At 40.2% G+C, this 115343-nt stretch carries 109 protein-coding genes, 3 tRNA genes and 2 other annotated features (1 of these 114 only partly in view); of the genes, 32 read left to right on the top strand and 80 right to left on the bottom strand.

Translation table 11 applies throughout. The features are described 5' to 3' along the window. Positions 1–9: 9 nt before the first annotated feature. The 11 genes from I585_RS18170 to I585_RS18120 all read right to left on the bottom strand — a co-directional run bounded on the left by I585_RS18170 (position 10) and on the right by I585_RS18120 (position 8774). Positions 10–870, bottom strand: coding sequence for a ketose-bisphosphate aldolase (locus I585_RS18170; RefSeq protein ID WP_010740570.1), 861 nt, complete (start codon positions 868–870; stop codon positions 10–12). Next, positions 870–2267 carry a PTS fructose transporter subunit IIC gene (locus I585_RS18165; RefSeq protein ID WP_010740571.1) on the bottom strand — a complete coding sequence of 466 codons (1398 nt, stop codon included), beginning with the start codon at positions 2265–2267 and terminating at the stop codon, positions 870–872. The genes I585_RS18170 and I585_RS18165 overlap by 1 nt, the downstream gene beginning before the upstream one ends. Further along, entirely contained in the window at positions 2264–2722 is a 459-nt protein-coding gene (locus tag I585_RS18160; RefSeq protein ID WP_010740572.1) for a PTS sugar transporter subunit IIA, read from the bottom strand. The genes I585_RS18165 and I585_RS18160 overlap by 4 nt, the downstream gene beginning before the upstream one ends. 226 nt (positions 2723–2948) lie before the next feature. Next, the gene (locus tag I585_RS18155) at positions 2949–3791 is read right to left on the bottom strand and encodes a MetQ/NlpA family ABC transporter substrate-binding protein (protein WP_010740573.1); all 843 of its coding nucleotides are present in this window, start codon (positions 3789–3791) and stop codon (positions 2949–2951) included. A 61-nt stretch (positions 3792–3852) separates the two neighbouring features. Next, positions 3853–4539 carry a methionine ABC transporter permease gene (locus I585_RS18150; RefSeq protein WP_010740574.1) on the bottom strand — a complete coding sequence of 229 codons (687 nt, stop codon included), beginning with the start codon at positions 4537–4539 and terminating at the stop codon, positions 3853–3855. Then, positions 4532–5566 carry a methionine ABC transporter ATP-binding protein gene (locus tag I585_RS18145; RefSeq protein ID WP_010740575.1) on the bottom strand — a complete coding sequence of 345 codons (1035 nt, stop codon included), beginning with the start codon at positions 5564–5566 and terminating at the stop codon, positions 4532–4534. The genes I585_RS18150 and I585_RS18145 overlap by 8 nt, the downstream gene beginning before the upstream one ends. 112 nt (positions 5567–5678) lie before the next feature. After that, positions 5679–5942: a binding site (T-box leader), on the bottom strand. 62 nt (positions 5943–6004) lie between these two features. Further along, positions 6005–6337 carry a glycine cleavage system H family protein gene (locus I585_RS18140; protein WP_010740576.1) on the bottom strand — a complete coding sequence of 111 codons (333 nt, stop codon included), beginning with the start codon at positions 6335–6337 and terminating at the stop codon, positions 6005–6007. A gap of 4 nt (positions 6338–6341) precedes the next feature. Then, positions 6342–6695, bottom strand: coding sequence for an arsenate reductase family protein (locus I585_RS18135; protein ID WP_010740577.1), 354 nt, complete (start codon positions 6693–6695; stop codon positions 6342–6344). Next, on the bottom strand, positions 6688–7884 hold the full coding sequence (locus I585_RS18130) for an FtsW/RodA/SpoVE family cell cycle protein (RefSeq protein ID WP_010740578.1): 1197 nt from the start codon (positions 7882–7884) through the stop codon (positions 6688–6690). Before I585_RS18130 ends, I585_RS18135 begins: the two co-directional genes overlap by 8 nt. A gap of 89 nt (positions 7885–7973) precedes the next feature. After that, positions 7974–8600: a DUF1361 domain-containing protein gene (locus I585_RS18125; protein WP_010740579.1), complete on the bottom strand. Its 627-nt coding sequence runs from the start codon at positions 8598–8600 to the stop codon at positions 7974–7976. A 101-nt stretch (positions 8601–8701) separates the two neighbouring features. After that, a tRNA-Thr gene (locus tag I585_RS18120) sits at positions 8702–8774 on the bottom strand. 134 nt (positions 8775–8908) lie between these two features. Between I585_RS18120 and I585_RS18115 the strand changes: the two genes are divergently transcribed. Then, positions 8909–9145, top strand: coding sequence for a hypothetical protein (locus I585_RS18115; RefSeq protein WP_010740580.1), 237 nt, complete (start codon positions 8909–8911; stop codon positions 9143–9145). A 44-nt stretch (positions 9146–9189) separates the two neighbouring features. Here the strand turns inward: I585_RS18115 and upp are convergent, their stop codons facing one another. From upp to I585_RS18085, 6 genes are all read right to left on the bottom strand, one after another. After that, complete coding sequence (gene upp, locus I585_RS18110) at positions 9190–9819, bottom strand: uracil phosphoribosyltransferase (protein WP_010740581.1); 630 nt, start codon at positions 9817–9819, stop codon at positions 9190–9192. A 199-nt stretch (positions 9820–10018) separates the two neighbouring features. Next, positions 10019–11266: a serine hydroxymethyltransferase gene (gene glyA / locus I585_RS18105; protein WP_010740582.1), complete on the bottom strand. Its 1248-nt coding sequence runs from the start codon at positions 11264–11266 to the stop codon at positions 10019–10021. A 69-nt stretch (positions 11267–11335) separates the two neighbouring features. Next, positions 11336–12349, bottom strand: a complete 1014-nt coding sequence (locus I585_RS18100) for an L-threonylcarbamoyladenylate synthase (protein WP_010740583.1) — start codon at positions 12347–12349, stop codon at positions 11336–11338. A gap of 178 nt (positions 12350–12527) precedes the next feature. Further along, entirely contained in the window at positions 12528–13358 is an 831-nt protein-coding gene (gene prmC / locus I585_RS18095; RefSeq protein WP_010740584.1) for a peptide chain release factor N(5)-glutamine methyltransferase, read from the bottom strand. Then, positions 13351–14424 carry a peptide chain release factor 1 gene (gene prfA, locus I585_RS18090; protein ID WP_010740585.1) on the bottom strand — a complete coding sequence of 358 codons (1074 nt, stop codon included), beginning with the start codon at positions 14422–14424 and terminating at the stop codon, positions 13351–13353. The genes prmC and prfA overlap by 8 nt, the downstream gene beginning before the upstream one ends. Positions 14425–14528: 104 nt before the next feature. Beyond that, on the bottom strand, positions 14529–15113 hold the full coding sequence (locus tag I585_RS18085) for a thymidine kinase (RefSeq protein WP_010740586.1): 585 nt from the start codon (positions 15111–15113) through the stop codon (positions 14529–14531). A gap of 206 nt (positions 15114–15319) precedes the next feature. Here I585_RS18085 and I585_RS18080 point away from each other — a divergent pair, with 206 nt between their 5' ends. Then, positions 15320–16855 (top strand): YfcC family protein, encoded by a 1536-nt coding sequence (locus I585_RS18080; protein WP_010740587.1) that lies wholly within the window; start codon positions 15320–15322, stop codon positions 16853–16855. A 504-nt stretch (positions 16856–17359) separates the two neighbouring features. On the opposite strand, the gene I585_RS18075 is transcribed toward I585_RS18080, so the two are convergent. Both I585_RS18075 and I585_RS18070 read right to left on the bottom strand, forming a co-directional pair. Beyond that, complete coding sequence (locus tag I585_RS18075) at positions 17360–18442, bottom strand: hypothetical protein (protein ID WP_010740588.1); 1083 nt, start codon at positions 18440–18442, stop codon at positions 17360–17362. Positions 18443–18627: 185 nt separating this feature from the next. Beyond that, the gene (locus tag I585_RS18070; protein ID WP_010740589.1) at positions 18628–19083 is read right to left on the bottom strand and encodes a MerR family transcriptional regulator; all 456 of its coding nucleotides are present in this window, start codon (positions 19081–19083) and stop codon (positions 18628–18630) included. 83 nt (positions 19084–19166) lie between these two features. Between I585_RS18070 and I585_RS18065 the strand changes: the two genes are divergently transcribed. From I585_RS18065 to I585_RS18050, 4 genes are all read left to right on the top strand, one after another. Beyond that, positions 19167–19898, top strand: a complete 732-nt coding sequence (locus tag I585_RS18065) for an SDR family oxidoreductase (protein WP_010740590.1) — start codon at positions 19167–19169, stop codon at positions 19896–19898. Positions 19899–20017: 119 nt separating this feature from the next. Then, positions 20018–21415 carry a TrkH family potassium uptake protein gene (locus tag I585_RS18060; protein WP_010740591.1) on the top strand — a complete coding sequence of 466 codons (1398 nt, stop codon included), beginning with the start codon at positions 20018–20020 and terminating at the stop codon, positions 21413–21415. Between the two features lie 155 nt (positions 21416–21570). Continuing rightward, a complete protein-coding gene (locus I585_RS18055; RefSeq protein WP_010740592.1) occupies positions 21571–22923 on the top strand; it encodes a Mur ligase family protein in 1353 nt (450 codons plus the stop codon). Next, complete coding sequence (locus tag I585_RS18050; RefSeq protein WP_010740593.1) at positions 22901–23602, top strand: type 1 glutamine amidotransferase; 702 nt, start codon at positions 22901–22903, stop codon at positions 23600–23602. Before I585_RS18055 ends, I585_RS18050 begins: the two co-directional genes overlap by 23 nt. Before the next feature lie 47 nt (positions 23603–23649). Here the strand turns inward: I585_RS18050 and manA are convergent, their stop codons facing one another. Both manA and I585_RS18040 read right to left on the bottom strand, forming a co-directional pair. Next, on the bottom strand, positions 23650–24600 hold the full coding sequence (gene manA / locus I585_RS18045; RefSeq protein ID WP_010740594.1) for a mannose-6-phosphate isomerase, class I: 951 nt from the start codon (positions 24598–24600) through the stop codon (positions 23650–23652). Positions 24601–24750: 150 nt separating this feature from the next. Further along, on the bottom strand, positions 24751–25782 hold the full coding sequence (locus I585_RS18040) for a serine hydrolase domain-containing protein (RefSeq protein ID WP_010740595.1): 1032 nt from the start codon (positions 25780–25782) through the stop codon (positions 24751–24753). Positions 25783–25933: 151 nt separating this feature from the next. Between I585_RS18040 and I585_RS18035 the strand changes: the two genes are divergently transcribed. Continuing rightward, the gene (locus I585_RS18035) at positions 25934–26311 is read left to right on the top strand and encodes a hypothetical protein (RefSeq protein WP_010740596.1); all 378 of its coding nucleotides are present in this window, start codon (positions 25934–25936) and stop codon (positions 26309–26311) included. Between the two features lie 81 nt (positions 26312–26392). Here I585_RS18035 and I585_RS18030 read toward each other — a convergent pair whose 3' ends face one another. Continuing rightward, positions 26393–27214, bottom strand: coding sequence for a VOC family protein (locus I585_RS18030; RefSeq protein ID WP_010740597.1), 822 nt, complete (start codon positions 27212–27214; stop codon positions 26393–26395). Between the two features lie 307 nt (positions 27215–27521). Here I585_RS18030 and I585_RS18025 point away from each other — a divergent pair, with 307 nt between their 5' ends. Both I585_RS18025 and I585_RS18020 read left to right on the top strand, forming a co-directional pair. Then, positions 27522–27830 (top strand): rhodanese-like domain-containing protein, encoded by a 309-nt coding sequence (locus I585_RS18025; protein WP_010740598.1) that lies wholly within the window; start codon positions 27522–27524, stop codon positions 27828–27830. Positions 27831–27928: 98 nt separating this feature from the next. Next, positions 27929–28549 (top strand): FMN-dependent NADH-azoreductase, encoded by a 621-nt coding sequence (locus tag I585_RS18020; protein WP_010740599.1) that lies wholly within the window; start codon positions 27929–27931, stop codon positions 28547–28549. A 52-nt stretch (positions 28550–28601) separates the two neighbouring features. On the opposite strand, the gene I585_RS18015 is transcribed toward I585_RS18020, so the two are convergent. Both I585_RS18015 and I585_RS18010 read right to left on the bottom strand, forming a co-directional pair. Next, positions 28602–29765, bottom strand: a complete 1164-nt coding sequence (locus I585_RS18015) for an AI-2E family transporter (RefSeq protein WP_010740600.1) — start codon at positions 29763–29765, stop codon at positions 28602–28604. Positions 29766–29780: 15 nt separating this feature from the next. Continuing rightward, complete coding sequence (locus tag I585_RS18010) at positions 29781–30122, bottom strand: PTS glucitol/sorbitol transporter subunit IIA (protein WP_010740601.1); 342 nt, start codon at positions 30120–30122, stop codon at positions 29781–29783. A gap of 106 nt (positions 30123–30228) precedes the next feature. Here I585_RS18010 and I585_RS18005 point away from each other — a divergent pair, with 106 nt between their 5' ends. Together I585_RS18005 and I585_RS23465 are read left to right on the top strand one after the other, a co-directional pair. Beyond that, on the top strand, positions 30229–31248 hold the full coding sequence (locus I585_RS18005) for a lactonase family protein (protein WP_010740602.1): 1020 nt from the start codon (positions 30229–30231) through the stop codon (positions 31246–31248). A 38-nt stretch (positions 31249–31286) separates the two neighbouring features. Further along, complete coding sequence (locus I585_RS23465; protein WP_010740603.1) at positions 31287–31448, top strand: hypothetical protein; 162 nt, start codon at positions 31287–31289, stop codon at positions 31446–31448. A gap of 648 nt (positions 31449–32096) precedes the next feature. On the opposite strand, the gene I585_RS18000 is transcribed toward I585_RS23465, so the two are convergent. After that, positions 32097–32522: a hypothetical protein gene (locus I585_RS18000; protein ID WP_010740604.1), complete on the bottom strand. Its 426-nt coding sequence runs from the start codon at positions 32520–32522 to the stop codon at positions 32097–32099. Between the two features lie 151 nt (positions 32523–32673). Here I585_RS18000 and I585_RS17995 point away from each other — a divergent pair, with 151 nt between their 5' ends. Then, the gene (locus I585_RS17995; RefSeq protein ID WP_010740605.1) at positions 32674–33180 is read left to right on the top strand and encodes a GNAT family N-acetyltransferase; all 507 of its coding nucleotides are present in this window, start codon (positions 32674–32676) and stop codon (positions 33178–33180) included. Positions 33181–33232: 52 nt separating this feature from the next. On the opposite strand, the gene I585_RS17990 is transcribed toward I585_RS17995, so the two are convergent. The 9 genes from I585_RS17990 to groES all read right to left on the bottom strand — a co-directional run bounded on the left by I585_RS17990 (position 33233) and on the right by groES (position 47121). Beyond that, on the bottom strand, positions 33233–35908 hold the full coding sequence (locus I585_RS17990; RefSeq protein ID WP_010740606.1) for a cation-translocating P-type ATPase: 2676 nt from the start codon (positions 35906–35908) through the stop codon (positions 33233–33235). Between the two features lie 213 nt (positions 35909–36121). Further along, a complete protein-coding gene (locus I585_RS17985; protein ID WP_010740607.1) occupies positions 36122–36895 on the bottom strand; it encodes a tRNA 2-thiocytidine biosynthesis TtcA family protein in 774 nt (257 codons plus the stop codon). Positions 36896–36918: 23 nt separating this feature from the next. Beyond that, positions 36919–38721, bottom strand: coding sequence for an LTA synthase family protein (locus tag I585_RS17980; protein WP_010740608.1), 1803 nt, complete (start codon positions 38719–38721; stop codon positions 36919–36921). A 167-nt stretch (positions 38722–38888) separates the two neighbouring features. Next, positions 38889–39713 (bottom strand): ammonia-dependent NAD(+) synthetase, encoded by an 825-nt coding sequence (nadE, locus tag I585_RS17975; protein ID WP_010740609.1) that lies wholly within the window; start codon positions 39711–39713, stop codon positions 38889–38891. Positions 39714–39728: 15 nt separating this feature from the next. Then, complete coding sequence (locus tag I585_RS17970; RefSeq protein ID WP_010740610.1) at positions 39729–41201, bottom strand: nicotinate phosphoribosyltransferase; 1473 nt, start codon at positions 41199–41201, stop codon at positions 39729–39731. Between the two features lie 177 nt (positions 41202–41378). Beyond that, entirely contained in the window at positions 41379–41741 is a 363-nt protein-coding gene (locus I585_RS17965; RefSeq protein ID WP_010740611.1) for a DUF1827 family protein, read from the bottom strand. Between the two features lie 155 nt (positions 41742–41896). Continuing rightward, positions 41897–44812: an NADH-dependent flavin oxidoreductase gene (locus tag I585_RS17960; RefSeq protein WP_010740612.1), complete on the bottom strand. Its 2916-nt coding sequence runs from the start codon at positions 44810–44812 to the stop codon at positions 41897–41899. Between the two features lie 373 nt (positions 44813–45185). Beyond that, positions 45186–46814: a chaperonin GroEL gene (gene groL / locus I585_RS17955; protein ID WP_010740613.1), complete on the bottom strand. Its 1629-nt coding sequence runs from the start codon at positions 46812–46814 to the stop codon at positions 45186–45188. Positions 46815–46836: 22 nt separating this feature from the next. Then, positions 46837–47121, bottom strand: coding sequence for a co-chaperone GroES (groES, locus tag I585_RS17950; RefSeq protein ID WP_010740614.1), 285 nt, complete (start codon positions 47119–47121; stop codon positions 46837–46839). A gap of 197 nt (positions 47122–47318) precedes the next feature. Here groES and I585_RS17945 point away from each other — a divergent pair, with 197 nt between their 5' ends. Both I585_RS17945 and I585_RS17940 read left to right on the top strand, forming a co-directional pair. Next, a complete protein-coding gene (locus I585_RS17945) occupies positions 47319–47960 on the top strand; it encodes a CPBP family intramembrane glutamic endopeptidase (RefSeq protein ID WP_010740615.1) in 642 nt (213 codons plus the stop codon). Between the two features lie 70 nt (positions 47961–48030). Next, positions 48031–48651, top strand: a complete 621-nt coding sequence (locus I585_RS17940) for an NAD(P)-dependent oxidoreductase (RefSeq protein ID WP_010740616.1) — start codon at positions 48031–48033, stop codon at positions 48649–48651. Between the two features lie 41 nt (positions 48652–48692). On the opposite strand, the gene I585_RS17935 is transcribed toward I585_RS17940, so the two are convergent. The 7 genes from I585_RS17935 to I585_RS17905 all read right to left on the bottom strand — a co-directional run bounded on the left by I585_RS17935 (position 48693) and on the right by I585_RS17905 (position 55815). After that, a complete protein-coding gene (locus tag I585_RS17935; protein WP_010740617.1) occupies positions 48693–49502 on the bottom strand; it encodes an MBL fold metallo-hydrolase in 810 nt (269 codons plus the stop codon). A gap of 48 nt (positions 49503–49550) precedes the next feature. Beyond that, entirely contained in the window at positions 49551–50402 is an 852-nt protein-coding gene (locus I585_RS17930) for a two-component system regulatory protein YycI (RefSeq protein WP_010740618.1), read from the bottom strand. Further along, the gene (locus I585_RS17925; protein WP_010740619.1) at positions 50403–51716 is read right to left on the bottom strand and encodes a YycH family regulatory protein; all 1314 of its coding nucleotides are present in this window, start codon (positions 51714–51716) and stop codon (positions 50403–50405) included. Further along, positions 51713–53542 (bottom strand): cell wall metabolism sensor histidine kinase WalK, encoded by a 1830-nt coding sequence (gene walK, locus I585_RS17920; RefSeq protein WP_010740620.1) that lies wholly within the window; start codon positions 53540–53542, stop codon positions 51713–51715. Before walK ends, I585_RS17925 begins: the two co-directional genes overlap by 4 nt. 11 nt (positions 53543–53553) lie before the next feature. Next, positions 53554–54258, bottom strand: coding sequence for a response regulator YycF (yycF, locus tag I585_RS17915; protein ID WP_010740621.1), 705 nt, complete (start codon positions 54256–54258; stop codon positions 53554–53556). A 161-nt stretch (positions 54259–54419) separates the two neighbouring features. Next, the gene (locus I585_RS17910) at positions 54420–55277 is read right to left on the bottom strand and encodes a DegV family protein (RefSeq protein WP_010740622.1); all 858 of its coding nucleotides are present in this window, start codon (positions 55275–55277) and stop codon (positions 54420–54422) included. Then, positions 55267–55815, bottom strand: coding sequence for a DUF1836 domain-containing protein (locus I585_RS17905; RefSeq protein ID WP_010740623.1), 549 nt, complete (start codon positions 55813–55815; stop codon positions 55267–55269). The genes I585_RS17910 and I585_RS17905 overlap by 11 nt, the downstream gene beginning before the upstream one ends. 157 nt (positions 55816–55972) lie before the next feature. On the opposite strand from I585_RS17905, the gene I585_RS17900 reads away from it, so the two are divergent. Both I585_RS17900 and I585_RS17895 read left to right on the top strand, forming a co-directional pair. Next, positions 55973–56045: transfer RNA gene (locus tag I585_RS17900), tRNA-Lys, on the top strand. Positions 56046–56630: 585 nt separating this feature from the next. Continuing rightward, on the top strand, positions 56631–57743 hold the full coding sequence (locus tag I585_RS17895) for an LPXTG cell wall anchor domain-containing protein (protein WP_244266029.1): 1113 nt from the start codon (positions 56631–56633) through the stop codon (positions 57741–57743). A gap of 76 nt (positions 57744–57819) precedes the next feature. On the opposite strand, the gene I585_RS17890 is transcribed toward I585_RS17895, so the two are convergent. Genes I585_RS17890 through opp3b form a run of 4 tightly spaced genes read right to left on the bottom strand, consistent with a single transcriptional unit; the run spans position 57820 to position 61829 of the window. Further along, positions 57820–58773, bottom strand: a complete 954-nt coding sequence (locus I585_RS17890) for an ABC transporter ATP-binding protein (protein WP_010740625.1) — start codon at positions 58771–58773, stop codon at positions 57820–57822. Between the two features lie 27 nt (positions 58774–58800). Beyond that, a complete protein-coding gene (locus tag I585_RS17885) occupies positions 58801–59847 on the bottom strand; it encodes an ABC transporter ATP-binding protein (RefSeq protein WP_010740626.1) in 1047 nt (348 codons plus the stop codon). Positions 59848–59853: 6 nt separating this feature from the next. Continuing rightward, positions 59854–60888 carry an oligopeptide ABC transporter permease gene (gene opp3C, locus I585_RS17880; RefSeq protein WP_010740627.1) on the bottom strand — a complete coding sequence of 345 codons (1035 nt, stop codon included), beginning with the start codon at positions 60886–60888 and terminating at the stop codon, positions 59854–59856. After that, positions 60888–61829, bottom strand: a complete 942-nt coding sequence (gene opp3b / locus I585_RS17875; RefSeq protein ID WP_010740628.1) for an oligopeptide ABC transporter permease — start codon at positions 61827–61829, stop codon at positions 60888–60890. The genes opp3C and opp3b overlap by 1 nt, the downstream gene beginning before the upstream one ends. Before the next feature lie 168 nt (positions 61830–61997). Here opp3b and I585_RS17870 point away from each other — a divergent pair, with 168 nt between their 5' ends. Then, on the top strand, positions 61998–62342 hold the full coding sequence (locus I585_RS17870; protein WP_010740629.1) for a DUF3899 domain-containing protein: 345 nt from the start codon (positions 61998–62000) through the stop codon (positions 62340–62342). 47 nt (positions 62343–62389) lie between these two features. Here I585_RS17870 and I585_RS17865 read toward each other — a convergent pair whose 3' ends face one another. Next, on the bottom strand, positions 62390–64051 hold the full coding sequence (locus I585_RS17865) for a peptide ABC transporter substrate-binding protein (protein ID WP_010740630.1): 1662 nt from the start codon (positions 64049–64051) through the stop codon (positions 62390–62392). Between the two features lie 604 nt (positions 64052–64655). Here I585_RS17865 and I585_RS17860 point away from each other — a divergent pair. From I585_RS17860 to leuD, 4 genes are read left to right on the top strand one after another with little or no spacing between them, the layout of a single operon-like run. Then, on the top strand, positions 64656–66170 hold the full coding sequence (locus I585_RS17860) for a 2-isopropylmalate synthase (protein ID WP_010740631.1): 1515 nt from the start codon (positions 64656–64658) through the stop codon (positions 66168–66170). A 58-nt stretch (positions 66171–66228) separates the two neighbouring features. Continuing rightward, positions 66229–67278 (top strand): 3-isopropylmalate dehydrogenase, encoded by a 1050-nt coding sequence (gene leuB, locus I585_RS17855; RefSeq protein ID WP_010740632.1) that lies wholly within the window; start codon positions 66229–66231, stop codon positions 67276–67278. A 3-nt stretch (positions 67279–67281) separates the two neighbouring features. Further along, positions 67282–68655, top strand: a complete 1374-nt coding sequence (gene leuC / locus I585_RS17850) for a 3-isopropylmalate dehydratase large subunit (RefSeq protein WP_010740633.1) — start codon at positions 67282–67284, stop codon at positions 68653–68655. Further along, complete coding sequence (gene leuD / locus I585_RS17845; RefSeq protein ID WP_010740634.1) at positions 68655–69239, top strand: 3-isopropylmalate dehydratase small subunit; 585 nt, start codon at positions 68655–68657, stop codon at positions 69237–69239. Before leuC ends, leuD begins: the two co-directional genes overlap by 1 nt. Positions 69240–69276: 37 nt before the next feature. Here leuD and I585_RS17840 read toward each other — a convergent pair whose 3' ends face one another. From I585_RS17840 to I585_RS17825, 5 genes are all read right to left on the bottom strand, one after another. Then, a complete protein-coding gene (locus I585_RS17840; RefSeq protein WP_010740635.1) occupies positions 69277–71055 on the bottom strand; it encodes an ABC transporter ATP-binding protein in 1779 nt (592 codons plus the stop codon). Between the two features lie 87 nt (positions 71056–71142). Beyond that, positions 71143–71844 (bottom strand): MarR family winged helix-turn-helix transcriptional regulator, encoded by a 702-nt coding sequence (locus I585_RS17835; protein WP_010740636.1) that lies wholly within the window; start codon positions 71842–71844, stop codon positions 71143–71145. 258 nt (positions 71845–72102) lie between these two features. Then, on the bottom strand, positions 72103–72237 hold the full coding sequence (locus I585_RS23005; RefSeq protein ID WP_010740637.1) for a FeoB-associated Cys-rich membrane protein: 135 nt from the start codon (positions 72235–72237) through the stop codon (positions 72103–72105). Then, positions 72225–74387 carry a ferrous iron transport protein B gene (feoB, locus tag I585_RS17830; RefSeq protein ID WP_010740638.1) on the bottom strand — a complete coding sequence of 721 codons (2163 nt, stop codon included), beginning with the start codon at positions 74385–74387 and terminating at the stop codon, positions 72225–72227. Before feoB ends, I585_RS23005 begins: the two co-directional genes overlap by 13 nt. Continuing rightward, positions 74388–74858 (bottom strand): FeoA family protein, encoded by a 471-nt coding sequence (locus I585_RS17825; RefSeq protein WP_010740639.1) that lies wholly within the window; start codon positions 74856–74858, stop codon positions 74388–74390. It abuts the gene before it with no gap. Between the two features lie 392 nt (positions 74859–75250). Here I585_RS17825 and nrdH point away from each other — a divergent pair, with 392 nt between their 5' ends. The 3 genes from nrdH to nrdF all read left to right on the top strand — a co-directional run bounded on the left by nrdH (position 75251) and on the right by nrdF (position 78839). Next, complete coding sequence (gene nrdH, locus I585_RS17815) at positions 75251–75469, top strand: glutaredoxin-like protein NrdH (RefSeq protein ID WP_010740640.1); 219 nt, start codon at positions 75251–75253, stop codon at positions 75467–75469. 74 nt (positions 75470–75543) lie between these two features. Then, positions 75544–77703, top strand: coding sequence for a class 1b ribonucleoside-diphosphate reductase subunit alpha (gene nrdE, locus I585_RS17810; RefSeq protein ID WP_010740641.1), 2160 nt, complete (start codon positions 75544–75546; stop codon positions 77701–77703). A gap of 170 nt (positions 77704–77873) precedes the next feature. Continuing rightward, complete coding sequence (nrdF, locus tag I585_RS17805; RefSeq protein WP_010740642.1) at positions 77874–78839, top strand: class 1b ribonucleoside-diphosphate reductase subunit beta; 966 nt, start codon at positions 77874–77876, stop codon at positions 78837–78839. Between the two features lie 39 nt (positions 78840–78878). On the opposite strand, the gene I585_RS17800 is transcribed toward nrdF, so the two are convergent. The 14 genes from I585_RS17800 to I585_RS17735 form a co-directional block, all read right to left on the bottom strand. Further along, positions 78879–81359, bottom strand: coding sequence for an ABC transporter permease (locus I585_RS17800; RefSeq protein WP_010740643.1), 2481 nt, complete (start codon positions 81357–81359; stop codon positions 78879–78881). Further along, positions 81360–82019 (bottom strand): ABC transporter ATP-binding protein, encoded by a 660-nt coding sequence (locus I585_RS17795; RefSeq protein WP_010740644.1) that lies wholly within the window; start codon positions 82017–82019, stop codon positions 81360–81362. 140 nt (positions 82020–82159) lie between these two features. After that, entirely contained in the window at positions 82160–83287 is a 1128-nt protein-coding gene (locus I585_RS17790) for a sensor histidine kinase (RefSeq protein ID WP_010740645.1), read from the bottom strand. Continuing rightward, entirely contained in the window at positions 83260–83934 is a 675-nt protein-coding gene (locus tag I585_RS17785; protein ID WP_010740646.1) for a response regulator transcription factor, read from the bottom strand. Before I585_RS17785 ends, I585_RS17790 begins: the two co-directional genes overlap by 28 nt. A gap of 116 nt (positions 83935–84050) precedes the next feature. Continuing rightward, a complete protein-coding gene (locus I585_RS17780) occupies positions 84051–84755 on the bottom strand; it encodes an MgtC/SapB family protein (RefSeq protein ID WP_010740647.1) in 705 nt (234 codons plus the stop codon). A 102-nt stretch (positions 84756–84857) separates the two neighbouring features. Further along, entirely contained in the window at positions 84858–85565 is a 708-nt protein-coding gene (locus I585_RS17775; protein ID WP_010740648.1) for a pseudouridine synthase, read from the bottom strand. Between the two features lie 105 nt (positions 85566–85670). Next, positions 85671–86249, bottom strand: coding sequence for a CatB-related O-acetyltransferase (locus tag I585_RS17770; protein ID WP_010740649.1), 579 nt, complete (start codon positions 86247–86249; stop codon positions 85671–85673). A 211-nt stretch (positions 86250–86460) separates the two neighbouring features. Then, positions 86461–87162, bottom strand: coding sequence for a glucosamine-6-phosphate deaminase (gene nagB / locus I585_RS17765; RefSeq protein WP_010740650.1), 702 nt, complete (start codon positions 87160–87162; stop codon positions 86461–86463). Positions 87163–87276: 114 nt separating this feature from the next. Continuing rightward, on the bottom strand, positions 87277–87765 hold the full coding sequence (locus I585_RS17760) for a hypothetical protein (RefSeq protein ID WP_010740651.1): 489 nt from the start codon (positions 87763–87765) through the stop codon (positions 87277–87279). Further along, positions 87746–88552, bottom strand: coding sequence for a DUF3100 domain-containing protein (locus I585_RS17755; protein ID WP_010740652.1), 807 nt, complete (start codon positions 88550–88552; stop codon positions 87746–87748). The genes I585_RS17760 and I585_RS17755 overlap by 20 nt, the downstream gene beginning before the upstream one ends. Next, positions 88549–89817: a M20/M25/M40 family metallo-hydrolase gene (locus I585_RS17750; RefSeq protein WP_010740653.1), complete on the bottom strand. Its 1269-nt coding sequence runs from the start codon at positions 89815–89817 to the stop codon at positions 88549–88551. Before I585_RS17750 ends, I585_RS17755 begins: the two co-directional genes overlap by 4 nt. Positions 89818–90308: 491 nt before the next feature. Beyond that, positions 90309–91448 carry a mannitol-1-phosphate 5-dehydrogenase gene (locus I585_RS17745; RefSeq protein WP_010740654.1) on the bottom strand — a complete coding sequence of 380 codons (1140 nt, stop codon included), beginning with the start codon at positions 91446–91448 and terminating at the stop codon, positions 90309–90311. 1 nt (position 91449) lies between these two features. Further along, on the bottom strand, positions 91450–91887 hold the full coding sequence (locus I585_RS17740) for a PTS mannitol transporter subunit IIA (protein ID WP_010740655.1): 438 nt from the start codon (positions 91885–91887) through the stop codon (positions 91450–91452). A gap of 33 nt (positions 91888–91920) precedes the next feature. Beyond that, positions 91921–92127: a hypothetical protein gene (locus tag I585_RS17735; RefSeq protein WP_034709387.1), complete on the bottom strand. Its 207-nt coding sequence runs from the start codon at positions 92125–92127 to the stop codon at positions 91921–91923. Positions 92128–92232: 105 nt separating this feature from the next. Here I585_RS17735 and istA point away from each other — a divergent pair, with 105 nt between their 5' ends. From istA to I585_RS17720, 3 genes are read left to right on the top strand one after another with little or no spacing between them, the layout of a single operon-like run. Beyond that, positions 92233–93459 (top strand): IS21 family transposase, encoded by a 1227-nt coding sequence (gene istA / locus I585_RS17730; protein ID WP_010741239.1) that lies wholly within the window; start codon positions 92233–92235, stop codon positions 93457–93459. Positions 93460–93469: 10 nt separating this feature from the next. After that, on the top strand, positions 93470–94231 hold the full coding sequence (gene istB, locus I585_RS17725; RefSeq protein ID WP_003129321.1) for an IS21-like element helper ATPase IstB: 762 nt from the start codon (positions 93470–93472) through the stop codon (positions 94229–94231). A 39-nt stretch (positions 94232–94270) separates the two neighbouring features. After that, on the top strand, positions 94271–95218 hold the full coding sequence (locus I585_RS17720; protein WP_034709385.1) for a tyrosine-type recombinase/integrase: 948 nt from the start codon (positions 94271–94273) through the stop codon (positions 95216–95218). A gap of 93 nt (positions 95219–95311) precedes the next feature. Here the strand turns inward: I585_RS17720 and rpmA are convergent, their stop codons facing one another. The 3 genes from rpmA to rplU are packed head-to-tail and all read right to left on the bottom strand — an operon-like array spanning position 95312 to position 96282. After that, positions 95312–95593, bottom strand: coding sequence for a 50S ribosomal protein L27 (rpmA, locus tag I585_RS17715; protein WP_010740659.1), 282 nt, complete (start codon positions 95591–95593; stop codon positions 95312–95314). A gap of 12 nt (positions 95594–95605) precedes the next feature. Further along, the gene (locus tag I585_RS17710) at positions 95606–95956 is read right to left on the bottom strand and encodes a ribosomal-processing cysteine protease Prp (RefSeq protein ID WP_010740660.1); all 351 of its coding nucleotides are present in this window, start codon (positions 95954–95956) and stop codon (positions 95606–95608) included. A 17-nt stretch (positions 95957–95973) separates the two neighbouring features. Continuing rightward, entirely contained in the window at positions 95974–96282 is a 309-nt protein-coding gene (gene rplU, locus I585_RS17705) for a 50S ribosomal protein L21 (protein ID WP_010740661.1), read from the bottom strand. A 20-nt stretch (positions 96283–96302) separates the two neighbouring features. Continuing rightward, positions 96303–96374, bottom strand: a sequence feature (ribosomal protein L21 leader region). A 120-nt stretch (positions 96375–96494) separates the two neighbouring features. Between rplU and I585_RS17700 the strand changes: the two genes are divergently transcribed. The 4 genes from I585_RS17700 to I585_RS17685 all read left to right on the top strand — a co-directional run bounded on the left by I585_RS17700 (position 96495) and on the right by I585_RS17685 (position 98957). Further along, positions 96495–97142 (top strand): uracil-DNA glycosylase, encoded by a 648-nt coding sequence (locus tag I585_RS17700; RefSeq protein ID WP_010740662.1) that lies wholly within the window; start codon positions 96495–96497, stop codon positions 97140–97142. Next, positions 97142–97810: an O-methyltransferase gene (locus I585_RS17695; protein ID WP_010740663.1), complete on the top strand. Its 669-nt coding sequence runs from the start codon at positions 97142–97144 to the stop codon at positions 97808–97810. Before I585_RS17700 ends, I585_RS17695 begins: the two co-directional genes overlap by 1 nt. Positions 97811–97911: 101 nt before the next feature. Then, positions 97912–98751 carry an alpha/beta hydrolase gene (locus I585_RS17690; protein WP_010740664.1) on the top strand — a complete coding sequence of 280 codons (840 nt, stop codon included), beginning with the start codon at positions 97912–97914 and terminating at the stop codon, positions 98749–98751. A gap of 132 nt (positions 98752–98883) precedes the next feature. After that, positions 98884–98957, top strand: a tRNA-Arg gene (locus tag I585_RS17685). Positions 98958–99151: 194 nt separating this feature from the next. Here I585_RS17685 and I585_RS17680 read toward each other — a convergent pair. From I585_RS17680 to I585_RS17660, 6 genes are all read right to left on the bottom strand, one after another. Beyond that, on the bottom strand, positions 99152–100591 hold the full coding sequence (locus I585_RS17680; protein ID WP_010740665.1) for a site-specific integrase: 1440 nt from the start codon (positions 100589–100591) through the stop codon (positions 99152–99154). 24 nt (positions 100592–100615) lie between these two features. Further along, entirely contained in the window at positions 100616–100768 is a 153-nt protein-coding gene (locus I585_RS23770) for a helix-turn-helix domain-containing protein (RefSeq protein WP_123864156.1), read from the bottom strand. Positions 100769–101301: 533 nt separating this feature from the next. Next, on the bottom strand, positions 101302–101511 hold the full coding sequence (locus I585_RS17675; protein WP_010740666.1) for a helix-turn-helix domain-containing protein: 210 nt from the start codon (positions 101509–101511) through the stop codon (positions 101302–101304). 69 nt (positions 101512–101580) lie between these two features. After that, positions 101581–101976, bottom strand: a complete 396-nt coding sequence (locus I585_RS17670) for a sigma-70 family RNA polymerase sigma factor (protein WP_010740667.1) — start codon at positions 101974–101976, stop codon at positions 101581–101583. A 474-nt stretch (positions 101977–102450) separates the two neighbouring features. Then, positions 102451–103770: an IS1380 family transposase gene (locus tag I585_RS17665; protein WP_010739320.1), complete on the bottom strand. Its 1320-nt coding sequence runs from the start codon at positions 103768–103770 to the stop codon at positions 102451–102453. 147 nt (positions 103771–103917) lie between these two features. Continuing rightward, positions 103918–104121 (bottom strand): hypothetical protein, encoded by a 204-nt coding sequence (locus tag I585_RS17660; protein WP_010740668.1) that lies wholly within the window; start codon positions 104119–104121, stop codon positions 103918–103920. A 357-nt stretch (positions 104122–104478) separates the two neighbouring features. Between I585_RS17660 and I585_RS17655 the strand changes: the two genes are divergently transcribed. Next, complete coding sequence (locus I585_RS17655; RefSeq protein WP_010739320.1) at positions 104479–105798, top strand: IS1380 family transposase; 1320 nt, start codon at positions 104479–104481, stop codon at positions 105796–105798. A 459-nt stretch (positions 105799–106257) separates the two neighbouring features. Here I585_RS17655 and I585_RS17650 read toward each other — a convergent pair whose 3' ends face one another. The 6 genes from I585_RS17650 to I585_RS17625 form a co-directional block, all read right to left on the bottom strand. Further along, a complete protein-coding gene (locus I585_RS17650; RefSeq protein ID WP_010740669.1) occupies positions 106258–107877 on the bottom strand; it encodes a glycoside hydrolase family 13 protein in 1620 nt (539 codons plus the stop codon). A gap of 11 nt (positions 107878–107888) precedes the next feature. Next, positions 107889–111050 (bottom strand): glycoside hydrolase family 31 protein, encoded by a 3162-nt coding sequence (locus tag I585_RS17645; RefSeq protein WP_010740670.1) that lies wholly within the window; start codon positions 111048–111050, stop codon positions 107889–107891. A 75-nt stretch (positions 111051–111125) separates the two neighbouring features. Further along, positions 111126–112376: an ABC transporter substrate-binding protein gene (locus I585_RS17640; RefSeq protein WP_010740671.1), complete on the bottom strand. Its 1251-nt coding sequence runs from the start codon at positions 112374–112376 to the stop codon at positions 111126–111128. Positions 112377–112396: 20 nt separating this feature from the next. Next, on the bottom strand, positions 112397–113221 hold the full coding sequence (locus I585_RS17635; protein WP_010740672.1) for a carbohydrate ABC transporter permease: 825 nt from the start codon (positions 113219–113221) through the stop codon (positions 112397–112399). Beyond that, positions 113218–114090: a carbohydrate ABC transporter permease gene (locus I585_RS17630; protein WP_010740673.1), complete on the bottom strand. Its 873-nt coding sequence runs from the start codon at positions 114088–114090 to the stop codon at positions 113218–113220. The genes I585_RS17635 and I585_RS17630 overlap by 4 nt, the downstream gene beginning before the upstream one ends. 12 nt (positions 114091–114102) lie before the next feature. Then, on the bottom strand, positions 114103–115343 hold the 3' portion of the coding sequence (locus I585_RS17625) for a glycoside hydrolase family 31 protein (protein ID WP_010740674.1). The gene runs 1027 nt beyond the window's last position; only the last 1241 of its 2268 coding nucleotides appear in the window; its start codon lies beyond the right edge, outside the window; it ends in the stop codon at positions 114103–114105.

The following is a 115343-nucleotide window of genomic DNA, read 5'->3' as shown; positions in this document are numbered from 1 at the left end:
CTTTTTTCATTAATATAACTCAGCTTTTCCGATCGTATTTAGCACACTCAACTTATGTCTGACAACCTCTTTTACCTTGTTGTTAGCCTCTGGAAAAACATCTCCCGGCTCATACATTTCGGGATTTTTATTTAGAATATCACGTAGAGCATCAAAGAACACACTCTTGAGGTCGGAGCTCAAATTGACCTTTGCAACCCCGTATTTAACTGCTTCGCTCACTTCAGAATCTGGATTTCCCGAACCGCCATGTAATACAAATGGGATGTCGAGCCGCTCATTCAATTCTTTCAGTAATTCGATATTTAATTTTGGCGTCATATCTTTAGGATACAGTCCATGAGCTGTCCCAATCGCTACAGCAAGTGTATCGATACCTGTTTCCTTCACAAATTCTTCTGCTTGGTTTGGATCGGTGTAAATGATATTGGCTGAACCGCCTTCTGCTGAACCATTGTTTCCGATTGTGCCTAACTCAGCTTCAACGGACACATTCACGTCATGAGCTAACGTAACGACTTCTTTGGTCAGCTTCATATTATCCTCATAACTCTGTGTCGAAGCATCGATCATTACAGAAGTATAACCATTACGAATCGCTCGCATCACATCTTTCACCGAACCGCCATGATCCATATGAATCACGACAGGAACTTTGCTATTGTGGGCATATTCCTTGGCCGCCGCCACGAATTCGTCATTTAAATACGCGATCTCATCAGGATGTATTTCTAAAATCACCGGAGCGTTTTGTGTTTCAACTTCTTCCATAATGGCTTTCATCATATCGTAACTGCAAATGTTGAAGGCTGGTACGGCAAATTTGTTTTCTTTAGCGACTTTCAATAAATCCTTCATTGTATATAACATTATGCTTCCACCTCATTGATCATTTTTTTATCTTCAACAGTAATCGGTTTTTTTAACAACCCAACTGCTATTGCTGTAACTAACGTACCTGCGACGATCGCTAAGAGATACATCGGCAAGTTGTTCATAACATTTGGAATGAGCATCACCCAGATACCGCCATGAGGAGCCATGGAAGTAACGCCCGCTGCCATTGATATTCCCGCTGCGGTAGCCGAGCCAAGCATCAAACTAGGAATCACTCGAATCGGGTCTGCCACTGCAAACGGAATGGCCCCTTCAGTAATGTAGGAAGCCCCTAAGATCCAACAAGATTGTCCTGATGTTCGTTCTTCTTTAGTAAATTTATTTTTAAATAGAAGCGTTGCTAAGGCCAAGCCCAATGGCGGCGTCATTCCTGCCGCCATACAAGCAGCAATTGGTGCATTGACACCCGCAGACATTAAACCGATTGAAAAAGTCGAAATCGATTTGTTTATCGGTCCGCCCATATCAGCGGCCATCATAATACCGATCAATAATCCAAACATCAGCCCAGAAGTATTCCCCAAGCCGTTCAACCAGCCAGTCAGCGCATCCAATACCCAAGCAATCGGCTTATCTATTAAGAAAACCATCGCTAGCCCAATGATTAAAATGGAAACCAATGGAACGACGATCAATTGATAAATTGCTGCAAGTTGCTGCTTAACATTGACTTTATTGGCTAAAATATCAGTCAAATATCCTGCTAACAGTCCCCCGATCATCCCGCCTAAGAAACCTGAACCACCATTCGCTGCCAACAGTCCGGCAACGATTCCTGGAGCAAAACCGGCTTTTCCGGCAATCGAACTAGCAATCCCTGCACCTAATGCTGGTACCATCATTGCAAAAGCAGTTCCGCCGCCAATCGTTGATAGAGCTCCCGCAAGCGCATTGTAATCATCTGATTTGGGATCAGATGCTGTTATTCCGAAGGCAAAACTTAAAGCGATAATAATCCCGCCTGCGATAACAAATGGCAGCATATAATTGACGCCGTTCATAAAATGATTGTAGATGCCGCTTTTACGTTCCTGTGAATCATTTTTCTTATCTGCTGAAATTTCAATTGTACCTACATTTGCCAGAGCTTCTTCAATTACCTTCTCCGGTTCTTTAATCGCTCTACTAGTCGAAACACGTTTAATCTTCCGACCAGCAAAGCGGCTGGTATCAATATCCTTATCGACAGCTAGAATGATCGCATCCGCCGACTTGATTTCTTCAGCCGTTAATACATTTTCCGTTCTTGCGCCTTGGGTCTCGAACTTGGCTTCATAACCTAAATCTCTGGCCGTTACCTCCAGCTTTTCAGCAGACATATACGTATGGGCGATCCCAGTGGGACAGGCGGTGATTCCGATTATTTTCATGATGATTCCTCCTTGCTTATGATTTCCAATACTTCTATCGCATTGTCAGCTTCTTTCAACTGACTTCTAAACGTCTGATTCATTAATCTTCGTGACAAATTACTCAATATTTCCAAATGGATATTTGAAGTCTTTTTAGGTACTAAAATTGCAAAAACCCATTCAATCATTTGACCGTCTATTCCGACATAATCGGAAATTTTACCTGTGCGTACGAAACAAATGGTCGGTTGTAAAACAGCTTTGCTTTGTGCATGAGGGATTCCAAAACCATCCTCTATTCCGGTTGAAGTCTCCGCTTCTCTTTGATATAAATCTTTGATTACTTTCTTTGCTTTCGTTACCCGTTGCTTTTCTTCAAGTAATTGACCAAGTGTTTCAAACAGTGCCTCTTTTGAACGTATTGACTCATCAAATATAACTAAATCGTTCATCATTAAATCAATTAGCTTCACTCTAAAAACCTACTTTCACAACTAGGATAGCGCTTTCCTGTTTATGGTGATACTATAGCATCGCTATCCAAACCGTTCAATATTTTGACTGATTTTCGGTTTAAAACTCTTTTATCACTAAAAAAGTTCACTAATCATGAGCTATACAGATCATAATTAGTAAACCTTTTAGGATTTCATACAAAAAAATCCTCAATACAAATGTATTGAGGATAAACGCTAAAATTTATTTATCAACGGGTTTTACTGAACCGTCCCATTTTTTCAAGATCCAGTCTTGAACGTCTTTTTCGTGTAATACTTTAACTAATTTCTTGATGCGTGCATCGTCTTTATCTGCTGTACGAACGGCAAGGATGTTCGCGTAAGGTGATGTGTCTTTTTCAAGCAGAACAGCATCTTTGACTGGATTCAAGCCAGCACCATAAGCAAAGTTGGCATTGATCGCTACTAGATCGCCTTCGTCATTGTTATAAGTCGTTGCTAACAAGGCTGGATCGATTGAATGTTCGAATTTCAATTTCTTAGGATTTTCTGCAATGTCATCAAATGTCGCAGTTTCTAAATCAACACCGTCTTTGACTTTAACTAAGCCAGCGTCTTGCAAGATTGTGATGATACGGCCCCAGTCTGATTCAGAGCTTGAAGTAATCACTGTCGCGCCTTCTTTTAAATCCTTAACATCTTTGATTTTCTTAGAGTATAAGCCCATTGGTTCGATATGGATCGCACCGGCATCGGTAAATTTGTAGTCATTTTCTTTGACTGCCTTTTCAAAGAACGGTTTGTGTTGGAAGTAATTGGCATCGATATCTTTATCTGCTAACGCTTTGTTAGGCAATACGTAGTCATCGAATTTTTTGATTTCCAGCTTCACGCCTTCTTTTTCAAGCAATGGTTTTACGTGCTCCAAGATCTCAGCATGAGGTGTTGGTGACGCGCCTACCACTAATGTATCGCTTTTTTCTTTACTGCTGCTGTCAGAAGATCCTGAACTGCTGCTTCCGCAAGCTGCCAATCCTACTGTTAATAATGCCACTGCCGCAAAACCTAAAATTTTCTTTTTCATTGATGGTTCCCCCTAAATAATTTTAATGGATGTATTTTTAAGAATAATAGATATTCTGTTGCTAACGTTTGTCTGTACGTTTCGTCAAGAAATCGCCGACGCCTTGAACGATGAAAACAATGATCAAGATAATAACTGTGGCTACTAAAGTCACGGTGTAATTGCCGCGTTGATAGCCTTCTTGCCAAGCTAAGGCTCCAAGACCACCTGCTCCGATCGCACCAGCCATTGCGGTGAAACCGATCATCGAAACTGAGGTAACCGTCAAACCTGAAATCAATGCTGGCAAACTTTCTGGAATCAACACTTTATAGATTGTTTGGAAATAGCTGGCCCCCATTGAATCAGCTGCCTCCAATACTCCTGAATCGACTTCACGAAAGGCGATTTCAACCAGCCGCGCATAAAACGGTGCCGCTGATAATACCAAGGCGGGAATCGCCGCTTTGGCTCCCAGCATCGTTCCGACTAAAGCTTTCGTAAACGGAATGATCAAAACCATCAAGATCATAAATGGTGTTGATCGGAAGATGTTGCTGAGAATGGAGACTAATCCGTACAAAATGCTGCGGGCTGCGGAATGCTTGCGTCCCAATGAATAGAGCAGCAGACCCAGCAATAATCCTAAAACAAATACGATCAACATTGAAATAATCGTCATGAACAAGGTATCATTAATGGCCTCTTTCAAGGTATCCCAAGTTACTTGTTGAAAATTTAAGTATGTCTCTGAAAAACTCTTATCCACGGTGCAGCACCTCCACTCCAACTTGTTGGCTTTCAATAAAGCTGATAGCCTGATCAACTTCCCGCGGATCGCCGGTCAACTGAACGGTCAGAGTTCCAAACGAGCTGCCTGTCGCCCGCTCAATATTGCCGTATACGATACTGATGTTGACTGGGAATTTGCGAATCGCTTGTGAGACCACTGGCTCATTGGCATTGTTTTCCAAGAAATGCAACGTGGCCAATGTTCCAGTTGGATTCTCCTTAACAAACTCTTCCAATAATTCAGAAGGATCTGCTTTTGGTTCGAGATCCTGTTGAACGAAAATCTTAGTCACTTCCTGTTGTGGATGGCGGAAGACTTCGCGGACAGAACCTTCTTCCACGATTTTTCCTAATTCCATCACAGCGACCTTGTTGCAGATTTTGCGGATCACATTCATCTCATGGGTGATCAGTACGATCGTCAAACCAAGCTGTTGATTGATATTTGCTAATAACTCTAAAACTTCCTCGGTCGTTTGCGGGTCCAGCGCGCTGGTCGCTTCATCACAAAGCAGGATATCTGGATCATTCGCTAATGCCCGTGCAATGCCGACTCGTTGTTTTTGTCCGCCGGATAATTGAGAAGGATACGCATCCCCTCGGCCATCCAGACCAACTAAGTGCAGTAATTCTTCCGCCTTCTTGCGGCGCTGCTCTTTTGCCACACCTGCTAATTCCAATGGCAATTGAATATTTTCGATCACTGTCCGTGACCATAATAGATTGAAATGTTGGAAGATCATTCCAACTTTTTTACGAAATGTACGTAATGCCGCGCCTTGAAGCTTCGCAACATCCTCTCCGTTCACAAGGACCTGTCCATTCGTTGGTGCCTCTAATCCATTTAATAAACGAACCAATGTACTCTTCCCTGCGCCTGAATAACCGACGATGCCATAGACATCCTTTTCTTCGATTGCTAAGTTGATTCCATTGACTGCGTGGATCGGTCCCGTTTTGCCGGCAAAACTTTTCCCCACTTGATTTAACTCAATCAATGCCATGCTTCTTACTCCCTTTCTGACTAACTTCCTTGATCGGTTCTTTTACAAACCTGTAACAGCTGAAGTTTTTTCAAACAAAAAAAGCTTCCGTCCATAAAATGTACAACTGTACACTTAGGACGAAAGCTTTGACTTCCGTGTTACCACCTAAAATTTGTTACGACCTTGCGATCATACCCTCTGCCAGTACTTGCAATGCTGCGTATACTGAGGTGCTGTAACGGGCACTCCCGTGATAGACTTGACTATGCTTTTCTGCCATCTCGTCTATCCCGCTCAAAGACCATTTTCCATCTCATTGCCATAACTCCTTTTCAGCGTACCGGAGCTCTCTTTGTACTTTAATCAGATGTACTTTTCTTTTCATCGCTTTCTCATGTGTATGAAAGGATTATATCAGGCTGATTTTATCCTGTCAAACAACAAGTGAAAATTTCTTTATAACTTTTCAAACTCGTCTACATCGACCTCGCGTAATGATAAGATCCATGCATCTAATTCTTCCTTCACGTTCAATGCCGCAGGATCAGCTGCAACTTTTTCGCTGACTGAAGAAACAACACCGCTCAATGGACTTTTGAATTCTTGGACTGCCTTTTCTGCTTCGATCTCCACCAAGGGTTCGCCTGCTTTGACGACTTGGCCGATTTTCGGTAATGAGATAAAGGTCACTTCTCCTAATGTTTCCGCCATCTCTGCTGTCAGACCCATGCAATAATCTTTATCGTTGTGTAAAATCCATAGGCCGTCATTTTTTTTCAAGTAACTCATTTATTTAAAACGCTCCTTCGTAAGTTGTCTCTTTAAAACCATTCATTAAAAATTGATCATTTTTGATCAGTAATGGGCGCTTCACCAGCATCCCGTCACTTGCTAATAATTCGCTGGCTTCCTTCACTGATAGATCCGCCATTTTGTCCTTCAATCCCAGATCACGATACTTCATACCGCTCGTGTTGAAAAATTTGCGTACAGGCTGTTCACTAGCTGTCAGCCACTTTTCAAAAGTGGCTGCTGAAGGTGTCTCTTGAATCAAATCAATTGTTTCATAGTCCACCCCCGCTTGATCTAACCAAGCTTTGGCTTTCCGACAAGTCGAACATTTTGGGTACCAATAAAATTTAAGCACTACGGGTCCTCCTAATAGGTTTCTTATTCGCACTTTGATAACGCATAGATAGGATCAAGCCGATTCCGATCATATTTCCTAAGATCGATGAACCCCCTTGACTGATAAACGGCAGCGGAATCCCGGTCAATGGCAACAGTCCAATGTTCGCACCAATGTTTTCGAAAACATGGAACAGCATCATCATGACGATTCCCGATGCGATATAGGCATAAAATTCATTATTCATGTCAAAGCATAACCGAATCATTCGATAAATCAAAATAAAATAGAGCAAAACCACAAATGCGCCGCCGACAAAACCAAAGTTCTCACCGATAACCGTAAAGATCATATCCGATTCACGTACTGGCACATAGACATTGCTGACATTGTAGCCCGTTCCCAGCATGCCGCCAGAGCCGATTGCCATTAAGGCGTGAGCCAACTGGAAGCTTTTTCCTTGAGGATCATGGAACGGTTCCAGCCAAGAGTCAATCCGAGCAAATTGATAATTCTTAAAGCCGATATGGGTAAGCAGTTCTCGTCCTGTATCTGTCGTGACTAAGAAAATCAACGTACCGCCTAGAACGGCTGCCACTATCAGTGCCGGAATCAAAATCAACCATGAGATTCCCGACATCAAAAACATTCCCGCAAAAATGGCTAAGAAGACTAGCATCGTCCCAAAATCCTTTTGCGCTAAAACTAAACCAATTACTGGAATCGTAACTAACAACATCTTGCCGATCATAAAGGCATCCGTCTTTAACGTATGAACCTTATTGGCTACATTATGTTTGGTAATAATCAGCGCCATCATCAAAATATAGGCGATCTTCATGAGCTCAGAAGGCTGAAAGGTCAAGGTACCAAATTTGAACCAGTTTTTCGAACCCGTTGAGGCCGCGAGCGTTGGATCATAGAATTTGAGTAAGGCCAGCATAACCGCCAAACCGATCACATATAAAAACGGCGTCAAGCGCCATAAGAGCTTCGCATCAAAATGAATGATGATCACAACAGCTAATGCGCCCACCACATACCACACCGATTGCATCGCAAGACCGCGAAAAACATTCGGATTCCTTGGATCTTGAGTCAATGCGACATACAGGGACAACAGCCCTATCAAACATAATATAAAAACAGGTAAAATAACGCCGTAATCAATCCGGCTGTCATCATTATTATTTTTTAATCTATCCATTGTTCATCTCTTTTCCACCAGTATACTCGCTTTATTATAGACGCTTCTTTGCTTAATGAAAAGCAGGCATCGCTGACTTTGCAAAAACTTTATTCTTCTCCGGCATCCTGCTGCAAAAAATAAATCAAGCCCCAAATCCCCAGCTGTAAAATACTGAACATCAGAACAAATTGAACTTTCCCTGCACTCCAGTTTCCTACCAATAATTCTAACACACGCCACGGATGGACCAATAATTCAATCGAATGAACACGATCAAAACGGCCAATGTAGACGGCAATACTAGAAAGAATCGCTAAAATAGCCAAGCCGCCAATCTTTTGCGGCAACCGCCATTTCCATTTGACTGCGGAAAATAACTTGAATACTTGGGCCATCCCGATAAATACCATCAACAATGCCGGCAGTAACAATAAAAGATACGACCACCAGCCGCTGGAATTGTTTAAGAAATGTCCGCCCCTGCGATAGATATCCAAGCTTGCGAAATGAAACAAATCGGTCATCAAATAAGGAACATTGGGAAAAAACAGCAGCCACAGCGGTGCAAAAAGCCATTGCCATTTACTTCTCAATTTCAGAAAAAGCTGCGCAAAAAGAATCGGCAGCCATGCCAAAAAGACATTCAGCCCCATAAAGGAAAACGTCGTTTGGGTAAAATGCATGAATAAAATATAAATCAAAACACTAAAATGGAACACATAGATTTTTTTCATATTTCTCCTATGATTAACTTTATTACGTACTAATTATAACTAAAGAAAACACCACCGCATTCTTAGCCTAGGCTTTGAAACGATGGTGTTTTCATAAATGATGCCAGCTGCAGGATTTGAACCTGTGACCTACGCGTTACGAGTGCGTTGCTCTACCAACTGAGCTAAGCTGGCGAATCGTACAAATGAAATTATAGAAAACTTCTGCGAAAAAGTAAAGTAAGATTCCTCTTAAAAAGCGATTACATGAAAAAAACTTGAAAATATGCTAAAATAGAGACAGTGATAAAAGGAGGCGTTTGATACAAATGGCTACATTTGGCAAAATAGAGACACACGTTGATCCTTCCGAAGCTGGGAAAGACTTCCCCGTAAAGACACACGTCATGTTCACTATTCGCGGTCAATCCCAAACTGGGATCATCGCTAAACAATTGAAGAACGCAGCAGTCATTGAAATTGATGAGAAGCAAGACAACGAAGACTTGATCAATCATTCCAATGGTGTTGTCGTCATCAATTATAAACAAATGCGAAAGATTTAGTTTCCAAAATAAAAAGCGAACCGCTCAACGCGGCTCGCTTTTTTTTATTTTGTTCCGAATAAACGGTCGCCTGCGTCTCCTAGACCAGGAACGATGTAACCAAGTTCATTCAATTGTTCATCAAGTGCAGCAGTATAGATGTCAACATCTGGATGCGCTTCTTGTAAAGCCTTCACGCCTTCAGGTGCCGCAACTAAGCAAACAAATTTCATGTTTGACGCGCCGCGTTTTTTCAATGAATCAATCGCCATGATTGCTGAACCGCCGGTTGCTAACATTGGGTCAACGATGAATAATTGACGGCTGTCGATATCTTCTGGCATTTTGAAGAAGTATTCATGTGGTTCCAATGTTTCTTCATCACGGAACATCCCGATATGTCCGACTTTTGCAGCCGGGATCAATTCTAAAATACCATCTACCATGCCGATACCAGCGCGTAGAATCGGTACGATCGCAACTTTCTTCCCAGATAACGTTTTTTGCGTTGATAAAGTGATCGGTGTTTCGATCTCGATATCTTCTAATGGCATATCGCGAGAAACTTCGTACGCCATCAACATCGCGATTTCATTCACGACTTCACGGAAAACTTTTGTTCCACAATTTTTATCACGAATAATCGTTAATTTGTGTTGGATCAGTGGATGATCAATTACTTGAAACTTGCCCATAATAAATTGCTCCTTATTCATTTTAAAGTATTCATTTTTCTAAACGAAAAATGCGTTCGGTCAGCATGCCGTCTGCCACTTCTCAAAATCCCATACTGGAAACTGCTTTTTCGTTGGATTTCCTGCGAAACAAGCAGTTAGAATATGACAGTCTTTATTCTGCATTTCTCCTAATTATAAGACAACTGCAGAAAGAAAACTAGTCTAATTCTGCTTGAATTGGATGAGATTCTGTTAATTCTAATACAGCTTTGCGAATCTCCGCCAATCGCTCGTCGTCTCCTTTAGAACGTAAGGTCTCGATGATCAATTCAGCTACTCGTTTAGCATCTTCTTCTTTGAACCCGCGACTGGTGATGGCCGGCGTTCCGATTCGAATCCCACTGGTTTCTTTGAAGCTCTTTGACTCGAAAGGAATCGAATTTTTATTGACCGTAATATGCACCGTATCCAATAATTCTTCCGCTTCACGTCCAGTCACATCAAAGCCGGTCACTTCTAATAGAAGCAGATGATTGTCGCTGGCACCAGAGATTACTCGCGTTTCTGGCGCTTGGTTGAAGGCTTTAACCATTGCTTGAGCATTCTTCAGCACTTGTTCACTGTAAACTTTAAACTCTGGCGCCAAGGCTTCCTTGAAGGCTACGGCTTTCCCCGCAATCACGTGTTCCAATGGTCCACCTTGCAAGCCTGGGAAAACTGCGCTATTAATTTTTTTCGCCAAGTCCGCATCGTTGGTCAAAATCAGACCGCCGCGAGGACCGCGCAACGTTTTATGTGTCGTTGACGTAACGACATCTGCATAAGGTACTGGGTTAGGATGTAAACCCGTGGCTACAAGTCCGGCGATATGAGCCATATCAACCATTAATTTTGCGTCAACTTCATCCGCAATTTCACGGAAACGGGCAAAATCGATTGTCCGACTGTAGGCACTTGCGCCTGCCACGATCAATTTAGGCTGATGTTTCCTCGCCAAAATACGAACGACTTCATAGTCGATCGTCTCTGTATGAGGATCAACGCCATAGCTGACAAAGTTGTATAATTTGCCGCTGACATTTACTGGTGAGCCATGAGTTAAATGGCCACCCGCTGATAGATCCATTCCTAAAACGGTATCGCCAGGATTGATTAATGAAAAGTAAGCTGCTTGATTGGCCTGTGAGCCCGAATGCGCTTGGACATTTGCAAATTTTGCATCAAATAATTCTTTTGCGCGATCAATTGCCAAATTTTCTACCACATCGACAAATTCACAACCGCCGTAATAACGTCGCCCAGGATAGCCTTCCGCGTATTTATTCGTCAAGACGCTCCCTTGTGCCATCTGTACTGCTGCTGATACGATGTTTTCTGAGGCGATCAACTCGATATTCTGCTCTTGCCGCTCCGCCTCATTTTCAATTGCTCCCCATAGTTCGGGATCTAGTGCTTTGTAATCCATCCCAACGCCACCTTTCAAATTTTCTGTTTTAAGTATACGAAAGATTCAGCAGATAATCGAATCTTTTGTTTACTTTTCTGCAAAATAGTTTTGTGCCGCCGCTTTCTTCAAACGATTCATATAAGCCAAGCCTAAATGATCATCAGGAAAGACCTCCGCAAAAATGATATCTGCCTTTTGGGCTTCATCCAGCGCACGTAACCCGCTGAATAGACCGCGTGTCGCAGCTTCAATCGTATCGTCCGCAAAAACAAAACGATCTGCTGAACGATATTGATCCGCAATTTTCGGGGTCGTTAACAAGCCGACTTTCTTGTTGTTCATTTCGGCCCAAGCGATTGCTTGCTTCCAATCAGCCGGTTTGATCATTAATACCGGTGTATCCGGTGAATAATGTTTATACTTCATGCCAGGAGCTTTCGGTGTCTCGCTCTCTGTGACTAAATGCTTGTCCAGCGGAACCTCGATACCTAGAACTTCTTCCAATTTCTCTTTAGTGACCGCTCCAGGACGCAAAATCGTTGGCACCTCGCCGCTCAAATCCAAGACCGTTGACTCCACTCCGATTTGAGTTGCGCCATCATCTAAAATCCCCGCGATTTTGCCTTTTAAATCATGATAAACATGCAATGCGGTCGTCGGACTTGGTTTGCCTGAGGTATTGGCACTAGGACCAACCAACGGCGCACCGGTTTCTTCAATTAAAGATAATGTTTTTTTATTATCTGGCATTCGAAATGCCGCTGTGGATAAGCCCCCCGTCACAACTGGGCTCAAACTTCCTGTTTTGATTGAAAAGATCAATGTTAGTGGGCCCGGCCAGAAATGCTGCACGATTTTTTCGGTCAGCGGATGATAGCTTTCCACATACTCTTTAGTCATCGAAAAGTCCGTGACATGGACGATCAGCGGATTATCGCTGGGACGTCCTTTGACCGCAAAAACTTGCTTCACTGACTCTGGCAAAAGCGCATTAGCGCCTAATCCGTAGACTGTCTCCGTAGGAAATGCCACCAATTCTCCTTGACGTAATAACGCCGCCGCCTGATTTATTTGATCCGATTGAAAAATTTTCGTTTCCACAGCTTCTCCACAGCTCCTTTTTTCGTTTTTCCTAATATAAAAACTTTTGTTTCCGAGTTATCCTCAACTTGTTGATATCTCTGTTGTCAAGTGTGTATAACTATGTTGATAACTTTTTGACGTTTTAAACATTGCTGTATCAGTGTTCTTTTATTATTTTTAAAGCTAAAAATAATTTTCAACTAATGACGACCATCCGATCATTTCCCGACATGTCCTGGTGAACAGTCACTTTTTTTTCTGGAAAGACTGTGCTGAAAATTTCTTGTACTTTACGCCCCTGCTGAAATCCGATCTCTAAAAAAATCATGCCATTTGGTTGTAAAAGCGCTTGGCTTTCTGCCGCAATTTTTTGGTAGACAGCTAGTCCGTCGTTATCAGCAAATAATGCTGTCTTTGGTTCATAGGTTCGTACGCTCTCATCCATCAAGTCCCATTCACTTTGACTGATGTATGGCGGATTACTGATAATGATATCCTGTTTTTCGGTGATTGCTGACAGCACATCGCTTTGTTTAAAACAAATCTCTGCCTTTAAGTCGGCCGCATTTTTCTCGGCAACTTTCAGTGCTTCCGCCGATATATCGACCGCGGTCACTTGCCAGTTTGGACGTTTCAGCTTCAGACTGATAGCGATAGCACCTGTGCCAGTCCCAATATCGACCACCTTTTTAGGCTCAGTATCATTCAGCGACAAACACAGCGCGACGAGCTCTTCCGTTTCTGGACGAGGAATCAAGGTGTCTTCCGTTACTTTAAAACGGTGCTCAAAGAAATATTCATAGCCTAATAAATATTGCGGCGGGATATTCTCCATTAAGCTCGCCAAATCCTTTTCGATCACAGTTTCGTCTTCCGGCGAAATTTCTTCTCGCATGTGCAACAACCATTGCGTTTTATCCCAATGCTTGCGCGCGAGAAAAAGATATTCGATCGCATAACCTTCTTTGCCAGCTGCTTCTAAAAAAGAAGAAGCCCCTGACAGGACTTCTACATAAGTTTTAGCCATTTTGCATATCTTCCAATTTCTTGGTTTGATCATACATAATCAAGGCATCGATAATCTCATCCAGCTTACCTGCTAGGATCTGATCTAATTTTTGAATCGTTAAGCCGATTCGGTGATCGGTCACACGATTTTGCGGGAAGTTGTATGTCCGGATGCGTTCAGAGCGATCCCCAGTTCCCACCGCCGATTTACGACTCGCATCGTATTCGCTTTGGGCTTCTTGTTGAATCTTATCATACACTCGAGCACGCAAGATCTTCATCGCTTTTTCGCGGTTCTTGATCTGCGAACGTTCATCCTGCATCGCTACTGCAATACCCGTTGGAATATGCGTCAAACGGACAGCAGACGCTGTCTTGTTGACGTGCTGTCCACCAGCACCTGATGCGTGGTAGATATCTGTCCGAATGTCTTTGTCGGCTAAATCAATTTCAACTTCTTCAGCTTCGGGCATGACTACGACCGTCGCTGTTGAAGTGTGAATGCGGCCTTGTGATTCCGTTGAAGGCACACGTTGTACGCGGTGCGCGCCGCTTTCATATTTTAGTTTTGAATAGACGTTATCACCAGTGATCATCATGATGACTTCTTTGTATCCGCCGATACCTGTTACGTTGGCTTCCATGACTTCTGTCTTCCAGCCTTGAGCTTCCGCATATTTCTGATACATAGTAAAAAGATCGCCAGCAAATAACGCTGCTTCATCGCCACCTGCGGCTCCGCGAATTTCCATGATGATGTTTTTATCATCGTTCGGGTCTTTTGGTAATAGCAGAATCTTGATTTCATCTTCTAAAGCTTCTTTTTCTTTTTTGAGATCTGACAATTCCTCTTTGGCCATTTCCGCCATTTCCGCGTCTAAGTTTTCACCTAATAATTCTTCCGCGTCACTGATACCTTCCACCACTTTTTTATAGCGGCGATACGTTGCGACTGTATCACGAGTACTAGCCTCTTCTTTTGACAGCTGCATGAAGCGCTGCGTATCAGTGATGACTTCCGGGTCACTCAATAATTCGCCAAGCTCCTCATAACGATCTTCGATAGCTTGCAGTTGATCGTACATTGGTTAAATTCCTCCTAATTTCGTTATTCCTTCTACATTTAAAGTACTCATCTTTCTATAGAAAAATGGGTCATTTTCATTACGCCTATCATTCCGTTAAAGCGTTAATTAGCGGAATGGTCAATTTCTGGATGTAAGTAATGCTTGCGACAAACAGGATAATAAGCTTCATTGCCCCCGATTTGCACTTGATCGCCTTCATAAACAGGGCGGCCATTAATATAATGCAGGTTCATCGTAGCCTTTTTATGGCAAAACCAGCAGATCGTTTTTAACTCTTCTAATTTGTCCGCATAAAGCAGCAAATATTTTGAGCCTTCGAACATTTCATTTCGAAAATCATTTTTCAAACCAAACGCCATCACTGGAATATCTAAGTCATCCACGACTTGCGCCAATTGCACAACATGAGCCTTTGATAAAAATTGCGATTCATCGATCAATATACAATAAGGTTTGTAATCGAGACCTTCAATAAAATCAAAAATATTCGTTTCCGAAAAAATTGGCACGGCAGGCCGGCTCAATCCGATCCGACTGGAGATCGTCCCCACACCTTCGCGTGTATCTAATCCGCTAGTCATCAAGACCACCGGTTTATTCTGTTCCTCATAGTTATGGGCGACTTTCAAAATCTCGATCGTCTTCCCGCTGTTCATTGCACCGTATTTAAAAAAAAGCTGGGCCATTTCATGTCACCTTTCCCTTTTGTTCCTATCGTATTATAGCGGAAAAGCCAGATTATTTACAGTAATAATTTTCATAGAATCACCTTCTTAGAAGAATCAATGACTATTTTCAACAAAGTCACAGGCTAATTTTTTAAGAATATAAGCCTCGGATGCTAAACTTTAGCAGTAATTATTTTAAATTTTTATTAATAGGGGGCTTTCTCATGGAACAATCAGTTAAAAAGAAACGACGTAGTTTTCCATCCGCGTACACCGTCATCATTATCGTCCTGATTCTCGTTCAAGCATTGACCTTTTTCATCCCTTCAGGCAAGTACAGCACGTTATCGTATGACAGCGGAAAAGATCAATTCGCCATCACTGATGCACATGACAAAACAATCATGGAGCCGGCAACGCAAAAAACATTAGATAAATATGACATTCATATCAAAGTCGGCAAGTTTCGCGATGGCACGATTTACCGCCCAGCCGCGATTCCGAACTCGTATGAAGCAATCAAAAAACCGAAACGCGGCATTACAGGTACGATTACTCAGTTTTTGAGATCTCAGGTTCAAGGGATTACTGAGAGTGTCGATATCATGATCTTTATTTTGATCTTAGGGGGCGTGATCGGTATCGTAAATGCTACAGGCGCGATGGATGCTGGTATGATGCGTCTCTCAGAAAAATTGAAAGGCAAACAAAAATGGCTGATCGTCATCGTGACAACGTTAATCGCGATTGGCGGAACGACCTTTGGCTTGGCGGAAGAAACCATTGCCTTCTATCCAATCTTGATTCCGATTTTCTTGCTAGCGGGGTATGATACGCTGACGGCGGTCGCCACGATCTATCTCGGGACCGCGATCGGAACGATGAGTTCCACGATCAATCCGTTCTCGACAGTCATTGCTTCCAATGCTGCGGGCATCAGTTTTACCGACGGCATGCCGCTGCGCATCTTGATGTGGATCACCGCAGTCGGTATCTCCATTCTTTATACGATTCGCTATGCGGAAAAGGTTCGGTTAAATCCAGCCGCTTCGCTCGTTGCTGATCAAGCAGAAAGTGACCGCGAGCGTTTCTTAGGCAGCCACGATCGCGAGAAAAATGCGAACTTCAGCAAACGACAAAAATTCTCGTTGATCGTCTTCGCTTTGGGTTTTGTGGTAATGATTTATGGCGTTCAACAACTCGGCTGGTACTTCACCGAAATCGCCGTTGTATTCTTAGCTGTAACCTATGTACTGGCTTTTGTCTCTGGTTTAGGTGAAAAGAAATTCATCGACAGCTTCGTTACCGGAGCGGCCGATCTTTTAGGTGTCGCCTTAATCGTCGGATTGGCCCGTTCTGTTGGGATCGTTATGGAGAATAGTTTTATCAGCGATACCATCATGAATTTCTTTAGTAATGCCATCAGCGGGATGAACAATGTCATCTTCATTTGGTTCATGTTCCTGGTTTATGTCATTTTAGGATTCTTTATTCAATCCTCCTCTGGTTTGGCTGTGCTGTCCATGCCTATCATGGCACCACTAGCTGACGTTGTGGGCATCGACCGTGCACTGATTGTTGATGCTTATAACTGGGGCCAAGGCTTGATTGGATTAGTCGCCCCAACAGGTTTGATCCTCGTTTCGCTGTCAGTAGTAAACGTTGGCTTTGATAAATGGATCAAGTTCGTTACCAAATTACTGGTTACCATTATCATCTTGATCCTCGCCTTCTTAGCGGTAGGCGTATTGATTTCTTAACAAAAAACAGGAGACACCCTCAGAATTTGAAGGTGTCTCCTGTTTTTTATCGATAGTAATGCACTGAAAAATTACTCGCTTACTTTATTTTCTTTCCTTTTTCCTTTGTTACTAAATCCTTTTCCAAATCAATCACGACAGGTATAGGGTCGGCAATGACTACCATGACTTCTTGATCATACTTGTTCTTGCCCATTTTAACTTCGATATTTTATCGCTGCTGATCCTCTATCGAAGTCTTTTGAGCCGCCTGTTGAGTACTAGTGACCGGGTCAATAAAATCAGCAGGTTGGAGCGGCGGGACAATCTCCTCTTCCAGCACTGTGATTCCCTCCAAAAGTGTTTTATAAAAACAACTTTACACGCCTTTCTTTCATCTATCAATCCAATTTTTTGCACGTAAGAAATCCCGTAATTTGTGCAGAACAAATAAACCTTCGTGCTGAGGCCATTTCAATTGCTGGCCGCACCAAAGAAACGTTTCAAATTATTGTAAATTCAGACTTATTTTTTCTTCCTTTTCCGCGAATCACTTTTGCCCTTCTTGGTTTTTTTCAGCAGGCTTTCCTCATATTCCCGCTCCTTTTGCTTCTTACTTTTCGGCTTTTGATAATTTACATAGGGTCTTTTCTTTGCTGCGGAAAGTGCCATCGGTTTCTGTACAGCGGGTTTCTTGGCTTCGGTTTTTGGCGGTTCTTTGACAGCGGAGGCTGTTGATCCGCTAGTTGATTCAGCTTTTGGGGCTGTAGCGGTAATGGACTGTTCTGGCGTACTATTACTACTCACCTTTTTAGCTGAAACGTCATCCTTTAATTCTTCCATGCGAGTATCGGTTAAAACAATGCCTTCAGGTAGAAGGTATTTTACTAATTCCAGTTTTTCTTCCTCACTTAGATCATCCAAATCAGCTTCTGGCGACATTCCTGTTCCAGGTTGACCTTCATCGACTGGATCAGTATTCTCCACGATTTCTCCATTTCTGATTTTGATATCACGAGTACAGTTATCGATCTCAGAATTCACTACTTTGACAAACCGTCGAACATCATCCTTTTCAAAAATGGTCAAAGTGGACATCAGCTCTAGTACAGAATCTATTTTTATTGCCGAGGATTTCGGGTCGGCATCCCGTAAACTCCATGTATGCACTTTGCCAATCGCATCTTCAAAGGTCGAGACAATTTTATATTGCTGACCTTCTAATTCTTCAACTGGGGTGGTTTTTTCGCGTAAATATCGCTTGCTTTCACCTAAACGATTGTTGTAGCGATGGTATTGTTTCGTATTTTTATATAAACGTTTAAGAACTTGGTCCCACTCTTTGCCGCTTTTAAAGGCATGGCGAAACAGCGGGCAAAATTTGCGCATCACCTCTGTCGGCTCCGCAAATAGAAAGATTTCTCTGATTAAATCGCTGCAGATTCCCGCAAAGTCGCTTACGCATAAACATTGGCGAATCAGCACAGCCACAAGGTATTGAACGATGATATCTGGATCGGGCGTTTCTGTTTGCGCTTTCAAAATACGTTTCTCAAGATTTGTTTTTCCCATGGTAAAAAGTGTGATTTGCGTCAAAATTTTTGGCATAAGTGTACTCTCCTTTTATTCAAAAAATGGGCCCCATCTTTTGGTTTATTGTTTTTGGCTATACTTTAATATACTCCAAAAATAAGCGAATAATTTACTCTGTTTTTTTCATTTTTATTAAAAGATCAAATATAACATGCCATTAAATCGACCCTCCTTTAGAAAATAAAAGAACTTGAATCCGCTTAAGATTCAAGTTCTTTTGCCTCTAAATACTTTTGGTGCCACTTATCATCGACTTGGCGGGTACCTTCTTTAAAGAAGATTTTTTCCGTTTGCGCCTCATTGGCTGTTTGATAATACCACTTTTTCCATCGTAGAAAATCGAGCTGCGCTTGCAAATCATGAATTTTTCTCTCCAAAACGGCTTCTTGTTCCACCATAAAGGCGTAGCGCTGAGGCAATGATTTGTCACCCTCGACACACCAATCCATGAATTTTGCGATTTCTTTGACTGGAATCCCTGAGCGTTTCAAACAATCGATCACTTCGATATAGCCCAGATCATCCTCCGTGAAGACTCTGCGTCCTGCCTGATTTTTTTTAACAAACGGCAGCAACCCCGCTTTATCATAGTACCTCAAGGTATCCTGCGAGATACCGTACATCTCTGTAATATCACCGATCAAAAATTTTTTCATCTTTTCCAAACTTCTCTCTTGACTTGGAGTTAGCTCCAGGTAGTACAGTTAGTTTATCATAAATTTGAAAGAAGGCAATTTAAATGGAAAAATCTTTAGTCGTAATTACAGGTGCAAGTTCAGGTTTTAGTGCGGAGATCGCCAAACTTTTTAATCAAGCAGGGTTCCCATTACTTTTGTTAGGACGGCGTGTGGAAAAAATCGAGGCCTTGCCTTTAAACTTTGACAATGTCATGATCGAAAAAGTCGACGTGACAGATCAAAAAGTCTTTGCGGCAAGTATCAAAAAAGCCGAAGCCGTTTATGGCCCGGTCGATTTATTAGTCAACAATGCTGGTGTAATGTTGTTAGGAAATGTTTTGACTCAAGATCCAGCAGAATGGCAAACTATGATGAATACCAACGTGATGGGTGTATTGAATGGTATGCAAATCGTGCTGCCTGGCATGAAAGAACGTAATCATGGAACTGTCATCAACATGTCTTCACTTGCAGGTAAGAAAACCTTCACCAACCACGCAGCTTATGTGGCTTCAAAATTTGGTGTACATGGCTTGAGCGAAACAATCCGTGAAGAAGTTTCTGGTTCAAACGTCCGAGTTTCATTAGTTGCACCAGGGGCTGCTGAAACAGAATTATTAACGCACGTTACTGATCAAAGCGCGTTGACTGACTATGAAGCTTGGAAGGAAAGCATGGGCGGCATCACGCTGAACCCTGTTCATGTTGCAGAAAGTGTCAAATTCATCTACGACATGCCTCAAGAAGTAAATATTCGTGAAATCGATATTGCCGCGACTGCCCAAGATGCTTAATCATTAGCGAAAATCAGCCTGTTAACTCCTGCCAGAACGGTGGGAGTTTTTTTTATGGAAGCATGCTATACTATCTCTATTGTTAAAAATTTTCGTACAGACATTTGAAGGAGTCTTCCATGAATTTTGATCGACGAATAAGTTTCTTTAGAAAAAATTGGCGCAAATTAAATAATCGCTTCTCTTCGATTCAGATCATCGTCTTCTATTATTTAGCTATGACGATTCTCTCATTGATTTTATTCAGTTTGCCGATCTTTCGGGAACCAGGTTCGCATGTTTCCTTTCTTGATCTGGTCTTTATGGCTATTTCAACAATTTCAGTGACTGGTTTAACTACTTTTGACATCAACTCGGTCTTCAATGATGCGGGTGTGTTGATGCTGGAAGTTCTATTCCACATCGGCGGTTTGGGGATCATGATGATCACTACCTTCTTTTTTATTGTCTCCAAACGACGGATTACCTTAAAGCAACGACAACTAATCATGACAGATATGAATCAGCCGCGGCTCAGCGGGATCGTCAATTTGATTCGGATCACCTTTACGATGCTGCTGGCGATTGAAGTCCTCTTTGGGACGATTTTCTCAATTTATTTCTATCTGGCAGGCTACTATCACAAGATCTCTGAAGCCGTCTTTTTTGGATTTTATCAAGCGATCTCGGCGGTGACCAACTCCGGCTTTGATGTCACCGGAGAATCGATCATTCCGTTTTCTCATGATATCTTTTTCCTCACCACGATCATGGTGCTAATTTTTATCGGCGGAATCGGGTTTCCAGTCTTGATGGACTTTCACGGTTGGATCTATCATAAAAAAGCGAAAGCACGGCTGCCCTTTCGGTTTAGTCTCTTTTCTAAAATAGCGTTACTGGCCTTTTTCGTGCTTTTTATCGGCGGTGCAGTAGCGATTTGGTTATTAGAGAAAGATCATAGTTTCGGCGATATGAACCTCTTTGATCAGTGGTTCAACTCCGCCTTTTACTCCATGACCACACGGAATGCCGGCCTGCAAATCCATGATTTGAATATCTTTCAAAATACGACCCTGATCATCTTCTCTTTGTTGATGTTCATTGGGTGTTCGCCTAGTTCGGTCGGCGGCGGGATTCGAACCACGACTATCGCAATCATAGGTTTGTACTTGTACTCTTTCTTGAAAAATGAGAATGACATCAATATTTTTGGCCGTAAAATCGCGCCAGAAGATGTCCGAAAATCAGTAGTCGTCTTTATGCTCTCCGCTGGAATGTGTCTGTTTAGTATTCTCTTTTTGACCGCAACAGAGGATCATTCCTTGATTTCGATCATCGTCGAAGTCACCTCGGCCTTCGGAACAACCGGACTTTCTTTGGGTATCACCGATGACCTCTCTAGTACTGGTAAAATCATGATCGCTATCTTGATGTTCATCGGTCGTGTCGGCATGCTGTATACCTTGATGCTCTTCGTACCGAAAGAAACCCAAGACTTAGGCTATGAATTTCCTGAAGAAAAGATTATTATTGGCTAGGAGCGAAACTTTGCTCCAGTCTTTTTTTGTGAGATTTTTCAGCAGGTTTAGTGGCATCAGCTGCGAAAAATCTTAAGAAAAAGGAAACCTGTTTAAACTTTTTTTTCAAGTGTGATAAGATAAATTAAATTTGTTACAGACATGGAGGATGGATGATGGGGTTACGAAGTCAACTGGCAATCTCTGCCGGCAAGACCGCCCAATGGGTATTAAAAACGTTCTTTAAAGGTGGATCAAGCTATCCCGGTCAACTGGCCTTGAAGCTGGATCCAAAAATTTTAGACACATTAGTCAAAGACTATAAAGTGGTCGTAGTGACAGGAACCAATGGGAAAACATTGACGACTGCCTTGACCGTTAATATTTTGAAGCAGGAGTTTGATTACGTCCTAACGAATCCTACGGGCGCCAATATGGTCCAAGGGATCGTGTCGACTTTCTTGAATGCTAAAGGAAAAAAGGGCGGCAAAAAGATCGCTGTTTTAGAAATCGATGAAGCCAGCTTAAGTAAAGTAACAGAGTATATCAAGCCGGAGCTTTTCCTATTTACCAATATTTTCCGCGATCAAATGGATCGTTATGGTGAAATCTATACGACTTACAAATTGATCGTTGACGGTGCAGCGAAATCACCGAGTGCACCGATTCTGTGCAACGGCGACTCACCAATTTTTAATTCCTTAGAAACGGTCAATCCGCGAAAATATTACGGCTTCGATCATTTACCGGATAAAGAACAAGACGCGCACTACAATACAGACGGTCTGCTTTGTCCAAACTGTCAGCACATTTTAAAATACAAGATGATCACTTATGCCAATCTTGGAAAATATTACTGTCCAAACTGCGGTTTCCACCGTCCTGAATTGGATTATAAATTAACCGAAATGAAGGCCATGGACAATAAATCTTCTGAATTTGTCATTGATGGGCAAGATTATAAAATTGAAGTCGGCGGCATGTACAATGTTTACAATGCACTGGCTGCAACAGCAGTGGCCGAATACTACGGCGTTTCAAAGGATAAAATCAAACGTGGTTTAGGTTACGATGAGAAAGTCTTTGGCCGCCAAGAAGAGTTTGAGATCGAAGGCAAAAAATGTACGCTGGTTTTAGTTAAGAATCCGGTCGGCCTGAACCAAGTCATCGATATGATTGGTTTAGCTCCTTATCCTTTCTCACTGGTTTCCTTATTGAATGCGAACTACGCAGATGGTATCGACATCAGCTGGATCTGGGACGGTAATCACGAAGCCTTCGCTGACATGGACATTCCAGCCGTGATTGCAGGCGGCGATCGTCATGAAGATATGGCGCTGCGGTTACGTGTTGCGGGCATTCCTGGCGAAAAATTGACCGAGACAGAAAGCTTGACGGACGTGATTGAAAAGATCAAACTATTGCCGACGGAACATGTATATATCTTAGCGACTTACACAGCCGTCTTGCAACTACGGAAAGAATTGGCCCAAAAAGGCTACATCGATGGGGGTATGGATCGTGGCTAAATACGAATTGAACTTAGCTCATTTATACGGAAACTTATTAAACACTTACGGCGACAACGGCAATCTCTTGACCTTGAATTATTACGCCAAACAAATGGGCATCGAGATCCATTCAGAGATCGTTAGTATCTATCAGGACTTCGATCCTGATAAATTCGATTTTGTTTTTATCGGCGGCGGACAAGATTATGAACAAGTTATCGTCTCAAAAGATATTCAAGATAAAAAAGAAGCATTGACTAAATACATCGAAAACGACGGTGTGCTGTTGTCGATCTGCGGTGGCTATCAATTATTAGGTCACTATTACATCGGTGCTCACGGCGAGAAAATCGATGGTATCGGCGCTTTGGATCACTACACCTTGAGCCAAGATAATCATCGTTTTATCGGCGACATCGAGATCCACAACGAAGAATTTGGTGAAACCTACTATGGTTTTGAAAATCATAATGGCCGTACCTTCTTAGGTGAAGGTGAACGTCCGCTGGGTACAATCGTCAAAGGCAACGGCAATAACGGTGAGGACCAAGGTGAAGGCGTCATTTATAAAAACGTCTATGGTTCTTACTTCCACGGACCAATCCTGGCCCGCAACAAATCTTTGGCAGTGCGTTTACTCCACACTGCTTTAAAAAATAAATACGGTGAATCAGTAGAATTGCCGCAATTACCATAAAACAAAAATGCCCATCAGCTGCTGGCTGATGGGCATTTTTTATTGCTTTATTTTGTGCCTGGAGTGGAAGCAATGATCTTCATTTCACCTTCAACGGTCCATTCCGTTACTTGTGCTGGCAAAATGCAGCTTGTGCCTGGTTTCATTTCGTAGCTTTGACCGTCAACGATCAGATTGCCATAGCCCTCAACTACCGTTACTAAAGTATAGTCCCCTGCTTTTTTAAGAGAAAGTTCTCCAACAACATCCCATTCATAAACATTGAAAAAGTCTGTCTTCAGGTAAGTGATCACTGAGGAGTCGCCTTTTTTACTTTCAGACACTTCTAACTCAGGACTGATCGCCGGAACGGTAGTCACATCGACTGATTGTTGGATGTGCAATTCACGGGTGTTGCCTTGATCATCTTTACGATCGTAATCATAGACACGGTATGTCGTATCCGAACTTTGCTGCGTTTCTAAAATCATGATTCCTTTACCAATGGCATGAATCGTACCGCTTGGTACATAGAAAAAGTCGCCTTTTTTAACTGGAACATGACGTAATAGATCATCCCAGCGTTCATCTTTAATCATTTCCGCTAATTCATCACGATTCTTAGCATTGTGTCCATAAACGATTTCTGAACCGGGCTTAGCATTGATGATGTACCAGCATTCCGTTTTTCCTAATTCGCCTTCATGTTTCAATCCATAGCTATCGTCTGGATGAACTTGAACAGACAAATCATCTTCCGCATCCAAAATCTTGGTCAACAATGGGAACACATCTCCTTCCGCGTTGTCGAATAATTCACGGTGTTCATTCCAAAGATCACTGACTTTCCAGCCTTTGTATGGACCGTTTTCTACGATACTGACCCCATGAGGATGGCCGCTGATCGCCCAATCTTCTCCGATTTTATCGTTGGGAATATCAAAACCAAATACAGTGTGCAGTTGATTGCCGCCCCAAATTTTTTCTTGAAAAACTGGTTTTAAAAATAATGGTTCCATGCTTCTTGCTCCTTTTTCGTTTTAATGTATTTTATTTTCAAGCCGTCTATCATCCAATTAGGTCTTTGTGACTTGATTTGTGAAGACATTTTTATCTTCGCGCTAAGTAACCGGCGAAAGAATGATCAACTATTTTATAGAAACGTTCCTTTATATTCGATAAAGTCTTGCCCGCTCATTTAAATAGCAGCTTAAAATCTCATCCCGCTGGGCCACATAGCTAGCCCGATGGTCTTCGGGGTGAACGCGATTTGACAGAAAAATGAATGCGGATTTCTTTACGACATCCAACAAAAGAAAGGTGCCCGTATAGCCCGTATGAAAAAGCAAAGGCGATTGATCAACGGGACTTGCTTTTAAATCCCAGCCGATTGAACGTTTTCCTTTTCCAGTCGGTGTTTGATCCTTCAGCAGCTCTTGAACTGTCTTGTCATGCAAATAAATCATATCTCTTACGCGCCCAAGATTCAAATACATTTTTGCAAATTTACTTAAATCTTTCAGATTGGTAAAAAGACCCGCATTGCCAGCATGTTCTGCTAAGACTCGCGCTTTCGGATCATGAGTTATGCCCTTTAGAACCGTACCATCTGCTTGTTTTTGCGTTGGCACGATCCCATCATATGGCGGCTGAGGTAAAAAGCCGCTGTCAGTCATCTCCAAAGGTGCTAAAACTTCTTCTTTGAAAACTTCAATCAGGTCTTTCTGATAAAGCTCCTCGATTAAAAAGCCCAATAAAATTGTTCCTGCATCTGTATATTTTACAACCGTTCCAAGTTCAGCGCCCGGCTGCAAAGTCAAATAGGCCGCCCTCAATTCCTCCGCATTCAACTGATCACGGTTAGGAATATACGTCTGGATATCGGACGTATGAGTCAATAAATGCCGTAAAGTAATTATTTCATTTTGAAATTCCGGCAGCAGCTCATGAAGCGGCTGATCCCAAGCAAGTTTGTCTGCTTCCTCTAATTTCAGCATAACCGTCGTTGTACAGACAACTTTCGTTAATGAGGCGACGTCAAAAAGATCTTCTTCTCGCATCGCTTCTGTTGTCGGCTCGACCTGTGCATTTCCTAAAACATGAATTCCATCCTCTTGCCCTTCAATAAAACCAAGGACGGCACCAGGAAAAACGCCCTCTTGCATTTTTTTTTCAATCAATCGAAGTGTTTCAGGATACATGACAATCCTCCTTAAAAATAGTACCTCAAAAAGTATAGCATAAAAGAGAAAATGAAAACTTTTTGAGTATTTAAAAAATATGAATCGAATGAGAAAAAAATTTGGCGTAAACTATTAAGAAAGCTCATTCTCTCAAAGGGAGCTCTTCGCTATGAAACGAAGAAGAAAAAAATTCTTAGAACGAATCACACAGCCTCAACGACTAGTGCTCCTCGCCCTTTCCTTGTCAGCACTTCTTTCTTTGCATCAATTCGTAACTGACTGGCAGCTCCAAACACTAGGTTTATTTCTAGTGCTAGTATGTGACAATCTGTTCATCTATTTTTACACGGACGACTTTATCGAGGACGGCATTTTTACTGTGCCAGTCTACAACCTCGTAGCAAGTCTTGCTGGTAATGTCTTGATCTGTCTGGCGCTTTACTATAGCCAACTGCTCTCTCCCTTCAGCCGCTTTTCCAATGTGAATTTACCTTTTCTGCTCACAAAATTATTTTTTGTTTTTGTAACCTTGATAGATGAAAAATAGCAGCCAACTACAATATCTAGCTGACACTTCCACATTTTAATCGAAAAAAAAAGCCGCGATTTCTCGCGACCTTCTCCATTACTATTTTAATACGAACCACCATTCGATCCCGGCAGCATCATAAAGTGTGATCAACGATTCCTTTTTGTCGCAGAAATAGTCTAACTGTTCTTCACTTAGATGCTTACACAATTCTTGCAGTTTTGCTTTTGAAACGATGAATTGCAGAAAATCCAGCCCCAGCACTTTATCTGTTGGCAGATCGATCGTGCCACCTGTCGCATTCGTCAATCCCACGTTAAATTCACCGCGGTTCAGCAATAGCTCCTCTTTACTTTCATCATGCACTTCCAACCCTAGAATATCTGCGAGGAATGCTTGCTGTTTTTTCACGTCGCTGACATTTAAATGAATTTTGTCAAAATACGCGTCATGAATTTTTTCACGTTTCGTTGCTTTCTTCGCTAATTCCGCAAAATCAATATTGATTGGTTCAGACGTTGAACGCTCTTTACTAGGAGCAAAGAAAATCTCAATCTCATTTCCTTCAGGGTCTTCAAAAAGCAGTCCCTTTTCATCGTCAGCTTGTAGCGCCGATTTAACTGGATAGTCTTCTTTTTCTGCACGGTAATACACGTTCGCTAATTCTTCGATATTAGGGACAACCAGTGAAACTCGTTGCATTTTCTTGATTTCCCCATTGTGTTCATCGGCTCTTGGACTTTCTTCAAGCCAAAGCAATTCACTTGCTGGATCTTTGTATCCTAGAATCGCTAATTCATTTTCTTCACGCAATAGATGCAGTCCGATGATGTCGCGGTAGAAATGGATCATACCATCACGATCCCGAACGCGAATAGCGATTGTTTTTAAATTCAGTTTCCCTAAATGAAAATTTCCCATTATTCTCTTCCCTCCGTCACTACTATTTTAACGATGCCTATTGATTCGCGCAAGCAATATCCTTTTATTATTGAACAACTTTGAAACCAGCTCATTCAACAATGATTACTTAATTAACAAAAATAGATATTTTCGTCGCATTACAAGTAAAAAGATCATCAATAATTTCCTTATTTGAAAATTTTTTGAATGATTTCTTTACTTTTCATCAAAATGCTTTAAAATATCTATGATAACACTTGTAATCAGACAATAAATAGATTAAAGTTGGAATCAATCTTAAGAAAGAAAAGGCTGTTGAAAAAAGATGAATTATTCAGTTACAACGAAAGAATTTATGATGCTTGCTGCGAAAGAACCCGTGGATGTTTTAGATTTGAGAGACCCTGAATTTGTTGATTCTTTTGACTTATCAGAAGGATCGAACGTAACCCATATCCCACTAACTCAATTGCCAAATCGTTTAGGCCAACTTGACAGAGGTAAAACGTATTACCTATTTACTCAATTCGGTGGTCGTTCGAAAACGATGGCGCAATTTTTACGAAACGAAGGCTTCCAAGTGGTCAATGTCATTGGCGGTACTTCTGCGTATAAGCAATACCTTGCTAGTTAATGAAAATTGTTTTTATTGATTGTTTTGAGCAGATAAATTGTTTGTTTTAACTATATTGTGTACGATTCGTCTGTAACTAAATTTAAGGAGTGTTAGTTTTGGCAAATGTTCTAGTAGTGAATGCTCACCCGTTAGCCGCAGAAGACTCACAAACTGTAACTATCTTGGATACTTTTATTGAAGCACATCAAGCAAGTCACCCGGAAGATGTTTTCACCATGTTAGATTTGTATTATACAGATATCCCTGAGATCGACGGCGATCTTCTATTAGCTTGGAAGTCGTTGCAAAAGGGTGCTGATTTTACTGATTTGAGTAATGTTCAACAAGAAAAAGTTCGTGTTTTCAATGAATTTACCGATCAATTTTTAGCTAGTGAAAAAATCGTTATCGCCAATGCTTTATGGAACCTGAATGTTCCAACGAAATTAAAAGCTTGGTTCGATACAATCAACGTTGCAGGTAAAACCTTCAAGTATACCGCAGAAGGTCCTACCGGTTTGATTACTGATAAAAAGGCTCTCCACATACAATCAAGTGGCGGTACATATAACGGTCAAGATTTCTCAGCACAATATGTCAAAGGAATTTTGAATTTTATTGGTATCTCTGATTTTGATTCCATTTATATCGAAGGTGCGGATTATGATCCAGCTAGAGCACCTGAGATTATGGCTGCGGCAAAAGAAAAAGCCAAATCATTGGCTGCACAGTTTTAGGAGTCTTGATTTTTCAAACGAAAAATCAGATTGCGGAAAAAAATCCTGTCGATTATTCATCGACAGGATTTTTTTCGTCGTCTTCATAAAACCTTGAGACTCTTTTATACCACTCAAATACATGGATCGCGATAACCTTCGCCACCGCATAAAACGGAATCCCCAAAATCACGCCAGCGATACCGAAAATCTTTCCGGCTGTCAGTAAGACAAACATAATCGTTACTGGGTGAATTTCTAATTGGTTTCCTAAAACAAGTGGTGAAACGATCCGTCCTTCAATCGTTTGTTCAATCGCAAAGACGATAATAACTTTGACCAGCATGATTGGACCAGTAACAATGGCGATAAAAACCACCGGTACCATCGCTAAAAATGATCCTAGATAAGGAATCAAGTTCAAGAAGCCCGCTAAAATCCCCAATGTGATCGCATAATTCATGCCCACCAGTGAAAATCCGATAATGAACATCACCGCCACCGCAAAAGCGACCGTCAACTGTCCGCGAATATATGAAGCCAGTTGCGAGTTCATTTCAGTCATGACCCGCAGCGTAGGTTTCCGCGTTCTAGTTGGTAAAAATTTAAGAATATAAGGCGCCAATTGATCGCCGTCTTTCAATAGGAAGAATAGAATGATTGGTGCTGTGATCAAAGCAATCACTACTGTCGCTAATGTCGAAACGACACTGCCCAATCCTTGCAAGGTCACTCGAGAGATGTTTTGCGCCGTCTCTGTCAAGGACTCTAATATCTTCTGCAAGCTGTTGTCAATGTGCTGCTGGAACGGCTTGAAAGATGGATCTTTGAAGATTTCACTCGCTTTATCACTGATCGTATCGAAATAGCCTGGCAAGCTTTTGATCATCGAACCGATTTGTTCGCGAATCTGTGGAATAATTACCACGATTCCCCAAATGATCAATGCTACCACTACAATAAACAGCAAAATAATCGCTAACGTACGATTTAGACCTTTTTTCTCTAAGAAATTGACTACCGGGTTCATCAAATAGTAGAGGATTCCCGCAATCACTATCGGCAGTCCAACGATCGCAAAAAATTGCCCGACTGGTTCAAAAAGGTAGGATACTTTTGTGAAGACCAACGCGATCAACAGCAGCAATAATACAATGATCAGTGCCACGACGACTTGGCTGTTTAAAAACCATTTCCAAAACCAAGACGTTTTTTGCGTTAATTTCTTTTTATCCACTCACTCACGCTCCTATTAAAATGTAATTTTCATCCCGACTTCCAAATCTGGAAGTACCTCTGGGGTGACATAGATCGCATTTGGAATTACGCCAACTTCTTCTTGAAAGAAAATGGTCGCATGTCCGATCTCATTTAAATTTTGATTAGCCAATGGTCCTACACCGTTTATTTGATAGGTTTGGTCGCCAAAAATCAGTTCTCCGCCCTCTTCTATTGCAATTGGCTCATCGCTGATCGTTTTTTGAACGATCGAAACATCCAACAAATCTGGTGTAATAGTTTGACCAAAAAGGACTAAAATGTTTTCATCATTAACCGCATTTTTTCCAATTTGAGTAATTTCTGTTACTGTCATATGTCACGCTCTTTTCTAGTTTATTTTTCAATTATATCATAAAGTTAGCGCTATCCAAGCGGGAATAAACTTGCTAAAATGGACTTATAATGAAGGAGGTTTTTCCATGATCCACAAAATAATCTTAGGAACCTACACACGACGCGTCAGCGAAGGCATCTATCAAATTGATTTAGATACTGCGACTGAAACGTTAAACAATTTGGAGTTGGTAACAAAAGAAAACAGTCCGACCTATCTTGCAAAAAGTAATGAAAATTTTCTTTACTCAGTAACAAGTCGCGAAGGTCAGGGTGGAATGGCGAGTTACGATCCCCAAAATAAATTTTTGAATGCGGTGACAGAAGAAGGCGCTTCGCCTTGTTACGTCGCTGTCGATGAACCGCGTCAATTAGTCTATGGCGCCAACTATCACAAAGGCGAACTGAATACCTATAAGATCCAACCTGACGGCTCTCTTGAGGCCGTGGCTACTCTTTTCCATAAAGAACCGACTGGACCTCATAAAAACCAAGACAAGGCTCATACACACTATACAGACCTTGCTCCAGATCAGCGCTTAGTTGTCTGCGATCTTGGAACGGATCGGGTTTACACTTATGATGTGACCGAAGCGGGCGAAGTCGAAGAAGTCGCTGTCTACGTGGCAGAGCCAGGGACTGGCCCTCGTCATTTAGTTTTTCATCCAACGAAAAGAATCGCTTATCTTTTTGGTGAATTAGACAGCAGCGTCAGCGTCTTGACCTATGACGAGACTGATGGCAGCTTTACTCAAAAACAAAAAATTTCTACCTTGCCAAAAGATTTTGACGGTGAAAATGGCGGCGCAGCGATTCGTGTATCCGCTGATGGTCGCTTCTTGTATGCGTCAAATCGTGGCCACAACTCGATCGCTGTCTTCTCTATTGACGAAGACGGCTTGAGCATTGACTTGATCCAATCGATTGCAACAGAAGGCGACTTCCCAAGAGATTTCGCTTTGAGTCCAGATGATGCTTATGTCGTTGCCGCCAACCAAAACAGCGACAACTTAACACTTTATCGTCGTGATAGCGAGACTGGCTTATTGACGATGATCCAAAAAGATGTTTTCGCACCAGAAGCGGTTTGTGTTTCTTTCAACTAAAAGTTTGTCATTGACGTCGCAGCAGAAAGGAGATGTCTATGGATAAAGAAGCAGTCATCGAACGCCTGAAAAAAGATTTGGATTTGCCAAATTTTAAAGGTCGACTAGAGGAAAAAGAATATACCGAAGAAGAGTATCAGAAAATCAAAAAAGATCTGAACGATTACTTTGAGAATTATGTACGAAATATCGAAAATTAGGAATACAAAGAAGCGGCTGAATTTAAAATTCGGCCGCTTCTTTTGTTGATCTATATAATTCCCTTAGCTCAGATTATCTTTGCATCGAAAAGCAGAACTGACAGCTATCTCGTTTACAAGGAAATCATTTTCCCCAAAAACCGGAAAAAAATTTATTCTCGTTGCGCATATGATTCTACTTAGCCCCGTTGAAGCTGGCAGTAGAACTCACAGCTATTTCCTACTAAAGGATTCATTTTTCTTATAGAAAAATGAGTCTGATTGTCATTTCGCATATCATTCTGCTAAACTGCCCATGCTCAATAAACATTAAACTTTATAATCACGGATCAAAATTGATAAACTGCGAAAAGCAGAACTGACAGCTATCTCGTTTACAAGGAAATCATTTTCCCCGAAAACCGGAAAAATGAATTTATTCTCGTTACGCATATGATTCTACTTAGCCAGCTGAAGCTGGCAGTAGAACTCACAAAAAAGCACCGATCGGCAAATCGGTGCTAAAGGAGTATTACCTAAATGCAATGAAAAAGAAAAGGTCGTTATTGGTTATGAGTTAATCATACTCGATTCCTTTTCATTTGTATTTAAAATAACGTTATAATAAAATTAGAAAACCTTTGTTCTCTTTGGATTTTGGTTTGTTTACTATTTCAATAACAAATTAGTGATTTTTTGAATTGTTTTATAAATGATATCCGTTGCAGCGTCTTGTTTTTTTTCAGCAGCATTAAAGGCTTCTTCGTTTACTTCCGGCAACAAACTATCCGTCATTTCTTGGCAGCCGGCTACATATTGAGTATAAGCTTTCTGGAAGCTTTTGTGATTTCCCATCACTTTGGCCGGTGCTTTTAACATACCGATTTTTTCCAGATTTAATTGGTAAAATTGAGTCCCCTCTTTGAACAGTTCATGAATTTCAGATAAATGTTCTTGATCAAAGTCGGCCATTTTCTTTTCATCTAAAGCCGTACGGATTTCTTCATAACTTGGGTGCAGACGCTCACCCATTTTTTCTGTATTTTGGACGATTTCATTTATTTCTCTCGCATAAAAACCTGTGTTAGATCGCATTGATCGATTCCTACTTTCTTTCATTTGATACCTTCATTTTACCGATTTTCCGCCAATATGCAAAGCTGCTCAGAAAATATTAAAACTTTCCTTCATTTTTGATTTATTTGATGTTACGGTGAAAGTAACAGCTTTTATAGGAGGAACGACTATGGATAAGATTATCAGAAAATGGCGTGCTGAAGATGCGGAGCAATTAGCGAAAATTCTGAGTAATAAAAAAATTCAGGATAATCTGCGTGACGGCCTTTCCTACCCGTATACAGAAAAGGACGCGCAGGACTTCATTAACAGCATGCTGGAAAGCGATGCGACAAAAACATTCGCCTTTGCGATTGTTAACAAAAAGGATCAGGTAATTGGCAGCATCGGGGCCTTTCGCTGTGAGAATATTCATCGCCAAACGGCCGAAATGGGCTACTATTTAGCTGAGGATTACTGGGGACAGGGCCTTGGGACAAGCGCTGTGAAGCAGCTGACAGACTACGTTTTTAAAGCGACTGATATTATGCGTATTTTTGCGGAACCTTTTACAACCAACCGAGCTTCTTGTCGCCTACTAGAAAAATGCGGCTTCCAATTAGAAGGGACGTTGCGTAAAAATGCGGTGAAGAATGGTGAAATAAAAGATATGTGCATGTATGCTTTAATCAAATAAAAAAACTTCGCATGGCGATCAACAGCTGATCGCATGCGAAGTTTTTATTTCTTTATTTTTTTAGTGCACTTCGTTGGAAAACTTTTACGATTTCAACGATTGGAATGATCGCAAATGACGCTCCGATCACGATTCCCCATTGATATAAATCAAGATGAGCAACTCGGAAGATATCATTTAGCCCCGGTACAATGATGATGATCATCATCAATGCAAAGGACAGTAAGATCGCCCAGTTGAAGCTCTTATTGCGGAAAGGTCCAACTTTAAATAATGATTGGTGAACAGATTTCACGTTGAAGGCATGGAAAAGCTGCATTAATCCTAATGTCGCAAATGCCATCGTCAACGCGTCTGAGTGAATGTCGCCGTAGCTTGTGTGAACTGGCCATTGAATCGCAGACCAGTAAACGAACAAGACCGTTGCAGCTTCTAAGATCCCTTGATAAATGATACTTGAGAAGACGCCGCCTGAGAATAAGTTTGAGCTGCGGCCGCGTGGTTTATGCTGCATCAAATCTTTTTCTGCTGGTTCCATCCCTAGCGCGATCGCTGGGAACGTATCCGTTACTAAGTTGATCCACAATAAGTGAATTGGCAGCAATGTATCCCAGCCAAGTAGTGTCGCGATAAACAGGGTCAATACTTCACCCAAATTGGCTGCTAATAGATATTGAACCGCTTTTTGGATATTTGAGAAGACTTTACGTCCTTCTTCCACCGCAACAACGATTGTCGCGAAGTTGTCATCAGCAAGAACCATATCAGAAGCGCCTTTAGAAACTTCCGTCCCTGTGATCCCCATACCGATACCGATATCCGCTTGTTTCAATGCAGGCGCATCGTTAACACCATCACCGGTCATGGCAACTACTTTACCTTCTTTTTGCCATGCTTTTACGATTCGTACTTTATGTTCTGGAGAAACCCGCGCATAAACAGAATAGTGTTCCACTTTTTGTGCGAACTCATCATCGGACATTTCATTTAATTGTGCTCCGGTTAAAACAGAATCATCATCACCTTTTTCAATGATTCCTAAACGAGCAGCAATTGCTTCAGCTGTATCCTTATGGTCACCAGTAATCATGATTGGACGAACACCAGCTTCTTTAGCGACACGTACCGCTTCAGCAGCTTCCGCCCGTTCTGGATCGATCATGCCGACTAAACCAGCAAAGATCAAATCATTTTCAACCATTTCCGATTCTAACTCAACCGGCACTTGATCTACGTATTTATAGGCCATCCCAAGAACACGCAGCGCTTGTTGCGCCATGTCTTTGTTGTTAGCTAAAATGTCTTGTTTTTCTTTTTCGGTCATTGGAACAACTTGACCGTTCAATAAAATTTGTGACGCACGATTCAATAGAACATCCGGTGCACCTTTCACGGCGACTAAGATTTTTCCATCTTTTTCTTCATGCAAGGTACTCATTAATTTACGATCTGAGTCGAAAGGCAGTTCACCTACACGAGGTTCTTCTGCTACTTTTTCACGCACGTCGAAAGCATTGTTTAAACCAAATTGCACCAACGCTGTTTCTGTCGGATCACCGATCAAGCCGCCCTCTTGCGTAAATTTCGTATCATTCGCATAGTTCATAACTTTCATCGCCATGCTGTCGACAGGTACTTCGCCGCTTGCGGCATATTGTTTGTTATCAACATATAATTTTTCAACGGTCATTTGGTTCAGTGTCAAAGTCCCAGTTTTATCAGAAGCGATAATGTCTGTCGAACCTAATGTTTCAACAGCAGGCAGCTTGCGGATCACAGAGTTCCGTTTTGCCATTACCTGAGTACCTAAAGCCAAGATAATTGTCACGATCGCCGGCAAACCTTCTGGAATCGCAGCAACAGCTAATGAGATAGACGTCAATAACATATCAACCCAAGAAGTATTATTGAAGAAAATCCCTACGAAGAACATCACAACAGCGATGATAATAATTGCAAAGGTCAAGAATTTGCTCAATTGGTTCAGATTCGTTTTAAGCGGCGTTTCAGTTTCATCCGCTTGCGCCAGCATACCGGCAATTTTTCCGACTTCGGTGGTCATCCCCGTATTAACGACAACACCTTTTCCTCGGCCGTAAGTCACATTACTATTTGAATAAGCCATATTGACGCGATCCCCAATAGCGACTTCGCCTTCATCAATAACGATCAGTTCTTTTTCGACTGGTACCGATTCACCGGTCAACGCAGCTTCTTCGATCTTCAATGAAGCCACTTCGATCAAACGTAAATCCGCCGGCACGACATCGCCTGCTTCCAGCATCACGATATCACCAGGAACTAGATCCGTTGATTTCACAGAACTGATATGACCATCACGCAGAACATTCGCATTTGGTGTCGACATTTCACGTAAAGCTTCAATGGCTTCTTCCGCTTTAGATTCTTGTACCACACCCATCACCGCATTAATGATAACAACGGCTAAGATAATGATTGAATCCACTACTTCGTGAGAGACGACAGCAGAGATGATTGCCGCAAACAATAAGACAATAATCATTAAATCTTTAAACTGCTCCAAGAAGCGAGCGAGCATACTTTTCTTTTCGCCCTCTTCTAATTCGTTCAAACCAAACTCGCCTAGGCGTTTTTCTGCCTCAGCAGATGTCAGCCCTTCTTCCGTCGTTTGAACTTCCGCTAAAACCTGTTCTGTTTCTTCTGAGTAAAAAGGTTTTATCAGTTGTTGTTTTTTCTCCTCCGACATTATTATCCTCCTTAAAATTAGCGTTCCTTTTGGGAATAAAAAAAATAGACTTGTGTATGCGAAAAACACATACATAAGTCTCACTATTTAAGACAACACCAGAAAATATTTTTTCTTGCTGGTGGCGTTGCCACAGCTTGCGCTGCTAGTTACTCCCTCATGAATACAAAACGAATTATAGCATGAGAAAAGGCTGGAATACAATCACTACTTTCAAATTAATGGGTTGTAAGAGTTTCCATCAGAGACTTTTATCCAAAAATCTTCAGCTGTTCCTTGTTCCATGCCCATTATAAACTTTTCCCGGATATCTGGGTAGTAATTCGCAAGCCCAGTCACCAAATGTTTGATCTCTTCCCGCTTTGTCTTTTTATCCACAGGACAAGGATTGAAAATCACCGGCAGCTCTTCGCGTTTCACAAGACGAATGATTTGTTTTTCCTCCAAATAGATCATCGGACGGATTAACGTCACGTTTGTTTTAGATAAATAACTTTTCGGTTCAAAACTGTTTAACCGTCCGTGAAACAAAAAGTTCATAAAGTACGTTTCGATCGCATCATCGATGTGGTGACCTAAAGCGACCTTTTGACAACCTAGTTGACTAGCTCGATTGTACAAGATGCCTCGACGTAGCTTTGCACATAACGAACAAGGCGACTTTTCTTCACGAATATCAAAAACGACCTTGGCGATATTGGTCGGTACGATCTCTAATTGATAGCCCAAACTTTCGACGAATTGCTTCATCGGTGTGATATCGCAGCCTTCAAACCCCATATCTAGAGAAATCGGCACAATCTCAAAATCAAAGCCTAATCGTCTTTGCCGCCGAATCCGGTCCAATAAATAAAGTAATGTCGTGCTGTCTTTCCCGCCGCTCATACCAACCGCTACCTTATCGCCCGGTTCGATCATTTGATGATTCAGTACTGCGCGGCGCAGCGGATTGTAATAATTTTGATTGTCTTTCTTTTTAAATCCCATGTGTGCTCCCTTAGTTCATCTGTTTATTCAAAGAATTTTTCTTTTAGGCTGTACTGATTGCCAGCCGTGATATCGTATTGGATCATTTGATAATCTTGATAGATTTTTTCCTGTTTCTTATTCAGCCGAGCCTCTTTGGACCACTGACCAGCTTGATAGTACATCCCTTTTTCAAAAGCCGGCAGCTCCTTTTGCAGATCGCTCAATAAGGTTTGAAAGCCAGTTGTTTGCAGGCGGGCTTGTTGAAATAGGTCGGCTCCAAAATAAAACGGACTAGTCGTAACCTGTTGATTGTTCAATTCGTGGCGATTGTCATACATTAGAAACTCCGTCTCATGCAATTGATGCCCTTGGTTTTCTTTTTGGATCTCATCCGAATAAATCCCCGGCAAATGATCGCCCCAAAATACGACCAATGTTCTTTCCGGCAGCTCATCCAACTCGTTTAAAAAGTTTTTCAAGGCTTCACTGCTATAGGCAATATCCTGTAGATAGCTTTGCACCGACAGGCTGTTATCACCTTTGACCATATAAGGCAGGTCCGCATATTTGTTCTCATAAGGCATATGCGTCTGCATCGTTACGAGATGCAGAAATTGCGGCTTTTTATTCTTTTCCAATTGATCAAAGATTTCTTGATACGCCGCTGCATCCGAGATGTACGGATTATTTTCAAGCTTATCCGTATGCTTCATACTGCTCTCATCTAAAAACTGATCAAATCCAAACGTTTTATACACGTCTTTTCGTTTATACATCGAAGTATTGTACGGATGGATCGCCGTTGCTTCATAGCCGCGTTCCTTCAATGTCGATACCATTGAGGGAAACGACTTGAATTCTGACATCAGCATTGTATACGGCGTGGTCATTTGTGCATTAAACAATTCCATCGAGAAACCCGTCAAAGCCTCAAATTCGATATTTGCGGTCCCACCGCCATAGTTTTGCGACAGCATTTGCCCGCTATAGGTTCGATCCGCGACTTCACGATAAGCCTCCAAAGGATCACCGCCCAATACCTCTAAGCCGCTCAAACGACTAGGGTCGGAAAAACTTTCACTCATGACGTAAACGATATTCGGCTTTTCATCCGAAGTTTCATTGGTTCCTTGATACTCTTTGGTGATTTTTTTAACATTGGCCTCAGAATAATTCTCCGGCTTTTCCATCGCATCGACGGGCAGATTATAGAGGAATCCTCCCATAAAACCGGTATTGTAATAGTTCATCTTCTGACTGTAAGGAATCCACAAAGCCGTTTTATTGTAGGCTTTGCGTAATAAATTGTTCTGCTGGTTAAAGCTTCCGATATACAGCAGCAGACCGCTAGCTAAAACGAAAAGGCCGACACGAACCCATTGTTGTTTCTTTCCTAGCTTCAAACTTTTCCTCAAGCTAAAAATGATTAAAAAGATTCCAGCCGCCAAAAGCAGAAGGAATAATAAAAATACTAGCGTCCCGACCATATCACGGATCATTCCAAATTCAGTGATCATCTTCAAATCATCTGGATAGATCGGCTCCATCCGATATTTCATTTTCAAGAAATTAGCGATCCCCACGCCAATCACTACCAGCACATAAAACAAACTGCCGGTTTTTAGCGAACCTAAGAAACTGCTGATCCAAACATAAAAAATAAGCAGTACCAGACAGCCCAAGAAAAACTTTTCCGTGTGCCATGAAAAAGCGAATTTAAACGCGAGATCGAATGAAAACTCGTTTTGTGTTAATTGGAAAAAAAGATTTGAAACTATAATTAAGCCTAGTACGCCGAAAATTGTCAAAATCGGGCGCCAAGGAAGCTTGCGAAATTTTTGCATAAACCTCTCCTATTCATGAACTCCTAAATAGTTTAGCGAGAAAACAGAAGAATGTAAAGAAGTCCACAACGAACCTTAACCATTGAAAAGAAAGTTGCTCTTCCGCATCAATAAATGCACAAAAAAAGTCTAGCAAAGACAGAGTCTCGCTAGACTGCATGAATCGATTATTTCCAAAAATCATCGAAAATTGTGATTGGCAAATGGCGCTTATGCTGCGTCTTGTTCCACCAGTTTTCGATTGTAGCTTGTGCTTTCGCATCGATCGTCTTACCTTCTAAGTAATCGTCGATATCATCATACGTTACACCCAAGGCCACTTCGTCCGCGATCAATGGTTTGCCATCTTCTAAATCGGCTGTAGGAATTTTCAAATACAAGGCTTCAGGTGCCTCTAATTCCTTCAGCAACATTTTCCCTTGACGTTTGTTTAATCGGAACAACGGCAAAATATCTGCTCCGCCATCACCAAATTTTGTAAAAAATCCAGTGATATTTTCAGCGGCATGATCCGTTCCGATAACAGCGCCTTGATTATCGCCGGCGATCCCGTATTGAGTGATCATACGTTGACGCGCCTTGATATTGCCCTTGTTGAAGTCGCTGATCGTTACACCGGCTTCTTCTAATGCCGCAACCTCCGCATCAACCGCACCTTTGATATTCACACTCAAACTAACGTCAGGTTTGATAAAATCCAACGCTCTTTTGGCATCGGCTTCATCCGCTTGAGCACCATACGGCAGGCGGACCGCGATAAATTTGTACGTATCATCGCCCGTTTCCTGGCGCATTTCTTCCATTGTAAGCTGTGCAAGCCGACCAGCCAATGAAGAATCTTGTCCGCCGCTGATTCCTAAGACAAACGTTTTTAAAAACGGATATTTCTTAAGATATGCTTTCAAAAATTCGATACTTTTCCGAATTTCTGCTTGCGGATCGATTACGGGATTGACCCCTAATTCTTTAATGATTTCTGCTTGTAGCGTCATGACACATCCACTCCTTTAATCTTCTTGTTCCGTTTTTACCACAGATTTACGTACTTGGTCCATAATTTTGTTTTTATGGTTCCAACAATCCGTAGAAAGATCGACTGGATATTTTTGTGGATTAAGGTCACGTTTGTATTCTTCCCATAAGGAATCCAAATGGTCCTTAGCCGCTTGTTTAACCATTTCTAGATCCGGTAATTCGTAGACACGTTGGCCTTTTACAAAAATATCTTTTAGAACAGGACGCGCCTCAAAATTTTTCACTGTTTTATTAATGTAGGGATACACTGGATGGAACATGAAGATTTCCTTTTCTTCTCTTGGATCTTCATCCCACAAGGTCACGTAATCCCCTTCTGACTTGCCATCAGATTTACGAGTAATCCGCCAAACTTGCTTCTTCCCTGGTGTGGTAACTTTTTCCGCATTGCTGGAAAGTTTGATTGTATCAACCATCTCGCCTTGCTCATTTTCGATTGAGACCAGCTTGAAGACTGCGCCAAGCGCCGGTTGATCGTAAGCAGTGATCAACTTCGTTCCGACACCCCAAACATCGATTTTAGCATGCTGCATTTTCAAGTTTTGAATGGTACTTTCATCCAAATCATTAGAAGCATAGATTTTCGCATCCGGGAAACCTGCTTCATCCAATTGCTGACGCACACGTTTTGAAATATAAGCCATATCTCCGCTATCGATCCGGACACCTAAGAAATTGATTTTATCGCCCATTTCCTTCGCGACTTTAATCGCATTCGGTACCCCTGAGCGAATAGTATCGTAAGTATCCACTAAGAAGACACAGTCACGATGGGTCTCCGCATAGGCTTTAAATCCATCATAATCGTTGCCATAAGATTGGATCAAGGAATGAGCATGGGTGCCGCTGTCAGGAATTCCAAAAATTTTGCCTGCGCGCACATTGCTCGTCGCATCAGCCCCACCGATATACGCGGCTCTAGTTCCCCAAAGTGCCGCATCCATTTCCTGGGCACGGCGTGTACCAAATTCTAACAATGGATCATCACCAATTACCGATTTGATACGGGCGGCTTTAGTAGCGATCAGCGTTTGGAAATTAACGATGTTTAAAAGCGCTGTTTCGACTAATTGACATTGCAGTAATGGGCCTTCCACTTGGATAATCGGCTCATTATTGAAGACTAACTCCCCTTCCACCGCTGAACGAACCGTGCAGGCAAATTTGAAATCTCGCAAATACGCGATAAAATCTGCCGGGTACTCCTCTACCTCAGATAAGTACGCCAAATCACTTTCGCTAAAGGTCAATTTTTCCAAATACTTAACCAGACGCTCTAATCCAGCAAAGATGACATAACCGTTATCAAACGGCATATTACGGAAATAACACTCAAATACGGCATGAAGATCCGCGCGGCCCGTCTCCCAATACGTTTTCATCATATTGATTTGATACAGATCCGTATGAAGCGTTAAACTGTCATCTTCGTACAACTTTTTCATAGTCATGCTCCTCATTTGTTTTTAGTAATTTAAACTATTTCATTTATTATATCACAAGAGCTTTGAGGGAGTACTCTTAGTCTCCTTACAATCGTTGAAATTCTCGGTACTCTCGTTCGGAAAAAGATCAATCGATTTTCTACAAAAAAAGAAAGGTCAGCGACCTTTCTTCATTTATTATTCTTCTTTCGGTACTTTGTATTCCACCGCAATGATATCTTTATATGACTCTTTCGGCCGCAAACCGGCTTCCATGATCTGTTTCTTGTAACCAACATCTACGACGACATCTTTACGTTCGACCTTCAACAGACGACGGATGATCGTATCGACTTCTTTGTGGCTGATTTTACGATGGCGATTTAACAACAACAAATCGATCGTATCAAATCGATCAGCATAAATGATCTTTGTCCGGTCATAAGCATATAGTTTAAGCAGCTTCACAGCCTGACGTTTATCAAAAAAATATTTTGTTAGATTAGGATATAAAGTTTCTAAGTTAACGTTACTATTCAAGGGTGTTTCGATTAATTTCATTTAACTATCTCCTATCTCTATGTATTTTTTTAAAGTAAAAAGATTTGGTTTCCAATAAATATTTTAACATAGCGAAGAAAAATTTTTGTGTAGAAAGAAAATAATTTTGCAAAAAAGAAAAAAATCCCGAGACAACTGTCTCAGGATCATTTTTCTTATTGTACGACATACTCAACTGCGACTGTTTTATGAACATTTTCTGCTGCCAATTTTCCAGAAGTTAATGCCCATGCGTTATTTGCGCCAGAAGGGGAGTCGCTTCCCATCACGCCGCCGACCAATTCTCCAGCAGCATAAAGGCCTTCGATCACTTGATCGTTACGGTTCAACACTTGCAGTTGGCTATTTGCGACCAAACCACCCATCGTAGTCGCAAACCGCGGTTTCTGTTCAATCATGTAATAGGGACCTTCACCGACCTTTTCCTGTAAAAACTTCAATTGACGATCAAAATCTTCGTCCGTTTGTTTTTCTACCCAGCCATTATAGCGAGCGACCGTATTCACTAAGCTTTCACGAGCCATCCCAGCTTTTTCTGCCAATTCAGCTAGCGTGTCTGCGCGGAAAATTTGCGGCGTCTCATTTTCATTTTCGATCCACCGGGCCAAATCTTCCCGCGTAATTCCACCCTCTTCGACTGCCTCTGTAAAGATCTCAAAGTTTTTCGCATCCATAAGCAAGAACAGCATTTGCGGATCTTGCTTCAAAAGCACGTTCAGAATTTCCTTATTACTTGCTCGTTCATTGATTATTCGTTCTCCAGCCGTATTCACTAATAAACCGCTGCGTTTCATTACTTCGATATTTCCGCCGATCGTCGATTTCGCATACCCTTGCGAAACCTCCACACCATTTGGATAAATCTTTCCATATTCCATCAAACGCGTTGTCGCATTCAATTCTGGAGTCGTCGCCATCAGAATCCCATCGCCTGTTGACGATTTCGTCCCATAGAATAAGATATTATTTAATTCGTGGTTCAATAAATTGGAATTGTTGCCATAGCCGCCAGTCGTCAAGACCACTGCCTGTGCATGAATATTATGACGCTTGCCGGTATCTTCAACTGCTGTTAACCCAGTGACCTTCCCATTCCCATCAGTTAACAAACTTTCTGCCTTAGTTTGCAGATAAATCGTTACATTGCTTCGCTCTAAGGCCTTTCTAGCACTCGCTGCAAATCCGTGACCGCCATCTTCGTAGGCTAACTCGCGATTTTTACGGTATTCTGCTAAAATGTGCAGCCCATTCTCCATGTCGTATTCAACACCCATGTACTCGTGGACCCAGTCTGTTGCCTCGCCCACATTTTCTGCCAAGGTTGTCAGAAGTTCAGGAACATTTAAGCCGCTCCCATTCGCTAAGAAGTCTTCGACCATAGATTCTACTGTATCGTCACAAACACCTGCACGTGCTTGCAATTTCGAGCCCATCACTACTTGGTTTCCGCCGCTGATAGAGATTGCTCCGCCGACAAAGCTTAATTTTTCTAGCAAAATTGTTTTTAGACCCATTTGGTCCGCTCGCAATGCCGCAGAGATACCCGCAGCACCAGAGCCAACAATCACCACATCGGCTTCTTCTTCAACGACTTCCTTAGACCATTGAACAGTCGGTTTCGGACGCGCCTTCAAGACTTCAGAGCTGGCTCCCGCCAGTTCGACTGCCTCTGCCACACCATCGATCAATCCTTGACTGGATGCTGAAGCACCTGAGATTACATCAACATTCAGCGTTTGACTATCAATTATTTGCTGCGGCAAACGAATAAATACCTGATCAGATAAGCCTTCTGATTCATTGCTTTGATCTGCTTCAATTTTTTCGATCCGTTCTTCCGAGAAGGTCACATTCATAGCCAGCTCGCTATTATGTCCCTTTGCTTCAACCGTGTATGTCCCAGGTTTGAAGGTCAATTTTACTTTTTGTAATTCTTTTAACCGTTCGTGCTTGCGTTTTTCCTCTTCGGGATCGATAACCATGTATGCCATGAAATCCCATAATGGTGTAGGTATCAGTAATTTCCGTTGAGCATTGATGTGGGCATAATCGTTTACTTCTTGGTCTTCTTTGATCAAATTGACCCAGTTAGGCTCGATCAAGAATCCTTTTCCAACTGCTAGAAGATCATAACCTAATTTCAGTGCATCTTCCGCATCTGTTCGCTGCAAGATCGATCCGACACCCATGATTGGAATTTGTGCCAAGGCAGAGGAACGATGCGCTAAATATTTCGTGATCAACGGTTCCGGATTGTCCGAATCAACGATCGATGGGCGTGTATATGCTCCCATTGAGAAATGGAAATAATCTGGCTTCAACTCTGCAAGCGTATTCAATAAATACATCGTGTCTTCAAAATGAATTCCCGGTTCTTCTAACTCTTCCGGTGAAAAACGATAACCAATGATAAAGTTTTCCGCTTTTTGTGCTTCGGCGACCCGTTGAACCTCTTTCATCACTTCTAAAGGAAACTTCGCCCGTTTTTCACGACTGCCGCCCCATTGATCCGTTCTGCGATTTGAGTGAGGGGAAAAGAATTGCTGCAAGATAAACGTATTGGCTCCGTGAATTTCGACGCCGTCAAAGCCAGCCTCAATCGCACGACGCGTTGCATCACCAAACATCGTGATCATTTCTAAGATTTGTTCTTCAGTCATTTCTCGAGGAACCGGAGCGTTTGGCCGCAATGCCGCAACTGGACTTGCTGAGATTGGTGTCGCCCCACCATTGATTTCTGGCCAAGCCATCCGTCCCGCATGATAAATCTGCATGATTGCTTTCGAACCTTTTGATTTAATTGCCGTGGCTAATTCGGTCAGTCCCGCAACTTTCTTATCCGTATCGACTCCTAAGGCTCCCGGAAACCCGCGTCCTTTATCTTCAACAAAACAGCTTTCAACGATAACCGCTGCCGCATCGCCAGAACGAAACGCATAGTAATCAATAATTTGCTGTGTGATCTCCCCATCATAAAAGGCTGATTGGGTTGTCATCGGCGACATAAACAAACGATTCTTAAAGCTTGCTCCCGATGCTAATGGAATCTCATCAAATAAATTTCTTAACATGTGGTTCTCCTTTCAAAATGAACGCTCTATTCATCAATTCCGCTTGATATGTAACAAATTTCACATGAGTGCCTCTACGTGTGACAAATTCTATACGTTGTTATCATTCATCCTCACTAGGAATGTTCCATTTGTATCTAATCATTTCTTTGATAATTTCTGAACAAGGATCTCTAGTTCCTTCTTACGCTCATTGTAAGAAATTTAATCGATAAATTCCAATAGTTTATTTTCATAAAATCAATAAATTTTATACATATATTAGTCAACTTAGATATTATATGATAAGCAGGTGCTTCTATATAAATTCAAACTAACTGCACACAAAAAAGCCATCGGAAATTTTTCCGATGGCTCATTGTTTATAACTGGTTTACATCATGCCGCCCATCATTGATGGGTCCATTGCTGGTGTAGCAGCTGCTCCACCTTCAACAGGTTTGTCAGCAACGACTGCTTCAGTTGTTAATAATAAAGCAGATACAGAAGCTGCATTTTGTAGAGCTGAGCGCGTAACTTTGGTTGGGTCAACGATACCAGCGTCAATCATATTGACATATTCGCCAGAAGCCGCGTTGAATCCAGTACCATGGTCCGCATTTTTCAATTTGTCGATAACAACTGATCCTTCGAAACCAGCATTTTCAGCGATTTGACGAACGGGTTCTTCTAAAGCACGTACGACAATCTTGATACCAGTAGCTACATCGCCTTCAGCATCTAAATCAGAAACCTTCTTGATGACGTTGACTAATGCTGTACCACCACCAGATACGATTCCTTCTTCAACCGCAGCACGAGTTGAGTTCAAAGCATCTTCAATGCGTAGTTTTAATTCTTTCAATTCTGTTTCAGTTGCCGCACCGACTTTAACCACTGCAACCCCGCCAGCAAGTTTTGCTAAACGTTCTTGTAATTTTTCACGGTCAAAATCAGAAGTTGTTTCACCAATTTGGCGTTTGATCATTTCTACGCGGTCAGCTAAAGCAGCTTTGTCGCCAGCGCCCTCAACGATCGTTGTATTGTCTTTATCAACAACTACTTTTCCGGCAGTCCCTAAGTTTTCAATCGTTGCTTCTTTCAAGTCTAAACCTAGGTCTTCTGTAATCACAGTCGCACCAGTTAAGACTGCGATATCTTCAAGCATCGCTTTACGACGATCGCCAAAGCCAGGAGCTTTAACTGCTACAACGTTGAATGTTCCGCGAATCTTGTTCAAGACTAATGTTGGCAATGCTTCGCCATCCACATCATCAGCGATGATCAATAATGAACGAGATTGTTGTAAAACTTGTTCTAACAAAGGCAAGATATCTTGAATATTCGAGATTTTCTTGTCAGTGATCAGGATGTAAGGATTTTCTAAAGCTGCTTCCATTTTATCGTTGTCAGTTACCATGTATTGAGATAAGTAACCACGATCAAATTGCATTCCTTCAACGACATCTAATTCTGTGTCGATCCCTTTTGACTCTTCGATAGTGATAACGCCGTCGTTACCAACTTTTTCCATTGCTTCAGCAATTAATTTGCCGACTTCTTCACTACCTGAAGAAACAGCAGCAACTTGTGCGATCGCGTCTTTTGAATCAACAACTTTAGAAATGCTGTGTAATTCTTCAACCGCAGCCTTTGTTGCTAATTCGATCCCACGGCGAATTCCCATTGGGTTAGCACCAGCAGTTACGTTTTTCAAACCTTCACGAACAATTGCTTGGGTAAGAACAGTCGCTGTTGTAGTACCGTCACCAGCGATATCATTTGTTTTAGAAGCTACTTCAGAAACAAGTTTCGCACCCATATTTTCAAAATGATCTTCTAGCTCAATATCTTTTGCGATGGTTACACCGTCATTTGTAATTAATGGAGAGCCATAAGATTTTTCTAAGACGACATTACGTCCTTTTGGTCCTAATGTTACTTTTACAGTATCAGCTAATTTGTCCACACCACGAAGCATTGCTGCACGTGCGTCTTCAGAAAATTTAATATCTTTTGCCATGATTCTTTCACCTCATTATTTTTTATTCTACGATTGCCATAATATCTTTAGCAGCAATAATCAAGTATTCACTGCCTTCATATTTCACTTCTGTACCTGCGTATTTTTCAAACATTACCATATCACCAACAGCTACTGGCATTGGACTTTTTTGACCGTTTTCCAGTACATTGCCTTCGCCAACTGCTACGATTTTAGCAGTTTGTGGTTTTTCTTTTGCTGCAGAAGCTAAGACTAAACCTCCAACTGTTTTTTCTTCTTCTTGAGTGACTTCAAGAATGACACGATCACCTAATGGTTTTAACACGATAAATCCCTCCAACTAGTAATGATTTTTCAAATCGTTAGCACTCGATAGCCAAGAGTGCTAACTCACATGTATTATCATACCATTTTTGTTTCTTTTTGCAAGTCCTTCGTTTGCTTTTTTGATTTTTCTTCCACTTAGTTTTTAAGAGAATTATGGTATACTTGGGAACAATAAAAGTTTAGGAAGGAAAAATAATGAACGAAAAAAAATATAGCTTTATTACCATCTTTACTTACGGATTAGTTCTGTTTTCTCCACTATTATTTTTACGTGTTTTTCAGGCAAGTTCATCGCAGATTATTCAGTTAACCACACTGTCTTATTTTATTGGAGCTGTCTTGATGATCTTTTATCGCATCAAATCACAGTCGTTTGAGTTAGAAGGCCGCAAAAAAAGCCTGCTTATCTCTATTTTGATCGGAATCGTAGGCATTCCTGCTTCCTTATTACTGCAAATGCTCATTTTACAGATCGAGCAGCGCTTGCTAGGTCAATCAGTTGCTTCACAAAATACGCAAAATATCGTTCAACTGATCATGAACAATATGATTTTTATTTTAGCGACAACAATTGCTGGGCCAATTATGGAAGAATTCGTTTTTCGGCGTGCGATTTTTGGTTCACTGGAAAAACGATTTGGCTTCATTCTGCCTGCGTTGCTAAGTTCTGTTCTCTTCGCTTTCGCTCACAACGATGGGCATTATCTTTTGTATGCTGGACTAGGTTTCCTATTCTGCGGCATGTATCGCTATAGCGGACGTATTTGGACATCAATGATTACGCATGTCGGAATGAATCTGCTGGTTATTCTGACTCAGCTAGCCCTTCAATCTTAAAACGAATCTTTTGCCTTTTTAGAGAAACCTCCTTAGACTGAAAGTACTATCAGTTTAAGGAGGTTTTTAAATGAAAGTAGCAATTATCGGCGCTACTGGAAACGCCGGATCACTAATCCTAAAAGAAGCTTTAGACCGTGATTTAGCGGTCACAGCGATTGTACGCCATCCAGAAAAATTAACGACAAAAGTTCCTATTTTAGTGAAGGATTTATTTGAACTGACAAAAAAGGATATCGAATTCTTTGATGTGGTAGTTGACGCCTTTCGCCCACCAGCAGGCCAAGAAGAACTGCATCAAACTTCTCTAAAGCATCTCATCAGTCTTTTACGTGGAACCGACACCCGCTTGATCGTTGTTGGAGGAGCATCCTCATTATTTATTGATGAAGCTCATCGCATGATTGATGTCTCTGATCCCAATGCCATTTATTATCCAACTGCCTATAACATGTATCAAGCATTTTTAGATTTAAAAGCAGCACAGCAGTTGAACTGGACCTATTTAAGTCCTGCCGCAAACTTTGTACCTGACGGCAAACGTACTGGACATTATCAGGTCAGTGATGACCATCTGCAAAAGAATGCGGAAGGTAAAAGCGAGATCAGCATGGCAGATTACGCCATCGCGCTGGTCGATGAAATCATCGAACCAAGACATTTGAACCAACATTTTAGTGTGTATAGTTAACAAAAAAATGGCAAGCCTGCAATAAACAAGCTTGCCATTTTTTAGATCGCAAATAATTCCGTTGCACTATCAGGGTCGGTATCGAAGATTTGAAATTGATAATTTACCCCTAAATCATAACGTGTCAAAGTTTCTTCCATCGTCATATGTGCCAACTCTTTCATATTATTCTCTTTACTTAAGTGTCCTAAGTAAATTCGCTTTGTCCGATCTCCAAGAATATCAGTCATCACTAATGCTCCGTCATCATTGGATAGATGCCCGCGATCACCTAAAATCCGCTGCTTCAAACTCCAAGGATAAGCGCCCATCCGCAACATCTCTAAATCGTGATTACTCTCGACTAAGTAAGCATCTGCATCACGAATCGTTCCTCTGACATGTTCGCTGGCATACCCCGTATCCGTCAGCATCACAAACGAATGACCATCTTTATAGAAACGGTAAAACTGCGGTGCGGCCGCATCATGAGAAACACCAAAACTCTCGATGTCTAAATCACCAAAAGTTAGTACTTTTCCCATTTCAAAAATATGTTTCTGCTCTACATCCACTTTTCCAATCAAGGGAGCCATCGCTTCCCACGTTTTTTCATTGGCATAGACAGGTAATTTGTATTTTCGTGCCAAAACCCCAACACCATGTATATGGTCGCGATGTTCGTGGGTGACTAAGATTGCATCTAAATCCTCAGGTTTTCGATCGACCTCTGCTAATAGTGAAGTGATTTTTTTCCCACTCAACCCAGCATCAATCAAAATTCTTTTTTGCGGACTCTCTAAATACAAAGAATTCCCTGTACTTCCGCTAGCTAAAATGCTGATATTGAATGCGTTATTCATTTCTAACATGAGCAATTGGTCCCCTCTTTTAAAACTGTCCTCAGTATACAACCCTTTTTATGGATTTTCCACCTTTGGAACTAAATTATTCGTAATCACTTGATTGTTCAATGCATTGACCTTTTCAATCTGGGTCGTCTTGTCAGAGGCTTTTATTTTCACAAACCAGACCGGGACATACACATTCTTTTCCCGCACCTCAAGTGTTCGGAAGTAACCTAGATAAATATTTGTAATCGTTGATTTGCTGGGAATATTGTTATTGATGTATAACGTATTTAAAATTTCTTTTTCAGAATAAAGCGTCATTTTTTCCCGTAACGGCTCGATCTCTTTCAAACGAGTTTGAGTATATTTCGAAACTCGTTCCTGATCATCATCACTTTTGACGATGTCCAACGTCACTCGAGAAGTCTCATCAATAAAAGGAATCCCTTCGTAAGATTGCGCACCGATAATTTTACCCAGCTCGTCATCCTTCTTTGAAATATCCGGCATGTAAGTGTACTCTTCGCCGTCCATGATAAATTCCTTATTTTTCATCAGTCGATTAAAACTGCTGGTAGATTTTTTCAAATCAAACTCTGTGTCTGCATTGGGATAACTGTTCGTCAAAACTTTATCTGAAATACTCCAATTGCCTTTAATCGTTGGATTCGCTCCTTCATTCAATAATGAATCAAAGGTATCCTGTTCAGCACTTAGATAATAGCCTTCTTGTTGTTTATCAGAAACTTGTCCCTTAACTTCTATATCATCGTTTTCCAACCGGTGAATGATATCCTCCCGTTGATTTGAATTTGTAACAAGACTTTGCTCATGCTGGTTATTCCAGTAAATACTGAAAAGAAAAATGTTCAACCCGATAAAGACGAGAAAAAAGATCCATTCGATTTTTCTAAAATCCAATTAGCTCGCCTCCGTTTCTAGGTTTCCCTGCATCAGCTGATTAGCTGAATACCAAGTGTTGTCATACTTAACAAACCATTCTGGAGTCAAGGCAACTAATTTATTTACACCATCGATATCTTGCCATGTATAACCGATGATAAAGCTCTGAATTTTATCAAGATCAATCCCTACTGCGGCCAAATTGTTTTCAATTTCTAAAGTGCTCGGCAATTCCACCTCTTCGTCAGAAGGAATTGGTACTTGGACCGTATCCATACTTGTTTCGATCTTAACCTGCGGCAGCGACGCATTGGGTGCATGCTCGATCTTCACACTCATTTTGCCCTTCGATGATTGACTAAAAATAGGATAGCCTTCAACAAATATTCGATAATTGACCTGTCCATCATGGTGATCAAAATAGCGCAGATTTCCCACCGCTGTACCTAAACGACTAACATAATTAAAACTTTGGCTATAGACGCTTTCCTTCGCTAAGTCCTCAGGCAGTTCGCCATCAAATGTAACCAAACGTTTTTGCTCGTCCATCATAAGTTCCTCATGCCCGCTGACAAAAGAACGCGATCCCTGTTCTTCCTCTTCACCTTTTGCTTGATCAGGATTTTGGAAAAAAGAATTGCGGAACAGCGAATAGGATTGTGTCGTCAAGATATAGCTGTATTTCTTTAAACGAACACGATCCTTTGTACGCAGCAAGCGCGGAACTAATGGATTCTCATCAGACATCGGCAAATAGCGGCTTTGATTTTTTTGATAAATCGTTTCGAGGCCGGTAAAATCTGCGGAGATCGTCGCTTCGTACACCGTATCTTTACTGTAACTTAAAAAACGAATTTTCTTTTTAGAAAAATCAATTTGAATTTTTGAAAAAGTAATCTTATCTGATTCCTTCAGTGAATTTAAATTGATCGGCATATCAAAAACCTTGATGTACTCGGTTAAAGAAAAGCCCCCTTCGTAATTAAGCTCAATTCCGTTGTCTAAACTATAATAGTTTTTGATCTCTTCTTCGCCTTGAGCAACTTCTTGCAGCTGACCATACGTACTTTCCGTCAAACGAGCTTGGGTTGTAGCTAATAAATTCTCACTGCTGGTTTGAAACTTGCCTTCTGCTAAATCCCAAATACCGCGAATCGGCAAAAAAGCATCTGTTGCTTTCGCATAACTTTGGTCATTCTTCACCGTCTGTTTACTGGTATTGACCTCTGCTGTTTTTGAGGTAGGACTAAGCCAAATGGCATAAGTGAGGACGAGACTGAGCAAGATCAGAGCAAAAAGCGCTACGCGAATGATTTTTTCTGATAATTTCATTCCCAAATATCCTCCTCATAAGGTTCATATGGTAAAGAAATATAGAAGGTCGACCCTTTTCCTTCGACACTTTCGACCCAGATTTGACCTTTATGGGCCTTCATGACTTCTTTAGAGATTGCCAGACCAAGTCCAGTTCCGCCTTGTTGACGTGCCCTCGCCTTATCTACCCGATAAAAACGCTCAAAGACTTTTTCCAAATCTTTCTTCGGAATTCCTAAGCCCTCATCAGAAACGCTTAAGACGACATTGTTATGAGTTTCCATCAAATGGACTTCGATTTTGCCGCCATCTGGTGAATACTTAATAGCATTGTTCATGATATTATCAAGCACCTGCATGATCTTATCCGTATCAATCTCAACCCACAGATCACGTTCCGTAAATTCGCGGACAATCCGATAATTTTTCTCTTGGCTATTCACCATCATATCGAAACGATCCAAAATGTAATCGACGAGTTCATTGAAATTGACCAATTCAAGATCCATTTGCTGTGCACCCGAATCCATGCGGGAAAGATTCAGCAGATCATTGATCATGCGAATCATCCGGTCTGTCTCACCTAATGTCACATGGATAAATTCCGGTGCAACCGCCTTATCTTGCCAAGCACCTTCTTCTAGCGCTTCTAAATAACTGCGAACACTGGTTAACGGTGTCCGTAATTCATGAGAAACATTTGAAACGAATTGTCGACGTTCTTCTGCCGTCTTTTCCTGCTCGGTAACATCATGTAAAACAACTACTAGTCCGCTGATAAAGCCCGATTCACGGCGAATCATGGCAAAGTCTGACCGTAAAGTTCTGCGATCTTCATCAGAATCAGATTTCGAACGATCAATCAAAATCTCTTCTGGTGTTTCTAATAATTTACGCAGTGTATATTCTTCCTCTAAATCAAGCAAGGTTAAAATTGATTGGCCGATTGCCTGTTCATTCGTAGTGTCCAAAAGCGACAAAGCCATCTCATTAATAGTAATAACTTTACCACGCCGATCTGTAGCAATAACCCCATCGGTCATATGAGTCAAAACGCTACCTAATCGATTTCGCTCGGCTTCCATCGTATCTTGAGCATCCTCTACTCGATCGGATAATTTATTGAAGGTTTTGGCTAATTGGCTCAATTCATCGTGGCCTTGCACATCAACCTTTTCAGAATAATCGCCCTGTGCAATACGAACCGCCTGTTTCTGCATCTCCTTGATGGGCTTGGTGATGGAACGAGCCACCAACAATGCCACCACGATCGAAATTAATCCTGCAATCAAAGAGGCCGAGAAAAAGATCAAGGCAGTATTGCCAATTTCGGTATATTTTTGCTCAATGTCGCTCTTAACATAAAGAGCCCCGATCACAGCCGAATCGCCGGTCGGGGACTGAATAGGTTGGACATTGATATATACCCGTTTGTTATTGTCATCAAGCGTTACATATTGTTTCATTGAAAAATCATCGATATCGCTGTACTCATTTTTCTTACCAACGATAGAATCTTTTTGTCCCACGTCATTGGTGGCAACAACGATTCCCTTGTCGTCGACTACCCACATATCAGTAATATCAGAAGCCGTATTATTTTCAAGAATACGCTGCAATTGATCCGCTTCATTTTCACTATCCTCTGCCATTGTCGCACCGAGAGTCGTACTAAGAAGTGAAACTCGCTGATTCATGTCTTTAGTAAAGTTATCGATTGTTGATTTTTCAAGTCCTCGAATAAAATAAGCACCGATGATCTCTATCGAAATCAACAAGATCAAGATAAATGAAAAAGCGATCTTGAAATTGACTGATCGGTAAAAACGGACTTTTTTTTCCATACTTACTCTCTTTACTCCTGTTCAGGGTTGCGTAAGTAATAGCCTACGCCACGTCTCGTTACTAAATAGGTTGGATGGCTTGGATTGTCTTCAATTTTCTCACGCAGACGGCGCACCGTTACATCAACTGTTCGAACATCTCCAAAATAATCGTACCCCCACACTGTTTGCAGCAGGTGTTCACGAGTCATCACTTGACCAATATGTTTTGCTAAATAATGTAGCAATTCAAATTCACGATGGGTCAATTCGATCGTATCACCGTGCTTAGTTACCATGTAAGCATCTGGATGGATCGTCAAATCACCAATCGTCAAATCACTTTGCGTTGTTTGTTCTTCTTCCTTCGGTGCTTGTCCGCCGCGACGTAAATTTGCTTTTACACGAGCGACTAATTCCCGATTGGAAAACGGTTTTGTCACATAGTCATCTGCCCCTAATTCCAAACCTAAAACTTTATCGATCTCAGAATCTTTGGCCGTAACCATAATGATCGGCATTTCATGGGTCTTGCGTACTTCACGAGCCACTTCCAAACCGTCCTTTTTAGGCAACATCAAATCTAATAAAATCAAATCTGGATTGACTTCTTCGACTTTTTCTAAGGCTTCTTCACCATCATATGCAGTAAAGACTTCGTAGCCTTCTTTGGTTAAATTGAATTTCACGATGTCCGAAATCGGTTTTTCATCGTCAACTACTAGAATTTTTTTCACTAAGAGTCACCTCATACCTTTATAAGATTGTATGTACGCCTTACCATTATACAATAATTTCAATGGTGTTTCATCTTTTCAAACAGGCAACGATTTTTTTACAACTATTACTTAAGAAAAAATGAAAAAAAGAGATGAGCTCTGCTCATCTCTTTTGTAGATTAATCAAGTACTTGACAGACAACACCTAGCGACCCAGGCCCCGTGTGTACCGACAATGCCGGTGAAACCTTACCAAAATAAATATTTTCAGCTGTTGGAAAGATTTCCTGCAATCGCGCTCGAATCTTTTCGGCTGTTTCCAAAGCATCCGCTTGAGTCACCGCCAAATTAAAACGCTTATGATTCCCAACATGTTCTTTTACCAGTTGAATGGTTTTGTCGAGACTCTTATTTAACCCCCGTACCTTCGCAACAGTGTAATAAATCCCATCAGAATTACACGAAATGATCGGTTTCAATTTTAAAGCGCTCCCTAGCAAGGAAGAAACTAGACCGATTCGGCCGCCCTTTTGTAAATACTCTAGGGTGTCCACATTAAAAAAGATTTTCGTTTTCGTAATTTTACTTTCGACTTCAGCAATAACTTCTGTGAAGGATTTTCCCTGCTTAACCAAGTCTCCGGCATAAATCGCTAAAATTCCGGCACCGATCCCAACATTTTTCGTGTCGATTGATTGGAAAATCAAGCCTTCGTAATGTTCACCTAACACACGCAATGCATTGTACGTTCCGCTCAATCCGCTAGAAATCGTTACGATGACAACATGTGTGTACCCTTGTGCTTTGATTTCATCAAACACTTTATGAATCAACTCACCATCAGGTAATGAAGTTGTTGGTAATTCTTTTTTGATCAATGGAAAAATCGTATCCGAACTGATATCAATTCCATCTCTATATTCTCGGTCACTAAAAATTATTCGCAGCGGTACCATAAAAAATGGCCCATTGTCGATGACTTCTTGGGGTACATCTGTCCCAGAGTCAACTAGGATCGCAATTTTTTCACTCATCATTTTCGCCTTCTTTCTCTTTATCCAATTGAATTATTTTTTCAGCCAGCATCTTTTGTGTAAACGATGCGACAGCGCCTTCCATAGCTAAATAGTAAAAATCTTTGTTGCTTCTTGTCAATTTAACCTCTTCGCCTAAAGTAATTTTAGCTATTTGTACAAGTGATTCTTCCTGGACGGTACAAAAGCTGTTGTAAGCATCTTTAGGTTCGTTGATTGCTAATTGCATGCGTATCAACTCATTGATATCTGGAATCGCAAAAACCTGTTTTAACAAAGTAATCGCTATCAAATATGCCAGATGATTACGATTGTATCTCTTTTTTACTGGCGGTGGTACTAATTTATGCTTAACGTAATTGTTGACCATCGCGCTCGATAGAAGCTGATGTTTCTCGTCTTCTATCAATGGTGATAAGTAACGATCAACAAGAGTAATAACTTGATCCATGTACAATTCCAATTCAGGTAACTCTTCCCAGCGAGGCAAGCGTAAATCTTTTAATCCTTCTGCCCATGATCTGAGTCTCGTTTCTTCCATTATTTGCACCCCTTTCATCGATAGTTTAACAAAATCACGATAATTATACAATATAGTTTCAAAAACTAGATAATTGCCGTTCTTTTTGATAAAATTTTTTTTAGTTTATTCTTGCTTTTTTATTTTCTCAGTGCTAACATATGAAAGTACTTTGTTTGGGCCGTTAGCTCAGTTGGTAGAGCAGCTGACTCTTAATCAGCGGGTCGCGGGTTCGAGCCCCTCACGGCCCATTGGGTGCCAAACCCACGTCACCAGTGCATTCTTGGCTACTTCGGTAGTTTAGAAAAGAATGCGCGTGGTGGCATTTTTTTGTTTCAGGGGCAGGTTTTAAAAACGGAAAATCATTTTTCTTTAAAATGGCCGATAAAAACAACACTTACCTAATCATATTTGTTAAACCGCTTATCAAAAATGTAGCTACAGCTCCTATTGCTCCGATCATAGAAAAAATGAAAGGAACAAACAAACTCCGCATCTCAAAAAGAGTATCCAAAAACCGGTGAACGCAGAACTTGCATTCTTGACGATCATTGGAAGCATTGTATTCTTAATTGCAAGTTTAGTTATCCTAAAACGACGTGTTCATTTAAAATAAAGCACAGTATTTTCTATTGTTACTGAATTAAATTGAATGTACTTCACCAATAAATAAAAAGCCAAAGCAGATTTCTTTTAAATTGCTTTGGCTTTTTCAATTAAACTACAATTATATGTTTGTCCTAAAAAAAACTTTTTTTACTTTCCTAGTTTACAAAAATATTTCTTATGTTACAATTGTGTTACATAAATATTAAGGAGTGATTATTGTGAAAAAAATGGTTGTGTTTAGTTTGTTGGTCTTGAGCTTCCCCCTTGTCGCATTTGCCGACACTTCTGATAGTGTCTTAGATGTTCCCACTGCTTCCAGTCAAGAACAAGTGGTTGATAGCGCCTCTGTTACTAATGAGGCAATAGCTGAAAAACCAGTAGCAGATTCAAGTAAAACTCAGTCTTCCGAAGAAGGAACAGTCGAAAGTAAAAAAAACTCAAATGAAGAAGTTTCAGCAGCGGACAAGACGATGAAAGAAGATCCAACAGCCAAAACAGCCACTAACGAGTTTGCAGAAGTTGAAAAGACAACAAACTCGAACACAGTTGAAAAAAATGCTTCTACCGTTGCACCTCAGCAGACGACGGGAGAAGCAGCAAAATCACCAGCAACGCTCGAAGAAAAAATCATTAATGAATGGACCGCTGAAGATATTCGTAAAAATTTAACCAGTGCTGATTTTGGTATGAATCAAACAGAATTGAAGGGATACACTGATCAAGAACTAACGAATGCTTTCAAGTTATTCGCACGTTATAATTTCGACATTACTGGTATGGATTTTGGCAGCTATGTGCGGGTTCTGCGGATGGTTTATAAAGATCAAGTAATTTCCTGGGCAGACGCTGAGAAAGCATTGGCCTTCAATCCAAATAATTACACGACAACTGCGGAGTTAGCTAATAATGTCGATCAGTTGCAGGCCTATCTGAGAATTCTTTATTCAAGTAAAGAAGGCTTCTTGCCGCTTCGTCATTTCACAAATGAAGAAATGCTTCATATTTTAAATCATCTTAGCGGTGCAGAAGACGAACTAAGTGCTGCAAATGGATTGTTCTCTGGTCTGGTCCACTGGCTGTACAACTCTCAAGAAGGAAATGGTCCAATCGAGAATGGCTCTAGACCTGTTCCGCCAATTCAAAATACGGCGACAGCGACTAAACCAATTGTTGAAAATGTCGCTAACGTTCCAACAGATCAAAAGAATCTGTCAGCACAAGCTAGTCAAAAAGAATACCCTAAAACCGGTGAAAATCGTAATCTAGCTCTCACTTTCACTGGAATTACATTATTTATTATTGCAGGTGTCGTGATTTTAAGAAGACGCGTGCGTTTATAATAAATAAACTCTCTCTCAATCAACATAAGAGGAGCCGAGGCAGAATTAATCTCTGTCTTGGCTCCTCTTTATCAAGTTAAACCGCTACGGCTTTCTCATTTTTTAAATGCTGCAATTTTTTCCTATAGTAGGCAACTTCGTCTTCCGAAGAATAAATGAAATGGCCTGGTGCAATTTCTCGCAATGAACGAGCTTTTCCGTCATGCGGTTCTGTTTGATATTTGATCCGTCGACGTTGGCGTTCATGATCAGGATCTGGCATTGGAATTGCCGACAACAAGCTTTCGGTATATGGATGTACCCCATAATGATAAATTTCATCACTCGTTCCGACTTCCAATAAATGACCATTATTCATAACACCGATTCGATCACTGATGTGTTTCACCATTGAAAGGTCATGGGCAATAAACAAATAGGTTAGGTTATGCTCTTTTTGCAAATCCTGTAATAGATTCACGACCTGCGCCTGAATCGATACATCTAGTGCAGAGATTGGTTCATCACAGATAATAAAACGTGGACGTACGGCCAAGGCACGAGCGATTCCGATTCGTTGGCGCTGTCCGCCGGAAAATTCATGCGGGTAACGCGTCCCATGGCTTGGGTTTAGCCCCACCGTTTCTAATAATTCGTTGACTATCTTGTCCCGTTCTTTTGGTGTTCGCGCTAAGCCATTCACATCGATACCCTCTGCAATAATATCCTTTACCTTCATTCTAGGGTTCAACGAAGCATAGGGATCTTGAAAGATCATTTGGACATCTCTGCGAAATTCGCTCAATGCTGTCTTCCCATGAATCTTCGTAACATCCTCACCATCAAAAAGAATCTCACCATCGGTCGGCTGATTCAGCCGAATAATCGTACGACCTGTCGTTGATTTTCCACTACCTGATTCTCCAACCAAGCCAAAGGTCTCCCCTTCATTAATATGGAAGCTTACATCATTTACGGCACGGACTTCATTTTTAGTGCCAGTATTAAAATATTGTTTTAAATTATTTACTTCTAGTAGTCGTTTCTCCATCGTAACCCTCCATTTTCTTCACTAAAATTAAGCGGAATATTGACTTTGTTTCTTGCGAAAAATATCCCAACGTCGTTGAATCTCAGCTGGAGGTGTAACTGCTGCTACCTGAGGTGCCAGCAGCCAAGTCGCTGCTTTATGTGTGTCAGAAAGTTCAAAGAAAGGCGGTTCCATTTCCGCGTCTATTTTTAACGCAAACTCATTTCGTGGATAAAAGGCATCTCCTTTAGGCGGGTTCAACAAATCCGGCGGTGAACCTGGGATCGCGTATAAACGATCGTTTTCACTTTCTAATGTCGGCATCGAGCCCAGTAATCCCCATGTATATGGGTGCTGCGGGTTATAGAAGATTTCTTCTGCTGTTCCCACTTCTACGATTTTCCCAGCATACATTACAGCTACTCGGTCTGCGACATTCGCCACAACACCCAAATCATGCGTAATAAAAATGATCGATGTTTCAATTTTTTCTTGAATTTCTTTTAGCAATTCAAGAATTTGTGCTTGAATCGTTACATCAAGTGCGGTCGTCGGTTCATCAGCAATCAAGATCTCAGGATTACAAATCAGCGCAATGGCGATCACGATCCGTTGGCGTTGTCCGCCAGAGAATTGGTGCGGATAGTTTTTCAGCCGTTTTTCAGCCTCTGGAATACCAACCAGATTCAGTAAATCTAATGCTGCCTTTAAGCTTTCCTTTTTAGAAACATTTTTATGTTTCCGTAAAGATTCCGCTACTTGTTTCCCAATTGTCATTGTTGGATCCAGAGAAGTCATCGGATCTTGAAAAATCATCGCGATTTCGCGACCACGGATCTTTTGCATTTCCTTTTCAGTTTTATCGACGATGTTTTGCCCTTTGAATAAAATTTGCCCCTCGTCGATATTGGCGTTACTAGATAGCAAACGCATAATCGTGCGGGTGGTAACTGATTTTCCGCTACCAGACTCCCCTACGATGGCTAATGTCTCACCTTTGTTTAAATCAAAATCTACACCTCGAATTGCTCGAACCTTCCCAGCATAGGTATCAAACGAAATATTTAAATTGTTCACTTCTAAAATTTTTTCCATAATTCGTCACTCTTTCATTTTCGGATCGAATGCGTCACGTAGACCATCGGCTAACAGATTGAAACAGATCATAATCAGTGAGATCGTCACTGCAGGAATCCACAATAAGTATGGCAAATACAAGAATGTTTTGTATCCATCGTTCAATAAAGTACCTAGTGAAGCAGCCGGCGGTGTCAATCCAAGCCCGATGAAACTTAAGAAAGCCTCGAAGAAAATCGCCGTTGGGATACTGAACATCATTTGAATGATAATCACACTGGAAATATTGGGGATAATGTGTTTAAATGCGATTTTCCATTTCGATTCACCCAAAGTCATTCCTGCCAAAACATATTCTTGGTCTTTTAGTTTGAGGGTTTGGGCTCGGACGATCCGCGCCATCGGTATCCAGTTCGTGATAGCCATGGCCGCCACAATCGAGAAAATTCCTGGTTCAAAAACGACCAGCATCAAAATCATTACAACTAAGTTTGGAATACCAGAAAGAATTTCTAAGAAACGCTGCATCGCATTATCGACTTTGCCGCCTAACATTCCGGAAATCAAGCCATAAGCAACACCTAGAGTGATATCAAATAGTGCTGCGATAAAGGCGATCAATAATGAGATTCGCGTCCCCATAAACAAACGGCTTAACACATCACGCCCCAAACCATCTGTCCCTAACAAATAATTTACATTACCGGGAACATCAGCCTGCGCGTATTTATCTACTAGTTCACCGGCGACCATGGTTTTCCCGTTTAACCCATCAATGTTTAAACCAGGCACCCGCGGCGGTAAATTAATGTAATCGACATTTTGTTTACTTGGGTCTTGTGGTGAAATAAAAATTGTTACGATCGAAACTATAATGATCACTGCTAATAGGATCATTGAAATGACTGCCGCTTTATTTTTTTTCAAACGGCGCCATGAGTCTTGCAGGAAGTTCAGCGAAGGGGCCGCGATTTCCTCGCGTTCCTCTTCGGTATTTTTTTGTAAAGGTTGAAATTCATCAGCGGGAATATCAACGATTGAAGGATATTTCATTTCCATTAGCTTTTACTCCCTTCTGATAGACGAATCCGAGGATCAACCAGACCATATAATAAATCGACAACTAAAATGACGAAAACCAGCATGAACGAATAAAGAATCGTCACGGCCATAATCGTTGGATAATCATTAGTCATGATTGATTTAACGAACTGTTCTCCGATACCAGGAATCGCAAAAATATTTTCTACTACAAGCGAGCCGGTCATCAAAGCAACTGCTAATGGTCCAAGCAAGGTCATCAATGGGATCAAACTATTCCGCAACCCATGTTTAAATGCGATCTCCCAACGACTTAAGCCTTTCGCACGAGCCAGTTCGACATAGTCGCTATGCAGAACTTCCACCATCTCGGTTCGAATAAAACGAGCCGAGTCGGCTAGCGGCGACATGGCTAATGCCAGGGTCGGCAGGATCGTATACGCGAAACCTTCCCATTTTGCGATAGGCAAGATTTGCAATTTCATAGCGAAAATATATTGTAGTAGTACGGCGAAGACGAAGTTGGGAATAGAACGTCCTAAAATCGCAACTAATGTTGAAGCCGTATCTGCCCATGAATTTTGTTTCATGGCAGAAATGGTTCCTAATACGATCCCAACGAAGGTTCCGAAGATAATCGCTTGAACCCCTAATTGTAATGAAGGTCCAATTCGGCCAGCCAATAATGCAGCAACCGCTTGGTTTTTGAATTGGAAAGAAATTCCGAAGTTTCCTTGTACGAGGTTCGATAAGTAAATTCCATATTGAACGATCACTGGTTTATCTAAACCAACTTGTTTATTCAGCATCGCGATCGTTTCAGGACTTAATCGTTCTTGGTTGGTATATGGTGTACCAGGTAATAATTGCATCAAGAAGAAAGTGATCGTTGCAATCAACCATAGTGTTATCACCATGAAAAAGACACGCTTTAAAAAATATTTCAAATAACTGCCCATGAGGTGCCTCCTAATTCGCTTCAATGTATTCATTTTTATAAAAATGATTTCAGTGATTCGTTCTTAAATTTTGACTTCTACTTTTGTTATGGTTTAGAGTAGAAAGACATTGCGTTTGAATTTTTATCTGGATAGCTTTGTTAAGCTATTAATTATTGGAGTGTATGTATGAAAAATAAATTATTTCCCATTGGAATCGGTGGCGGCTTATTGGTGATCGTTGTGATCTACTCGATCATTCAAGGAACTGTCTCTCCACTGGCCTTATCAAACCGATTTTTCTTGACCGGATTACCTTTTCTTATTATCGGTATCCTGCTTTGGATTTTTTCTTCAGGCTTCTTCGATCACTTTCAGCATTCGATGCACCAAGCGTTTAGCAGAAAACAAAAGAAAAAATCAGAATTCCAGTCCCTTTCCCATGTTGGTCAAGGACGTTATTCTTTTTGGTTGATCATCGCAGCCATCTTAATCGGTGCTTCGATCATCTGTGCTTTGTTAACAATCATTTAAAAGGAAGTTGGAACGATAAACGTTCCAACTTCTTTTCATTTAGCAAACTATTTTTCTACGTAAGTCCATTTGTAATCCCAAGAAGCGCCGGCTGGATGGTGAACGATGCCTTTGACTTTCTTATTGACCAAATGAGCTTCAGATAGTTGATACAATGGTGCGACACCGGATTCTTTAGAAATAAGCTCGTTCGCTTTTTGTAAATCGTCCCAGCGTGCTTCTTCGTTACTTGCGTCTTTGTTACCAGAAGCATCCACTGCTTTGTCGTACTCTTCATTGCTCCAACGGCCACGGTTATAAGAGTTTCCTGTTACGAACAAGTCAGTGAAGCTAGATGGATCGGCATAGTCAGCTCCCCAACCGCCAAGTAGAACATCAAAGTCGCCCGCATTTGAACGATCCAAACGAACAGAGAATGGTACAGGTGTTGGTTTCACTTTGATACCCGGCAAGGTTTCTTCTAACGCACTTTGCATATATTCAATAACTTTCTTAGACGAGTCGGTATCGGAAGCCATCAATTCAAATGAAAGTGAATCGATTTTCAATTCTTTCTTAGCTTTATCCCAATACTCTTTCGCTTTTTTCTTATCATAAGGTGCTAAGTTGCCTGCTTCTTTAGCAAAATCTTCATCAGTCTTAGGATTTTTTGACATCCCTGATGGCACTAGACCAGTAGAAACCACTGAACCGTCACCTAGAACTTGATTGACTAATGATTTACGATTGATTGCATAAGAGATTGCTTTACGCAGGTTTTCATTTTTAAACGGTGAATCTTCTTTCCGCTGGTTGTATTCAAGATAGCTTGTACGCGCTTCTTTAAATGATTTGTATGCTGGATCATTGGCGTTTTGCTGCGCTAACTCACCAGATAGAATCACGTCATCCGCTTCGCCGTCTTTGAACAAGTTCAATGAAGTGGAAGATTCTTTTACTACATTGACTTTAACTTTGGATAATTTCACTTCGTCTTTATCCCAATAAGTATCATTTTTCTTATATTCCCACTCAGTATCTGTACCCGGACCATCAAAGCCTTCTAATGTGAACGGACCATTGTAAACTGACTTGTCACTCTTAGTCGCATATTCTTTTCCGTTTGCTTCCACGACTTTTTGATTTTGTGGGAAGAATGAAGGAAAGGCTAATAAGTAATCAAAATATGGTGTTGGTTTCGATAACTTGATTTCTAGTTCGTGATCATTAACGGCTTTGATCCCTAGTTCATCTGGTGCCTTTTTGCCAGCTGAAATATCAGCTGCATTTTCAACAGGTTCGAAAAGATATGCATATTCTGAGGCTGTTTCTGGTTTAACCGTACGCTGCCAACCAAAGACATAATCTTTTGCTGTTACTGGATCACCATTGGACCATTTTGCATCTTTACGTAATTTAACAGTATAGGTCTTGCCGTCATCACTGACTTTGACTTTTTCACTCGCGCCAGCTGGTTGAGGCTTATTATCTTTGTCTAGACGGTAGATACCTTCATAAACATTATTTAGTGCAGTAAAACTAATTGTGTCGGTCGCTACAGATAGGTCTGCAGTAGGCATTTCTTGTTGAACCACTAAATTAAAAGTGCCATTATCTTTTGCTTTCGTGCTTGAACTGCTCTCATCAGTTGAAGCACTGCTGCCGCCATAACACCCCGCCAAGGCGAGCCCGCAAACCGCGATGATACCATAAGCTAATTTGTTCCTCATATCTTTTTCCCCTTTTGATTCAATTTTCAGATTAATTACGAAGTTCTGAATATGTCGAGTAGTTTAATCATTTGTTTTTAATAAATCAACACATATGCTCTAATGAAATTTTTACTTTTATGAAAAAAACCTAAGAAAACTTGTAGATTCAACAATTAGACTAAAAAAAATTTTTTATTTTGATAAAAACGACGAAATATTTTGTTAGGCATACTTTTACTGACATATTCATGTTAGTTATTCCACTCCCCTTATATAGTAGGAAAAATTTGTGAAATCATAAATTTCAGCCTTTCATTTGGCACCTTTTTATAACGACTGAAATTTATTAAAAGAATTTCTCATCTTTTTTTCATAATGTCATTGACATTTCAGCCTTTTCTTTATACGATGATTACAACAATTTTTTAAAAATTCTGAAAATAAACGGGTGGTTGCCATGATGAAATCAAGCATATCTTTCAACGCAACTTTATTATTATAGCTGGGACTTTCTGAAAATTATTTCATGAAGTCCCTATTCGCATTGCATCGGAGAAGAAAATGGTTCTTTTCCGATGGGGTGCTTTTTTTATACCCGTTTTTAAACGAAGGAGGAGCAAAAATGAGAAGTATCCAGTTTTTTGACACCACATTAAGAGATGGTGAACAAACCCCAGGAGTAAATTTTAATACTAAAGAGAAGGTTCAAATTGCACTTCAATTAGAAAAATGGGGAATCGATGTCATCGAGGCCGGATTTCCAATTGCCTCCTCTGGTGATTTCGAAGCCGTTCAACAAATTGCTCGTCAAGTAAAGTCCATGACCGTTACAGGTTTGGCTCGCTGCCAGAAAAAAGATATCGATCGAGCGTATGAAGCATTAAAAGATGCCGTTGATCCGCAGATTCATGTTTTCTTAGCGACGAGTGATGTCCACATGCAATACAAGCTGAAAATGACAAGAGAAGAAGTCCTTTCTTCTATTAAAGAGCATGTTGGTTATGCTCGCAGTTTGTTTAAGAAAGTCCAATTCTCACCAGAGGATGCTTCGCGAACAGAAAAAGACTTCCTATTAGAAGCTGTACAAACGGCGATTGATGCAGGAGCAACAATTATTAATGTTCCTGACACCGTCGGCTATTCTAATCCAACTGAATACGGTGGAATTTTTAAATCGCTGATTGAAAACATTCGAAGTGAAGAAGAAATCAGCTTTTCTTCTCATTGCCATGATGACTTGGGAATGGCGACTGCAAACGCACTGGCAGCCATCGAAAACGGAGCAAATCGTGTAGAAGGAGCCGTAAATGGGATTGGGGAACGTGCAGGCAACACTGCTTTGGAAGAAGTTGCGTTGGCACTTGCGATCCGCAAAGACTTCTATCAATGCGAAGCAAATATTGTTTTAAATGAAACAAAACGAACCAGCGAACTGGTTTCTCGGCTCTCTGGAATTCCTGTTCCGAAAAATAAAGCGATCGTTGGTGACAATGCGTACGCCCATGAATCTGGGATTCACCAAGATGGAGTACTAAAAAATCCTGAGACTTACGAGATCATCACCCCTACCCTTGTAGGCGTCAATCAAAATTCTCTACCGCTAGGAAAACTATCGGGACGTCATGCCTTTAATGCAAAATTAGAAGAATTGGGCTACCAATTAAATGATGCCGACAGTAAAGAAGCCTTCAAACGTTTCAAAGCTTTAGCCGATAAGAAAAAACAAATTACTGACAAAGATTTGGTCGCTTTGCTTGCCGATCAATATAGAGAAGAAACCGAGACATATAAACTGGCAGACGTGCAAGTTCAATACAGTTCAAATGGGTATCAAGGAGCGATCGTTTCGATCGTGAATGAAGAGGACGAAACAAAAGTTGCGTCGCGAATCGGATCAGGCAGTATTCAGGCCATTTACAACGCGATCGATGAATTGTTCCAGCAAAATCCCGAATTAACCGAATATGAAATTCAGGCATTAACCGGCGGTGAAGATGCCCAGGCAGAAGTTCGAGTTACTTTATGGGATGAAAAAACAAAAAACGATTATCGCGGAATTGGTGTAGACTTTGACGTTTTACAAGCCTCAGCTAAAGCCTATGTCCAAGCAAGTAATCACTTAAAACAAAATGTATAACACAATAGCATGCGTAGCAATATCTAGTTAAACTTAAAAAGAAGATAGGAGTATGTAAATGAATAGTAAAATTGTTGTATTAGCCGGTGATGGCATTGGACCAGAGATTATGGATAGCGGATTGAAGGTATTGAGAGCTGTCGAAGATACCTGCGGCAAAACATTCAAACTTGAAAAATTTCCTTTCGGCGGTGCTGGAATCGACGAAGCTGGTGCCTCACTACCTGAAGAAACTTTAGCCGCCTGTCAAACCGCCGATGCGATCTTACTAGGAGCAATTGGCGGACCTAAGTGGGAAAAAATGCAGGATACACCAGAAAAAGGGTTGTTGGCTTTGCGGAAAACATTGAACCTATTTGCGAATATTCGACCCGTTTCCGTCTCCTCCGCTTTGCTGCATCTCTCCCCTTTAAAACCGGAGATTATTGAAGGAACAGATTTGATCATCGTTCGGGAACTGAGCAGCGGTATTTACTTTGGGGAGCCGCGAGAGCTAACAGAAACAATGGCTTTCGATACAGCTCGCTATCAAAAAGACGAGATCGAACGAATCATCCACTCTGCTTTCAAAATTGCTCAAGGACGCAGTAAAAAAGTCACTTCTGTAGATAAAGCGAATGTATTAGCTTCGAGTAAACTATGGCGAGCAACCGCAGAGGAAATCGCGAAGGAATATCCTGATTGTCAACTGGAGCATCAATACGTAGACTCTGCGGCAATGAAATTAATCCAAAATCCTAAAGCCTTTGACGTAATCGTCACAGAAAATCTTTTTGGCGATATCTTAAGTGATGAAGCTTCGGTACTGCCAGGATCGTTAGGGGTATTGCCGAGTGCTAGTCACAGTGATGGCGGACCATCTCTTTACGAGCCGATTCACGGCTCAGCACCAGATATTGCAGGTAAAGGAATCGCAAACCCGATCTCGATGATCTTGTCTGTGGCTATGATGCTGCGTCAATCATTCCAAGAAGAACAGGCCGCTCAAGCAATTGAAAAGGCCTGCGATGCAGTGCTGTCAAACGGATTATTTACCCATGACCTAGGTGGTCAAGCATCAACAGCAGAATTTACCGACGCTGTGATTCAAGAATTGAAAGGAGCATAAACGATGGGAAAAACACTATTTGATAAACTATGGAATCGCCATGTCGTCCACGGCGAAGAAGGTGCTCCACAATTACTTTACATCGATCTGCATTTGATCCATGAAGTTACTTCTCCGCAAGCTTTTGCGGGCATTCGTGAAGCTGGCCGAACATTGCGCCATCCAGAACGGACTTTTGCAACGATGGATCACAACACACCGACTGTTGATATTTTTAATTTCAGTGATCTAGTAGCAAAAAAACAAATCGACACCTTAAGAGATAATTGCCAAGAATTTAATGTCCGACTGTGTGACAACGGCAGTGATCGTCAAGGGATCGTTCATATGGTCGGACCAGAAACTGGTTTGACTCAGCCCGGCAAAACGATCGTCTGCGGCGATTCTCATACTGCGACACACGGTGCATTTGGTGCCTTGTCCTTTGGTATCGGCACTAGCGAAGTGGAACATGTTTTTGCCACTCAAACGCTTTGGCAAAATAAACCGAAAAATATGGGAATCAAAATTACCGGAAAACTGCCAAAAGGCGTTTATGCAAAAGACATTATTTTGGCATTGATCGCAAAATACGGCACGGATTTCGGCGTAGGTTACGGAGCAGAGTTTTATGGAGAAACTATCGAAAGTCTATCAATGGAAGAACGTATGACGATTTGTAATATGGCGATCGAAGGCGGCGCGAAAATCGGCCTGATCGCCCCTGACGACAAAACTTTTGATTATGTCGCAGGTCGCGAATACGCTCCGAAGAATATGGAGGCAGCCATCAAGGATTGGAAGGAACTATATACCGATGAGGATGCCGTGTACGATAAAGAACTAACATTGGAAGTTAGCGACTTGGTTCCATTTGTAACATGGGGCACCAACCCTGAGATGGGCGTTCCTTTCGATGGTGCATTCCCGGCAGCAACTTCCCCTGAACTGCAAAAGGCCTACGACTATATGGATCTAAAACCAGGGCAGACACCCGCAGATATCCCAGTCGGCTATGTATTTATCGGCTCATGTACAAACGGACGTCTTTCAGATTTGCAGGAAGCCGCCAAAATCGTGCAAGGCAAGAAAGTTCACGACAACGTCACAGCTATTGTAGTTCCCGGCTCACGCCCTGTTCGCAAGGCTGCAGAAAAAATTGGGCTCGATAAAGTGTTTAAAGAAGCTGGCTTTGAATGGCGCGAACCTGGCTGTTCCATGTGTCTCGGTATGAACCCTGACCGTGTCCCGGCAGGAGTTCATTGTGCTTCAACGTCTAATCGTAATTTTCAAGGGCGTCAAGGCAAGGATGCTCGTACACATCTTTGCAGCCCGGTAATGGCCGCCTTGGCCGCCGTTCATGGAAATTTCGTCGATAGCCGCAAGGAGGTCATCTAATGGAAAAATTTACGATCTATACAGGAAAATCCGTTCCTCTAATGAATGATAATATTGATACGGATCAAATCATTCCAAAAGGCTTTTTGAAGCAAGTAGATAAGGCCGGTTTTGGTAAACATCTTTTTGATGAGTGGCGTTTTTTAGAAGACGGCTCGCCTAACCCCGAGTTCATTTTAAACAAAGAGGAACGCAAAGACGCGACGATCTTGATCTCTGGTGAAAACTTTGGTTCCGGCTCTTCGCGCGAACACGCAGCCTGGGCCATTCAAGACTATGGATTTAAAGCAGTAATTGCCGGCAGTTACAGCGACATTTTTTATATGAACGCGCTAAAAAATGGACTGTTGCCGATTCGCCTAGATCAAGAGGTTCGGAAAATTTTGAGCCAGCTCCCTGCGGATCAGTCAATCACGATCGATTTGCCAAAACAGGAGATTCGAACCGAAGAGGCTAACTACGCCTTTCAAATTGATCCAACTTGGAAAGAGAAATTGGTCAACGGTTTGGATGATATCAGTATCACCATGCAATACGAAGATGAAATTACGGCCTACGAAAACAAAATGCCGAATTATTCATAAAAGAAATACCCTTCGAAAAATTTTCGAAGGGTATTTTTTAATTCACAACTTGTTCTTGTACATATTGTGCGTATAAAGGATGCGTAGCAATCAATTCGCTATGAGTTCCATGACCTGTTACTTCACCTTTTTCAATGAAGTAAATGTGATCGGCATCTACGATCGTTGATAGGCGGTGAGCAATAACTAAGGTTGTCCGTCCTTCCATCAATTGATCCAAAGCGCGTTGAACTTTTTCTTCAGATTGTGAGTCTAGACTGGCCGTCGCTTCATCCAGCATCAAGATTTTTGGATCTCGTAAGAAAGCTCGAGCGATAGCGATCCGTTGTTTTTGCCCGCCGGATAATTTCACTCCGCGTTCCCCTAGCTCTGTTTCCAATTGATCAGGAAAATCACGGACAAATTGATCGGCGTACGCTAATTCCAAACCGTGCCATAGCTCATCCTCAGTTAATGTCCGATCCAACCCGTATTGAAGGTTCTCACGAATACTTCCGGCAAAAACAGCACTGTCTTGTGAAACATACCCGATTTGCGAACGCCAATTGGTTAGGCTGAGATCATCAATCGCATCCTCACCAATTTTAACTATGCCCTCTGACGGTTGATAGAATCGTTCTAACAATGCAAAGATTGTAGATTTTCCGCCACCGCTTGGTCCAGCAAAAGCAATCACCGTATTCGGTTTAGCTTCAAACGAAACATTCTTCAAGATTGGGCGATCAGCCACATAATGGAAGGAAAGATTTTTCGCTTGAATCGTTTTGCCTGCAACATCAACCGTTTTCCCAGTTTCGATTGGTTCTAATTCTGTTTCCAAGATTTGCTCAATCCGTTCTGTCGCCCCCATCGCTTTTTGGACTTGCGAGAAGAACATCGCGAAGCTGGCTGCCGGCATCATAATATTAAATAGATACAATAGGAAAGCAACTAAATCCCCACTAGTTAATGTGCCCGCTTGAACACGAACGGCGCCGTAGCCCAAAATCCCTACGAATAAACCTAACATAACGGTCGTGATGATCGGTTGCAGCATCGCTTCAACCTTTGCATCTTTGATTCCTAAATTAAAGATCTTATTGATAAATGAACCACCGCTGGTTTTTTCAAAAGTCTCACCATTACTTGACTTGATCAAACGAATTTCTGATAACTTTTCACTAGCTTCTGCATTAAAGTCGGCCGTTGCTGCTTGCAGCTGACGTCCTAGACGCGACATAATCCGGCCGATCGGCATCATGATCAATGCCATGATCGGAACAGCCAAAAACATCATCGCTGCCATTCTCCAATCCATTACAAACAAAATGATCATTGATCCAACAAGTTGGATTGCACCAGTAATAAAGTTTGGAAATTGAGTGGCTACTAATTCTTTAATCACAGTCGTATCATTAACCAAACGCGAACTGCTTTCACCTGATTTATGGTCATCATAATAATCGACAGGCATTTGAAGCAAATGTCCCCATAATTTCTCCCGCAATGTTTTAACGGCACTTTCCCCGACAAAACGTAACAAGAAGCTGCCAATTGCACCAAATGCTAATTGTGCTACAAAAGCGAGTACTAAAACAATCAGCATTTTCTTATCGATTTGTGCTAATTTGCTGGTATCGATCAACCCTTTTGTTAATTGCGGTACGATCAAACTAGCACCACTTGTCAATAAACTCAAAAACAATCCAATCGCAAAAAGTGTTTTCTTAGGATTGACACTCATGATCAATCGAATGAAATCTTTCAATTTGTAGGTACTTTTCTTATTGTCGCCTTCACCTGTTTGTTCAGGCGCCATACTCATATCCCGATCCATAGTTGGTTCCTCCTAGTTCGTTGTAATGAAATTAAATTCTCCATTAATTATTTCACTACCCATTTCTTATGATTATTTCGATGGGTATTAAAAATCTTCCCATTCTTTGTCATCGTGGTCTTTGGTTTTTTCTGGTTCTTCAAAGCAATCACGATTGTCCCAAAAATTTGGACGGAAATCATGTTTGAAATTGCGAGAAAAATCTCTTGAAGCATTACGCATCTCACGTTTCATTTGATTGCGCATCCGATGCTGCTCTTCGCGAGAAAGATTTTGCCAGTCCTCTTGCCAGTTTCCAGCAAATTGATCACGCATCGCCTGCATTTGACGCAGACGCTCCATTGGATCAACAAAACGTCCTGCTTGTTTTTGGACTTCTTCTTGCCAACCTGCAGAAATCTTTTGCAGATACTCACTAAAGTTTTGCTGTTCTTCATCCGTTAGGCCTGCAAAAAAAGCTTCACTCATATCTTCGCCAGCAAAACTAAATTTCTGGGCTTTTTTCTTTCCCTTTTCGGTTAAATAGACCCGTTTGATTCGCTTATCCTGTTCTTCTTCTTTTCGTAAGACATCGCCGCTTTTTTCCATCTTCTTCATTAATTCAGCCAATGAACTTGGTCGAATGTCTAAAATTTCAGCTAACTGGCTTTGGATCAACCCGTCTTCTTTAGCTAAAATCGCTAAGACCCGCTGCTGACCATTTAATTTCTGTCTTTTATTCATAAAGGCATTGCTTGCTGAACTGATAAAACGTAATTGACGCATCAAGTCTTTGGTAAATTCACTCATTATAAAGATCTCCTAACTTTTAATATTGGACCAATAGTCGTTTCCATTTGATAAAGTTCGGTACCGAACCTTATTTCGTTTGTAATTATAGTTCGGTACCGAACTATTGTCAACAACTATGTTGCTCTTTTTTTTAAATATTTTTATAGAACCAGTTGTCTCAACTATTACGAACTGTTTCATCCATATCATTTTTCTAGTCTTACCAGTTGAAAAGGTCAAAAAAAAGACCCGGCGAAATTCGCCGAATCCTATGATTTAATGTTTGTGTTGTTCTTCTTTTACCGGACAACCGCTATCGCAATCTTCACAAGAACTGCCATTTTTGATCCGGCGATAAACAATCACTCCGGCACCGCCGAAAATCAAAACACTTAATATTATAGTTGCCATTCTTTCACCTCTTTGATCTCTTCAATCGTAACTGTCGGTGTTTGTTTAGCAGGTCTTCTAACGACAAAGTAAATCATCGCAATAAGTACAAGGGCCGCTAAAATAAATCCAATACCGATCTCACCATTCTCGAAAATCACATGGCCAAATTGATAAACAATGAAGCTTACCGCATACGCTAATCCGCATTGGTAGCCAATTGCACGCCAAGTCCATTTGATATCGCCCATTTCACGATGAATCGCGCCGATTGCCGCAAAACATGGTGCACACAGCAAGTTAAAGACTAAGAATGAATAACCAGCGATTGGTGTGTAAGCCGCTTGCAATGATTTCCAGATTTCAACACCATTTTCTGCGACTTCAGCATGACGATATAAGATACCAAAAGTGCCGATTACATTTTCTTTTGCTACTAAACCTGTAATGGCCGCAACTGCCCCGCGCCAATCGCCCCAGCCTAATGGTGCGAACAACGGAGCAATCAAACCGCCCAACGCTGCCAAAATACTGTCATTTTCGTTCACCGCTTGTAAGGTGAAGTTGTAGCTAGAAATAAACCAGATTACGATACTAGAAACAAAAATGATCGTTCCTGCACGCTTAACAAACGCCTTGCTATGGTCGTAAGTATAGCGGATCGTATTGCCGATTCGAGGCATATGATACAACGGAAGTTCCATGATAAAGGGTGCAGGATCTCCCGAAAATAGTTTTGTTTTCTTTAATGCAATCCCCGATAAGACGATGGCTCCCATTCCAATAAAGTAAGCAGACGGTGCTACCCAGCTGCTATTTGGGAAAAAGGCGCCGGCAATTAAAGCGATAATCGGCAATTTCGCCGAACAAGGCATAAAGGTCGTCAGCATCGCAGTCATCCGCCGATCTTTTTCATTCTCGATCGTCCGACTTGCCATAACGCCGGGCACCCCACACCCTGTCGCGATCAACATCGGAATAAATGATTTACCAGACAAGCCAAACTTACGGAAAATCCGATCCATAACGAAGGCGATTCGAGACATATAACCGCAGTCTTCCAATAGCGCCAAACACAGGAAAAGGACCATTAATTGCGGAAGGAAGCCTAAAACAGCCCCAACCCCGGCAATGATTCCATCTAAAATCAAGTTTTGCATCCACTCAGCCACATTCCAAGATTGCAGTGTCGTGCTGACAAAGTTAGGCACGATGTCCCCAAACAAATTCTCATTCACCCAATCGGTTCCCATCGCCCCGATTGTTTGGATAGCGATGTAATAAATCAGCCACATTACCAAAGCAAAGATCGGCAACGCTAAGAAACGATTCGTGACAATACGGTCAATTTTATCCGAGATCGATAATTTAAATTGATCCTCATCAACTACGCATAACGTTTTTAAATCCGTAATAAAATTATAACGTTCGTTGATAACTAAGCTTTCCGCATCTTCACCAAAGATTTTTTCTGTAATCTTGATGATTTCCTGCAGCTCTTTTTGTTGGATTGAACTTAAATCTAGATCACTTTGCGCACGTTCATCTCGTTCAAATAATTTCAAACTATACCAACGACTGTATTTAGCAACCGCGGTACTGCCAAGAACTTCTTCGATTTCACTAAGTGCGGCTTCTAATCGCTTATCATAATGAGGAAAATTGATTTCCTCCACACCTTTTTTAACTAGATGAAGGGCTTCATTAACTGCTTTATCCAAGCCCCAATTTTTTAACGCACTGATTCCAACGACCGGAACCCCCAAGGCATAAGACAATTTATCTAAATTAATTTGCTTGCCGCTTTTCTTGATGATATCCATCATATTTACAGCAACAACAACAGGAATTCCTGTCTCAATCAGCTGCGTCGTCAAATAAAGATTACGTTCAAGGTTTGTTCCATCGATAATATTGACGATGGCGTCCGGTGTACCTGATAGCAGATAGTCCCGCGCCACTACCTCTTCCGGTGAGTACGGTGAAAGAGAGTATATCCCAGGCAGATCATCGATGATTACTTCAGAATCCTTTTTGTAGACCCCTTCTTTACGCTCAACGGTCACCCCAGGCCAATTTCCAACAAATTGATTGGTTCCTGTTAGGACATTGAAGGTACTCGTTTTTCCACTGTTGGGATTTCCTGCTAAAGCAATATGGGTCTTCGCCATCTATTCCGCCTCCTTCGATACGACAACCATTTCTGATTCGCTTTTCCGTAAACTTAGTTCATAGCCGCGAACCCGAAGCTCTATTGGATCACCTAAAGGAGCCAGTTTAACGACCTTGACCTCAGTTCCCTTAGTTAGACCCATGTCCATAAGACGTCTTTTGATTGATCCGCTTCCGTGAACGTTCACGACGACTCCTTGTTCACCAGCTTTTAATTGATCCAATGAAATCCACGTCTGCTGATCTTCCGTTAGGTCTTTCACAAGTATTTTCTTTAATAAAGACTGGGATAAAGCCAGCCGTGTATTATGTAATAAAATAATTCCGTTATCCCCAGAATGATTCACGACGGCAACTTTTGAACCGACAATCATTCCCAAATCTTGCAGTCGATGCTTTAACTCATTTTCTAAAGTCATTTCGTCAATTTGAACGACATGGTTCAATGAGACATCTGCCAAAGTTGTCATATCTTTCTCCACCTTACTGTTCGACTTCTGTATCTAATTAATAATGAGAATCTTTCTCACTAAGAATAGCTTCATTTGATAGCAAAGTCAATAAATGGTCGAAGATTTTTGCCTTTTCCGAGCAATTTGTTTGACAATCACTGATTTATTTGTTTTAAATCCGGATTTTTCGTTATTAAAAAAACTTATTTTCCGAAAAAAAACATCATTTGAGCTTTTTATCTACTTTGTAAAGGGATTTTTCTTTGCGGTCGTCCGTTTTCAACGTTTTTGCAAAAAACACAAAGAGTAGTATACCACTAAAACTACACCACAATATATGGTGTTTAACGATTGACTTTTCTCCCACATCTTTTATACTAGTAATTGTAGAAATCAGAGGAGGTAGTCTTATGGTAAAAGTCTATTCTAAAAATAATTGCATGCAATGCAAAATGGCCAAACGTTATTTAACTGAGAATCAAATTTCATTTGAAGAAGTCAATATCGACAATGAACCCGAAGCACTAGGTTTTCTAAAAGATCAAGGTTTCCAAAGTGTCCCAGTTATTTTCGGCGGACAGCAAGCCATCATCGGTTTCCGTCCAGATCAATTGAAAGCATTAGCGTAATTCGAAACTTTGCGATCCACGATTGCAAAGTTTCTTCTTTATTATAGATAGAAAAAATGGAAAGATGTGACGAGATGAGTTTAAAAGACCTAGGTGAAGTATCCTACTTCAAGCTGAACAATGAAATTAACCGTCCAGTAAATGGACAGATCCCACTAAATAAAGACAAAGAGGCTTTGGATGCCTTCTTCAAAGAAAATGTGGAACCAAATACCCATGCATTTTCTTCTGTACAAGAAAAGATCGACTATTTAGTAGAAGAAGATTTTATAGAAGCGGCGTTCATCGGCAAATACACGACTGCTTTTATCGAGAAACTCTTCAATTACTTAGCGGAGCAAAACTTTACTTTCAAGTCATTCATGGCGGCTTATAAATTTTATTCTCAATATGCGTTGAAAAACAATGCAGGGACAGAATATTTAGAAAGCTACGAAGATCGTGTGGCTTTCAATGCGTTGTATTTTGCGGACGGTGATGAAGCGCTGGCATTATCATTAGCCGACGAAATGATTCATCAACGTTACCAACCAGCTACGCCATCCTTCTTAAATGCGGGACGTAAACGCCGCGGTGAATTGGTTTCCTGTTTCTTGATTCAAGTAACAGATGATATGAATAGTATCGGACGCTCAATCAATTCCGCTTTGCAATTATCAAGAATTGGCGGCGGCGTAGGAATCAACCTTTCAAACTTGCGTGAGGCCGGCTCACCAATCAAAGGCTACGACGGTGCGGCTAGCGGTGTCGTTCCAGTCATGAAATTATTTGAAGATAGCTTCTCTTATTCTAATCAGTTAGGTCAACGTCAAGGGGCCGGTGTCGTTTATTTAGACGTCTTCCATCCTGATATTGAGATGTTCCTATCTGCTAAAAAAGAAAATGCCGACGAAAAAATCCGGGTAAAAACACTTTCACTTGGTGTGACTGTTCCTGATAAATTTTACGAGTTGGCTCGTAAAAATGAAGACATGTATTTATTCAGCCCTTACGGTGTTGAACGTGAATATGGCGTACCTTATTCTTACGTCGATATCACAAAAGAATACGATAATTTAGTGGCGAATCCTAATATTCGTAAAAAGAAAATCCGCGCTCGTGATTTAGAAAATGAAATCTCTAAATTACAGCAAGAATCTGGCTATCCATATATCATCAATATCGATACGGCAAACCGTGCCAACCCTGTCGATGGTAAAATCGTTATGAGTAATCTGTGTTCTGAGATCTTACAAGTTCAAACGCCTTCTACTATCAATGGTCGTCAAGAATACGATGTATTGGGAACGGACATTTCATGTAACTTAGGTTCAACCAACATCGTCAACTTAATGGAAAGTCCTGACTTTGGTCAATCCGTCCGGACGATGGTTCGTGCCTTGACTTTCGTTACAGACGAATCCGATATCGAAGTTGTTCCTTCTATTCAAAACGGAAACAACTTGAATCACACGATTGGTTTAGGCGCAATGGGCTTGCACAGCTTCTTTGCAAAACACTTGATGGAATACGGCTCTGAGGAATCAATTGATTTCACTAATATCTATTTCACTTTGTTAAACTATTGGACATTAATGGAAAGCAACGAGATGGCGAAAGAACGCAAGACTGTTTTCCATAACTTCGAAAAATCAGCTTATGCTGATGGTTCTTATTTCGATAAATATACGACAAACGAATTTTTACCTAAAACAGATAAAGTCAAAGAAATCTTCAAAGATATCTTTATTCCGACTGCTGAGGACTGGCAAGCACTAAAAGAAGCCGTTCAAAAAGATGGTTTGTATCACCAAAATCGTTTAGCTGTTGCACCGAATGGCTCGATTTCTTATATCAATGATACAAGTGCCAGCCTGCACCCAATCACTCGTTTGATCGAAGAACGTCAAGAAAAGAAAATTGGTAAGATTTATTATCCAGCGCCTTATTTGAATAATGAAACGTTGCCTTATTATACTTCTGCTTACGATATGGATATGCGGAAAGTCATTGATGTTTATGCGACTGCGCAGCAGCATATCGACCAAGGAATGAGTTTGACGTTGTTTATGCGTTCTGAAATTCCTGAAGGCTTATATGAATGGAAAAAAGAAAGCAAACAAACAACACGTGATTTGAATATCTTGCGCAACTATGCCTTTTATAAAGGCTGCAAATCGATTTACTACGTTCGTACATTTACCGATGACGCCGAAGAAATCGGTTCTAACCAATGTGAAAGCTGCGTAATTTAAGAACTATCTTTTACCTCTCGTACTTTTGTTCGAGAGGTAATGCTATGCGTAATTTATCAAGTTCCTTTCGTGCCTTTAGTACGTTAACAGAATGATATACAGTTGAAAATCAAATTTATTTTTCGTTTTTTGAAAAATAATTACCTTGAAGCGAAGTAGGAGGAATATTCATGGCAGAAACTTATTACGAAGCCATTAACTGGAATGAAATCGAAGACGTCATCGATAAATCGACGTGGGAAAAATTAACGGAACAATTTTGGTTGGATACACGGATCCCGCTATCTAATGACTTAGATGATTGGCGCAAATTATCATCTTTGGAAAAGGATGTCGTAGGACATGTTTTCGGCGGTTTAACATTGCTAGATACTGTTCAATCAGAAAGTGGAATGGATCAACTACGCAAAGATGTTCGTACCCCACACGAAGAAGCTGTGCTGAACAATATCCAATTTATGGAATCTGTCCATGCCAAAAGCTATTCATCTATTTTTAGTACATTAAATACAAAAACTGAAATCAACGAGATTTTTGAATGGACCAACACGAATCCTTATCTGCAAAAAAAAGCAGAACGGATCAACGAAATCTATAAAAATGGCACTCCTTTGGAAAAGAAAATCGCCAGTGTCTTTTTAGAAACATTTCTTTTCTATTCTGGTTTCTATACCCCGCTTTATTATTTAGGGAATAACAAATTAGCCAACGTAGCGGAAATCATTAAATTAATTATCCGTGACGAATCGGTTCACGGAACCTACATTGGTTATAAATTCCAGCGTGGTTTTAATGAACAACCGGAAGCGGAGCAAGAACGTTTGAAGGAATGGATGTACGATTTATTGTATGAATTGTACGAAAATGAAGAACGTTATACTGAAGAGTTATACGATGAAATTGGTTGGACGGAAGAAGTAAAAACTTTCTTGCGTTACAACGCAAACAAAGCGTTAATGAATTTGGGTATGGATCCATTGTTCCCAGACACCGCGGATGACGTAAATCCAATTGTCATGAACGGAATCTCAACCGGAACCAGCAATCATGACTTCTTCTCGCAAGTCGGTAACGGCTATCTTTTAGGTCAAGTTGAAGCAATGAATGATGATGATTATTTGATTGGTTTAGAATAAAACGAAAGCTGCCGGCGTATTTGCCGGCAGCTCTTTTTTTTATTCTGACGCTTGAATTCGTTTGATCACTGTCTCTTTATTAACGATCGTCGTAGTCGCATAGGTCAGAATCAGCTGAACTATAACCACTAACAGTATCATTAACAGGACTTGGATCAACGGGTATTGATAAACTTTGATCTGCATCAAGGCATTGCTTTCAGCGTATACGTAGACCAAGTAGCCTAAGATGCTACCTATTCCTACACCCATTAGAAGGATTCCTCCGGCATAAACCAAGCCTTCTGTTTGCAGCATTCGTTTCATTTGACGGTTAGACATACCAAGCGCCTGCATGACGCCCAACTCCTTTTTGCGACTCAAAATACTATCGATGGTCGTATTGATCAAGTTCATGATTCCAACGATTGCTAGGACCAGCATAATCGCATAGCCTGCGCCGGTCATCATTTGCATGGACCCTTCCCACTGTGCCAAAATTTCTTCATAACTTTCAAGATTGAAGAGTTCATTTTCTGCTACAAGGTTTTCAATTGCTGGTTGAATGGCTTTAGCCTGTCCTTTCGCTGCTTTGATATTGACATAGTAAGTCAGATTGTTTTTGGACATTTTTTTCAAAGCTTCATTACTCATTAAGAAATTATCGTAATTACTAACAGACTCTGAAAAATTTCCACCTGCGATAATGGTCATTTCTTTTTCAAACGAACGGTCCCCATCAAAAAATTTAAAGGTCAATTTGTCCCCTATCTTGATCTCTGGATAATTAGCGATAAAATAGCCTGTGGCAATCACTTTATCGCCAGAGTCTAGTTCATCGTAGGTAGCGCTGCCTTTCTTGATATCTTTTTCGATCAAGTCCATCTGCTCTTTCGAAATCCCGCCGACAGATAATCCCATCGGATCATCCGACCCAATCTCCTTAAGGTCCGGTGTTTCCCCGGTTATTGATTGAAACGTATCCACTTTCTCAACACCTTTAATTGACTTGATTCTATCAATCATTTCATCGTTCAGCGGATTATTTTGCTGGATCGCTGTCCACTCACGTTCTGGACGCATTTTGTCATTGGAAACAGATTTGATACTAATTCGATAATCTTCCGCGATCGTATCTCGGGCGATCTGCTTGGGATTCGTACAGCTAAAGACAGTTGAAATGACAACAAATAGTATCCCAATCATGCCAAGTGAAAAAATAGTGATAAAGGTCCGTTTTTTATTTCTTGAAAGATTTGCACGGGCTAGTCTTTGTAAATTAAGATCGATGAAACCCTTCCGTTGTTTTTTCTTACTTTGTGTCTGTCCGGTGTAACGCATTGCCTCGATCGGCATAATTTTACTTGCTTGTCGCATAGGCTTCAATGAAGCTAAAATGACCGTCAATAACGTAACCCCGATCGTCATGCCAACAATCCATGGAAGAACCAAAGATACTTCTCCTTTTTCAAGAACCTCCCGCATGACTTTGATCGTGGCAACCTCATTTTCAATCGTTGACATCAGTTGGAAGAAGACAAATTTAACGGTAGCAATCCCGATCAACAGGCCAATTGGGATCGAAATTCCTGCCACGATCAAATTTTCTCTCAAAATGATTTGGCGCGTTTGACGTTTTGTCGCCCCTAAGGCAGCCAGCTTCCCGAAGTCCTGAACTTTATTGATCAGAGACACATAATAAATACTATAAATTGTTAATGCGCCCGCCACGAGAATGACTGCAATAATGATCGCCATCCCTGAATAAAAGGCCGGATCAATATAGTTAGCAAAAAGATAGTCGCTATTTTCAACGATATTGTCCTCAATCACATCAAAATTTTTCCCGATTTCTTTGACTTTCTCTTTAATCGCAGCCGTTGATGTTGATGCTTCCTCGGTTAAGCGAACCATCATGCGATAGCTGCGTTGATCTTTTGGAATGACCTCTTGCATGAAGTCTTTAGAGATCAGCATTGAAAAGATTTTTCTATCGGTCTTCCCCACACCATCTGGCGAAATACCGGTTAAACGAAAAGACCTTTCCTGTTGCATCCCCAGGCTGTCTTTTTCAAAGAACTGCAATGGGATAGAGATCGTATCTCCAATTTTCGCTTTGGGATAGCCAAGTTTTTTTAAAGCATTTCTAGATAAAACAGCATCATTGGCTCTTTTAGGTGCGTGACCGCTGACAAATTTTTGCTTGGTTAATTTTTGAGCCTCTGTATCTAAATAACTGATCAAAATATAATCATCAGCAGATAATGCCGCTTCACCGACATCTTGACGCAGCCCATAGTTGCCAATCGCATCATGTTGACCGATCTTTTCCATATTTTCTTCAGAAACATTGCGATACATTGCGTGCCAGGTTGGATAAACTTTATTGACCGCCGCATTTTGAACATTTACTACGCCTAAGCCAATCGAGGTGATCAAGAAAACTAACACACTGGTTAAAATGATCGCAATTCCTGAAAGCAAATTTTTTCCTTTATGATACTTCGTATTGGCCAGCGCCACCGTATTAGTCATCTTCATTTAGATCACCCGCCCGTCTTCAATGTGCACGATGTGATCCGCTGTTTGAGCGATTCCTTCATCATGAGTGATCATAATCAATGTTTGACCAAATTTCTCAACAGATTTCTTTAATAAGGACATCACTTCCAATTCGGTTTTAGTGTCCAAATTCCCTGTCGGTTCGTCTGCTAAAATGATGGCAGGTTCTGACGCAATCGCTCGTGCAATCGCCACCCGCTGCTGTTGCCCACCAGAAAGCATACTCGGCAACGCTTTTTTTCGATCACTTAAACCGATCGTCGTCAATAAATCTTCGACAAAGGCCTTATCGACTTTACGATTATCTAATCCAATTGGTAGAACAACATTCTCCCACACATTCAATGATGGAATCAAATTATAATTTTGAAAAATGAACCCAATTTTTTGACGACGGAAAATAGCTAATTCTTCGTCTTTCATACGGAAAACATTTTTGCCGTCTATAATCACCTGCCCTGAATCTGGACGATCCAAACCGCCGATCAGATTTAACAAAGTACTTTTCCCAGAACCCGATTTCCCAACTACCGCGATAAAATCGCCTTTTCCAACTTCTAAATCGATATGGTCAACGGCTTTTACAATTGAATTCCCGTCATCATAATGTTTTACTAAATCCCTAATTTTTAAAATCATTTTTCTCCCTCTTTCCTGTTCTCGCTTATTTCTATACTCTTAGTATAAAAAAGAACCCTTGCAGGATTCTTTCAGCGAACATAACAATTTTGTAAGAAAAATAGAAATAGCTTTACGAACACCTTCATCAAGAGGTTAAGTTAAGCTAACGGCAATGTTAATTGAAAGTTGGCACCTTTTGGATGGTTCCGTTTCACCATGATCGTTCCGCCTTGCTCCTCAATAATCTTCCGTGTAAGATACAAGCCCACACCTGAACCTTCTACCGAGTCGCTGTGACTGCCGCGATAAAACCGTTGGTAAATTTTATTTTGTTCTTCTTTTGTGATCCCAGGTCCCTCATCTTTGATCTCAACCAAAACATAAGTTACTAATGAAGATACTTGTACCTTAACCGTTGTCTTTTCAGGAGCGTACTTGACCGCATTTTCCAAGACATTCCCCAATGCCTCTAGGGTCCACTTTTCATCCACATAAACCATTCGATCCTCTGCCAATTCCACTTCCAGTTCCATTTCTTTTTCGACAGCCTTCATGATGACACTATTGACTGCTTGATTGATTAATAACTGCAGCGAGAGCTTTTGCGGTCGTAATTGAATTAAATCTGTTTCAAGCTGTGAGATCTTTGCCAAACCATCTAACATCAAATCAAGTTTATTAATTTGTACTTCGGCCTGTTCAGCAAATTTTTTCCGCTCCTGTTCAGCATACTGTTCCGAGAGCGCGATATCTAAACTTAGCTTTAGAGAAGCCACCGGTGTTTTCAATTGATGGGTGATGTCTGTGATATTAGATTTTAGATTCCCCCCTTCTCGTTGACTCCGTTGCAGCATTAATTCATTATGCGCAGTTGCTTCGTGGAACTCTTTTGTCTTCTCAGCTAAACGATCCTGAATTTTTCGTTTTTCACGTACCTGCCAAAAAAAAGTTGCCGAAAGCAGCAACCAACAACCTATGAATAAGCCCAGATTTCGCAGCAAATAGCCATCTAAAATATGTGAGAGACTCATTTTTCCCAATAAGTCATATTTTTCTTCTAAAGCCTGCCCCGATTTTGCCAACTCATTAGTTTTCGGCTCATCAAAAGCCTGGATCAATTTAGCTTCAGAAAAAGAGTTTTCTCTATTCAGCATAACCAGAGTCGACTGCTGATCCTCTTGAAGAGCCGTTCGCATGATTAGATTCTGAGCAATAAAAAGAGCAAAGCAGATTGCTGAGAGCAACAGATAAAATAGAGTTATTTTTTTTGAACGTCGTTGATCCATAAATAGCCCACTCCTCGAACGGTTTTGATTCGTTCCTTACCGATTTTTTGGCGCAAACGACTGATATTGACTGAAACAGTATTTGTGTCCACATACTCGCCTTTCGTGTCCCAAATTTGATCCAATAATTGATCCGAGGACAAAATTTGCTTCGGATTCTCCATAAATAGGATCAATAGCTGAATCTCTGTTTTACTTAAAGGCAAAATTTCTTCGTGCAATTTGACTTTCATTTCGGTCAAGGATACCGACAATTCGCCAGATACCAATGCTTGTCCCTGATTTCGAACGACCCGCTTCATCATGGCCTGAACCTTCGAAACCAAAACCATCAAACTAAAAGGCTTCGTCATATAGTCATCAGCACCGTGCACATATCCCGTTACAATATCATGTTCTTGATTGTAAGATGTCAGCATCAAAATCAGGACATTGGATTGCTCGCGGATTTTTTTACAAAAATCCAATCCGCTGCCATCAGGCAAAGAGAGGTCGCTGATAATCAACTCGATCTCATTTTGCTGAAAAGCTATTTCTGCCGACGCAATGTCTAAACAAGCAACGACCTCATAGCCTTCTCGTGTCAGACATAATTGAATACCATTATTCAAATTTGAATCATCTTCTAATAAAAGGATTTTTCCCATTCTTACCTCCTAGATCAACTCTTACACTTAACTCTATCAATGAACGAATGCTCTGACAATACAACTTTCAAGAAAAAAGAAGATAAAATCATCGTGAAATGATTTTATCTTCTCTCTTAAACATTGATCATCCGTAGTTTGGTGATGTTTTTGTACATCGAAAGGTCTTCGATTACATCGGTGTAATTCATTCCTCGCGGCAGATCGATCGTATAGACATTCGTGTAAATCCTGTAATCATCCATGAAATCAACATCAAAATCGACATCTTCCACTTCAATTTTTTTGCTGTCAAAGTAGTTCATGATGAATTCTTTGGTTGCTTCACGATGGATATAGCGTATTTCAAGCTTTTTGATGGCATTGATTTTGATGATGCGTTTGACCACCGTCAAAGCCAAAATAATTCCAACAAAGCTGCAAATAGCGATTGTATAATATCCCATTCCAATAGCAATTCCCAGTCCGGCGCCAGCCCAGATCGAAGCAGCAGTAGTTAATCCTTTGACTGACCGATTACTGACCATAATCGTCCCTGCTCCAAGGAAACCAATTCCGCTGACAACTTGAGCGATCAATCGTGCTTCATCCGCTCGTACAACTCCTACAAACTCTGGCTTGGCCGCTGCATACCGCAGTGCCTGATCAGCAATTTCAACTTGGATCAAGGCAATGATGGTTGCTCCCATACAAACTAGGATATGGGTTCGAATTCCCGCGGGACGATTTTTATATTCACGTTCAATACCGATGGCGCCGCCCATAACCATGGCCAAAAATAAGCGCAGCATTATTTCATATACTGATAATTTCAAATCCATCTGTGCACCACCTCCTAGTTCACCTATTATAAAAATTTGGCTTCTCACCCTGTAAAATCATCGCACTTCTAGTATAGCACGCTCAGAAAAAAAGCGAGTCTCTTAACCTTTTAGCATCCGCAACTCTTCTTCGGTCAACGGCCGATAAGTCCCTTTATTCAAAGCTTTCGGCAGCGTTAAATCACCCATGCGAATTCTTTTCAGATAGGTTACTTCTTTCCCGCAAGCTTTGACCATCCGCTTCACCTGATGAAATTTTCCTTCATGTAAAATAATTCGCACCACTGACGTTTCTTCCGTTACCTCGGCGATGAACAGTTCCGCCGGCAACGTTAACTCTCCATCTAGTACGATCCCTTCTGTAAACTGCTTCTGATCGTCATCAGTCATTACTCCGCTAACTTCAGCGAGATATTCCTTTTCGACATGTTTCTTTGGGGACAACAGTTCATGAGCCAGCTTACCATCATTAGTAATCAGCAATAACCCTTCGGTATCCTTATCTAATCGTCCAACAGGAAAAAGATCGCTGCGATAATCTTTAGCTGAAAACAAATCCATCACTGTTTGATCACGATTGTCTTCTGTCGCACTTACCACCCCAGCTGGCTTATGTAGTAAATAGTAATAGTATTCTTGATAATGCAAAACTTCCTCTTGAAATTCAATCCTATCTTTTTCCGGATTGACCTGTCGTTTGTCCGATTTCTCAATCTGCTGATTCACAGTGATTTGGCCCTTTTTAATAAGTTGTTTGACTTCTTTACGACTGCCCAAACCGACCTCAGCTAAAAACTTATCTAAACGCATCGCGCACATTTTCCCTTCGCTTACTTTTCTAGCTTTCACTATAGCCAAAGGAAACAAAAGAAGCAAGCCGCAAAAAAAACTCAGCCGTAACGACTGAGTTCGAGTTCATTCACGTAGTAACGGGTCTACGTCTCCATTTTTTAAGTGCGGAATCGCATGACGAATTTTTTCGTATGACCAATCCCACCACTTGAGCTGCTGCAGCTTCTGAATCGTTTCCGGATCAAAACGTTTTTTGATTTCTCTTGCCGGAATACCCCCTACAATACTATACGCCGGAACATCCTTAGTCACGACCGCTTTGGCCCCGATGATCGCACCGTCACCGATATGAACACCCGACAAAATAGTCGCCTCATACCCGATCCATACATCGTCTCCAATCACGATATCACCTTTATTGTCCCAAGCCGAAGCTACTTGCTCCTTATCCAATTGCCACTCCTCAAAAAATAATGGAAAAGTGTACGTAGAAAGCGCCGACTGACGATGATTCGCACTATTAAAAATGAAAGTCGCGCCACAGGCAATCGAACAAAATTTACCGATGACCAGCCGATCATGATTGATCGGGTACTGATACAGTACATTGTTCTGCTCAAAATCACACGGACTTCGTCTAAAATCATTATAAATCGTATACTCGCCGACCGAGATATTTGGCCGCTTGATGACATTCTGCAAATAGATCGTCTCATGATCATTACTTCTGGGATAAAGCTTTTTTTCTGGAATAGCTCATCACTCCTTTAATTGAATCTGAGTTAACCATTCCAGACTAAACAATGCACCTCTTCATACGATCACACTCCTATAACCAAGTATACCATCAACTTTTAAATTAAAAAAAGTGCCAAGGAAAATATCCCTGACACTAAAAAATTTAAGCTGTTTATTATAGTTTGCTTGCTGCGTCTTCGTCGATGATAACTGTTACGTCAGCATGGTTTTGTAGAACACTTGCTGGTACGTCAGTAGTTACTGAACCTTCGATCATGTCTTTGATTGCATCAGCTTTGTCTGTACCGAAAGCCATCAACAAGATTTTTTTGCTCTTCATGATTGAACCAATTCCCATTGACAATGCATGTGTTGGAACGTCTTCAACTTTATCAAAGTTACGTTTGTTCGCTTCGATTGTTGATTCTGTTAATTCAACTACGTGAGTTGTTACGTCAAATGAAGTTCCTGGTTCATTGAAACCGATATGTGCGTTGCGGCCGATACCTAATACTTGCAAGTCAATCGGATGATCAGCGATCACGCCGTCGTAACGTTTGCATTCAGCATCTAAATCTTCTGCTTTACCATTTGGTACAAACGTTTCTTTAAATGGTTTTTTGTTGAATAATTGATCATTCATGAAGTAGCGATAGCTTTGAACATCCTCGCCAGCTAATCCTACATATTCATCTAAGTTTACAGAAGTCATATCTGAAAAGTCTAAATCACTAGAAGTCATTTCTTGATATAAAGTTTCAGGTGTACTACCAGTTGCCAGCCCTAATACTTTTACGCCGTTTTCCATTCCATCTTTGATGATTTCAAATGCTTTTTTTCCGCCTTCGTTGGCATCTTTCACACGAATTACTTTCATGGGTAAACGCTCCTTTATCAATTTGGTATACACCAATTTTAACACCCTTCAACAAATATTACAACAAAAAAGTCTAGACCAAAACATTAATTTTTTATCAAATAGCTGAAGCAATTATTTTCCAGTTAAAATCAAGCCGATTTGAGCAATGACAGCACTCCCCAGATACGTGCCGATAAAAACAAATATCGCAACGATCGCTACCTTCCAAGAGGTCTTGCGCAAATCCATCAAGCTATCTGCCACTGAAAGTCCCGCAAAAGCTAAGATCGGCGTAGTGATCGATAAAAAATCGACGCCAGCAATCGCTTGAACAAAGAAATCGGAAAGCAGGCAGAAAAATAATGACGTTAAGGATACCCAGCCTAGGATTGGGAAATCAGCTAAAATTTTGATATTGGTTTTCTTTACCATCACAGAGATAAAAACGCCGATCATGGAAAAAGCCCACAAGACGATCAAGCCCTGAATCGTATTAAAGGTAATCGGAGTCGATTCAGGATTTTTGAGTAATTTGATCCCCTGCGTAAACAAGATCAAGCAGATACTCAGTAACAAAACCAGAGAAATTTTGATATATTCATTAGACTGTTTCTTTTCCACGACGTGACCCTCCTGCTAATAATTTGTACATAAAACGCTGCAACGGCACTGCAATGAAAACCATCGTATACGTTCCTAAAAAACTGGTCAGTAATTGACTTGCCGCGGCGTATGCAGCAATTGTCGTTTCATGTTCAGGCATCAAAGCGATCAAAGAAGACGAAGCGGCTGTCATCATACTTGCAGAGCCTACACCTGAACTCATCGCCAATGCCCGATAATCAAAGCCAAAACCCGCCATTATCGGCGCAAAAATACTGAAAAAGATCGAACCGAATAACGTACCGATCAAGTAGAGCGACAACACGCCGCGACCTTCTGGTGAATCCAACGTGTATTTTTCAGAAATATACGCCAATTCACCCTCACGCCCTAAGCCTAACGTTGCCCCGATTGCTTCACGACGCAAACCTAGCATAAAGGCTACCGGCAACCCAATCAAAACCGTACCAACATTGCCTAATTCTTGGAATAAAAACACCCAACCGACTGACAGAATTTCTCTTAATCTCGGTGCCACATCTGCCCCATAACGAGCCATCAACGGCAACATGATATATAATAAGTATTTCGCCGAAAATTGAATGTTGCCCTGCGAATAGATCTTCGCGATAAGCCCTTTGCGAACCATTGGCAAGCCGAACAACATAGCCAGCAAGACAGAGAACACCAAAGGTAAAACCGTGATTGTAGTATTTCCTATCGAAATGAACTGCATCCCGATCAACTCTGCAATTGTTACAACCACCACAACAAAACCAATCACCCATACTAACTGCTTTTTCATACATTCCCTCCAATTGAATCAATCAATTCTTTGTATTCCTTAAATGAACGACGATAGAATTTTTCCTCGTCTAAGTTGCCAGACATTTCCTTGAGAACCTCCACTAAAAATTCAGGAAATGTTTCTAACACAAATTCTGGATCAATCATCTTAAAGTCATCCCCATGAATCGTGCCCTCAAATCCGCCATAACTGATTTGGATACACGGGAACATAAAGGCCAAATCACCAATATCCCCCGCAGCCGCAATTCCTCCACGATCGTCGATGATGTCTGGAATCTTGTCAAATCTTGCGAATGTTCGCTCCACAAAGCTGTTCAAATAACGATCCTGAACAAATGGCAAATAGCCCATCTCCGTTTCGATCGTTACCTCACCTTCTAAAGCAAAAGCACTGCCTTGAGCCGCGTGATCAAGTTTGCGTGCGACTTCCGGTAAGTAATCTAATGTTTTGCAGCGCAAATCCGTTCCCACAGTGATATGGTTGGGAATCACGTTTGTCGACATGTCACTATCCATTACAATTGGATTGACACGAATGGATTCCGTATCTCTAAACTGTTGGCGGCTCAGACCGATCGCTGTATTAAATAGTGTCGATATGCTATAGGCGTTGATACCGGAAAATGGATCGAACCCTGCATGAGTGGCTTTTCCTGAAAAATGATAACGTTTATATAAAAATCCAGCCAGATCACAGTTAACTTCAATCGTTGGTCGTTCAAAAACTTCACCAATGGCATGGACGCATACACCAAAATCCACATCATCAAAAATTCCTAAAGACATCGCCTCTGGCTTCCCACCCAAGAATTGAATCTTTCCAGTTGATCGAAGCTTCTTGCGAAAATCTAAATCCAAATATTCTTCCGCAGGCACGAAAATAAAACACAAATTAAAATCCAAATCCTCGTATTCCTGTGTTCTTACAAAGTGATCATATAAAGACAGCGCAATCGCCACTTGAGTGAAGTGACCACAATTATGAGCGGCTCCTGTTTCAGCATCCGCTTGAAAATGCGTCGGTGCATAAACAGCGTCTAATTCCGCGATGAACGCCAGCGTTTTTTTCTTATCCGATGATAAAAAAGTTTTGATCCCAGTTTCTGAAAATTTAGAAAATTCAATCCGTGGATTGATGCGTCGCAATTCGGTAATGACTTTTTCAGAAGTGCGATACTCCTTATATCCTAGTTCAGGATGTAAAAATAAATCTTCAGTAAATCCCCTCAATTGATCATAATACTCAGCAAACGTTGTCATTTGACTCCCCCTTATTATTAAGCAAAAAAAATGAATGAGCAGGTATCCTTTAAAGAAAAAAATCAAGATAAACCCATTCTTCACCTTTCCCAACACCTTCACTTACTTATCGGAAAACTAGCTTGGGATGTTATTCTCGAAAAAAACTGATCGCGTCCAATAATCATACGCGAGCGTGCTTTTTTTGTGCAACACGTGAAATGAAATTTCTCGACTTTGTTTATAATATCGTTTTAAAACGAAAGAATCAAGTGGATTTTCGATTAAACACGAACTATTTTGTCAAGTTACTAACTTAATGTTTCTAAAACGGATTTTTCCCTTTTGAAGAAAATACCGTCAGTTAAATAACGACCTTCATGCTATTCATCTGAAAAATCGATTTTTAGATTAAAAAAAAGATCATTTATCTTTATTAATTTTTTGAAATAAGATTTCATTCTAAAAAAAATCTCCCAACCTGAATCTGTATCCAAGTTGGGAGAAAAAATTTATTTTTGATATCTAGCTGAAATTTTAGCGATCAATTCGTCATCTTTAAGATCGGTAATTTGTTGGATCACTTCTGCAACGGATTTTTCTTTTAAGTATCCTTGCAATTCGACGCTTTGTTCATCATTTGGATCATCGTATTTCAAGACCATTGCTACGACATCCACTAAATTCGTGTAATCCAAACCGCGTTCTTTCAATTCTCTGATTGGACGAATGAAACGTTCGTCAAAACCTAATTTACGAATCGGCGTCCGAGCCACGCGACTGATACTGTCAGAAATATATTTATTTTCAAAACGACTAACGATCTTATCGATATAGGCAAAATGTTTTTCCTTGTCGAAATCCCATTTATTAATCAATAAGCTGCCCGTTTCACCAAGAACTGCACGAAGTTTCTCTAAAACACGTTCATCAGCGATTGCTTCATCAATAGTTTTATAACCTTCATAAGCACCAGTATAAGCAACTGTCGCATGCCCTGTATTAACAGAGAATAGTTTCCGTTCAATATAAGGTTCTAAATCTTCCACGTATTCTACGTCATCGAGGTGCAACTCTTTATTCTTACTTTGCGTTGCATCAATCACCCATTCACTGAAAGGTTCCACGGATACAAATAATGGATCTTCATGGTGTTGAATCGGTACAATACGATCGACTGCTGCATTGGGGAATCCGATGTATTGTTCCACATAGCTCTTGTCTTCAGCTGACAAGAAGGCTTGGACTTTTTCAAACAAGAACTGACTGCCGCCAATCATATTTTCACAGGCAATCACATCTAGTGGTGTTGTATTGCCCTCATTGCGGCGTTTTTGAATACCTTTTGCGATTAATTCTGCAATAAAAGGTAAGATATTTGGCCCAATCGCGGTCGTCACAATATCTGCTTTGCTGACTGAATCGATAACTGCATCCGGATTGGTTTGATTATTTAAACCATCCACGTTTGAGACATGAATTTCTTTTTGACTTTCATCTGCTAACTGGATCGTGTATTCGTTCCGCTCATTCAAAGCATTGATGATCGTTTCATTAATATCGACAAAATCGATTGAAAAACCATTTTTTGCTAAAATCTCTCCGATAAATCCGCGTCCAATATTTCCTGCGCCAAAGTGTGTTGCTTGCATCCTATTCTACCTCCTGAAGATAGCCAATGACTTCTTCTTTTGTTTTTGCATCTGCTAATTTTATGACATTTTCAACATCTGAACAAAAGATCGCGATCTTCTGCAAAATATCTAAATGCTCATTTTCGATTCCAGCGATACCAAACAGCACCATCGCCACATCCTCTGTATCATCTTTACCAAAGCGAACGCCCGTTGGGACTTGAATCACTGAAATACCACTTTTCTTCACATAGCGTTTTGCTTCATCGGTTCCATGAGGGATCGCGATAAAGTTTCCCATATATACGGAAACTAACTCGTTTCTTTCGATCATGGCATCGATATAGCCTTCTTCCACGCAACCCGCATCCACTAAAAGCTGTCCGCTCGCGCGAATCGCGTCTTCCTTCGTTGCATATTCCTGATCTAACAAAATCATTTCTGGCTGTAATTCCATTTTAAATCCCTCCGATATTTTTCTAAGCTATCGCTAATTTTCTCGAATCTCTTTAACAAACAAAGAACTCAATAACTGATAAATGATTTCCTTGTTGCCGAATTTGTAGATTTCAGTATTCAGATCACTTTCGATCACTGAACTGCTGATTTTTCCTAACAGACTTTGTTGGCTTTCCGGCATTGGGTCAGGCGCTAATAATAATAAGACACGCGTTAGTTCAATGCTTTTCTTATCCATACTGTAAAGGGCCACGATAAAATGTAGGAAAAGGGCCATCGAAAATGTAGGTTAGATTTAAAATCTGATATTCTTTTTCATGAAACCATTCAAGGAGAGTGACTCATGCGAAAAGATGTCTTAGAAGGAGTCTTACGACACATTATGAACGATATTCAACCTAACTATGCAGCCATGGCCAAGCAATATAATTGTGATTACCGAACAGTCAAGCGTTACTATGAAGCTGGAACTAAAGGGGAAGTAGAACAGATCAAAAAGAGACAATCTTCTGCTCCTCTTTTATTAAGCGGTTTTGAAGAAATTATTAAAGATAAAATGGAGTTAAGCTGTTCCGCTTCTTCAATTTATTATTTTATTAAGAAAAAAGGATATCAAGGTGGCTATACCACCGTCAAACGATATTGTCGGAACTATCGAGAAAAGCGTGTAAAAAAGGCAACCATTCGAATTGAAACGACGCCAGGTCTTTCTGCTCAAGTCGATTGGAAAGAAAATATTAAGATGGTGAGTAAACATGGTGAAGTCTTTTACTTCAATCTTTTTCTATATATTCTAGGCTATTCTCGCATGAAATACTTAGAGGTAACCTTTGATCGAACCCAAGCGAATGTCTTCAATTGTTTGGTCAATGCGTTTGAGTACTGCGGGAATGGTGTTCCTCAAGAAATTTGGTTTGACAATATGAAAACAGTTGTTGATAGAAGTAAAAGCCAATTTGGTCAAACCGTTTTTAACGAAAAATTTCGTCAATTTGCTAAAGATGCTGGATTCAATCCGATTGCTTGTCGCCCTTTTCGTCCACAAACCAAAGGCAAAGTTGAAGCTTTAGCTCGTACTGTTAACCGCTTAATGGTCTTTAACTACGAGTTTGAAAATGAGCAGGAGCTAAAACGAATCGTCTATGAGTTTATGAATGACTTAAATAATGAACGTTCTCAAGCAGTGAATAATCATCCCTCTAAGCTTCTTATAGATGAACAATCGGTGTTGCGTCCTTTCAATCGTTTAGAATTAGTCAGATATGTTTCTAGAACCCAACACGTAATTAGAAAAGTTTCCATTGAATCCATGGTCCAATATCAAAACTCAAAGTATTCTGTTCCCGTGAAATATATTGGTAAAGAGGTAACTTTAGATGTCCGTAAGGACAGTCTATTCATTTGGTATGGCCATCAATGTATTCGCTCGCACCCATTAAGCAAAAAAACCTTAAATTATCAACGTGATGACTCTCTTGAGATTCTTCGATCTGATGTCTTCAAATACTTAGAAGACGAAGAGTTGGAGCGCTTTGTAGAAGAAAATTTAGATGCTTACGATGAATTATAAGGAGGCTCATATGTCAAATTACCATCAGTTATTAAATCAATTATCAGATTTAAATCTTACCTGTATCAAAGAAATTTTACCTGCCCATTTAGATGAAGTAGCTAAAAATGAACAATCTCTAGTTGATTCTTTATTTGAATTAACACATCAAGAAATTAGCTATCGTAGAAAGGAGACCCAAAGAAAAATTTTAAAACGGGCAATGTTTCCCTATCATAAACGCCTTCATGATTTTAACTTTGATTTTCAACCCAAAATCAAAAAAAGTGAAATTCAAGATTTAGTGACATTACGCTTTTTAGACACGTATGACAACCTTTTATTCATTGGAAATAGCGGTGTTGGAAAAACTCATTTAGCCGTTTCAATTGGTTTAGAGTGTATTGATAGAGGGCAGAGCTGTTTATTTATCACTAGTACAGAACTGGTTAATCGACTTATCCGGGCACATAAACGTGGGACAAGTGATACCATGCTCAAAAAATATGCGAGCTATTCTGTATTAATTATTGATGAAGTCGGGTATCTCCCCTTCTCAAAAGAAGGATCTAACTTACTGTTTCAACTAATTAATATGCGATACGAAAGAAAATCAACGATTATTACAACGAATATTCCTCTGTCTCAATGGTCCGAAATTTTTGGTAATAAGAAATTGACTAATGCTTTATTGGACCGATTGGTCCATCATTCTAAAATTATTCAAATTACAGGACCTTCCTATCGAATGAAAAGTTATAGTGAAACGAAAGGAAAAGAAACGAAACGATAAAGAGAAAACTACCTACAATTTCAATGGCCCAAAACCAACATTTTATTATGGCCCTTGACATTATGGTTAGCGAACTATAAAAAAACTGTTACTGCGAGCACCTATTCTCGAACAGATATTATCTTCAATAAGCATGTGCTTCCAAAAATTGGAAATATCAAGTTGTCAAAAATCACTACCGCATATTGTCAAAAAGTTATTAATAACTGGCACGATAAAGGTAGCTCAAAGCAATATCCTCTATTCGTAAATTACATGAATAAAGTTTTTAAATACGCTATAAATATTGGGTTAACTTCAGATAATCCTGTTGCAAATGTAATTGTTCCACCGGCTAAAGAAGATAGGCAAAAAAAACTGAAGCTATATACGAAGGAGCAACTTCAGTCATTTTTAACTATCATAGACAATGAGCAAAACCCTTATTTAAAAATACGCGATTATACTTTGTTTAGGCTATTAGCCTTCAGCGGTTGCAGAATCGGCGAAGTACTAGCTTTGACATGGAAAGACATAAATTTTACAACTAATGAACTATCAATCAATAAGACAATTGCTAAGGGCGAAGGTTATTATGTCTCACAGACTCCAAAAACAAAAAGCTCTAACCGCAAGATTATTTTAGACAAAAAAACAATATCTCAGTTAAAACGATGGAAACTCGAACAAGTAAAATTCCTTTTTAAATTAGGTTATTCAAAGCCTGCCTTTATTTTTAACAACGAACAAAATAAGTTTACAATTAATCAGGCTGTGGCAGATAGGTACGCTTTATATAGAGAACGCGCCGAATTGCCCTACATTGGGCTACACGGATTTAGACACACTCACGCTTCGATGCTATACAACGCTGGCGCTGATCACAAAGAGGTTCAAGAACGATTAGGTCACGCCAACATAAAAACTACTATGGACACCTACACCCATCTAACAGATGATAAAAAGGAAGAGACAACTCAAAAGTTGGTCAAATATATAAACTTTTAGAAAGTATGGTCAAACGTATGGTCAATTTGTTTTTCAAAACAAATAAAAAAGCTCAATCCCTTGCGCCACAAAGGATTGAGCGTATAGTGGAATTTATGCTGGGTATACAGACACTTGTTTTTTGTCGCGACCTTTACGTTCGAAACGTACCACGCCGTCAACTTTAGCAAACAATGTGTCATCACCACCGATACCTACGTTTACACCAGGGAAAATTTTAGTACCACGTTGGCGATAAAGAATTGATCCACCAGTAACAGTTTGACCGTCAGCACGTTTAGCACCTAAACGTTTTGATTCTGAGTCACGTCCGTTAGAAGTTGAACCGCCACCTTTTTTATGGGCGAATAATTGTAAGTTCATATTCAATAACATGAGCTGCACCTCCTATGATTTAGATTTTGTTTGGATCTCAATGAAATCCAAATAGTCGATTTCGATTGATTGCAAACCTAATAATAAATGCTCTAGCAAAATTTGCGAGATATTCATCTGCTCTTGAGTCATCGAATCATCTAGCTTCAACGCTACATGAAGATAACCACCTTCATCATCGTTCGTCTCGATATTCGGAATGACACCTGCTAGTGCATCCAAGCTATTTACTGTGCTGATGGCTAATGCGGAAACCGCAGAACAGACGATATCGCTACCGTAAGGACCTGCTTCTGCATGACCCGTCAGTGTAAATTCACTAATTTGGCCTGCTTGATTTCGAGTGAATGTACCTTTGATCAACTTAGGCACCTTCTTTTTTATGCTTTGATTGAGTCAATGACAACTTTAGTGTAAGGTTGACGATGACCTTGTTTGCGGTGTGAATGTTTTTTAGGTTTGTATTTGAAAGTAACGACTTTCTTTTGTTTGCCGTGTTTTTCTACAGTTCCTTCAACAGTTGCACCTTCAACGATAGGAGCTCCTACTTTTGTAGATTCGCCGCCTACTAAAACAACTTGGTCGAAGACAACTTTTTCGCCAGCTTCAACGTCTAATTTTTCAATGTAGACTGCTTGACCTTCTTCAACTTTGATTTGTTTACCGCCAGTTTTGATGATTGCGTACATGCTTGTGGCACCTCCTTATATAATATACTTAGACTCGCCATCCCAAGTGACCGAAGTACTTACTAACTTGTTCTGTGCGGTTGTAGCTGTGGGTTCCACAATTACAACATTCATATTCTACTAAAAAAGAATGATCAAGTCAATGATTAATTATTGACGTGTGCCCTGCTTTTTTCTACTATGTAGAAAGATGACAAAGCGAGGTGACGCGAATGGACTATCCAGAAGAGCTAGTCAAATTAGTATCTGATCGTTCAAAAGAGTTTCAACTTGAAGGATTTATCGCAGGGCAAGGACCGCTCCAGCCAAAATTGATGTTGGTCGGTGAAGCTCCAGGCCGCAACGAAGTGGTCAATCATATTCCTTTTTCTGGCGCGGCCGGCAAAGAATTGATCCAAGCGATGGAATCAATCGGTCTCACCCGCGAGAATACTTATATCACCAGTGCCGTCAGAAGCCGCCCTTATAAGATTGTGGAACGCTTCAATAAACGGACACAAGAAGACGAAACAGTTTATCCAAATCGGACACCGAATAAAAAAGAGATTTTGGCCCATGCACCGATTCTAGATTATGAACTGGCAACAATTCAACCGAAAATCATTGCGACGTTAGGAAATATCGGTTTGCAGCGGCTACTTGGACCAAAATGGCAAATCAGCGAGCGACATGGCGAAATTTACCATGGCCCTGTCTTAGAGCTGACGAATGAGCAGGACCGTTACCAACTATCAGAAAAAGAATACACAGTCGTTCCCCTTTTTCACCCGGCGGCGATTTTTTATAATCGTTCACTAAGTGAGAAAATTGCGGAAGACTGGCTGACATTAGGAAAATTATTAGAGAAAGAGGAAAAATAATGCGTAACGAAATGATGTACCGCCCGATAATCAATGAAGATATTCTGCACTATTTGCGTACAGAACAAAAACAACTGACTGGACCTTTGGGAGAATTGGAAGAACTCGCTCATGAAAATGGGGTTCCGGTGATTCCTCATGAAACGGTTGTATTCTTACAATTTTTATTGAAGCAAAAGCGGCCTAAAAACGTCTTAGAAATTGGAACTGCAATCGGATTTTCAGCCAGTTTGATGGCGGAAAGTCTTGATAAAGAGGCGAAAATCACTACGATTGATCGCTTCCCAGTCATGATCGAAAAAGCAAAAGTCAATTTTGCTAAATTAGGCTTAGAAGATCAGGTAACTCTGTTGGAAGGCGACGCGATAGATTTACTCAGTACTTTAGACGGGCCCTATGACTTCATTTTTATGGACAGTGCAAAATCGAAATACATTACCTTTTTACCCGAGTGTTTACGTCTATTATCCGATGACGGCATTTTGATGGTAGATGATATTTTTCAAGCAGGCACAGTCTTGCAGCCGATCGATGAAATTCCGCGGAAAAATCGTGCGATCCACCGCAAGCTGAATGAATTTTTAGAAGAGATCACGAAATCACCAGAACTGTCTTCTTCCTTATTACCTTTAGGCGATGGTGTGGCCTTAATCTCAAAAAATAAATAAAATGGATGACGGAAATTTGAAATTTTTTTGAATTTCCGTCTTTTTACTTGTACCTGATGAAAATCGGCGTAAACTAAGGAACTGAAACGGAGGAGTTTCCTGTGAAGAACAAAAAAATAGGAGGCATCATATCAATCCTATTGGTGTGTATCCTCGGGATATTCATTTTCGAAACAAAGGACCATGTCCAAGCATCTAAAAATTCAAACAATCCTTTGCCGATTCCTGCGCCAGTAATCATGGTGCCCGGTACCAATGGTGACGTCGACCGTTTCGACAGTTTGGTCGATTCATTAAGACAATCAGAAAAAGGCGTTGATGAAATAAAAATCACCGTTAATATGGATGATTCCATTACTTCGTCCGGACACTTTACTAAAGATACAAAGCGGCCGATTATCGCAATTGCTTTTGAAGATGGCTCTGACCCATCCTTGCCTAAACAATCTCGCTGGTTCCAAAAGGCGTTAGAGTATGCTGAAAAGTACTATACTTTCAACACCTATGATTACTTAGGGTATTCAAACGGCGGCTTGATCATAACCGGCTACTTAGAGAATGAGCAAAAGAGCAATGATCCTTCACTTTATCATTTGATTACGTTAGGTTCACCTTACAACGATACGTCGTGGGATTATAACGACAATAGTTCGACCTTCACGAAACCTAAAGCAGAGAGCGACTTGCTAAAGTATTACTTGAAAAATAAAAAGAACATTCCTAAGAATATTACCGTTTATAACATCGCCGGCAATGTCGATAATCAAAATTCTGATAACACGGTTCCTTTGACAAGTGTGCTTGCTGGACGTTTGATTTATGGCGACAGTGAAAAATATAAGGAAATCACCGTGGAGGAACAAGCCGACCATGGTTCCTTGATCGAAAATCCGAAAACACTGCAATTGATCAAAGAATATCTTTTTGAATCAGTAAAATAACGAATTAGGATTGACAATTAAGAGTAGTTTTTCTATAATAGCAATTGTTGCAAAACTACTGTCACAGTAGCTCAGCCGGATAGAGCATCCGCCTTCTAAGCGGACGACTGTCCATGCGCCTAAACTACCATTGTTCCAGTAGCTCAGCTGGATAGAGCACTCGCCTTCTAAGCGAGCGGTCGGGGGTTCGAATCCCTCCTGGAACGTTCTAAGCGTTGATACATCAACGTTTTTACAATTTAACGAGGAGTTAGCAAGAGGAAATTTTTGCTACCACTTGTCTCAAAATGATCTGTTAGTTGACCTCGAAATCTGCTAACAGATTTTTTATTTTCTCGAAAAATCATCAAAAAACCTCGTTTCTGCTAACACTTTTGCTAACACTCTTTTTTTCAAATTCCTAAACTTTTAATCCTTCTAAATCCGTTTCACTCACTTCGCCATCCAAAGACAACAATTTTTCTTTAACATCAGCAGGCAATGATTGAATGATACTCATTATTTTAAGATTTTGATCAAGTTCATTTTTTTCAGCAAGATCACTTTCATAAAAAGATTGATTCATTTTTTCTGCATTGTGCCTGCGATCTTCATCAATGATATGAGTATAAACTTCTGTAACCATATCAGCCTTAGAATGTCCTGTATCACCTTGTACACTCTTTATATCGCCATTGGTCATTTTAAGCTTGCAATTCGTGCTTAAATGGCGCAGACTATGGAATTCAACCTTTGGCAAATCAAACTCCGTACAGAGCTTTCTAAGCTGCTTCCCAATTATTTTGTTTTCAACTGGACTACCATCTTCATGAGAAATGACTAACTTATGATTGTGATACTCTGATCCAAAAAATTTCTTCAATGACTTTTGTTTTTCTTTGTGTTGAACCAACATTTTTGCAACAGTTCTGGGTAACCAAACAGTTCTACGACTAGAATCAGTTTTAGGTGTCATTAAAACTAGGCTAGTTTTATTCTTCTTATTAGAAGGAAACACCTTGATAATATCTTTTTCACGTAATTGCTTGATTGCATTTTTAGATACTCTCGACAGTTGCTTTTCAACAGTTAGCCTAGCAGTTCCATTTTCAATTGATTGTTCATCAATAATAAGGTTACTCCAAGTTAATCCAAGAATTTCTCCAATTCTAAGAGAACAAGCAAAAGCCAAATGCATACACAATCTTAAAAGATCGTCCTCAGTCTTCTCAATAGCTAGTTTGAATGTATCAATTTCCCAAACTCTTCTTTCATATTTAGGAATCTTAGGTAATACGGCCATTTTAGCTGGATTTGTTGAAGTAGGTGGGAGGTATTCCCATGCGATAGCTTGATTAAGCGCAGAACGAATCAAATCATGAATTTTCTTGATATTTGCAGGCTGCAATGTTTTACCATTCGTAGGTCGATTACCAGTAGCTTCTTCAACATCTAAAAGCTCATGATAGAACTTAGATAATTTTCGAGTTGATAGTTCATCAAGTTTTGTATCCCCGATTAAAGGATTAATATAATTATTGATCAAAGCTTTCTTGTTTCTATACGTTGTAACTGACCAATTAGCTTGTCCATAAATATCAATATATATCCTAATAAAATCGCTTAAAGAAATTCTTTCACTTGTTTCAGTATCAGTATTCTGAGTACCTTCAGCAAATTCTTTTTCATCAGGAACTAGAACTGATCCATGCACTGATTGATAGTATTCGATGAACCTCTTACGTTTGTTCGCTTCTGATTTTGAAGAGAATGAATCCCACTTCTGTTTACGTTTCTTTTCCTCGTTGATATAACTATAAACTACAACTAACTTTTTATTTCTCGGTATGATTGATGCCATTAAAAATCTCTCCTAGATAGATAATTAAGCATCAGCAAAGTTGTTCAACCATTGATCGAAAGATTTTTTTGAAATACGTATAATTTTCCCAATCCTTACATGTCTGAAAAGATTTTCATGAACCAAAGAATATGCAGTTTTATTACTAATGTCCAGAATTTGGGCAATCTCATTAATAGAGTATGTTTCTTTTGTTGCACTATTTTGATTTTCTATTTTAATCCCTCCAATGGCAAATAATAGAATGTAGTAGCATTACCATTATATCAATATTTACAGTGTTAATCAGCAGGTAATCATATCTTTAAATCCCTTCTTAATACAATAAGCAATAAAACAAGGTGAATCATTTTTCTCAGGATATACTCGTTTGTTTCACTTACATACAATTTTTTAAACACTTTTAAACCGCTCTAGGTAAAGCGCATAGGTTTTCACCTCTCCTCAGTCTACGGGAGCCTTGCGGAAGCATCTTGGTTTCTATCATCATCGTTGCATCTTAATTACCTAAATCAAGTCTAGTGTTAGCTAGTATTCGCTCTTTAAAGTCATGGCGTAACTACACAATAGCTCAAATGATAGTTCATGTAATTTAAAAGTATAGTATTCAATTTTCAAGGAACAAGAGGCATTATTTTCGCCTTCACTAAATAAATAGACGAAAGCAAATATTTTGAAACCAAAAGTTTCTAAATATTTGCTTCAATGAATTACTTGTCTAAATATTTTTCTATTTCAAATGTCTGGACTGCAAGGATGAATTGCATTGATAGTTCTTGAAAGCAATCTTGATTCATTATTTTTAATGGATCAATCGAATTTTTTATAAGTAAAGGCTTAAACGATTCATATAGAGCTGTCATTGCATCTTCATCACCAGATTTAGCTTTTTTTATCAATGGAACTAGATTGTTTGTCATTAAATCACTCCGATCAAAGAAATACATGTAACATACTTCTTGGCGGAGACTTGTTCCGTAATTCACAAGTTAAGTGTAATAAATGCTTTTCAGTTTATTCAAAATCTTTCTCTTTTTCTTCGAAATCATTTGACTACTAACCGAAAAATTTTTCCCAATATCCATATCTGATCGTTCATTCAAAAATTTCTCGCGGATTATCTGTTTTTCAAAAAAATCAAGAGAGTTTAATCCTTCAAAAATTAATTCTTGAAATGTTATTTTTTCTTCAATATTTCCATAAAAACAACTCATTGAGTTCCAATCATTTTCAGTCTTTTCTTTCACGCTATCAATGTTCTCAATCAATTCCTGATTTTCGTGAAAAAGAATTTTATTATATTTATGATAAAATGCTTTTGCCTTTCTTTCTATTGCTATAGTAATATAACGAATGAATATATATGTTATCTCCAATTCAGTCATTGGATCCCCTCCCTTCTCGATTCGTAGGTAATTTATATTGCCAGTATCCACGATGAGCTTTTTGAATTGGTAAAGACTGTACATTTTTCATTTTAGGGAGAATGATATTAGTTAAGTTCTTTAGAGATATGGAAAGTTCATATTCACTTGTTAGTTTTTCTAATTTTTTTATATTTTCCAAGGAAATAGTGGATCGCTTAAGATTTGAAACAATATTTTTTGAAACTCTATTAAACGAGTTAAAATGTGCTGTCTTATTGTTTCTATAATAACCTGAATAATTCATAGATCTAATTTTTTTGGGAAAATAACGTTTATACATCGATTTGAGTTGAATTTTCTTTTTTCAACCGGTTTGTACTTGCGAAAACAGATTTCCTTTTGTTTTTTTAACGAAGATAGGGAATCTGGAGCTGTTTTTGGGCGCACGAATCCCTTAGTGATTCCATGTCTTTTTAAAAGCTGATTGCTATTTTACACTTGCCAACTGAGTTGCTGGATTTTGTCCAGTAACTGATAAAACAAGTCTTGATAGACATGGGAGGAGCTCATCCGTAAAAGCAATCTACGGCCACTGCGGACTAATTTACCCGCGACCTTGAACAGGCGGAGCCGCAATGTGTCGACTTGGAATGTCGCTTCCTTTTCAGGTAGACATATGGTCTTCATGAAGTTGACCAGGTTGTAAGCCAACAGGCTTACCATCATCCGTGCATGATTTTCCAAGAAGCTTGAGCTATCCGTCTTGTCGAAATAGAACCCATTTTTTGCTTCCTTGATGAAGTTCTCCATGGTGCCGCGTTTATGGTAAATCTGGAAGATGGTTTTCGCGGATAGTTCCTCGTGAAAATTAGTGACCACGTACTCGTGACTGAACACCAGCTGATTCGATTCCCGAGTCGATTTGATACAGATTCGACGTTTTTGGGACCAGCTATTGGCTTGATAGAACGCGGAATAGTAGTGGACTTCCCTTTCCTCCCAGGGATGGTCGTCCCCAACCAGGACAAAGGTTTCCGCTAGTTTTTCCACGACTTTATTTGATTTCAGGCGGATGACATAGAAACTTTCGTTGGATTCACACGTATCATAGACCTCGGGCGTCGCAAAGCCGCTGTCTCCCCGGACCAAAATATCAGTGCAGGGAAGGACTTGACGGTAATGTGTGAGCATCGGTGCCAGAAAATCTTTTACACCTTTTGACGTATACACATTTCCAGAACGAAGTTCTGCTTTCAGAAAGTCTCCCGTAAGGCCATCGAAGGCTACCAACGGATGATAGCCCTGTGTGCCGTAATGGGCATTGTGCTCAGTCTTTTCTTGATTCCCGAACGTATCCGAATGTGTGGAATCTAAATCGATGATCATTTGGGTATTGTTCCGTTCCATGCGGACCTTGTCCAGCATGGCTTGGTTCAGTTCCTGGAACTGTGCAATGTTCTCCTCGCTGATCCGGTCCCAGAAGCGGGATAGCGAGGCCTGGGAGGCGATGGCTTCCTTATCCAAAACCAACCGAAAAATGGGATCTTCCTTCAAGAGATTGGCGGATGAATCTGCGGAATATCCGGCAATCAACTGGAAGAGCAGCTGTTCGAGCAGGGAGATGTTGTCATGAGTCCAATAAATACGGTCCTCATTGAAGTGGAGGAATTGCTTCGCGAACGAATAAAATCCAAGCGAATTCATGAATTCCTTCACCAAGATGAGACCGGCATCTGACGAAAGATTACCACCGGTGTTTGACACCACCATTTTAGAGTTGAATTTTACGTGTTTTTCCTGTAATGTAGCCATTGAGAGAACCCCTTTCTTGGTTTAGTTTAGACACTTTAACCATAGCAGATTGGGGTTCTTTTTGTACACCCAAAGGGTGCGGTAAAAGAAAAGAAGAACCGTGCGTTAATAAGCTTTTAATAGAGTTTCAGAAATTCTATGAATTATTCAGGAATAATTCTGATATTGAACCTTTTCATTTTCCAATGCGCATAGCCTTACTTCTTTAATTTGAGCAAATCTATCCCCATCTTTCTCAAGTTTCTCCATTCTCATTTTTATATCAAAATATTGTTTGGATAGTTCCCACCTTTCTGATACTATTTCTTGCACTAGTTGATAAAGCACATTTTTATCTTCATAAATAAACATAAAGAATCCCTCCTACTAAATAAATAGGAGGGGCCTCACTTTTTGAAACCAATATATCCATTTTTTTGAATTTTTTTGTGAATCAAAATTGCATATTGATAATCTTTTCTTCACAGATATTCAATCAGCTTTTCCTTCGGGATTTTACTGAATATTTAATAATTCTTTTTCGATTGCTTCTATATTCTTAAAATAGTTTATTATTCCTGAATAATTCATAGAATTTCTGAAACTCTATTAAAAGCTTATTAACGCACGGTTCTTCTTTTCTTTTACCGCACCCTTTGGGTGTACAAAAAGAACCCCAATCTGCTATGGTTAAAGTGTCTAAACTAAACCAAGAAAGGGGTTCTCTCAATGGCTACATTACAGGAAAAACACGTAAAATTCAACTCTAAAATGGTGGTGTCAAACACCGGTGGTAATCTTTCGTCAGATGCCGGTCTCATCTTGGTGAAGGAATTCATGAATTCGCTTGGATTTTATTCGTTCGCGAAGCAATTCCTCCACTTCAATGAGGACCGTATTTATTGGACTCATGACAACATCTCCCTGCTCGAACAGCTGCTCTTCCAGTTGATTGCCGGATATTCCGCAGATTCATCCGCCAATCTCTTGAAGGAAGATCCCATTTTTCGGTTGGTTTTGGATAAGGAAGCCATCGCCTCCCAGGCCTCGCTATCCCGCTTCTGGGACCGGATCAGCGAGGAGAACATTGCACAGTTCCAGGAACTGAACCAAGCCATGCTGGACAAGGTCCGCATGGAACGGAACAATACCCAAATGATCATCGATTTAGATTCCACACATTCGGATACGTTCGGGAATCAAGAAAAGACTGAGCACAATGCCCATTACGGCACACAGGGCTATCATCCGTTGGTAGCCTTCGATGGCCTTACGGGAGACTTTCTGAAAGCAGAACTTCGTTCTGGAAATGTGTATACGTCAAAAGGTGTAAAAGATTTTCTGGCACCGATGCTCACACATTACCGTCAAGTCCTTCCCTGCACTGATATTTTGGTCCGGGGAGACAGCGGCTTTGCGACGCCCGAGGTCTATGATACGTGTGAATCCAACGAAAGTTTCTATGTCATCCGCCTGAAATCAAATAAAGTCGTGGAAAAACTAGCGGAAACCTTTGTCCTGGTTGGGGACGACCATCCCTGGGAGGAAAGGGAAGTCCACTACTATTCCGCGTTCTATCAAGCCAATAGCTGGTCCCAAAAACGTCGAATCTGTATCAAATCGACTCGGGAATCGAATCAGCTGGTGTTCAGTCACGAGTACGTGGTCACTAATTTTCACGAGGAACTATCCGCGAAAACCATCTTCCAGATTTACCATAAACGCGGCACCATGGAGAACTTCATCAAGGAAGCAAAAAATGGGTTCTATTTCGACAAGACGGATAGCTCAAGCTTCTTGGAAAATCATGCACGGATGATGGTAAGCCTGTTGGCTTACAACCTGGTCAACTTCATGAAGACCATATGTCTACCTGAAAAGGAAGCGACATTCCAAGTCGACACATTGCGGCTCCGCCTGTTCAAGGTCGCGGGTAAATTAGTCCGCAGTGGCCGTAGATTGCTTTTACGGATGAGCTCCTCCCATGTCTATCAAGACTTGTTTTATCAGTTACTGGACAAAATCCAGCAACTCAGTTGGCAAGTGTAAAATAGCAATCAGCTTTTAAAAAGACATGGAATCACTAAGGGATTCGTGCGCCCAAAAACAGCTCCAGATTCCCTATCTTCGTTAAAAAAACAAAAGGAAATCTGTTTTCGCAAGTACAAACCGGTTGAAAAAAGAAAATTCAACTCAAATCGATGTATAAACGTTATTTTCCCAAAAAAATTAGATCTATGAATTATTCAGGATAAACTATATTTCAAGTAGTATTTATGTCACAACTTCATTACGAAACTAGTAAGCAATTTTCACAAATACCTCTTCATTAACAGTTTCTACTGCCAAATCCCCACTAATGAATTATCGACTACTTAGAATAGCATCTATAAAAACGAAAGATGAAAAATATACCGACCACTAAAGTTAGAAGTTAGATTTTTTTCTAAGCTTTGGAGGCCGGTACAAACATCTCTTTTTTCATACTAAAAATGCAAAACTAATGTTTCATAGCCTTACAGCAAATGCTTCATATGGTCTTAAAACAATTGTTTTTACAAGAGGAATATTAATATCGTAATTAGAAATGACAACTTCTCCCCCTTCTGATGGCATATTAAATTCATTCTCATGATTACTAATGTTAGCCGCTATAAGCCATTTTTCATCACCAAGTTCTCGAATATAGGCAAAAACTTCATCAGCAGTGTTTTCTAACAATTCATAATCACCCCACACGATTATTTCATTTTGTTTGCGTAATTTAATTAATTTTTGATAGGTATAGAAAATTGAATTTGGATCTACTAATTCCGATTGGACGTTAATGTTTTTGTAATTTGGATTAACATGTAGCCATGGTTTTCCTGTTGTAAATCCCCCATTCTCTGTATCATCCCATTGCATAGGAGTACGGGCATTATCTCTGCCCTTTGCGTTAATTGAAGAAAGGATGTCTTCCTCGGAATATCCTTGTTCCATTCGTTCATGATACATATTGATGGTCTCTATATCTTCCGCTTCTGAAATATTAGAAATTGGATAATTTGTCATTCCAATTTCTTCTCCTTGATAAATATAAGGGGTCCCTTTCATCATATGCAAAAGAATAGCAAACATTTTTGCACTTTTTTCATGATACTCTTGATCACTGCCCCATCTAGAAACTATCCTCGGTAAATCATGATTATTCCAAAACAGACTGTTCCAACCTTCTGATCCCAATGAATTCTGCCATTTAGACAAAGCAATCTTTAAATCAGGGATTTCCAATGGTTTTAAATCCCATTTGTCTTTTCCTTCTTGTTGATCAAGTCCTACATGCTCAAATTGGAAAACCATCGAAAGTTCATTTCTCTCGGGATTAGAATACAATTTTGCAATCTCAGGAGTTGCCCCCCAAGTCTCACCAACTGTCATCAAATCTTTATCTCCAAAAGTTGATTCATTCATTTCTTGTAGATAGTCGTGTAGTTTAGGCCCGTTGCCAGTAATTTCCTGATCTGGTATTTTACCGATTAGATCAATTACATCCATTCGGAACCCCCCTACCCCCTTATCAATCCAGAAATTCATCATTTCATAAACTTCTTGTCGAACTTTTTCGTTTTCCCAATTCAAATCAGGCTGGCGTTTACTAAATAAGTGCAAGAAATATTGTCCTGTTGTTTCATCAAATTCCCAAGCTGTGCCACTAAATGTTGATCGCAAACCATTAGGAACACCGCCATCTACTGCATCCCGCCAAATATAGTAATCTCGATAATCATTGTCACGGCTTTTCTTTGATTCTACAAACCAAGGATGCTCATCAGATGTATGATTAACAACAAGATCCATAATCATTCTTATATTACGTTTTTTTCCTTCAGCAATTAGTTCTTCCATATCCGCCATCGAGCCAAACTCAGTCATAATATTTCTATAATCACTAATATCGTAACCATTATCATCATTCGGTGATTGATACACGGGAGAAAGCCAAATTGCATCAATTCCTAGATTCTGAAGATAATCCAAGCGAGAAATAATTCCTTTTAAATCTCCAATGCCATCCCCATCAGTATCTTGAAAGCTTCTAGGATATATTTGATATACTACTGAATTTTGCCACCATTTTTTCTTCATTTTATTTCCTCCTATAGCCAAATAAGTTCTACCTCAATTGGCAATTTTTGGCTAACTGATACTTTTCGATTATTTGCATCTGCATCAATCGTTATTAAATTCCCTAAATGGTCTTCTATTGTCTCACTAAAGCTATCTTTTGCAACCACTACTAGCTTTGCATTTGTATATTTTGTCAAATCATTTCCAATAGATTCTCCAATCGTCTTAGATTCACCTAGATTCAATAATATAGCAGAATTTTCCTTGATAAACACCGGAATTTGATCGAATTCTGCATTAACATGAATTGTTTTCCCTCCCTGAACAACACTATGATTCCAAAAATCAACCCATGTTCCTTCAGGTAGTTTTACCTTCCGAGATATCATCCCCTCATGGATTACTGGTGCGACAAGTAAGGATTTACCAAACATAAATTCATCATAACAATTTTTAAAATCTTCATTTGGAAACTCAATCTGCATCGCCCGCATAAGGGGAGTTTTTTCGTTCACTGATTTAAGTGATTGATTATAAATATAAGGCATTAAATTCATCCGAGTATTTGCAAAAAATCGATAAACATCTATTACTTCTGGGGTTTGAGTTCGTTCTGCAATATTCCAAGGGGTCCGATCTTGATTAAATTCTCCTTTACTTTCTGCATGGTATTGCATAATAGGACAAAAAGCTGCCATGGAAGATGAGCGCATAAACAATTCTGCCGTCGGAATATCCCCATTAAATCCAGCAAGATCCCAGCCCCAAAAAATCACACCAGACATTCCTGAATTAATTCCTGCAATTAATTGACGATTAAATGCATCAAAAGTGGAACGCTCATCCCCAGCCCAATGTGCAGGATAACCTTGCGCACCCGTATATCCAGAACGACTAAAGGTAATTCCTTGATTTTGTTGTGCAAATTCATAATATGCTTTTATATATTCTTTTGGGTAGCGATTACGCATTTCACGACCATTACTCCCATCAGAAAACATCACGTCTGCACCATAAACCATTTCTCCACCATCTGTTTTGAAGCCGTCGACACCAATATCAAGCAAATACTGACGCTTTTTAAACCACCATTCTTTCGCTTCTTCATTCGTAAAATCCATTAAAAGACTATCTGTAAACCAATTTTCCGGAATACGATATGGTGAACCGTCAATATTTTTAACAACAAATCCTTTTTCAATCATGTAAGCTTCATCTTGATCTTTCAAAGGATGATTTTGCTGATTCAAATACTTTTCAATCGGAATTTGCCACAAAATGAATTTCAAACCATTCTCATGGCAATGATTTACCAGTGCCTTTGGATCCGGCCACCTTCCCCATTCTGGAAAATTCATCTGATCATACGTGTGTACTTCTCCTGGCATTAGCATCGGATATTGAGCATCATTAAACATGTAATAAGTCGTTTCATCACTCCATTGTTCTAAAACGATAACTGTCGCCGGTATATCATATTTATTCGTTAACTCAATTTGCTCACGGACCACACTATCACGATCCCAGTTATTACTAGACATCCACGGTCCCAAAGTCCAACTAGGAACCATTAATGGTTCCCCGGTGCAACCAATATACTGAGAGATCATTTCTTTCATATCGCCATGCAATAAATCAATTTCAGCTAAAACATTGTTTTCACCGGTTTCGATATAGATATCTACTTCAAATTTATTGCTATCTTGTAAATCAAATCTAGTATAGTAATTTGAATTGATAAATAAACCATAATTACAATCGGTAAAGTAATAAGGCATAGGCATGTATGTGCGTGTTCCTTGATCTCGATACTGATTATAAACAAAGCAATCAATTGTATTGCCAAGTTGGTTTACTGAATTGTACCTTTCGCCAAATCCATAATATATTTGTGCCTTATCTTTTATACGCAAGGTCGTTCCAATAATTCCTTTTCCAACCAACTCGTGAATTTCCACAAAGTCTTCACTAAGACTGAAAGCTAAAGTTTCATTTGAGACAAAGAGATGATTTTGACTATCTATTCTAGCCATTTTTTTATTAACTTCAATTGAATCCAATTCAGGTTTTTCTTGACTTAGCAAAAGCTTAGTTTCTTGAAAAAGCAGATAAATTGATTCTTCTTCATTTTTAATACTGTAGATATTTTCTTTTTCATTTGATCCAATAAACTCAATTCTATTGAGCGCAGAATTTTTCTGAATAGCTAATTCGTAGACTTCAGATTTTTCATTTTTTTCACTTATCAACGTAAAGAAGTAATTACCACCTTGATAATTAGCAGTGATCTCTACTACTGCTTGATAAATGCGTAAAGTCTCATCAACTAAACGACATGGGAACTTTTCAGCGATTCCCTCTAAATGCATAAATACTTCTTGAATATCGGAAGCGTTCACTTGGACATTGAATACACACTTCTCTTTTACGGTTGGGTAATGAGGTGCTCTCTCGTATGGTAATTGGTTGTATACATTGCTATTTCCCAAAGGTTTATGAATAAATACACTGGTCGAGATATTTTCCTTTTTTTGCTGTAAGTAAGTTTCAAGGATTTTTATAAGTACTGTGTCTTCACTCGAATGATTTTCTGCTTGATTTAGATAGCTATCTGCCCTTACAAAATCATATTTTTCAGTGAAATAGATACCTAATAATGCCGCTGTATTTGGATCAATACTTTTATTGTAAGAAAGTAGTTTGTTCATACCTGAGACCATAATCAAATCTTCTGGGGCAAACAGCCCAAATGGTAATACACTAAGCACTAGATCATAATCCGGATTATTTTTTTTCAATGAAGAAATTAATGATCCTTCACGAATCATATGGTTGAATACATAATCTCGTATATCGGTTAGTGATTTTTGTAAATCATATAATTGATATGCATTCTTTACTTCAGATAGAGTTATATAAAATATTGCTAAATTAGACGTATAAATATCCTCATCTTCTTCAAAAACATTAGAATATTCCATAGACCATTTAGACTGAATTGCATTAATAACAACGTAATCATCTTCGCCCAGTTCTATGTTAGATTTTACTTTTAGCCATACAATAGCTGCTGCAACAGGCAAGTTATCCAATTCAGTATTAAGATTGTAGATGGCATTTGTATTTACTGAGCTATTTAGTAGATCGTTATATTGCTCTAAAACCTCAGAAAAAGTCTGTTCTAATTTCATAAGTAATCCCTTTCCTAAATATAGGTCTGGAACAAATTAAGTAAGCTATCCTTGTCCCAGACCTGTTCGTTATTATTATTCACCAAACTCAGATTGAAGATTATCTAAAGCATCTTTAGCTGATTCATCACCTAGTAAAACTTTCTGGAATTCTTTATCTGAACTATCACTGACCTTACTCCACTCAGCATCAACTGGAGGTAAAATCAAGTAATCAAGTGAATCAAAGACCGCTTTACGATTTTCCGGAGGGGTTTGTTCCAAATATGGAGCCAATACTTCATCATCAGTAACTGCTGGAAGCTCCCAACCACTATCTACTCGAATTTCTGCAACATCTTTGCTAGCACTCATAAAACGAGTAAATTTGTATGCAGCTTCAGCATGTTTTGTTTCTTTGGAGACTGCCAAACCATTTGCAAAGAAGTGGGTCGCCTTTTGAGTATTTCCTGCTTCAACTTGAATGTCCCAATCAAAATCAGCATCTTTAAATTGACCGAACATCCAAATTCCGGTGTGTACCATAGCAAGTTGACCATTTAAGAACAGATCTTCTGAATTTTGTCCTGACATTTCTTCTGGGGAAGGCGAAACTTTATCTTTAGTTACATTATTTACCATGTATTCTAATGCTTCAACATTCTTTGGATCATTGATTGTCCAATTCCCGCTGTCATCTTTTAGTTTTCCACCATTTTGAGCCGCAACTTTATAAAACTCATTCATCGTAACAGGTGAATAAGTACCATAGATATTATTGTCTGCATCAGTTAATTTTTTAGCAGCATCAACCTCATCAGACCAACTCCAGTCTTTTGTTGGATAATCAATCCCCGCTTCATCAAATAAATCCTTATTATAGAAAGTTACAACATTTGAGAAACTTTCAACCATACCATATTGTTTTCCATCATATTGATAAGCTTCAAACGCTTCTTTATTTAATTGTGAAGAATCAAAGTCTTTGTCCTCATCGATGTATTTACCAAGCTCTAACAATGCACCTTTTTCAGCATATGAAACAAAATTTTCATAATTTAACTCAAAGACATCTGGAGCTTGATCTCCAGCCATTAAGGTTTGTAGCTTTGTAAAATAATCATTAAACGGAACAAGCTCCACATCAACTTTGATATCTTCATTTTCTTGTTCGAAACTCTCAACCATTTCGTTCAGTTGATCTTCATAATCCGGAGTAGCAGAAAAACTGTAATACTTAATTGTTGTTTGATCTTCATTGGTTGAAGAACTACCTCCTCCTCCACACGCCCCCAAAAGTAACATTGCCGTTGCTGCTACACCTGTTAATAAAACTTTTTTCATCATTTTTCTTTCCCCCATTTTTATTATTCTTTCATTCCACTCATGGTCATGCCTTGAATGAAATATTTCTGAGCAAACAAGTAAACTGCTAAAATCGGTATAACACTAATAACGACACCAGCCATTACTAAGTTCCAGTTAGTACTCCATCGACCTTGCAATAAAGACAGACCTAATGGCAAAGTGGCCATTTCACGGCTACTCGTCACAATGAGTGGCCATAAATAATTGTTCCATGATTGCATAAAAGTAAAAATAAACAACGTTGCAATCGTAGGCTTCACTAGAGGTAAATCAACTTTAGTAAAGACTGTCCAATGATTGGCCCCATCCATATAGGCAGCTTCTTCCAATTCAGTAGGAATTGTCAAAAAGGATTGCCTCATTAAGAAAACGCCAAAAACTCCAAATATATTCGGCAAAATTAGTCCTTGAAAGCTATCTATCCAACCTAAATTTTTCAATAAGATAAATTGTGGAATCATTATTACCTGAGATGGGATCATCATAGTACTTAAATATATTAGAAATAATGCATTACGGCCTTTAAAACGCATACGTGCAAAGGCATAAGCTGCCATGGATGAAACTACAATTGTTCCAACAGTAGTTAACAGAGAAACAATAATCGAATTTTTCATAAATGTCATCATTGGAAAACGCTCAATGACTTGCTGATAATTATCAATTTTAGGATTTTTTGGTAAAAACTCTGGTGGGAAAACCATTGTCGCGCCACGCTCTTTAAGCGAGGTAGAAACCATCCACAAGAAGGGCATTACCATGATCACACAACCTAAAAGAATGACAAGGTATTTTAAAACTGTAATTAAATTAATTTTTTTCATTTTGTCATCTTCCTTTCGCCCCACATTTGCACAAGAGAAACAACTAAAATTATTGCAAATAATACCCAAGACATTGCTGCAGCATATCCCATTTCGGAATATTTGAATGCTGAATTATAAATATTTTGAACCAATACTGTAGTTGAGTCTCCAGGTCCACCTTCTGTCATGATATTCACCTGATCAAACACTTGGAAAGAATTAATCAAGGAAATCATTGAAACAAAGAAAGTAGTTGGTTTTAACATTGGAAGTGTAATCTTCCAAAACTGATGCCAATTATCTGCACCGTCTATACTCGCGGCTTCATATAAAGATGGTGAAATATTCTGTAAACCACCTAGATAAAGTACCATGATAAAACCAATATCTTTCCAGACACTTGTAATGATGATGGCTAACATGGCTGTCTTGGGATCATTTAACCAGTTAGGACCATGAACACTGATAAGTGACAGGAAATAATTGATTAGACCAAACTTTGGATTAAATAACCATTTCCAAACCAGTGAAACTGCCACCCAAGAAGTGACCACAGGGAGAAAATAGATTCCCCTGAATACTGGCTTCAAGCGAATTTTACTATTAAGAAGCAGCGCCACTAGTAAACCAATTATCATCACCGATGGTAAATATCCGATAATAAATATAAATGTGTTTTTTAAAGAGTTCCAAAAATTTGCATCTTTTAACAACGATTGATAATTTTTTAATCCGATAAATTTTATCGGATTAATTAAATCCCACTCCGTAAAACTTACACCCAATGAGTAGAAAACTGGGTAAATAATAAAGGTCAAAAAACCTATCAAACTGGGTAATAAGAATAAGCAAATCCACAAAGCATTGTTTTTCTTAGAGCCAATCATTTGTACTCCTCCTCAACTTTCTTCAATATAAAAAACTTCGAATAACATGTCAGTAAGCATACTATCCTTGAATTTCTTTACTGAATTAATTTTCTTCGCAAATATTGACTCCCGATTCAGACTTTCCCAAAGCTGATTTTTTACATCATAAGAAATATCTGGTAAATCAATCCGTTCAAAAATCATTTCGTCCATTGACTGTTTATCAACTTCATTGACTGGTAAGTGAACCTGATCACTGATTTCAACACAAAACATATCATTTGCCAATTTTGATCCATCTTGATTTTCTACACAGTACAATGTAATTTTATGTTGACGGTTTGCTGGTAAAATCTCTTTTTCTCCACTGCTTTCAATCAAAATCTTTCTATTATTCCAATCAAGAATTAGCTTTGTTATACATCTCCTTCCTTTTACTTCTTCAACCATTTCAAAAGTATTATTTGCACCAGGAAATACTTTCCAATTAAGTACCTCAGGGAGACCATCAGGATTTGTTTCCATAATTTTTAAATCAGTAGGAATGATAGCACCTGATTTTGCAAAAACTGCAGTTTCATTAATTTTGCGGAAAATACTTAATTCCGTATTCCCTTCATATCGTCGGCCAGTATGATAGTCATACCAGTTTCCTTCTGGCAACCAAATATCTTCTTTGGCAAATTTATATGTTTTACTCGTTTCGTGAACAATTGGAACCACTAATAATTGACTACCAAAAAAGTATTGATTTTGATATTCATAGGCTTGGGTTTCTTCAGGATATTCGTAATAAAGCGGCCTAATTAGAGCATCACCATTTTCATGAGTTTCAATATTCGCAGTATACAAATATGGCAACAAACGATGCCGTTCTCTAAGAGCTTCTTTCATTGAGAGAAAAATTTCGCCAGAAAAGTTCCAAGGCTCTTTACTATTAAAAGGACTAGAAGAACTGTGTAATCGATTAATGGGACTGAATGTTCCAAATTGCATCCATCGCAGAGTTAATTCATCATTACGTATACCCTTCATATGTCCACCAATATCATGACTCCACCACGTGTACCCAATATTCGAAGCTGTAGAGGTAAAATAGGGCTGAAACTGTAGTGACTCCCAACTAATAATCGTATCCCCAGAAAAACCAATAGGATATCGATGACTTCCCGGTCCTGCATATCTTGAAAGAATCAAACCATCTTTACGCTCAGCAATATCCTCAAAATGATATTGATTCAAGAGCCACAATGGGTCTAATCCATTTTCCT

This window comes from Enterococcus malodoratus ATCC 43197, from assembly GCF_000407185.1.
Lineage (GTDB): Bacteria > Bacillota > Bacilli > Lactobacillales > Enterococcaceae > Enterococcus_A > Enterococcus_A malodoratus.
The sequence above is the reverse complement of the archived record's forward strand: the minus strand, read 5'-3'. Positions and strand labels throughout refer to the sequence as shown.

Bases quoted from the DNA above. Each gene is read 5' to 3' on its own strand.
- I585_RS17640 (WP_010740671.1), bottom strand. From the start codon at position 112,376: ATGATGAAAAAAGTTTTATTAACAGGTGTAGCAGCAACGGCAATGTTA.
- I585_RS17675 (WP_010740666.1), bottom strand. From the start codon at position 101,511: ATGACAAACAATCTAGTTCCATTGATAAAAAAAGCTAAATCTGGTGAT.
- glyA (WP_010740582.1), bottom strand. From the start codon at position 11,266: ATGGATTACAAAGCACTAGATCCCGAACTATGGGGAGCAATTGAAAAT.
- I585_RS18080 (WP_010740587.1), top strand. From the start codon at position 15,320: ATGGAACAATCAGTTAAAAAGAAACGACGTAGTTTTCCATCCGCGTAC.
- I585_RS17910 (WP_010740622.1), bottom strand. From the start codon at position 55,277: ATGATGAGTGAAAAAATTGCGATCCTAGTTGACTCTGGGACAGATGTA.
- nadE (WP_010740609.1), bottom strand. From the start codon at position 39,713: ATGACGCTACAAGCAGAAATCATTAAAGAATTAGGGGTCAATCCCGTA.
- I585_RS17665 (WP_010739320.1), bottom strand. From the start codon at position 103,770: ATGGCTACATTACAGGAAAAACACGTAAAATTCAACTCTAAAATGGTG.
- I585_RS18050 (WP_010740593.1), top strand. From the start codon at position 22,901: ATGGGGGTATGGATCGTGGCTAAATACGAATTGAACTTAGCTCATTTA.
- I585_RS17990 (WP_010740606.1), bottom strand. From the start codon at position 35,908: ATGTCGGAGGAGAAAAAACAACAACTGATAAAACCTTTTTACTCAGAA.
- nrdF (WP_010740642.1), top strand. From the start codon at position 77,874: ATGGCAGAAACTTATTACGAAGCCATTAACTGGAATGAAATCGAAGAC.
- I585_RS17740 (WP_010740655.1), bottom strand. From the start codon at position 91,887: ATGGAATTACAGCCAGAAATGATTTTGTTAGATCAGGAATATGCAACG.
- I585_RS18035 (WP_010740596.1), top strand. From the start codon at position 25,934: ATGAAACGAAGAAGAAAAAAATTCTTAGAACGAATCACACAGCCTCAA.
- I585_RS17635 (WP_010740672.1), bottom strand. From the start codon at position 113,221: ATGAAAAAAATTAATTTAATTACAGTTTTAAAATACCTTGTCATTCTT.
- feoB (WP_010740638.1), bottom strand. From the start codon at position 74,387: ATGGCGAAGACCCATATTGCTTTAGCAGGAAATCCCAACAGTGGAAAA.
- I585_RS17735 (WP_034709387.1), bottom strand. From the start codon at position 92,127: ATGGATAAGAAAAGCATTGAACTAACGCGTGTCTTATTATTATTAGCG.
- I585_RS17680 (WP_010740665.1), bottom strand. From the start codon at position 100,591: ATGGCATCAATCATACCGAGAAATAAAAAGTTAGTTGTAGTTTATAGT.
- I585_RS18085 (WP_010740586.1), bottom strand. From the start codon at position 15,113: ATGGCCCAGCTTTTTTTTAAATACGGTGCAATGAACAGCGGGAAGACG.
- I585_RS17940 (WP_010740616.1), top strand. From the start codon at position 48,031: ATGAAAGTAGCAATTATCGGCGCTACTGGAAACGCCGGATCACTAATC.
- I585_RS18055 (WP_010740592.1), top strand. From the start codon at position 21,571: ATGGGGTTACGAAGTCAACTGGCAATCTCTGCCGGCAAGACCGCCCAA.
- I585_RS18140 (WP_010740576.1), bottom strand. From the start codon at position 6,337: ATGAGTTACTTGAAAAAAAATGACGGCCTATGGATTTTACACAACGAT.
- I585_RS17695 (WP_010740663.1), top strand. From the start codon at position 97,142: ATGCGTAACGAAATGATGTACCGCCCGATAATCAATGAAGATATTCTG.
- rplU (WP_010740661.1), bottom strand. From the start codon at position 96,282: ATGTACGCAATCATCAAAACTGGCGGTAAACAAATCAAAGTTGAAGAA.
- I585_RS18005 (WP_010740602.1), top strand. From the start codon at position 30,229: ATGATCCACAAAATAATCTTAGGAACCTACACACGACGCGTCAGCGAA.
- I585_RS17800 (WP_010740643.1), bottom strand. From the start codon at position 81,359: ATGAAGATGACTAATACGGTGGCGCTGGCCAATACGAAGTATCATAAA.
- I585_RS18125 (WP_010740579.1), bottom strand. From the start codon at position 8,600: ATGAAAAAAATCTATGTGTTCCATTTTAGTGTTTTGATTTATATTTTA.
- walK (WP_010740620.1), bottom strand. From the start codon at position 53,542: ATGGAAAAAAAAGTCCGTTTTTACCGATCAGTCAATTTCAAGATCGCT.
- I585_RS17645 (WP_010740670.1), bottom strand. From the start codon at position 111,050: ATGAAATTAGAACAGACTTTTTCTGAGGTTTTAGAGCAATATAACGAT.
- I585_RS17935 (WP_010740617.1), bottom strand. From the start codon at position 49,502: ATGTTAGAAATGAATAACGCATTCAATATCAGCATTTTAGCTAGCGGA.
- I585_RS18060 (WP_010740591.1), top strand. From the start codon at position 20,018: ATGAATTTTGATCGACGAATAAGTTTCTTTAGAAAAAATTGGCGCAAA.
- istB (WP_003129321.1), top strand. From the start codon at position 93,470: ATGTCAAATTACCATCAGTTATTAAATCAATTATCAGATTTAAATCTT.
- manA (WP_010740594.1), bottom strand. From the start codon at position 24,600: ATGGAACCATTATTTTTAAAACCAGTTTTTCAAGAAAAAATTTGGGGC.
- I585_RS17865 (WP_010740630.1), bottom strand. From the start codon at position 64,051: ATGAGGAACAAATTAGCTTATGGTATCATCGCGGTTTGCGGGCTCGCC.
- I585_RS17895 (WP_244266029.1), top strand. From the start codon at position 56,631: ATGGTTGTGTTTAGTTTGTTGGTCTTGAGCTTCCCCCTTGTCGCATTT.
- I585_RS17885 (WP_010740626.1), bottom strand. From the start codon at position 59,847: ATGGAAAAAATTTTAGAAGTGAACAATTTAAATATTTCGTTTGATACC.
- nagB (WP_010740650.1), bottom strand. From the start codon at position 87,162: ATGAAAGTAATTCGTGTGAAAGATGCCAACGAAGGCGGAAAAAAAGCA.
- I585_RS17870 (WP_010740629.1), top strand. From the start codon at position 61,998: ATGAAAAATAAATTATTTCCCATTGGAATCGGTGGCGGCTTATTGGTG.
- I585_RS18170 (WP_010740570.1), bottom strand. From the start codon at position 870: ATGTTATATACAATGAAGGATTTATTGAAAGTCGCTAAAGAAAACAAA.
- I585_RS17905 (WP_010740623.1), bottom strand. From the start codon at position 55,815: ATGGAAGAAACGAGACTCAGATCATGGGCAGAAGGATTAAAAGATTTA.
- I585_RS17925 (WP_010740619.1), bottom strand. From the start codon at position 51,716: ATGAAATTATCAGAAAAAATCATTCGCGTAGCGCTTTTTGCTCTGATC.
- I585_RS17750 (WP_010740653.1), bottom strand. From the start codon at position 89,817: ATGACAACGTTTGCTGAGTATTATGATCAATTGAGGGGATTTACTGAA.
- I585_RS18030 (WP_010740597.1), bottom strand. From the start codon at position 27,214: ATGGGAAATTTTCATTTAGGGAAACTGAATTTAAAAACAATCGCTATT.
- I585_RS18065 (WP_010740590.1), top strand. From the start codon at position 19,167: ATGGAAAAATCTTTAGTCGTAATTACAGGTGCAAGTTCAGGTTTTAGT.
- upp (WP_010740581.1), bottom strand. From the start codon at position 9,819: ATGGGCAAGTTTCAAGTAATTGATCATCCACTGATCCAACACAAATTA.
- prmC (WP_010740584.1), bottom strand. From the start codon at position 13,358: ATGGCTAAAACTTATGTAGAAGTCCTGTCAGGGGCTTCTTCTTTTTTA.
- opp3C (WP_010740627.1), bottom strand. From the start codon at position 60,888: ATGGAAATGAAATATCCTTCAATCGTTGATATTCCCGCTGATGAATTT.
- I585_RS17825 (WP_010740639.1), bottom strand. From the start codon at position 74,858: ATGACAACTTTGGCAGATGTCTCATTGAACCATGTCGTTCAAATTGAC.
- I585_RS17700 (WP_010740662.1), top strand. From the start codon at position 96,495: ATGGACTATCCAGAAGAGCTAGTCAAATTAGTATCTGATCGTTCAAAA.
- groL (WP_010740613.1), bottom strand. From the start codon at position 46,814: ATGGCAAAAGATATTAAATTTTCTGAAGACGCACGTGCAGCAATGCTT.
- opp3b (WP_010740628.1), bottom strand. From the start codon at position 61,829: ATGGGCAGTTATTTGAAATATTTTTTAAAGCGTGTCTTTTTCATGGTG.
- I585_RS18155 (WP_010740573.1), bottom strand. From the start codon at position 3,791: ATGAAAAAGAAAATTTTAGGTTTTGCGGCAGTGGCATTATTAACAGTA.
- I585_RS17835 (WP_010740636.1), bottom strand. From the start codon at position 71,844: ATGAGTGAATTTACCAAAGACTTGATGCGTCAATTACGTTTTATCAGT.
- nrdE (WP_010740641.1), top strand. From the start codon at position 75,544: ATGAGTTTAAAAGACCTAGGTGAAGTATCCTACTTCAAGCTGAACAAT.
- istA (WP_010741239.1), top strand. From the start codon at position 92,233: ATGCGAAAAGATGTCTTAGAAGGAGTCTTACGACACATTATGAACGAT.
- I585_RS17655 (WP_010739320.1), top strand. From the start codon at position 104,479: ATGGCTACATTACAGGAAAAACACGTAAAATTCAACTCTAAAATGGTG.
- I585_RS17965 (WP_010740611.1), bottom strand. From the start codon at position 41,741: ATGAAATTAATCGAAACACCCTTGAATAGTAACGTTAACTTAGAAACT.
- I585_RS17960 (WP_010740612.1), bottom strand. From the start codon at position 44,812: ATGTTAAGAAATTTATTTGATGAGATTCCATTAGCATCGGGAGCAAGC.
- I585_RS17945 (WP_010740615.1), top strand. From the start codon at position 47,319: ATGAACGAAAAAAAATATAGCTTTATTACCATCTTTACTTACGGATTA.
- I585_RS17670 (WP_010740667.1), bottom strand. From the start codon at position 101,976: ATGACTGAATTGGAGATAACATATATATTCATTCGTTATATTACTATA.
- I585_RS18145 (WP_010740575.1), bottom strand. From the start codon at position 5,566: ATGGCATTGATTGAGTTAAATCAAGTGGGGAAAAGTTTTGCCGGCAAA.
- I585_RS18070 (WP_010740589.1), bottom strand. From the start codon at position 19,083: ATGAAAAAATTTTTGATCGGTGATATTACAGAGATGTACGGTATCTCG.
- I585_RS17970 (WP_010740610.1), bottom strand. From the start codon at position 41,201: ATGAAAAAGTTGTACGAAGATGACAGTTTAACGCTTCATACGGATCTG.
- leuB (WP_010740632.1), top strand. From the start codon at position 66,229: ATGAATAGTAAAATTGTTGTATTAGCCGGTGATGGCATTGGACCAGAG.
- I585_RS18075 (WP_010740588.1), bottom strand. From the start codon at position 18,442: ATGCCAAAAATTTTGACGCAAATCACACTTTTTACCATGGGAAAAACA.
- I585_RS17860 (WP_010740631.1), top strand. From the start codon at position 64,656: ATGAGAAGTATCCAGTTTTTTGACACCACATTAAGAGATGGTGAACAA.
- I585_RS18130 (WP_010740578.1), bottom strand. From the start codon at position 7,884: ATGGATAGATTAAAAAATAATAATGATGACAGCCGGATTGATTACGGC.
- leuD (WP_010740634.1), top strand. From the start codon at position 68,655: ATGGAAAAATTTACGATCTATACAGGAAAATCCGTTCCTCTAATGAAT.
- I585_RS23005 (WP_010740637.1), bottom strand. From the start codon at position 72,237: ATGGCAACTATAATATTAAGTGTTTTGATTTTCGGCGGTGCCGGAGTG.
- I585_RS17980 (WP_010740608.1), bottom strand. From the start codon at position 38,721: ATGCAAAAATTTCGCAAGCTTCCTTGGCGCCCGATTTTGACAATTTTC.
- I585_RS17755 (WP_010740652.1), bottom strand. From the start codon at position 88,552: ATGAAAAAGCAGTTAGTATGGGTGATTGGTTTTGTTGTGGTGGTTGTA.
- I585_RS18115 (WP_010740580.1), top strand. From the start codon at position 8,909: ATGGCTACATTTGGCAAAATAGAGACACACGTTGATCCTTCCGAAGCT.
- I585_RS18000 (WP_010740604.1), bottom strand. From the start codon at position 32,522: ATGCGATCTAACACAGGTTTTTATGCGAGAGAAATAAATGAAATCGTC.
- I585_RS18165 (WP_010740571.1), bottom strand. From the start codon at position 2,267: ATGAAAATAATCGGAATCACCGCCTGTCCCACTGGGATCGCCCATACG.
- I585_RS17660 (WP_010740668.1), bottom strand. From the start codon at position 104,121: ATGTTTATTTATGAAGATAAAAATGTGCTTTATCAACTAGTGCAAGAA.
- I585_RS17775 (WP_010740648.1), bottom strand. From the start codon at position 85,565: ATGCGTTTAGATAAGTTTTTAGCTGAGGTCGGTTTGGGCAGTCGTAAA.
- rpmA (WP_010740659.1), bottom strand. From the start codon at position 95,593: ATGTTATTGAATATGAACTTACAATTATTCGCCCATAAAAAAGGTGGC.
- leuC (WP_010740633.1), top strand. From the start codon at position 67,282: ATGGGAAAAACACTATTTGATAAACTATGGAATCGCCATGTCGTCCAC.
- I585_RS23465 (WP_010740603.1), top strand. From the start codon at position 31,287: ATGGATAAAGAAGCAGTCATCGAACGCCTGAAAAAAGATTTGGATTTG.
- I585_RS17840 (WP_010740635.1), bottom strand. From the start codon at position 71,055: ATGGATCGGGATATGAGTATGGCGCCTGAACAAACAGGTGAAGGCGAC.
- prfA (WP_010740585.1), bottom strand. From the start codon at position 14,424: ATGTACGATCAACTGCAAGCTATCGAAGATCGTTATGAGGAGCTTGGC.
- I585_RS17985 (WP_010740607.1), bottom strand. From the start codon at position 36,895: ATGGGATTTAAAAAGAAAGACAATCAAAATTATTACAATCCGCTGCGC.
- I585_RS17790 (WP_010740645.1), bottom strand. From the start codon at position 83,287: ATGGATCAACGACGTTCAAAAAAAATAACTCTATTTTATCTGTTGCTC.
- I585_RS17785 (WP_010740646.1), bottom strand. From the start codon at position 83,934: ATGGGAAAAATCCTTTTATTAGAAGATGATTCAAATTTGAATAATGGT.
- I585_RS17630 (WP_010740673.1), bottom strand. From the start codon at position 114,090: ATGATTGGCTCTAAGAAAAACAATGCTTTGTGGATTTGCTTATTCTTA.
- I585_RS18025 (WP_010740598.1), top strand. From the start codon at position 27,522: ATGAATTATTCAGTTACAACGAAAGAATTTATGATGCTTGCTGCGAAA.
- I585_RS18040 (WP_010740595.1), bottom strand. From the start codon at position 25,782: ATGTATCCTGAAACACTTCGATTGATTGAAAAAAAAATGCAAGAGGGC.
- I585_RS17795 (WP_010740644.1), bottom strand. From the start codon at position 82,019: ATGATTTTAAAAATTAGGGATTTAGTAAAACATTATGATGACGGGAAT.
- I585_RS18010 (WP_010740601.1), bottom strand. From the start codon at position 30,122: ATGACAGTAACAGAAATTACTCAAATTGGAAAAAATGCGGTTAATGAT.
- I585_RS17890 (WP_010740625.1), bottom strand. From the start codon at position 58,773: ATGGAGAAACGACTACTAGAAGTAAATAATTTAAAACAATATTTTAAT.
- I585_RS17995 (WP_010740605.1), top strand. From the start codon at position 32,674: ATGGATAAGATTATCAGAAAATGGCGTGCTGAAGATGCGGAGCAATTA.
- I585_RS17745 (WP_010740654.1), bottom strand. From the start codon at position 91,448: ATGCAAGCAACACACTTTGGCGCAGGAAATATTGGACGCGGATTTATC.
- I585_RS17780 (WP_010740647.1), bottom strand. From the start codon at position 84,755: ATGGATTTGAAATTATCAGTATATGAAATAATGCTGCGCTTATTTTTG.
- I585_RS17650 (WP_010740669.1), bottom strand. From the start codon at position 107,877: ATGAAGAAAAAATGGTGGCAAAATTCAGTAGTATATCAAATATATCCT.
- nrdH (WP_010740640.1), top strand. From the start codon at position 75,251: ATGGTAAAAGTCTATTCTAAAAATAATTGCATGCAATGCAAAATGGCC.